Origin of the sequence: Sphingomonas sp. IBVSS2 (assembly GCF_002127225.1) — a bacterium.
Lineage (GTDB): Bacteria > Pseudomonadota > Alphaproteobacteria > Sphingomonadales > Sphingomonadaceae > Sphingomonas.
Genome location: NZ_NFUR01000003.1, coordinates 1 through 112,208, shown reverse-complemented (window position 1 = coordinate 112,208; position 112,208 = coordinate 1). Strand labels below are relative to the sequence as shown.

Annotated in this window: 111 protein-coding genes, 3 tRNA genes and 1 pseudogene (1 of these 115 running past the window's edge); 58 read left to right on the top strand and 57 right to left on the bottom strand. The window is 65.9% G+C overall.

The annotated features are described in order from the left end of the window. On the bottom strand, positions 1-1,471 hold the 5' portion of the coding sequence (locus CAP40_RS10725; protein ID WP_086130057.1) for an acyl-CoA carboxylase subunit beta. The gene continues 56 nt to the left of window position 1, outside the view; the window shows 1,471 of its 1,527 coding nt (coding positions 1-1,471); the start codon lies at positions 1,469-1,471; its stop codon lies beyond the left edge, outside the window. Between the two features lie 164 nt (positions 1,472-1,635). On the opposite strand from CAP40_RS10725, the gene CAP40_RS10720 reads away from it, so the two are divergent. Further along, the gene (locus tag CAP40_RS10720; RefSeq protein WP_086129523.1) at positions 1,636-3,036 is read left to right on the top strand and encodes a short-chain fatty acyl-CoA regulator family protein; all 1,401 of its coding nucleotides are present in this window, start codon (positions 1,636-1,638) and stop codon (positions 3,034-3,036) included. Between the two features lie 25 nt (positions 3,037-3,061). Here CAP40_RS10720 and CAP40_RS10715 read toward each other — a convergent pair whose 3' ends face one another. Beyond that, a complete protein-coding gene (locus CAP40_RS10715) occupies positions 3,062-3,628 on the bottom strand; it encodes a carboxymuconolactone decarboxylase family protein (protein WP_086129522.1) in 567 nt (188 codons plus the stop codon). 114 nt (positions 3,629-3,742) lie between these two features. On the opposite strand from CAP40_RS10715, the gene CAP40_RS10710 reads away from it, so the two are divergent. Beyond that, complete coding sequence (locus CAP40_RS10710; protein ID WP_086129521.1) at positions 3,743-4,501, top strand: class II aldolase/adducin family protein; 759 nt, start codon at positions 3,743-3,745, stop codon at positions 4,499-4,501. Positions 4,502-4,822: 321 nt separating this feature from the next. Here CAP40_RS10710 and CAP40_RS10705 read toward each other — a convergent pair whose 3' ends face one another. After that, on the bottom strand, positions 4,823-5,623 hold the full coding sequence (locus CAP40_RS10705; RefSeq protein WP_086129520.1) for a class III extradiol ring-cleavage dioxygenase: 801 nt from the start codon (positions 5,621-5,623) through the stop codon (positions 4,823-4,825). A gap of 77 nt (positions 5,624-5,700) precedes the next feature. Here CAP40_RS10705 and CAP40_RS10700 point away from each other — a divergent pair, with 77 nt between their 5' ends. The 4 genes from CAP40_RS10700 to CAP40_RS10685 all read left to right on the top strand — a co-directional run bounded on the left by CAP40_RS10700 (position 5,701) and on the right by CAP40_RS10685 (position 8,773). Then, a complete protein-coding gene (locus CAP40_RS10700) occupies positions 5,701-6,213 on the top strand; it encodes a (2Fe-2S)-binding protein (RefSeq protein WP_086129519.1) in 513 nt (170 codons plus the stop codon). 121 nt (positions 6,214-6,334) lie between these two features. Then, positions 6,335-7,246, top strand: coding sequence for an RcnB family protein (locus CAP40_RS10695; protein ID WP_179188096.1), 912 nt, complete (start codon positions 6,335-6,337; stop codon positions 7,244-7,246). A gap of 89 nt (positions 7,247-7,335) precedes the next feature. Then, positions 7,336-8,019, top strand: coding sequence for a 2OG-Fe(II) oxygenase (locus CAP40_RS10690; protein WP_256924144.1), 684 nt, complete (start codon positions 7,336-7,338; stop codon positions 8,017-8,019). A 31-nt stretch (positions 8,020-8,050) separates the two neighbouring features. Continuing rightward, a complete protein-coding gene (locus CAP40_RS10685; RefSeq protein WP_256924143.1) occupies positions 8,051-8,773 on the top strand; it encodes a 2OG-Fe(II) oxygenase in 723 nt (240 codons plus the stop codon). 21 nt (positions 8,774-8,794) lie between these two features. On the opposite strand, the gene dapA is transcribed toward CAP40_RS10685, so the two are convergent. After that, positions 8,795-9,676 carry a 4-hydroxy-tetrahydrodipicolinate synthase gene (gene dapA, locus CAP40_RS10680; RefSeq protein ID WP_086129516.1) on the bottom strand — a complete coding sequence of 294 codons (882 nt, stop codon included), beginning with the start codon at positions 9,674-9,676 and terminating at the stop codon, positions 8,795-8,797. 71 nt (positions 9,677-9,747) lie between these two features. Here dapA and CAP40_RS10675 point away from each other — a divergent pair, with 71 nt between their 5' ends. The 4 genes from CAP40_RS10675 (at position 9,748) to CAP40_RS10660 (ending at position 13,218) form a co-directional block, all read left to right on the top strand. Then, positions 9,748-11,754: a lytic transglycosylase domain-containing protein gene (locus CAP40_RS10675; protein ID WP_086129515.1), complete on the top strand. Its 2,007-nt coding sequence runs from the start codon at positions 9,748-9,750 to the stop codon at positions 11,752-11,754. Positions 11,755-11,849: 95 nt separating this feature from the next. Beyond that, complete coding sequence (gene greB / locus CAP40_RS10670; RefSeq protein ID WP_086129514.1) at positions 11,850-12,326, top strand: transcription elongation factor GreB; 477 nt, start codon at positions 11,850-11,852, stop codon at positions 12,324-12,326. A 106-nt stretch (positions 12,327-12,432) separates the two neighbouring features. Then, a complete protein-coding gene (locus tag CAP40_RS10665; RefSeq protein ID WP_086129513.1) occupies positions 12,433-12,711 on the top strand; it encodes an acylphosphatase in 279 nt (92 codons plus the stop codon). Between the two features lie 126 nt (positions 12,712-12,837). Beyond that, the gene (locus tag CAP40_RS10660) at positions 12,838-13,218 is read left to right on the top strand and encodes a DoxX family protein (protein WP_086129512.1); all 381 of its coding nucleotides are present in this window, start codon (positions 12,838-12,840) and stop codon (positions 13,216-13,218) included. 35 nt (positions 13,219-13,253) lie between these two features. On the opposite strand, the gene CAP40_RS10655 is transcribed toward CAP40_RS10660, so the two are convergent. From CAP40_RS10655 to CAP40_RS20920, 3 genes and pseudogenes are all read right to left on the bottom strand, one after another. Next, a complete protein-coding gene (locus tag CAP40_RS10655) occupies positions 13,254-14,171 on the bottom strand; it encodes a hypothetical protein (RefSeq protein WP_086129511.1) in 918 nt (305 codons plus the stop codon). A 64-nt stretch (positions 14,172-14,235) separates the two neighbouring features. Continuing rightward, complete coding sequence (locus CAP40_RS20925; RefSeq protein ID WP_373384946.1) at positions 14,236-14,367, bottom strand: hypothetical protein; 132 nt, start codon at positions 14,365-14,367, stop codon at positions 14,236-14,238. A gap of 325 nt (positions 14,368-14,692) precedes the next feature. Next, positions 14,693-15,115, bottom strand: a pseudogene (locus CAP40_RS20920) (M28 family peptidase); the annotation flags it as partial. Between the two features lie 156 nt (positions 15,116-15,271). Between CAP40_RS20920 and CAP40_RS10645 the strand changes: the two are divergent. Continuing rightward, entirely contained in the window at positions 15,272-16,072 is an 801-nt protein-coding gene (locus CAP40_RS10645; RefSeq protein WP_086129509.1) for a transporter, read from the top strand. A gap of 25 nt (positions 16,073-16,097) precedes the next feature. Here CAP40_RS10645 and CAP40_RS10640 read toward each other — a convergent pair whose 3' ends face one another. Beyond that, positions 16,098-17,864 carry a methyl-accepting chemotaxis protein gene (locus tag CAP40_RS10640; RefSeq protein ID WP_086130055.1) on the bottom strand — a complete coding sequence of 589 codons (1,767 nt, stop codon included), beginning with the start codon at positions 17,862-17,864 and terminating at the stop codon, positions 16,098-16,100. Between the two features lie 155 nt (positions 17,865-18,019). Next, entirely contained in the window at positions 18,020-19,699 is a 1,680-nt protein-coding gene (gene ettA, locus CAP40_RS10635) for an energy-dependent translational throttle protein EttA (protein WP_086129508.1), read from the bottom strand. A 225-nt stretch (positions 19,700-19,924) separates the two neighbouring features. On the opposite strand from ettA, the gene CAP40_RS10630 reads away from it, so the two are divergent. From CAP40_RS10630 to dctA, 3 genes are all read left to right on the top strand, one after another. Beyond that, entirely contained in the window at positions 19,925-21,307 is a 1,383-nt protein-coding gene (locus CAP40_RS10630) for a M20/M25/M40 family metallo-hydrolase (protein ID WP_086129507.1), read from the top strand. A gap of 184 nt (positions 21,308-21,491) precedes the next feature. Continuing rightward, positions 21,492-21,725, top strand: a complete 234-nt coding sequence (locus CAP40_RS10625) for a hypothetical protein (protein ID WP_086129506.1) — start codon at positions 21,492-21,494, stop codon at positions 21,723-21,725. Between the two features lie 128 nt (positions 21,726-21,853). Beyond that, positions 21,854-23,182, top strand: coding sequence for a C4-dicarboxylate transporter DctA (gene dctA, locus CAP40_RS10620; protein ID WP_086129505.1), 1,329 nt, complete (start codon positions 21,854-21,856; stop codon positions 23,180-23,182). 13 nt (positions 23,183-23,195) lie between these two features. Here dctA and CAP40_RS10615 read toward each other — a convergent pair. The 4 genes from CAP40_RS10615 to CAP40_RS20790 form a co-directional block, all read right to left on the bottom strand. Further along, a tRNA-Pro gene (locus CAP40_RS10615) sits at positions 23,196-23,272 on the bottom strand. 75 nt (positions 23,273-23,347) lie between these two features. Then, a tRNA-Ile gene (locus CAP40_RS10610) sits at positions 23,348-23,424 on the bottom strand. Positions 23,425-23,450: 26 nt separating this feature from the next. Continuing rightward, positions 23,451-24,431, bottom strand: a complete 981-nt coding sequence (locus tag CAP40_RS10605) for a polysaccharide deacetylase family protein (RefSeq protein ID WP_256924142.1) — start codon at positions 24,429-24,431, stop codon at positions 23,451-23,453. Positions 24,432-24,468: 37 nt separating this feature from the next. After that, positions 24,469-26,718 carry a histidine kinase dimerization/phospho-acceptor domain-containing protein gene (locus CAP40_RS20790; protein ID WP_256924141.1) on the bottom strand — a complete coding sequence of 750 codons (2,250 nt, stop codon included), beginning with the start codon at positions 26,716-26,718 and terminating at the stop codon, positions 24,469-24,471. 180 nt (positions 26,719-26,898) lie between these two features. Here CAP40_RS20790 and CAP40_RS10595 point away from each other — a divergent pair, with 180 nt between their 5' ends. Then, positions 26,899-27,360: an Lrp/AsnC family transcriptional regulator gene (locus CAP40_RS10595; protein ID WP_086129504.1), complete on the top strand. Its 462-nt coding sequence runs from the start codon at positions 26,899-26,901 to the stop codon at positions 27,358-27,360. Between the two features lie 56 nt (positions 27,361-27,416). Here the strand turns inward: CAP40_RS10595 and CAP40_RS10590 are convergent, their stop codons facing one another. Further along, the gene (locus CAP40_RS10590) at positions 27,417-28,673 is read right to left on the bottom strand and encodes a hypothetical protein (RefSeq protein ID WP_086129503.1); all 1,257 of its coding nucleotides are present in this window, start codon (positions 28,671-28,673) and stop codon (positions 27,417-27,419) included. 293 nt (positions 28,674-28,966) lie between these two features. On the opposite strand from CAP40_RS10590, the gene CAP40_RS10585 reads away from it, so the two are divergent. After that, positions 28,967-29,476: a hypothetical protein gene (locus tag CAP40_RS10585; RefSeq protein ID WP_086129502.1), complete on the top strand. Its 510-nt coding sequence runs from the start codon at positions 28,967-28,969 to the stop codon at positions 29,474-29,476. After that, positions 29,476-29,946, top strand: a complete 471-nt coding sequence (locus CAP40_RS10580) for a hypothetical protein (protein WP_086129501.1) — start codon at positions 29,476-29,478, stop codon at positions 29,944-29,946. The genes CAP40_RS10585 and CAP40_RS10580 overlap by 1 nt, the downstream gene beginning before the upstream one ends. Here the strand turns inward: CAP40_RS10580 and CAP40_RS10575 are convergent. The 8 genes from CAP40_RS10575 to CAP40_RS10540 form a co-directional block, all read right to left on the bottom strand. Continuing rightward, positions 29,900-30,379, bottom strand: a complete 480-nt coding sequence (locus CAP40_RS10575) for a glutathione peroxidase (protein WP_086129500.1) — start codon at positions 30,377-30,379, stop codon at positions 29,900-29,902. The two genes, CAP40_RS10580 and CAP40_RS10575, sit on opposite strands and share 47 nt — an antisense overlap. Further along, positions 30,376-30,972: a GNAT family N-acetyltransferase gene (locus CAP40_RS10570; protein ID WP_086129499.1), complete on the bottom strand. Its 597-nt coding sequence runs from the start codon at positions 30,970-30,972 to the stop codon at positions 30,376-30,378. The genes CAP40_RS10575 and CAP40_RS10570 overlap by 4 nt, the downstream gene beginning before the upstream one ends. Beyond that, the gene (gene lepB, locus CAP40_RS10565) at positions 30,969-31,634 is read right to left on the bottom strand and encodes a signal peptidase I (RefSeq protein ID WP_086129498.1); all 666 of its coding nucleotides are present in this window, start codon (positions 31,632-31,634) and stop codon (positions 30,969-30,971) included. The genes CAP40_RS10570 and lepB overlap by 4 nt, the downstream gene beginning before the upstream one ends. Further along, complete coding sequence (locus tag CAP40_RS10560; RefSeq protein ID WP_086129497.1) at positions 31,631-32,323, bottom strand: ABC transporter ATP-binding protein; 693 nt, start codon at positions 32,321-32,323, stop codon at positions 31,631-31,633. Before CAP40_RS10560 ends, lepB begins: the two co-directional genes overlap by 4 nt. Next, on the bottom strand, positions 32,316-33,566 hold the full coding sequence (locus CAP40_RS10555) for a lipoprotein-releasing ABC transporter permease subunit (RefSeq protein WP_086130053.1): 1,251 nt from the start codon (positions 33,564-33,566) through the stop codon (positions 32,316-32,318). Before CAP40_RS10555 ends, CAP40_RS10560 begins: the two co-directional genes overlap by 8 nt. Before the next feature lie 352 nt (positions 33,567-33,918). Next, positions 33,919-34,284 (bottom strand): PilZ domain-containing protein, encoded by a 366-nt coding sequence (locus CAP40_RS10550; RefSeq protein WP_086129496.1) that lies wholly within the window; start codon positions 34,282-34,284, stop codon positions 33,919-33,921. A gap of 24 nt (positions 34,285-34,308) precedes the next feature. Beyond that, the gene (locus CAP40_RS10545; protein WP_179188093.1) at positions 34,309-35,952 is read right to left on the bottom strand and encodes a pilus assembly protein TadG-related protein; all 1,644 of its coding nucleotides are present in this window, start codon (positions 35,950-35,952) and stop codon (positions 34,309-34,311) included. 8 nt (positions 35,953-35,960) lie between these two features. Further along, entirely contained in the window at positions 35,961-36,410 is a 450-nt protein-coding gene (locus tag CAP40_RS10540) for a TadE/TadG family type IV pilus assembly protein (RefSeq protein ID WP_086129494.1), read from the bottom strand. A gap of 365 nt (positions 36,411-36,775) precedes the next feature. On the opposite strand from CAP40_RS10540, the gene CAP40_RS10535 reads away from it, so the two are divergent. Continuing rightward, positions 36,776-37,600, top strand: a complete 825-nt coding sequence (locus tag CAP40_RS10535) for a PAS domain-containing protein (protein ID WP_256924140.1) — start codon at positions 36,776-36,778, stop codon at positions 37,598-37,600. Here the strand turns inward: CAP40_RS10535 and CAP40_RS10530 are convergent. Further along, entirely contained in the window at positions 37,594-38,262 is a 669-nt protein-coding gene (locus CAP40_RS10530; protein ID WP_086129492.1) for a hypothetical protein, read from the bottom strand. The two genes, CAP40_RS10535 and CAP40_RS10530, sit on opposite strands and share 7 nt — an antisense overlap. Positions 38,263-38,439: 177 nt before the next feature. Further along, positions 38,440-40,935 (bottom strand): TonB-dependent receptor, encoded by a 2,496-nt coding sequence (locus CAP40_RS10525; RefSeq protein WP_086130052.1) that lies wholly within the window; start codon positions 40,933-40,935, stop codon positions 38,440-38,442. Positions 40,936-41,186: 251 nt separating this feature from the next. On the opposite strand from CAP40_RS10525, the gene CAP40_RS10520 reads away from it, so the two are divergent. Further along, positions 41,187-41,657 carry an Hsp20 family protein gene (locus CAP40_RS10520; RefSeq protein ID WP_086129491.1) on the top strand — a complete coding sequence of 157 codons (471 nt, stop codon included), beginning with the start codon at positions 41,187-41,189 and terminating at the stop codon, positions 41,655-41,657. 323 nt (positions 41,658-41,980) lie between these two features. Here the strand turns inward: CAP40_RS10520 and CAP40_RS10515 are convergent, their stop codons facing one another. The 5 genes from CAP40_RS10515 to secG all read right to left on the bottom strand — a co-directional run bounded on the left by CAP40_RS10515 (position 41,981) and on the right by secG (position 47,763). Further along, on the bottom strand, positions 41,981-43,837 hold the full coding sequence (locus CAP40_RS10515; protein ID WP_256924139.1) for a methyl-accepting chemotaxis protein: 1,857 nt from the start codon (positions 43,835-43,837) through the stop codon (positions 41,981-41,983). 203 nt (positions 43,838-44,040) lie between these two features. Beyond that, positions 44,041-44,676 (bottom strand): peptidylprolyl isomerase, encoded by a 636-nt coding sequence (locus tag CAP40_RS10510; RefSeq protein WP_086129489.1) that lies wholly within the window; start codon positions 44,674-44,676, stop codon positions 44,041-44,043. A gap of 108 nt (positions 44,677-44,784) precedes the next feature. Further along, positions 44,785-45,348, bottom strand: a complete 564-nt coding sequence (locus CAP40_RS10505) for a hypothetical protein (RefSeq protein WP_086129488.1) — start codon at positions 45,346-45,348, stop codon at positions 44,785-44,787. A 280-nt stretch (positions 45,349-45,628) separates the two neighbouring features. Then, complete coding sequence (locus tag CAP40_RS10500; protein WP_086129487.1) at positions 45,629-47,263, bottom strand: CTP synthase; 1,635 nt, start codon at positions 47,261-47,263, stop codon at positions 45,629-45,631. A gap of 107 nt (positions 47,264-47,370) precedes the next feature. Beyond that, entirely contained in the window at positions 47,371-47,763 is a 393-nt protein-coding gene (gene secG, locus CAP40_RS10495) for a preprotein translocase subunit SecG (protein ID WP_086129486.1), read from the bottom strand. Between the two features lie 206 nt (positions 47,764-47,969). Between secG and CAP40_RS10490 the strand changes: the two genes are divergently transcribed. The 8 genes from CAP40_RS10490 (at position 47,970) to eda (ending at position 56,007) form a co-directional block, all read left to right on the top strand. Then, the gene (locus tag CAP40_RS10490; protein WP_086129485.1) at positions 47,970-48,320 is read left to right on the top strand and encodes a MarR family transcriptional regulator; all 351 of its coding nucleotides are present in this window, start codon (positions 47,970-47,972) and stop codon (positions 48,318-48,320) included. Between the two features lie 118 nt (positions 48,321-48,438). After that, a complete protein-coding gene (locus CAP40_RS20785; RefSeq protein ID WP_256924138.1) occupies positions 48,439-48,633 on the top strand; it encodes an SH3 domain-containing protein in 195 nt (64 codons plus the stop codon). Continuing rightward, positions 48,630-49,571: an N-acetyl-gamma-glutamyl-phosphate reductase gene (gene argC / locus CAP40_RS10480; protein WP_086129484.1), complete on the top strand. Its 942-nt coding sequence runs from the start codon at positions 48,630-48,632 to the stop codon at positions 49,569-49,571. Before CAP40_RS20785 ends, argC begins: the two co-directional genes overlap by 4 nt. A 389-nt stretch (positions 49,572-49,960) precedes the next feature. Then, positions 49,961-51,418: a glucose-6-phosphate dehydrogenase gene (gene zwf / locus CAP40_RS10475; RefSeq protein WP_086129483.1), complete on the top strand. Its 1,458-nt coding sequence runs from the start codon at positions 49,961-49,963 to the stop codon at positions 51,416-51,418. Positions 51,419-51,567: 149 nt separating this feature from the next. Continuing rightward, positions 51,568-52,275, top strand: coding sequence for a 6-phosphogluconolactonase (pgl, locus tag CAP40_RS10470; protein ID WP_086129482.1), 708 nt, complete (start codon positions 51,568-51,570; stop codon positions 52,273-52,275). A 102-nt stretch (positions 52,276-52,377) separates the two neighbouring features. Then, entirely contained in the window at positions 52,378-54,198 is a 1,821-nt protein-coding gene (gene edd / locus CAP40_RS10465; protein ID WP_086129481.1) for a phosphogluconate dehydratase, read from the top strand. Between the two features lie 235 nt (positions 54,199-54,433). After that, positions 54,434-55,402, top strand: a complete 969-nt coding sequence (gene glk, locus CAP40_RS10460) for a glucokinase (RefSeq protein ID WP_086129480.1) — start codon at positions 54,434-54,436, stop codon at positions 55,400-55,402. Then, positions 55,399-56,007 (top strand): bifunctional 4-hydroxy-2-oxoglutarate aldolase/2-dehydro-3-deoxy-phosphogluconate aldolase, encoded by a 609-nt coding sequence (gene eda, locus CAP40_RS10455; RefSeq protein ID WP_256924137.1) that lies wholly within the window; start codon positions 55,399-55,401, stop codon positions 56,005-56,007. The genes glk and eda overlap by 4 nt, the downstream gene beginning before the upstream one ends. 82 nt (positions 56,008-56,089) lie before the next feature. Here the strand turns inward: eda and CAP40_RS10450 are convergent, their stop codons facing one another. Beyond that, positions 56,090-56,335 carry a GIY-YIG nuclease family protein gene (locus CAP40_RS10450; protein WP_373384895.1) on the bottom strand — a complete coding sequence of 82 codons (246 nt, stop codon included), beginning with the start codon at positions 56,333-56,335 and terminating at the stop codon, positions 56,090-56,092. A 151-nt stretch (positions 56,336-56,486) separates the two neighbouring features. Here CAP40_RS10450 and CAP40_RS10445 point away from each other — a divergent pair, with 151 nt between their 5' ends. Next, positions 56,487-56,954, top strand: coding sequence for a group III truncated hemoglobin (locus tag CAP40_RS10445; protein ID WP_086129478.1), 468 nt, complete (start codon positions 56,487-56,489; stop codon positions 56,952-56,954). Between the two features lie 18 nt (positions 56,955-56,972). On the opposite strand, the gene CAP40_RS10440 is transcribed toward CAP40_RS10445, so the two are convergent. From CAP40_RS10440 to fabD, 9 genes are all read right to left on the bottom strand, one after another. Next, positions 56,973-58,583 carry a S10 family peptidase gene (locus tag CAP40_RS10440; RefSeq protein ID WP_086129477.1) on the bottom strand — a complete coding sequence of 537 codons (1,611 nt, stop codon included), beginning with the start codon at positions 58,581-58,583 and terminating at the stop codon, positions 56,973-56,975. Between the two features lie 212 nt (positions 58,584-58,795). Further along, positions 58,796-59,065: a hypothetical protein gene (locus tag CAP40_RS10435; RefSeq protein WP_086129476.1), complete on the bottom strand. Its 270-nt coding sequence runs from the start codon at positions 59,063-59,065 to the stop codon at positions 58,796-58,798. Next, a complete protein-coding gene (mltG, locus tag CAP40_RS10430) occupies positions 59,062-59,973 on the bottom strand; it encodes an endolytic transglycosylase MltG (protein WP_086130049.1) in 912 nt (303 codons plus the stop codon). The genes CAP40_RS10435 and mltG overlap by 4 nt, the downstream gene beginning before the upstream one ends. A 97-nt stretch (positions 59,974-60,070) precedes the next feature. Further along, positions 60,071-61,330, bottom strand: a complete 1,260-nt coding sequence (fabF, locus tag CAP40_RS10425; RefSeq protein WP_086129475.1) for a beta-ketoacyl-ACP synthase II — start codon at positions 61,328-61,330, stop codon at positions 60,071-60,073. A gap of 167 nt (positions 61,331-61,497) precedes the next feature. Continuing rightward, the gene (locus CAP40_RS10420) at positions 61,498-61,746 is read right to left on the bottom strand and encodes an acyl carrier protein (RefSeq protein ID WP_086129474.1); all 249 of its coding nucleotides are present in this window, start codon (positions 61,744-61,746) and stop codon (positions 61,498-61,500) included. A 102-nt stretch (positions 61,747-61,848) separates the two neighbouring features. After that, positions 61,849-62,358: a hypothetical protein gene (locus CAP40_RS10415; RefSeq protein WP_086129473.1), complete on the bottom strand. Its 510-nt coding sequence runs from the start codon at positions 62,356-62,358 to the stop codon at positions 61,849-61,851. A gap of 56 nt (positions 62,359-62,414) precedes the next feature. After that, a complete protein-coding gene (gene fabG / locus CAP40_RS10410; protein WP_086130048.1) occupies positions 62,415-63,152 on the bottom strand; it encodes a 3-oxoacyl-[acyl-carrier-protein] reductase in 738 nt (245 codons plus the stop codon). After that, the gene (locus CAP40_RS10405; RefSeq protein WP_086129472.1) at positions 63,152-63,583 is read right to left on the bottom strand and encodes a GxxExxY protein; all 432 of its coding nucleotides are present in this window, start codon (positions 63,581-63,583) and stop codon (positions 63,152-63,154) included. The genes fabG and CAP40_RS10405 overlap by 1 nt, the downstream gene beginning before the upstream one ends. A gap of 47 nt (positions 63,584-63,630) precedes the next feature. Further along, positions 63,631-64,566: an ACP S-malonyltransferase gene (gene fabD, locus CAP40_RS10400; protein ID WP_086129471.1), complete on the bottom strand. Its 936-nt coding sequence runs from the start codon at positions 64,564-64,566 to the stop codon at positions 63,631-63,633. A 222-nt stretch (positions 64,567-64,788) separates the two neighbouring features. Here fabD and CAP40_RS10395 point away from each other — a divergent pair, with 222 nt between their 5' ends. From CAP40_RS10395 to CAP40_RS10350, 10 genes are all read left to right on the top strand, one after another. Then, a complete protein-coding gene (locus tag CAP40_RS10395; protein WP_086129470.1) occupies positions 64,789-65,121 on the top strand; it encodes an RcnB family protein in 333 nt (110 codons plus the stop codon). Between the two features lie 134 nt (positions 65,122-65,255). Next, complete coding sequence (locus tag CAP40_RS10390; RefSeq protein WP_144034322.1) at positions 65,256-66,209, top strand: hypothetical protein; 954 nt, start codon at positions 65,256-65,258, stop codon at positions 66,207-66,209. Positions 66,210-66,303: 94 nt separating this feature from the next. Further along, positions 66,304-67,347 (top strand): alpha/beta fold hydrolase, encoded by a 1,044-nt coding sequence (locus tag CAP40_RS10385; protein ID WP_086129468.1) that lies wholly within the window; start codon positions 66,304-66,306, stop codon positions 67,345-67,347. Positions 67,348-67,537: 190 nt separating this feature from the next. Next, positions 67,538-67,927: a 30S ribosomal protein S6 gene (gene rpsF, locus CAP40_RS10380; RefSeq protein WP_086129467.1), complete on the top strand. Its 390-nt coding sequence runs from the start codon at positions 67,538-67,540 to the stop codon at positions 67,925-67,927. Positions 67,928-67,940: 13 nt separating this feature from the next. Beyond that, on the top strand, positions 67,941-68,165 hold the full coding sequence (gene rpsR / locus CAP40_RS10375) for a 30S ribosomal protein S18 (protein WP_010543816.1): 225 nt from the start codon (positions 67,941-67,943) through the stop codon (positions 68,163-68,165). 14 nt (positions 68,166-68,179) lie between these two features. Continuing rightward, positions 68,180-68,797: a 50S ribosomal protein L9 gene (rplI, locus tag CAP40_RS10370; RefSeq protein WP_086129466.1), complete on the top strand. Its 618-nt coding sequence runs from the start codon at positions 68,180-68,182 to the stop codon at positions 68,795-68,797. 345 nt (positions 68,798-69,142) lie between these two features. Beyond that, positions 69,143-69,745 carry a CAP domain-containing protein gene (locus CAP40_RS10365; RefSeq protein WP_086129465.1) on the top strand — a complete coding sequence of 201 codons (603 nt, stop codon included), beginning with the start codon at positions 69,143-69,145 and terminating at the stop codon, positions 69,743-69,745. A 109-nt stretch (positions 69,746-69,854) separates the two neighbouring features. Then, entirely contained in the window at positions 69,855-70,571 is a 717-nt protein-coding gene (locus CAP40_RS10360) for a CAP domain-containing protein (RefSeq protein ID WP_086129464.1), read from the top strand. A 45-nt stretch (positions 70,572-70,616) separates the two neighbouring features. Beyond that, positions 70,617-70,904, top strand: coding sequence for a hypothetical protein (locus CAP40_RS10355; RefSeq protein WP_086130047.1), 288 nt, complete (start codon positions 70,617-70,619; stop codon positions 70,902-70,904). Further along, complete coding sequence (locus CAP40_RS10350; RefSeq protein ID WP_086129463.1) at positions 70,877-71,251, top strand: hypothetical protein; 375 nt, start codon at positions 70,877-70,879, stop codon at positions 71,249-71,251. The genes CAP40_RS10355 and CAP40_RS10350 overlap by 28 nt, the downstream gene beginning before the upstream one ends. A 15-nt stretch (positions 71,252-71,266) precedes the next feature. Here CAP40_RS10350 and mutL read toward each other — a convergent pair whose 3' ends face one another. Further along, positions 71,267-73,069, bottom strand: coding sequence for a DNA mismatch repair endonuclease MutL (mutL, locus tag CAP40_RS10345; RefSeq protein ID WP_086129462.1), 1,803 nt, complete (start codon positions 73,067-73,069; stop codon positions 71,267-71,269). Positions 73,070-73,221: 152 nt separating this feature from the next. On the opposite strand from mutL, the gene CAP40_RS10340 reads away from it, so the two are divergent. From CAP40_RS10340 to CAP40_RS10315, 6 genes are all read left to right on the top strand, one after another. Next, the gene (locus CAP40_RS10340) at positions 73,222-74,262 is read left to right on the top strand and encodes a rod shape-determining protein (protein ID WP_086129461.1); all 1,041 of its coding nucleotides are present in this window, start codon (positions 73,222-73,224) and stop codon (positions 74,260-74,262) included. 15 nt (positions 74,263-74,277) lie between these two features. Next, a complete protein-coding gene (mreC, locus tag CAP40_RS10335) occupies positions 74,278-75,183 on the top strand; it encodes a rod shape-determining protein MreC (RefSeq protein ID WP_086129460.1) in 906 nt (301 codons plus the stop codon). Between the two features lie 2 nt (positions 75,184-75,185). Beyond that, the gene (mreD, locus tag CAP40_RS10330) at positions 75,186-75,692 is read left to right on the top strand and encodes a rod shape-determining protein MreD (protein ID WP_256924136.1); all 507 of its coding nucleotides are present in this window, start codon (positions 75,186-75,188) and stop codon (positions 75,690-75,692) included. Further along, positions 75,692-77,725: a penicillin-binding protein 2 gene (gene mrdA / locus CAP40_RS10325; protein ID WP_086129459.1), complete on the top strand. Its 2,034-nt coding sequence runs from the start codon at positions 75,692-75,694 to the stop codon at positions 77,723-77,725. Before mreD ends, mrdA begins: the two co-directional genes overlap by 1 nt. Further along, a complete protein-coding gene (gene rodA / locus CAP40_RS10320) occupies positions 77,725-78,861 on the top strand; it encodes a rod shape-determining protein RodA (RefSeq protein WP_086129458.1) in 1,137 nt (378 codons plus the stop codon). The genes mrdA and rodA overlap by 1 nt, the downstream gene beginning before the upstream one ends. Before the next feature lie 101 nt (positions 78,862-78,962). Next, positions 78,963-79,038, top strand: a tRNA-Lys gene (locus CAP40_RS10315). 17 nt (positions 79,039-79,055) lie between these two features. Here CAP40_RS10315 and CAP40_RS20460 read toward each other — a convergent pair. Then, positions 79,056-79,622 carry a hypothetical protein gene (locus CAP40_RS20460; protein WP_179188084.1) on the bottom strand — a complete coding sequence of 189 codons (567 nt, stop codon included), beginning with the start codon at positions 79,620-79,622 and terminating at the stop codon, positions 79,056-79,058. On the opposite strand from CAP40_RS20460, the gene CAP40_RS10305 reads away from it, so the two are divergent. Then, positions 79,584-80,321, top strand: a complete 738-nt coding sequence (locus tag CAP40_RS10305; protein WP_218822142.1) for an SDR family NAD(P)-dependent oxidoreductase — start codon at positions 79,584-79,586, stop codon at positions 80,319-80,321. The genes CAP40_RS20460 and CAP40_RS10305 overlap by 39 nt on opposite strands. 77 nt (positions 80,322-80,398) lie before the next feature. On the opposite strand, the gene CAP40_RS10300 is transcribed toward CAP40_RS10305, so the two are convergent. Then, positions 80,399-80,866, bottom strand: a complete 468-nt coding sequence (locus tag CAP40_RS10300; protein WP_086129455.1) for a hypothetical protein — start codon at positions 80,864-80,866, stop codon at positions 80,399-80,401. A gap of 73 nt (positions 80,867-80,939) precedes the next feature. Here CAP40_RS10300 and CAP40_RS10295 point away from each other — a divergent pair, with 73 nt between their 5' ends. After that, complete coding sequence (locus CAP40_RS10295) at positions 80,940-81,395, top strand: MarR family winged helix-turn-helix transcriptional regulator (protein ID WP_218822141.1); 456 nt, start codon at positions 80,940-80,942, stop codon at positions 81,393-81,395. A gap of 38 nt (positions 81,396-81,433) precedes the next feature. Here CAP40_RS10295 and CAP40_RS10290 read toward each other — a convergent pair whose 3' ends face one another. Further along, on the bottom strand, positions 81,434-82,705 hold the full coding sequence (locus CAP40_RS10290; protein WP_179188080.1) for an NAD(P)/FAD-dependent oxidoreductase: 1,272 nt from the start codon (positions 82,703-82,705) through the stop codon (positions 81,434-81,436). Between the two features lie 58 nt (positions 82,706-82,763). Between CAP40_RS10290 and CAP40_RS10285 the strand changes: the two genes are divergently transcribed. Then, a complete protein-coding gene (locus CAP40_RS10285; RefSeq protein ID WP_086129452.1) occupies positions 82,764-83,255 on the top strand; it encodes an Rrf2 family transcriptional regulator in 492 nt (163 codons plus the stop codon). A 162-nt stretch (positions 83,256-83,417) separates the two neighbouring features. Here CAP40_RS10285 and CAP40_RS10280 read toward each other — a convergent pair whose 3' ends face one another. The 4 genes from CAP40_RS10280 to CAP40_RS10265 all read right to left on the bottom strand — a co-directional run bounded on the left by CAP40_RS10280 (position 83,418) and on the right by CAP40_RS10265 (position 87,059). Beyond that, positions 83,418-83,681 carry an antibiotic biosynthesis monooxygenase gene (locus CAP40_RS10280; protein WP_218822140.1) on the bottom strand — a complete coding sequence of 88 codons (264 nt, stop codon included), beginning with the start codon at positions 83,679-83,681 and terminating at the stop codon, positions 83,418-83,420. Positions 83,682-83,802: 121 nt separating this feature from the next. Then, positions 83,803-85,314: a S41 family peptidase gene (locus CAP40_RS10275; RefSeq protein WP_179188078.1), complete on the bottom strand. Its 1,512-nt coding sequence runs from the start codon at positions 85,312-85,314 to the stop codon at positions 83,803-83,805. A 78-nt stretch (positions 85,315-85,392) separates the two neighbouring features. After that, a complete protein-coding gene (locus CAP40_RS10270; RefSeq protein WP_086129449.1) occupies positions 85,393-86,148 on the bottom strand; it encodes an AraC family transcriptional regulator in 756 nt (251 codons plus the stop codon). A gap of 242 nt (positions 86,149-86,390) precedes the next feature. Then, on the bottom strand, positions 86,391-87,059 hold the full coding sequence (locus tag CAP40_RS10265; RefSeq protein WP_086129448.1) for a LuxR C-terminal-related transcriptional regulator: 669 nt from the start codon (positions 87,057-87,059) through the stop codon (positions 86,391-86,393). 372 nt (positions 87,060-87,431) lie between these two features. Here CAP40_RS10265 and CAP40_RS10260 point away from each other — a divergent pair, with 372 nt between their 5' ends. Continuing rightward, a complete protein-coding gene (locus tag CAP40_RS10260) occupies positions 87,432-88,130 on the top strand; it encodes a VOC family protein (protein WP_218822139.1) in 699 nt (232 codons plus the stop codon). A 207-nt stretch (positions 88,131-88,337) separates the two neighbouring features. Here CAP40_RS10260 and CAP40_RS10255 read toward each other — a convergent pair whose 3' ends face one another. After that, positions 88,338-89,183: a pirin family protein gene (locus tag CAP40_RS10255; protein ID WP_086129446.1), complete on the bottom strand. Its 846-nt coding sequence runs from the start codon at positions 89,181-89,183 to the stop codon at positions 88,338-88,340. Between the two features lie 83 nt (positions 89,184-89,266). Continuing rightward, positions 89,267-89,680 (bottom strand): DoxX family protein, encoded by a 414-nt coding sequence (locus CAP40_RS10250; RefSeq protein WP_086129445.1) that lies wholly within the window; start codon positions 89,678-89,680, stop codon positions 89,267-89,269. A gap of 120 nt (positions 89,681-89,800) precedes the next feature. Between CAP40_RS10250 and CAP40_RS10245 the strand changes: the two genes are divergently transcribed. The 7 genes from CAP40_RS10245 to CAP40_RS20915 all read left to right on the top strand — a co-directional run bounded on the left by CAP40_RS10245 (position 89,801) and on the right by CAP40_RS20915 (position 98,987). Then, positions 89,801-90,697, top strand: a complete 897-nt coding sequence (locus CAP40_RS10245; RefSeq protein ID WP_086129444.1) for a LysR family transcriptional regulator — start codon at positions 89,801-89,803, stop codon at positions 90,695-90,697. A 423-nt stretch (positions 90,698-91,120) separates the two neighbouring features. Beyond that, complete coding sequence (locus CAP40_RS10240) at positions 91,121-92,377, top strand: HlyD family secretion protein (RefSeq protein ID WP_086129443.1); 1,257 nt, start codon at positions 91,121-91,123, stop codon at positions 92,375-92,377. After that, positions 92,374-94,521, top strand: a complete 2,148-nt coding sequence (locus tag CAP40_RS10235; protein WP_086129442.1) for a peptidase domain-containing ABC transporter — start codon at positions 92,374-92,376, stop codon at positions 94,519-94,521. The genes CAP40_RS10240 and CAP40_RS10235 overlap by 4 nt, the downstream gene beginning before the upstream one ends. A 205-nt stretch (positions 94,522-94,726) precedes the next feature. Next, positions 94,727-95,326, top strand: a complete 600-nt coding sequence (locus tag CAP40_RS10230; protein ID WP_086129441.1) for a hypothetical protein — start codon at positions 94,727-94,729, stop codon at positions 95,324-95,326. A 63-nt stretch (positions 95,327-95,389) separates the two neighbouring features. After that, positions 95,390-96,367 carry an alpha/beta hydrolase gene (locus CAP40_RS10225; protein WP_086129440.1) on the top strand — a complete coding sequence of 326 codons (978 nt, stop codon included), beginning with the start codon at positions 95,390-95,392 and terminating at the stop codon, positions 96,365-96,367. 448 nt (positions 96,368-96,815) lie between these two features. Further along, the gene (locus tag CAP40_RS10220; RefSeq protein ID WP_144034319.1) at positions 96,816-98,540 is read left to right on the top strand and encodes a hypothetical protein; all 1,725 of its coding nucleotides are present in this window, start codon (positions 96,816-96,818) and stop codon (positions 98,538-98,540) included. A 252-nt stretch (positions 98,541-98,792) separates the two neighbouring features. Continuing rightward, positions 98,793-98,987, top strand: coding sequence for a superinfection immunity protein (locus CAP40_RS20915; protein ID WP_218822138.1), 195 nt, complete (start codon positions 98,793-98,795; stop codon positions 98,985-98,987). Positions 98,988-99,163: 176 nt separating this feature from the next. Here CAP40_RS20915 and CAP40_RS20455 read toward each other — a convergent pair whose 3' ends face one another. Further along, the gene (locus tag CAP40_RS20455) at positions 99,164-99,328 is read right to left on the bottom strand and encodes a hypothetical protein (RefSeq protein ID WP_179188076.1); all 165 of its coding nucleotides are present in this window, start codon (positions 99,326-99,328) and stop codon (positions 99,164-99,166) included. 135 nt (positions 99,329-99,463) lie between these two features. Further along, entirely contained in the window at positions 99,464-100,498 is a 1,035-nt protein-coding gene (locus tag CAP40_RS10205; RefSeq protein WP_086129437.1) for a hypothetical protein, read from the bottom strand. A gap of 252 nt (positions 100,499-100,750) precedes the next feature. Here CAP40_RS10205 and CAP40_RS10200 point away from each other — a divergent pair, with 252 nt between their 5' ends. Genes CAP40_RS10200 through CAP40_RS10190 form a run of 3 tightly spaced genes read left to right on the top strand, consistent with a single transcriptional unit; the run spans position 100,751 to position 104,887 of the window. Then, positions 100,751-103,456, top strand: coding sequence for a TonB-dependent receptor domain-containing protein (locus CAP40_RS10200; protein WP_086129436.1), 2,706 nt, complete (start codon positions 100,751-100,753; stop codon positions 103,454-103,456). A 4-nt stretch (positions 103,457-103,460) separates the two neighbouring features. Continuing rightward, complete coding sequence (locus CAP40_RS10195) at positions 103,461-104,171, top strand: PepSY domain-containing protein (RefSeq protein ID WP_086129435.1); 711 nt, start codon at positions 103,461-103,463, stop codon at positions 104,169-104,171. Next, a complete protein-coding gene (locus CAP40_RS10190) occupies positions 104,168-104,887 on the top strand; it encodes a PepSY domain-containing protein (protein WP_086130044.1) in 720 nt (239 codons plus the stop codon). Before CAP40_RS10195 ends, CAP40_RS10190 begins: the two co-directional genes overlap by 4 nt. A 6-nt stretch (positions 104,888-104,893) precedes the next feature. Here the strand turns inward: CAP40_RS10190 and hutC are convergent, their stop codons facing one another. From hutC to CAP40_RS10165, 6 genes are all read right to left on the bottom strand, one after another. Next, a complete protein-coding gene (gene hutC / locus CAP40_RS10185; RefSeq protein WP_256924134.1) occupies positions 104,894-105,703 on the bottom strand; it encodes a histidine utilization repressor in 810 nt (269 codons plus the stop codon). Between the two features lie 208 nt (positions 105,704-105,911). Next, on the bottom strand, positions 105,912-106,439 hold the full coding sequence (locus CAP40_RS20170; RefSeq protein WP_144034318.1) for a hypothetical protein: 528 nt from the start codon (positions 106,437-106,439) through the stop codon (positions 105,912-105,914). Position 106,440: 1 nt separating this feature from the next. Next, positions 106,441-106,731, bottom strand: a complete 291-nt coding sequence (locus tag CAP40_RS10180; protein ID WP_144034317.1) for a hypothetical protein — start codon at positions 106,729-106,731, stop codon at positions 106,441-106,443. Further along, on the bottom strand, positions 106,731-107,123 hold the full coding sequence (locus tag CAP40_RS20910) for a DUF3990 domain-containing protein (RefSeq protein WP_373384945.1): 393 nt from the start codon (positions 107,121-107,123) through the stop codon (positions 106,731-106,733). The genes CAP40_RS10180 and CAP40_RS20910 overlap by 1 nt, the downstream gene beginning before the upstream one ends. Positions 107,124-107,240: 117 nt before the next feature. Beyond that, complete coding sequence (locus tag CAP40_RS20165) at positions 107,241-107,783, bottom strand: hypothetical protein (RefSeq protein ID WP_144034316.1); 543 nt, start codon at positions 107,781-107,783, stop codon at positions 107,241-107,243. Continuing rightward, the coding region (locus CAP40_RS10165) for a LysM peptidoglycan-binding domain-containing protein (RefSeq protein WP_144034315.1) at positions 107,783-112,208 on the bottom strand (4,426 nt) is incomplete at its 5' end. The genes CAP40_RS10165 and CAP40_RS20165, both read right to left, overlap by 1 nt.

The window sequence follows — 112,208 nt, the reverse complement described above, 5'->3', positions numbered from 1 at the left end:
GCTTGCGCAGCCCCAGCGCCACGCGCCGGCGCGTGGAATGCGGCATGATCACCTCGTCCACGAACCCCTTGGAAGCCGCAACGAACGGATTGGCGAAACGTGCCTCATATTCGGCGGTGCGCTCGGCGATCTCCTCGGGCGTCTTGCCTCGGAAGATGATCTCCACTGCGCCCTTTGCGCCCATCACCGCGATCTCGGCGGTCGGCCAGGCATAGTTCAAGTCGCCCCGCAGATGCTTCGACGCCATCACGTCGTACGCCCCGCCATAGGCCTTGCGCGTGATCACCGTGATCTTCGGCACCGTCGCCTCGGCATAGGCGAAGAGCAGCTTGGCGCCGTGCTTGATGATCCCCGAATGCTCCTGGCCGACGCCCGGCAGGAAGCCCGGCACGTCGACAAAGGTCACGATCGGGATCTCGAACGCATCGCAGAAGCGCACGAAGCGCGCGCCCTTCTTCGACGAGTTGATGTCCAGGCACCCCGCCAGCACCATCGGCTGGTTCGCCACCACGCCCACCGTGCGCCCCTCGATCCGGCCGAAGCCGATCAGGATGTTGCCGGCATGGCTCGGCTGCAGCTCGAAGAACTCGCCCTCGTCGAGCGTCTTCCGGATCAGCTCGTGCATGTCGTACGGCTGGTTCGCGCTCGGCGGGATCAGGGTGTCGAGGCTCGGCTCCATGCGATCCCAGGGATCGTCGCACGGCCGCTCGGGCACTTCCTCGCGGTTCGAGGCGGGAAGGAAGTCCACGAAGTCGCGGGCCGCTAGCAGCGCCTCGATATCGTTGTCGAAGGCCACATCAGCGACCCCCGACTTCGTGGTATGCGTCACCGCACCACCCAGTTCCTCCTGCGTGACGATCTCGTTGGTAACGGTCTTCACTACATCCGGGCCGGTGACGAACATGTACGACGAGTCCTTCACCATGAAGATGAAGTCGGTCATCGCGGGGGAATAGACCGCGCCGCCTGCGCACGGGCCCATGATCAGCGAGAGCTGCGGCACCACGCCCGATGCCAGCACGTTGCGCTGGAACACCTCGGCATAGCCGCCGAGCGAGGCGACACCCTCCTGGATGCGCGCGCCGCCGCTGTCGTTCAGCCCGATCACGGGGGCGCCGACTTTCATCGCCATGTCCATGATCTTGCAGATCTTCTGGGCATGGCGCTCGCTGAGCGAGCCGCCGAACACGGTGAAGTCCTGGCTGAACACGAAGACGAGGCGGCCGTTGACCGTACCCGATCCGGTGACGACGCCGTCACCGGGGACGATCTGGTCCTGCATGCCGAAGTCGACGCAATTATGCTCGACATACATGTCGAGCTCTTCGAACGAGCCCTGGTCGAGCAGCACTTCGATCCGCTCGCGCGCGGTGAGCTTGCCCTTGGCGTGCTGCGCGTCGATCCGCTTCTGCCCTCCGCCCAGGCGGGCGGCGGCGCGGCGGCGTTCCAGTTCCTCGATCGTCGACGACATGCGGTTCCCCATTGGATAGCGGCGGCTTCTGCATCCGGACATGCGGCGACCGCAAATGCAATGTTGCGAAGTTGCGGGCAGCTGGTTTGCATATATACTGCGGACATGGGCCGACCAAGCCGCCTCGCCTTCGATGCCCCCCTCCTGGAAGGGAGGGGAAGCAAGTGAGCAACGCTCCCCGCCGCCGCCTGTTCGAGGGATTCCGCCTGCGCGAGCTGCGTCGGCGCACGGGGCTGAGCCAGGCGACGATGGCAGCGCGGCTCGGCATCTCCGTCTCCTATCTCTCGCAGATCGAGAATAACGACCGCCCGATCACCGACATCGTCCTGGTCGCGCTCAGCCGGGAATTCCCGCTCGAGGCGTTCGGCGATATCGACGAGAGCGCTTCGCTGCTCCGCACGATCGATGCCGCCACCGATGCCGGCGTCCCGGCGGAGCGAATGGGCGAGGCCGATGTGCGCCGCGGCATCGAACAGCAGCCCCTGCTCGCGAAACGCATGGTCGCGCTGCACGAAGCCTGGCGGCGCAGCCAGGAGCAGCTTCGCGTGCTCGACGACCGCTATGACAGCGGCTCGACCGATGCCGCCCCGCTCCCCTGGGAAGAGGTCCGCGACTGGTTCCAGGCCGAGGGCAACTATATCGATGCGATCGACCGGTCGGCAGAGGCGCTCGCCGCCGATCTCGATCCCCACCGCCCGACCCGGGGCCTCGAGGATCGCCTGCGCTGGCACGGCGTGCAGGCCGTGGCGGAGGATGGCGACGGCAGCGAGCTGAGCCGTTTCGACCCCCGGGCACGCCGCCTTGCGGTCAACAGCGCGCTCCCGCCGGAAAGCCGAGCCTTCCTGCTCGCCCACCGGCTGGTCCGCTATGAGTTCGAGAACGAGATGCGGCAGGTGGTGGAGGATTCCCGCCTCGCCTCCCCGGCTTCGCGCGAGCTGCTGAGCATCGGCCTCGCCAACTATGCTGCAGGAGCGCTGCTGATGCCGTACGGCGCATTCAGGGACACCGCGCGCGAGGTCCGCCACGATATCGATCGCCTGCGCCAGCGCTTCGGCGCAAGCTTCGAACAGGCCTGCCACCGGCTCTCGACGCTCCAGCGCCCGGGCGCACAGGGGCTGCCCTTCTTCTTCTGCCGGGTCGACATGGCCGGCAACGTCACCAAGCGCCACTCCGCTACCCGCCTCCAGTTCGCGGCACTCGGCGGCGCCTGCCCGCTCTGGGTGGTGCACGAGGCGGTAGCGATTCCGGACCGCATCCTCGTCCAGCATGCCGAGATGCCCGACGGCACGCGCTACGTCTCGATGGCCAAGGGCCTGGTGAAGCCCTCCGGCAGCTATGCCCGCCCCCCGCGCCGCTATGCCGTGGCGCTGGGTTGCGAGGAGCTGCACGCGGCGGACTTCGTCTATGCCGACGATCTCAGACCCGGCGGCGCGGCCACGCCGATCGGCACCAGCTGCCGAATCTGCCCGCGCGGGGACTGCGACCAGCGCGCCTTCCCCCCCGCCGCCTCGGCGATCGCGATCGATCCGGATCGGCGTTCGGTGGTGCCCTACGGTTTTCGCTGACCCGTCAACCGGCGGCAAGGAGCAGTTATTCCCGCTCGGGCACCGGCACGTTGAACCCGTTGAGCGTGGTCGAGACCAGCGCATAGAGCCCAACCAGGTAGATCATCTCGTTGGTCCCGTGCTGCCCGAACGTATCGACCGCCAACCGGTAGACCGGCTCAGGCAGGGTGCCGCCGCGCACCAGCACATAGGCCAGGTCGAAGGCAACGCTTTCCTCGGGCGACAGGTCGACGGGCTTGAGATCCGCCGTCAGCGTGGCGAGCCGCTCGGGCGACATGCCTTCCTTCTCGGCGACGGCGATGTGCGCATAGATCTCGTACGCCGCGTCGAAGCGCGCACCGACCACCAGGATCACCACCTGGCGGATATTGTCGGGCAGGCTCGCCTCAGCGGTCATCGCCAGGGTCAGGTCCCAAATCGCCCTGCCGATGCGCGGCTCGTGCAGCCAAGGATTCCACGGCCCCATCAACGCCCCGTCCTCGCGCTCGACCTTGAAGGCGTTGAAGTTGCTCGCAATGCCCTTGCGCATTTCGTCGTAGAGCGGCTTCTGTTCCGGGCTGAGCTCGGCGGGCGGGATCAGGGGCAGGCGCATCGGCTTTCTCCGGCTCGGGTGCGGCGCAGCATAGCGCATCCGCGTGACAGTTCGACAGCCCCGTTCGCGCGTGGCATACCCGATCCACGAAAAAGAGAGTCGAGGAGAGACGCCATGGCCACCGCGCTCAGGAATTCGCAGATGACCGAAGCCGAGTGGGAGGCTCGCCAGCAGCTCGCCGCCTGCTACCGCGTGTTCGACATGCTCGGCTGGTCCGAGATGATCTACAACCATATCACGCTGAAGGTGCCGGGCGAGGAAGGCGCCTTCCTCATCAACCCGTTCGGGCTGCATTTCAGCGAAGTGAAGGCGTCGAACCTCGTCAAGATCGACATCGACGGCAACAAGCTCGACGACTCGCCCTATCCGGTGAACCGCGCCGGCTTCGTCCAGCACGCGCTGTTCCACCGCCATTTGCCCGATGCGCACTGCATCGCACATACCCACACCACGGCGGGCATGGCGGTCGCCAGCGTCGAAGGGGGTTTGCGCCCCACCAATTTCTATGCCTGCAACTTCGCCGGCCAGATCGCCTATCATGATTTCGAGGGGGTGACGGTGCGCGACGAGGAAGGCGAGCGACTGCTCGCGCATCTCGGCGACAAGCGCGTGATGCTGCTCCGCAACCATGGCATCCTGGTGATGGGCAGGACGGTGCCCGAGGCGTTCATCAAGCACTGGTCGCTCCAGCGCGCCTGCGAGATCCAGATCGCCACCGCCAGCATGGGCGCGCCGATCACGGTTCCGGACGAGGTCGTCGCCGTCCATCAGCGCGACCTCCACATGGCCCAGGTCCCCGGCGGCCCCGGCGCGGCCGACTTCGCGGCGATGGTGCGGCTGGTGGACCGGACGGACAAGAGCTGGCGGGAGTGACCGGAGGCTGGCCGACTCAGGGCTGCGCGCAATGCCGGCGGGGGACTCTGTCGGGCCGAAGAGACGTACCGGAATTCGTCTGCACAAGTATCGAGGTCCATGCGCATCTTCGACGCTGCCAGCATTGCGGCGCTTTCTGGGAAGAAGGCGAGCGAGAGGCACACACAATCAGCGAACAGGAAGCGTGCGCCACATTCAAGGCCTGTTCCATCGAGTGACACCGCCTTTTGGCAGAAGGCCCCGCCCTCTCCACCTCCACAACCCAAATGTCACCCTGGCACAAGGCCGGGGTGACGGAGATATATGCAGGGCGGACCTGGCTTACCCGAACCGATAGCCGCTCACCGTCCAGCCCAGCACATGGTCGCGATAATCGCGCACCGCCGGCCCCTCCCCGCCCGCGCCGAGCGCGACCATCAGCGGCAGGAGATGCTCCTCGCGTGGATGGGCGAAACGGGCATGGGGCAGGTCATACCAGGCCGTCACCCGCGCCGCGCGCGCTGCAGGATCGGGGTCGGTCACCGCCTCGGTTAGCGCGTCGTCCCATTCGTCGGCTATCGGCGTCACCTGCGGCCCGCGGGCGCGCAGATTGTGGAAGCTCATCCCCGAGCCGACGATCAGCACGCCCTCGTCGCGCAGCGGGGCAAGCGCCCGGCCCAATGCGATATGGTCGGCCGGGTCGAGGTCCTTTCGCAACGACAGCTGGACCAGCGGGATGTCCGCTCCGGGCACCGCCACCATCATGGGGATGAACACGCCATGATCCCAGCCGCGCTCGCGCTCCTCCCCGACGGGAAAGCCGGCGCCCTCGAGCAGCGCCTTCACCCGCGCCGCGACCTCGGGCGAGCCCGGTGCGTCCCAGCGCAGGCGATAGGTGTGCTCGGGGAAGCCATGATAGTCGAACAGCAAGGGCTGGCCGTTGCCGGCATGGACGGTGGCGACTTCCTCCTCCCAATGCCCCGAGACCAGCAGGATCGACCCGGGCCGCTCAGGCAGCGAACCGATCAGCCCGGCGAGATAGGCCTGCATCGGCCGCCACATCGGATCGGGCGGGCCGCCATTCGGATCCATGAAGAAGCAGGGGCCGCCGCCATGCGGAATGAAGAGTGCGGGAAGTGTCATGCCGCCGATGTCGGCCCCGGGGCATCCCGGCGCAATGGCGGTTTCGGAAACGGCGCGTTTCCCGCTACACCCCTGGCATGACTCGCTTCACCGTCAACAACCAGCCGGTCGCCTACAAGATGGATCCGCGCACGCCCCTGCTCTGGGCATTGCGCGATGCCTCGAACCTCACCGGCACCAAATATGGCTGCGGCACCGGCGATTGCGGGGCTTGCACGGTGGATGTCGACGGCACCGCCCGCCTCGCCTGCCAGGAAACCATCGGCGCGCTGGAGGGCACGTTCGTCACCACGATCGAGGGGCTCTCCAAGGATCGCAGCCACCCGGTGCAACAGGCCTTCATCGCGGCGAACGTTCCGCAATGCGGCTATTGCATCCCGGGCGTTGTGATGGCGGCGGCGGTGCTGCTGCGCGGAAACAGGAACCCCAGCGAGCAGGACATCAAGGACGCCATCCCCAATATCTGCCGCTGCGGCATCTATCCGCGGCTGACGGAGGCGATCCAGAACGCCGCTCGCATCGCCCGTGGCGACGTCGCCGCGCCCGAGGCCGGGCACGACGCACCGGCAGCATCGCAGACGGAACCCTGAATTGTTTCAGATGCTTTCAATATGCTGACAGGCGAATTCAGAGTCGTGTCAGTTGGCGGGGCTTAAAGAAGGGATACCCCCGAAAGCCCGGCGCGTTGCCGGTCCCAGCGGAGACATTCAGATGAAGAAGACCTTGCTCGCGGCGATCATCGCCGCAACAGCCCTGGTCCCGCCGGCACTGGCGCAGGACCGCGGGCATCGCTGGGGCGGCGGCGACCGTTCCGGCGGCAATGCGGGCGCCGCGCAGCCGGCCCAGGATCGCGGCGACCGCGGTGATCGTGGAGATCGCGGAGATCGCGGCGGTGACCGCGGCGGCTGGCGCCAGTCCCCGGGCCAGCCGCAGCAGCCCGCACAGCCCACGCAGCCCCGTCCCGAATGGAACGGCGGCGGCGGCAACACCCCTCCCAACGGCTGGGGCCGTGGCGGCTGGAACCGTGGCGGCGACCGCCCGCAGCAGCCCGGCGGCGGACAGGTTTCCCCGCCCCAGGATCGCCCGCAGCCGCGCTGGGACGGCAATCGCGGCGGCAACGACCGTCGCGACTGGAACCGCGACGGCAATCGCGGCGGCCAGTGGGACCGCGGCAATCCGAACTGGAACCGCGACCGCAACTGGAACAACGATCGCCGCGGCAACGACTGGAACCGCAACCACGATCGCGGCTGGAACGACCGCAACCGTGGCTGGGACAATAATCGCGGCTGGCGCGGCAACGATCGCGGCCGCTGGAACAATGGCTGGCGCAACGACCGCCGCTACGACTGGCGCGACTATCGCAACAGCAACCGCGGCATCTACCGCCTGCCGCGCTATTATGCGCCGTCGGGCTGGGGCTATGGCTATCGCCGCTTCACGATCGGTTACACGCTGAACTCGATCCTGTTCTCGTCGCAATATTGGATCAACGATCCGTATTATTATCGCCTGCCGGAAGTCTACGGCCCGTATCGCTGGGTGCGCTACTACAACGATGCGCTGCTGGTGGACGTCGAAACCGGCGAGGTGGTCGACACCATCTACGACATCTTCTGGTAAGCAAGCCCGCATCTTGCCAGAAACGGGAGGCCCGGCCCATCAGGACCGGGCCTCTTGCTTTTGGCTCCCGCCCCCGCATGCTGGCGGCGATGACGAGCCCCATGGCCCCCGATCCCGTCCGCGCCGAAACCGGCCGCCGCGCCACCGCCCGGCTCGAGGCAAATCCGCTGGTCCGCCGCGCCGGGCGCGATGCGCTCCAGCTCTACCACTTGCCCAATTTCCTCAGCCGCACCGAGTGCAAGGCGCTGATCCGGATGATCGACGCAGATGCGAAGCCCTCCGTGGTGCTCGCGCAATATCAGGAGCCCGGCCTGCGCACGAGCTATACCTGCGATCTCGAACGGCAGGATCCGGAGATCCGCCGGCTCGACGCGCGCCTCGCCGACCTGCTGGGCATTCCCCTCGATCATGGCGAGCCCATCCAGGGGCAGCGCTATGCCATGGGCCAGCAGTTCCGTGCCCATTGCGACTGGTTCCGCGACGATGTGGACTATTGGCCGGATATGAGGGCACAGGGCGGCCAGCGCATCTGGACCGCGATGATCTACCTCAACGACGTCGAGGAAGGCGGCGAGACCTGGTTCCCCCGCGCCGGCATCCGCCTCACGCCCACCCGCGGCCTGCTGATCGCCTGGAACAACCTGGCGGCCGACGGCAGCCCGAACGACGCGACGCTGCACGAGGCGCGGCCGGTGCTCGGCGGCACCAAGTACATCATCACCAAATGGTTCCGCGAACGCCCCTGGATGCCCACCGGCGCCCGAACCTATTGACCGCGAGCCCCGCAGGCGCAAATTGGCCGTTGTGAGCAAGAATATCGGCAGAGTATCGGGAACGCCCTCCCCCAATCGCGCGCGCATCGGCCGCGAGGTGGTGGCGAAGCTGGAGAACAACCCGTACATCCGGCGCGCCAAGGTGGAAAATGCGCAGATGTTCACCTATCCCGATTTCCTGAGCGAAACCGAATGCGACATGCTCGTCGCGCTGATCGAGGCGGCGGCACGCCCCTCCACGCTGCTGGCGATGCACGAGGATCCCGAGTTCCGCACCAGCAGCTCGACCGATCTCGACCGCTGGTCCGAGGAAATCTGGCCGATCGACGACCGCATCGCCGATGTGCTCGGCCTGCCGCCGGCGAATGCCGAGACGATGCAGGGCCAGCGCTACACCCCCGGCCAGCAGTTCCGCGCGCATTGCGACTATTTCCACGAGGGCGCGGAATATTGGGACAAGATGGTCGAATATGGCGGCCAGCGCACCTGGACCGCGATGATCTATCTCAACGAAGTCGAGGAAGGCGGCGCGACCTGGTTCCCGCGCGCCGGCGTGCGGTTCAAGCCCAGAAAGGGGCTGATGCTGATCTGGAACAACATGATGGAGGACGGCACGCCGAACTACGACACGCTGCACGAAGGCATGCGCGTGCTCGAGGGGACGAAATATATCGTCACCAAATGGTTCCGCGAGAATGCCTGGATCCGCGGCCATGTGCCGACCTATTATGCCGGCGGCGAGCAGCGGACCTAGTTCCCGGAAAAGGCGGGAAGCCTAGATCAGCCCCGCATGCGCCAGCGCCGCGTCGACCGCGGCGCGGCTCGCCTCGCCCGCCGGAGTCATCGGCAGGCGCAGCTCCTCCGGGAACCCCGGGCGGACCCGCGTCAGCGCATATTTCACCGGACCCGGCGAGGCATCGGTGAACATCGCGATGTGGAGGGGATAGAGCTGGTCGTGCAATGCGAGCGCCCGTGCATTGTCCCCCGCCGCCCAGGCCGCCTGGAATTCCGCGCAGAGCCGCGGCGCGACGTTCGCCGTCACCGAGATGCAGCCCGTGCCGCCCATCGCGTTGAAGGCGAGCGCGGTCTCGTCATTGCCGGAAAGCTGGATGAAATCATGCCCGCACCCGGCGCGCTGCTCGGTCACGCGGGCCAGCGCACCCGTCGCGTCCTTGACGCCCAGGAACTTGCCCGGGAACGCCTTGACGATCCGCGCCATCGTCGCGGGCTGGATGTCGGTCACCGTGCGGCCCGGCACGTTGTAGAGCACGATCGGCAGGTCGGTCTTCTCCGCCACTGCCTCGAAATGGCGGAAAATGCCTTCCTGGCTGGGGCGATTGTAATAGGGCGGGACCATCAGCGCCGCATCGGCGCCCGCATCCTGCGCGGCCCTCACATTCTCGATCGCGACCAGCGTGTCGTTCGAGCCTGCACCGGCGAGCACGGGCACGCGGCCCCTCGCCTGGTCGGCACAGACGCGGACGACTTCGAAATGCTCGTCTTTCGGCATCGTCGCCGCTTCACCGGTGGTGCCGCACGGCACCAGCGCGGCAGAGCCTTCGGCAATCTGCCATTCAACTAGCGCGCGATAATCTTCCTCCGCGAAGCTGCCGTTGCGGAACGGCGTCACCAGCGCGGGAATGGAGCCCGAAAACATGGTCCCAGAATCTTCCTTAATTCCCCAATTCGGGGCTGGCAGATAGGGGCGACACGCGTATCATGTCCAGTATGCTTGCTCCGCTACTCAAAAGTGCGTTGCTGTTTGCCGGCGTTTCGGGGCTCGCCGTCTCTTCGCAGCTCACGCAGGAACAGATCCAGTGGTACAAGGTGGCGCTGGAAGCCGGCGTCCCGCGCGTGCCGCCGCCTTATATCCAGGCCAACCAGCTCGCCGATGCGCTGGTGGAATGGAAACGACTCCAGCAGTCGGACAATTATCCCTTTTCCGACTATGCCAATTTCCTGCTGCTCCATCCCGGCTGGCCCGGCGAGAAGAGCCGCCGCGCCGCCGCCGAGACCGTCCTGGAAAGCGGCACCTGGGCGCCCGGCCTGGTCATCCGGTATTTCGAGCGTTTCCCGCCGCTGACCGCCGCCGGGCGCATCCGCTATGCGGAGGCGCTCGCCGCATCGGGCCGCCGGGGCGAGGCCGAGGAGCAGGCCCGCCGCGCCTGGCGCCACGGCGTCCTGCGCCCGCGCGACGAGACGGCGCTGCTCGCCGGCTTCTCCTCCGCGTTCACGCCCGCGGATCACGACGCGCGGATGGACATGCTGCTCTGGGCCGGCGCGCTCACCGCGGCGCAGCGCCAGCTCGCCTATGTCTCCCCCGGCATGCGCCCGGTGTTCGATGCCCGCATCGCCTTCCGCACCAAGGCGCCGGACGCCGATGCCAGGGGCGCCGCCGCGCTCGCCCTCGGCCGCGCCAATCCGGGCTTCATCGCCGATCGCGCCCTGTGGCTGCGCGACACCGGCCAGAGCCCGGCGATGCGATCCTATCTCGCCCAGCCGCGCCAGCTGGCCTCCTATCCCGGCGATGCCGAGAAATGGTACGAGGCGCTGCTCACCGGCGCGCGCGGCGCCCAGTCGGACGGCCAGTTCAGCCTGGCCTATCAGATCGCCAGCCAGGTCGATGACGCTTTCCCGCCGGGCACCGACATCAGCGAACAGCCTCTGGGCGAGCGCGACGACTATACCAGCCTTACCTGGCTGGCCGGATCGGTGGCGCTCAACAATCTCGGCCGCGCGCGCGATGCGATCGGGATGTTCGATCGCTACGGCCATGGCTCCAAGACGCCGACCACCCAGTCCAAGGGCTTCTACTGGGCCGGCCGCGCCGCCGAGGCCTCGGGCGATCAGACGGCGGCGACGCGCTTCTATGGCAAGGCGGCGGGTTTCCCCGACGTCTATTACGGCCAGCTCGCCACCGAACGGCTGGGCCAGCCGCTGAAGCGCCCGCCCGATTTCAATGCGAAGGTCGCCGACCCGGCGGTCCGCGATGCCTTCTTCAAGAAGGAAACGGTCCGCGCCGCGCAACTGCTCGGCACGATGGGCAATCGCCAGGACCAGGGCCTGTTCATCCGCCAGATCGCCAACGACGCGACCAGCGATACCGATCACATCCTCGCCGCCGAGCTGAGCCGGGCGATCGGCCGCCCGGATCTCGGCGTGCTGGTCGGCAAGAGCGCGCTCCAGAACGGCCTGTCCGACTATACCGCCGCGGGCTATCCGACGGTGGCGGTGCCGGCGTCGCAACAGGATTACTGGACGATCGTCCACGCCATCGCCCGCCAGGAGAGCCAGTTCGATCGCGATGCGGTGAGCCATGCCGGTGCGCGCGGACTGATGCAGCTGATGCCCGGCACCGCGCGCGAAGTCTCGACCAAGCTCGGCATGAGCTACAGCCCGGGCTCGCTGAATTCCGATACCGATTACAACATCCAGCTCGGCTCGACCTATTTCCAGCGGATGTACAATCTCTACGGCAGCTATCCGCTGGCGATCGCGGCCTATAATGCCGGCCCCGGCAATGTGAACAAATGGATCGCCGCCAATGGCGACCCGCGCCTGCCGGGCGGCGACATCGTCCAGTGGATCGAGAAGATTCCGATCTTCGAGACCAAGAACTATGTCCAGCGGGTGATCGAGAACGCCGTGGTCTATGATCTGCTCAACCCCGAGCGCTCGCGCTCGAAGGGGCCGGCGAACACGAGCTGGTATCTGGGCAAGAACAAGCCGGGCTAGCGATCCGTCATCCCGGCGAAAGCCGGGATCTCAGGAGGCAAGCGAACGGCACGAGGCACGAGATCCCGGCTTTCGCCGGGATGACGAAAGTAGAAATGGACCGCCCCAACTACATCACCCCCGCCGGCTATGCCGCGCTCCGGGCCGAATATGACGCGCTCTTCGCCACCGAGCGCCCCGCCCTGGTCGAGACCATTTCCTGGGCCGCCGGCAATGGCGATCGCTCGGAGAATGGCGACTATATCTATGGCCGCAAGCGCCTGCGCGAGATCGACCGGCGGCTGGGCTGGCTGTCGAAGCGGATGAAGGCGGCCAAGGTCGTCGATCCGGCGCAGCAGGCGGACAAGAGCCGCGCCTATTTCGGCGCCACCGTCACCATTGCCGACGAGGACGACAATCACCGCACCCTCACGCTGGTCGGCGACGACGAGGCCGATGCCGGCAAGGGCCTGGTCGGCTGGAACGCGCCGATCGCGCGCGCCCTGCGCGGCGCCGGGATCGGCGACCTCCGTCGAGTGATGCTACCCGGCGGCGAGCGCGAATATGAAGTGATTGCGATCACTTACCCCTAGCGCGCGACGAGCCGCGCCTTCGCCCGATTCCCTCGCATCTTCAAATTGATAGAGTTGCGCCCAGGCCGAAGGGATGCGGCCGGGTAAAAAATGAGCGTGGGGACATATGACGGCACAGCGTATCTATGTGTCGGGGCGCGTGCAGCGCGTCGGCTATCGCGACTGGGCGGTGCGCCTTGCCAAGCAGCTGGGCGTGCGGGGTTGGGTTCGCAACCTGAACGACGGACGCGTGGAATTGCTTGCCGAGGGCGATGACGAGGCGCTGACCTCGCTTACCGAAGCCTTGCGGGAAGGCCCGCCCATGGCCGTGGTGGATCATGTAGAAGCCTTCCAGACGACGGGCGACAAGCACGCCAAGGGCTTCACCAAGCGCTTCACCGCCTGAGAGCCGGGGCAGCGCTAGCCTGGAAACGATCGGTTTCCGGGGCTTCGGTTGACCGGATGGGCATGAGATGAAACATTTCAGCCTCGAAACGGCGCGCAGGGGCGTGTCCGGCGAGGAGAAACACCCATGCCCATTCCTGCAAGCTGGTCCGGCAAGCTGCTGAGCGTCCTGCGCATCGTCGCCGGCCTTGCGTTCCTGCAGCACGGCACCTCGAAGTTCTTCGGGTTTCCGCCCTTTCCCTATCCGCTCAACCCGATGCTCTATGCGGCGGGCACGATCGAACTGGTCGGCGGCGCCCTGCTGGTGATCGGCCTGTTCACGCGGCCGGTGGCGTTCATCGCCTCGGGCATGTGCGCGGTCGGCTATTTCATGGCGCACTTCCCCAAGGGCTTCTTCCCCGCCGAGAATGGCGGCGAGGCGATCCTGCTCTACTGCTTCATCTTCCTCTATCTCGCGGCCGCCGGCGGCGGCGCATGGAGCGCCGACGCGGCGACCAAAAAGGCCTGAGATCGAATGCTGACCGTGCCGGCAACCCGGCGCGGTCAGCAGCGATAGGTGGCGAGCGCCGTTTCCAGCTTCGCCTTCACCTGCTCCGGCGGCAACCTGGCCAGCGTATCGAGCGTCATCGTCTCGCCCAGCTGCCTGGCCAGCACATAGCCCAGATAATAGCCGAAGCGCGGCGGCCAGCTGCCCTGCACCTTCCCGCCCTTGCCGAAGAAGAAAGTGGCATAGTCGTCCTGATCGGTCGACCCGAGCTTGGTGCGCACGAAGCACATCGCCTGGGCGAGCTTCGGTTCCACCTCGGGGCGGATCGGGCGCGGGAAGGTGAGCAGCAATGTCCGGTCGTCCGCGCCCGGGTTCATCCGTGCCGCGACATAGACGGCCAGCCCCTCCTGCCAGAGCGAGCACCATAGCGCCGGGCAATCCGGGAAATATTTCGCGTGGTGGAAATGGAACAGCTCATGGTCGAGGAACGGCCCGATCGTGCCGGCGTCATGGATCTTGGCGATCATGTCCGCGCCGAAGATCGCCACCGTCTTTCCGCGGAGTTCGCGCGTGCCGCCGTCCATCTCGCCCAGCGAGTGGATCAGATAGATCGGCATGGTGGGTGCATAGTCGGGAAAGACGCTGCGAAAACGCGCATTGGCCGTCGCATAGGCCCCGGTGAAATCGCGCGCCGCGGCCAGCAGCTTGTCGCGCGTCGCCGGATAGGCCTCCAGCGCCTTCTGGACGCGCGCGTCATACTGCGCCTCGGTGGCGCCGAAGCGCGGTTCGTAGAAGCCCGGGAGCAGCGCATCGAACTTCGCCCGGAACGCCTTCACGCGCTCGGCGGGGGGCATGGCCAGGCTCGCCGTCGCGAAATCGTCGAAAGCTTCGACCTGGGACTGGAAGGCCGGCGCCTGCGCCGCGGCCGGTGCCGCCGCGAACAACGCGGCCGCCAGAAGGATCGATCTCGTCACCGGTGCCCCTTTTCCATCCGCATCACAAACGCAATGCACCACGTGGCATCCGGCGAAGCAAGCCTCAGCGCCAGTCGCGCAGCATCCGGGCCAGCCCCGCGGTGACCCGGGCGAGCCGCCCATAATCGATCTTGTCGGGCGTATCCTCGGGCGTGTGATAGTGCGGATAGCGGAACGGCGCGGTGTCGGTGATCATCAGCGCGGGCACGCCGATCTCGCCGAACGCCCAGTGATCCGACCAGTCGATCCCCTGCACGAAGGCCGGCGCGGTGCCCCCGACGCTCGGGAAGCGCGCAACGGCGCGGAACGCCCCCATCGCCCGCCGCACCAGCGGCCGCGCCGAAACGGTGCCGACTGTCCGGATAAAGCTGCGCGAGCGGAAACGGGTAGTACTGGCTGCCATGTTCGTCGCGATAGAACAGCGAGAACATCGCATCGGGCTTCTGCCCCTGCTCCACCAGCGCCAGCGCATAGACCAGGCTGCCCATCCGGTCGGTCTTGAAGAAGGCCGGCTCCTCGTTGGCGAAGAAGGCCAGCCGGATGCGGACATTCGCCCGGCCGCGCAGATCGGCGAGCAGTCGCGCCAGTTCGAGCAGCGCCGCGGTGCCGCTGCCATTGTCGTTGGCGCCCGGCGCAGTGAACGCACTGTCATAGTGCGCGCCGACCACCAAAGTCGGCGCCTTGGGGCAAGCCGGCTCGATCACCGCTTCCAGATTGACCGCATGCCCGTCATCAAAGGGCTGGCGCAGAACGGCATGGCCCTGCCCGGCAAGCGTCCGCTCGATATAGGCGGCGGCGGCGGCGAAGGCCTCCGGATGGCCGATATTGCGCGGCGCGCCGGCGATCGCGACGACATGGCCGCGCAGCCGCCCCGCCAGGTCGCGTTCCTCCGGCGTCGGCGGGGGCAGCGCGCCCCGCCACGATGTGCCGGGCACCGCGGTCATCCACATCAGCGCCGCCACCGGCAAGGCGAAGAGCAGCGCCACGAGCGCCAGCGCGCTCAGCCGGATGCCGTTCTCGCGGATCCACGTGCGCATCGCCTCTCCCCCTTCGCCGCGAACGCTACCGCGCGGTTCGGGGAGCGTCTATGTATCCGTCTCATGAAGCACGCGTTCATTCTGGCCGCCGCGACGCTCGCCGGGATCGGCACCGCCCGGGCGCAGGACCTGCGCCCGCTCTGCCCCGATCGCCCCGGGCTCGACACCCCCGCCTGCACGGTGGACCGGGGACATCTCGTGATCGAGAGCGGCGCGATCGACTGGTCGCTCGCACGCGATTCCGCCCAGCGCAGCGACAGCTGGACCTTTGGCGACCTGCTGATCCGCTACGGCATGACCCAGGACATGGAAGTGCAGCTCGGCTGGACCGCCCTGGGCGCGGTGCGCACGCGCGACCGGGCGAGCGGCACGGTCACGCATGCCAGCGGCGCCGGCGATCTCACCCTGGCCGTGCGCCGCAACCTCTCCCACCCCGATGGCTCGGGCTTCGCCGTGGCGGTGATGCCCTATGCCACCCTGCCCATGGGCGGCGCGACGATCGGAGCCGGTGACTGGGGTGCCGGCCTGATCGTGCCGCTCAGCTACAGCCTTACCGACAAGCTCGGCCTGTCGTTCACTCCGGAGATCGACGCCGCGGTGGACGGCGACCGGCGCCGGCGCCACCTTGCCTATGGCAGCGCGATCGGCCTGAACACCGTCCTCACCGCCTCCTTGAGCAGCGCGATCGAGCTGCAGGCGGTGCGCGACCAGGATCCCGCCGGGCACGCCACCCAGGCGCTCGCCAGCCTGTCCTTCGCATGGCAGCCGCGGCGCAATCTCCAGCTCGACATCGGCGCCGTCGCCGGGCTCAATGCCGCCAGCCCGGATCTGGAACTCTATCTGGGGATCGCGCGCCGCTTCTGAGCCGCGCGCGATCCCCGGCGGAGCTTCAGGCCGCGACCCCGCGGAGTTCGACCATCCGGCTGCGGCCCACCGTGCCGGCCGCGCCGCCGGTGCGGAAGCGGCCCGCCTGATCGGCGAGATTGCCCACTTCCTCGGCGAGGTTGCGCGATGCGGCCGAAGTTTCCTCCACCATCGCGGCATTCTGCTGAGTCGACTGGTCCATCTCGTTCACGGCGGTCACGATCTGGGTGATCGCGCTCGACTGGGCCTGGTTGTCCGCCGCCATCGCGTCGAGCAGCCTGTGCACCGCGCCGACACCGCCTGAGATCGCCTCCAGCGCGCTGTCCATGCGCTGCACGGCTTCCACGGCGGTGCCCACTTCATCCTGGGTGAGCGTAAGCTGTTCGCGGGCCCGCTTCGCCTCTTCCTCGGCCCGCATCGCGAGCGCCGAGACCAGATCGGCGACCACCGCGAAGCCCCGCCCCGCTTCGCCGGCACGGCCCGCCTCCACCGCCGCGTTCATCGCGAGCACGCGGGTCTGAAACGCGATCTTGTCGAGGCCCTCGATCACGTCGTCGATGCCGCGCGCACTCTCGCTGACCCGGCCCATCGCCGTGACGGCCTGCTCGGCAAGCGCCCGGCCGTCGCCGACCACCCGGATCGCGTCGTCGGCACTGCGCACCGTCTGGTTCGCCGCCTCGGCGGTGCCCCGCAGCCGCTCGTCCATCTGGGCAAGCGCGGCCGAAGTCTCCTCGATGCTCGCGGCATTGCCCTCGGTACGGCGTGCCAGGTCCTCCGACGCCTGGGCGATCTCCCGCGAGCCCGTCTGGATCGCGGCCGCGCCCTCATTCACGGTGGCGATCAACGTGCGCAGCGCAATCAGCGCGCTGTTGAAATTGGTCTTTAGCGCCACATAGCTCTCCGGGAAGGCCACGGAGATCTCCTTGGTCAGGTCGCCCTCGGCCAGCGCCGACAGGCCCTGGCTAAGCGCGATGGTGACGATGCGCTGCGTCTCTGCGGCGGCAGCCGCAGCATCGCGCTCCTTGGCGATCACCGATTCGAGATAGGCATCGACCGAACGAGCGATGTCGCCGATCTCGTCACGCTGGTCGGTGTGCGGCACCTTGATCGTTTCGCTGGAACGCGCCATGCCGAGGATCACTTCGGCCAAGCCCCTGATCGGTGCCACGACCTTGCGGGTGACGATGAAGAAGGCACCGCCCAGCACGCCGAGCGCGATCAGCCCAAGCACGATCACCACGGTCATCGCAGTGTTGGCGCTGGCCAGTGCCTGGGTGGTCACGTCGCTGGCCACACTGATCTGCAGCGCGACGAGCTTGCCCACGGTATCCGAGACGGGATCGACATCGGCATAGAGCTCAACGGTCACGAACCGGTCCAGGCCGGCGCGATCGCCGGCGCGCAATATCGTTTCCAGCCGGCCAACGCCCTCATTGGCCTTGGCCATCGCGGCCTCCGCCTGCTTCGCCAGCCTTTCCTCATCCTCGGTCGCGTCGGTGGCGGCATAGCGCTTCCAGGCCGCATCGAGCTCGGCCTTGCTCCTTTCGACATTCTGTGTGGCCTGGGCAAAGCTGATATTGCCGTTCCTGGCCTTGTGCGCGGAATCGACGATGCCCACGGCATAGCTGTCCGCGACCAGCTTCAGGTCCTTGAGCGGTATCACGCGATCGGCGAGCACCGTGTGGAGCGCGGAACGGCTGGCGGCAGCCGACCAGGAAAAGCCCGCGATGACGGCGCAGAGGACGAGCCCCAGCATCGCCAGTGCGGAGAGCAGCTTCTGCTTCAGGGTCATCATCCAACTCCGGGCATCGTAAATTACGAGATTATAGAGCCGATTCGGAGGGAAGCGCGGACAGGCAATGAAATATGCCCGGGCGTTTCCACCCGGGCATATGCAATTCCAGTTAGGAGGTTTCTCCAGCAATTTGCCGGAGAAGCCCGTTCAGATCAGCGCGTCAGCTTCTTATAGGCCAGCGCGGTCGGACGGTCGGCAGCGTCGCCCAGACGGCGGCGCTTGTCTTCCTCATAGGCTTCGAAATTGCCCTCGAACCATTCGACATGGCTGTTGCCTTCGAAGGCGAGGATGTGGGTGGCGAGACGATCGAGGAAGAAGCGATCGTGGCTGATCACCACGGCGCAGCCCGCGAAATTCTCGATCGCCTCTTCCAGCGCGCCCAGCGTTTCCACGTCGAGGTCGTTGGTCGGCTCGTCGAGCAGCAGCACGTTGCCGCCGCGCTTCAGCATCTTGGCGATGTTCACGCGATTGCGCTCGCCGCCGGAGAGCTTGCCGACATTCTTCTGCTGGTCGGCACCCTTGAAGTTGAAGGCGCCCACATAGGCACGGGTCGACTGGTCGTGCCCGTTGATCTTCATATAGTCGAGCCCGTCCGAGATTTCCTCCCAGACGTTCTTCTTGTCGTCCAGGTGGTCGCGGCTCTGGTCGACATAGCCGAGGCGCACCGTGGTCCCGATCTCGATCGAGCCGGTGTCCGGCGCCTCCTGGCCGGTGATCAGCTTGAACAGGGTCGACTTGCCGGCGCCGTTCGGCCCGATGACGCCGACGATGCCGCCGGCCGGCAGCGTGAACGAGAGATCCTCGAACAGCAGCTTGTCGCCATAAGCCTTGGAGATGTTCTCCACTTCGATCACCTTGCCGCCCAGGCGCTCCGGCACCTGGATGACGATCTGGGCGCCGCTCGGCTTGCGGTTCTCCTGGCTCGCGACGAGCTGGTCGAACTTGGCGATACGCGCCTTCGACTTGGTCTGGCGGCCCTTCGGACCCTGGCGGATCCATTCGAGCTCGTCCTTGATCGCCTTCTGGCGGCCGGATTCCTCGCGATCCTCCTGCTCGAGGCGCTTGGCCTTCTTTTCCAGATAGGTCGAGTAGTTGCCCTCGTACGGGAAATACTTGCCGCGATCGATCTCGAGGATCCAGCCGACGACATTGTCGAGGAAGTAGCGGTCGTGGGTGATCATCAGCACCGCGCCGGCATATTCCTTGAGGTGATTCTCCAGCCACTCGACGCTCTCGGCGTCGAGATGGTTGGTCGGTTCGTCGAGCAGCAGGATGTCCGGCTTCTGGATCAGCAGGCGGGTAAGCGCGATGCGGCGCTTCTCACCGCCCGAGAGGTTGGCGACTTCCCAGTCCGACGGCGGGCAGCGCAGCGCTTCCATCGCAATCTCGAGCTGGTTGTCCAGCGTCCAGCCATCGACCGCGTCGATCTTGGTCTGGAGCTCGCCCATCTCTTCCATCAGCGCGTCGAAATCGGTGTCGTCCTTGGGATCGCCCATCTCGGCCGAGATCGCGTTGAAGCGGTCGACCATGTCGGCCACCTCGCGCGCGCCGTCCTTGACGTTCTCCAGCACGTTCTTGGTCGGATCGAGCTGCGGCTCCTGCGGCAGATAGCCGACGGTGATGTACTCGCCCGGCCAGGCCTCGCCCGAGAAATCCTTGTCGATGCCCGCCATGATCTTCATGAGCGTCGACTTGCCGGCGCCGTTCGGGCCGACGATGCCGATCTTGGCACCCTGGTAGAATTGCAGGTTGATGTTGTTCAGCACCGGCTTGGGAGCGCCGGGGAAGGTCTTGGTCATGTCCTTCATGACGAAGGCGTATTGGGCGGCCACGTGGCGGTCTCCGTTCGCAGGTCTGGATATGCAGGAAGTTCGGGCGCGATGTAGCGACGGGACGGGGAAATGGCAACGCAGGGGGCATGCGCTTGCGATGTCGGATCCCCTGCCGTGGTCTTCGCGGAGCGGCCTGGCGCGGTCGCGGCGGCGCGCGCCCGGAAACGCGGCGGAAACCCGCGCCCGCATTGCCGAACGTTTCGGCTGCGGCTAGCGTCCGCCGCCATGACCAAGCGCATCCTGCTCGCGGCCGTCGCCGCCCTCGCCCTGCCCCTTCCCGCCCTGGCCCAGGGCACCGCGCACGATCCGGCGGCGCTGCGCGATGCCGCGCTCAAGGACGATTTCGCCTGGGAGATCACCGAAGGCCTCACCACCGAGATCGGCCAGCGCCTCGCGGCGACCGAAGCGGAAGCGCGTGCCCGCGCCTGGGCAGTGAAGAAGCTCACCGCGCTCGGCTTCCGGAACGTGCGCGTCGAGACCTACCGGATGCCGGTATGGGTGCGCGGCGCGGAAACTGCCGAGGTGCTCGGCGGATCGGCCCAGAAGCTGGCCATCGCCGCGCTCGGCAATTCGGGCTCGACCGGCGCCAAGGGCGTCGAGGCCGAGATCGCCTTCTTTCCCACGCTGGCCGACCTGCAGGCCGCGCCGGCCGAGGCGGTGAAGGGCAAGATCGTCTTCATCAGCAATACGATGACGCCCACGCAGGACGGTTCGCAATATGGCTATTTCGGCGGCGCCCGCCGGGCCGGCCCGAACCTTGCCGCCAGCAAGGGCGCAGTCGCCGTGCTGATCCGCTCGATCGGCACCGATCATCACCGCAATCCGCACACCGGCGTGACCAACTGGGCCAAGGACGTGAAGCCGATCGCCGCCGCGGCGCTGTCGCTGCCCGATGCCGACCAGCTCGAGCGGCTGCTCAAGCGCGGCCCCGTGCGGCTCAGGCTGCTGGTCACCCCCGAGTTCAAGGGCGAGGCGGAATCGGGCAATGTCATCGCCGAAGTGCCGGGGAGCGACCCCTCGGCGGGGATCATCGTGGTCGGCGGCCATCTCGACAGCTGGGATCTCGGCACCGGCGCGATCGACGACGCCGCGGGCGTGGCGATCACCACCGCCGCCGCCAAGCGGATCATGGATGCGGGCCAGCCGAAGCGCACGATCCGCGTCGTGTGGTTCGGCGCGGAGGAAGTCGGCGGCTTTGGCGGCGCAGCCTATGCCAAGGCGCATGCGAACGAGCGCCACGTGCTCGCCCAGGAATCGGATTTCGGCGCCGACCGCGTCTGGAAGTTCGAAGTGAACCTGCCCGAAGGCGCCAAGCCGATCGCCGATCGCCTGGCGACCGTCCTCGCCCCGCTCGGCATCTCGCGCGGCCGCGGCACGGCGCATGGCGGCACCGATGTCGGGCCGATCATCAACACCGGCGTGGGCGTGATCGACCTCAGCCAGTCCGGCCTGCGCTATTTCGACTATCACCACACGCCCGACGATACGCTGGACAAGATCGATCCGGAGCAGCTCCGCCAGAATGTGGCAGCCTGGACGGCGATGCTGGCGGTGACCGCGAACGCGCCCGAGGATATCGGGCCGATCGCCAAGGGCGGCGGCGAGTGAGGGAACCCCAGGACGACCTCGCCCATTGATGGCCGCCGATGGGCAAGATTTAGGCAAAAAAATGTCCTAAATTTTGCCATCGGGTGAATTTGCGATTGACGCATACGCAACGACCGCTATGCCAGCGGTTCGCGACGGCAATCGGGCCGGCTGCGAAACGTTTGAGTTCCTTTAGGAGCACCACATGAAGAAGATCCTCATTGTTGCTGCGACCGCCGGCCTGATGTCGCTCGCGGCTTGCAACGGCGGCACCACCAACACCACCGCCGAGAACGTTGCCGACTCGCACGAGGCGAACGCCGCTGCGTACGAAGCTGCTGCCGACAACACCACCAACGCCGCTGCCGAGGCGACCCTCGAGAACGCCGCGAACGTGGAAGAGAACAAGGCCGACGCCGCCACGGCGAACGCGCACTGATCTCCGTTCGGCACCGGCCATCCGGCCGGACCGAGGAATAGGAAGGGCGCTCCCGAAAGGGGGCGCCCTTTCCTGTTGGGCGCCATCGCGCGCTCCGCTATGCCCGGTCGGATCGAGGGGAAGCAAGAATGGGCGCAGTCGCAACGGGCCAGGCCGGCAAGCCGCAACGCTGGTGGCAGATGCTCTATGTGCAGGTGCTGATCGGCATCGCGGCGGGCATGCTGGTCGGCGCGATCTGGCCTGCCTGGGGCGCATCGCTCGAATGGCTGGGCCTCGCCTTCGTCAACCTGGTCAAGATGATCATCGCACCGGTGATCTTCCTCACCCTGGTGACGGGCATTGCCGGCGCCCGCGAGCTGGGCTCGCTCGGCCGGGTGGTAGTGAAGGCGTTCGCCTATTTCCTGTTCTTCTCCACCCTGGCGCTGATTCTGGGCCTGATCGTCGCGCATGTCGTCCAGCCCGGGGCGGGCATGCACGTCGATCCGCACGGCTTGAGCGAAGCCAAGGTCGCCGGCTTCGAGAAGCAGGCGCATGAGACCAGCATCACGGGCTTCGTGATGGCGATCATCCCGACCACTTTGGTCTCGGCGCTCACAGCGGGGTCGATCCTCCAGGTGCTGTTCGTCGCCATCCTGTGCGGCATCGCGCTTGCGAGCATCGGCGAGCGCGTCCGCCCGCTGGTCGATCTGCTCGAGCAAGCATCGGAAATGGTGTTCCGCATCGTCGCCATCCTGATGCGCGCCGCGCCCGTGGGGGCGTTCGGCGCGATGGCCTTCACCATCGGCAAATATGGCGTGGAATCGCTGCGGGATCTCGCCTGGCTCGTCGGCACCTTCTATTTCACCTCGGCACTGTTCGTGCTCGGGGTGCTCGGGATCGTGGGCTGGCTGGCCGGCTTCTCGATCTTCAAGCTGCTCCGCTACATAAAGGCCGAGCTGCTGCTCGTCCTTGGCGCCTCCTCCTCCGAAGCCGCCCTCCCGGCGCTGATCGACAAGCTGGAACGCGCCGGTTGCGACAAGGAAGTGGTCGGCGTGGTGGTGCCGGCCGGCTATTCGTTCAATCTCGACGGCACCAACATCTATATGACGCTCGCCGCGCTGTTCATCGCCCAGGCGACCGGCGTGCACCTCTCGCTCGGCGAGCAGCTCATCCTGCTCGGCACCGCCATGCTCACTTCCAAGGGCGCGGCGGGCGTCACCGGCGCGGGCTTCGCGACGCTGGCGGCGACGCTGATGGTGGTTCCCTCGATCCCGGTGGCGGGCATGGCGCTGATCCTCGGCGTCGACCGCTTCATGAGCGAGTGCCGCAGCCTCACCAATTTCATCGGCAACGCCGTGGCGACGATCGTGGTGGCGCGCTGGGAAGGCCGGCTCGACCGCGAAGCCCTGCGACGCGCGCTCGACGGCGCGGCCGATGCGCCGCCCGCACGCGCCGCCATCGAAGCCGATATGGGGTGAAGGCCGGAAGAAATGGTCGGGGAGACAGGATTCGAACCTGCGACATCTTGCTCCCAAAGCAAGCGCGCTACCGGGCTGCGCCACTCCCCGACGCGGATTGCGGCCCTAGGCCGTGATTGCGAACTACACAAGGCAATAGCTTCCCATTGCCCGTCGATGCGCCGCTGGTGGGCCCGGCAGGACTTGAACCCGCAACCTAGCCGTTATGAGCGGCCAGCTCTAACCAATTGAGCTACAGGCCCCCAGCAGAACCGGCCCTAGCGGAACCTCAGGCCGGGCCGCAAGTCGCCGCGACGATCTGATCCACCGAAGCCGCACGCACGCCCAGCCGATCGAGCAGGGCAAGCACCTCGTCCCACCAGCGCAGGAATGCCGCCAGATCCGCCTCGGTGCGCACATAGGGCGTATGGCCGGGCTCCACCGAAGGCGAATGAAAGGCGAAGTTGAGCAGCCGCAGCCCTTCGCCCACCGCGACGCGAATCGCCTCCCTGGCCTCGCCCAGCGGCATGTCCTCGGGTGTGAGCGACACGCGCGAGAGCAGGCCCAGGCGCGACGCGATGCCGATCCCGTGCGGAAAACGGCCCAGGCCGCGATGCAGCCCCGCCCCGCCCCGCCGCAAGCGGCCGGTGAAAACCGTGGTGAAGGGCAGCTCGATCAGCCCGCCCAAATGGAACGCGTGATTGGGCACCGCCAGGAAATCGGGCCCGCCCTCCGCGGAATAGTCATAGGCCGATCGCATCGAGCTATCGATCCGATAGCCGAGCTCGGCAAGCAGCGCCGGCGTCTCCGGCCCGATCCCGTAGCGGCCGGCACGATAGACGAGCGGACGGTGCCCGAAGGCGCGTTCCACCGCGTCGGTGAGCGCCGTCAGCTTGGCGCGCTGCAGGTCGATCGGGAGATTGCCCGTGAAGCTGTTGAACCCGTTCACTTCCTCCCGGTGCGGAGGATTTACCCAGGGATGGAGCTGCGTGCCGATCGCCGAGCGCCCATCCTGCAAGACCTCGCGCAGCACGTCGATGGCGAGCGGCGAAGTCGCGATCGGATAGTCGACCAGATAGGTGAGCGGCACGCCCGCGGCGGCGAAGCGGGCATGGACCGGAGGCAGCGCGGCCATATGGCGGGTCCCGTCCGCATCGGAACTGAGCGGCGCGCCCCAGTCGAACTCCTCCTCGGTGTCGACGAAGATGGTGAAGCGCGTACCGAAATCGTCCGGCCAGTGCAGGCGCGCGCGCGGATCGGGCGCGGGCACGCGATAACCGCCGCGATCTGGAGCGTCGCCCCCCACTTCAGCTCAGATGTGCCTGGCCCACCTGCTCGTTTACGGCGGCCGGAAGCCGCAAAGTCAAGCTCTCGCGGCCAATGACGAGCGTACCGCCCAGTTCGCGGGAGAGGTTCCGCGCCAGCCGCAGCGCGAATCCGGTGCCGAGCAACGTCGCATCCTCGCGCTCATCATCGATGTCGAGCACCGAATCGCCGGGATAGTCGGCAAGCGCCTGGGGGCGATCGATGGTGATCGACACCGTCTCCGCGGTCTCCAGCGCCATATGGACACCGATCCGCTCGCTCTGCCCGCTGGCCGAGACGAGCGTTGCAAGAAGACGCGCCAGCAATCGCTCGACCGCGCGGCGATCGCCGGTGACCGACAGATCGGCGATCGGGAGCGCAATCACCGAGCCGCGCAGTTCGGCAAGCGGCGCGAGGTCGTCGACGATCGTCGCGAGCACCGGCCGCAACGCGATCTGGCCGGGCACGAGCGAAAGCGCCGCGCTGTCGATCCGCGCGGCGAGATCGAGATCGTCGATCGCGCCAAGCAGCTCGCGCGCCTGGGAGCGGATCACCTGGGCCCGGTCGCGATAGGCATCGCCCACGGGGCCGAGCATCTGTGCTTCGATCATCTCGGCAAAGCCGGCGATCGCATTGGTCGGCGTACGCAGTTCATGCACGAGCTGGCGAAGCGAATCGGCCGGCATCGCCGGCGCCGGCGCGGTGCGCACCGGCTCGGCGCGTTCGTCGACTCGCGGCCGGCGCGCGGTCCCGCGATAGCCGGTGAAGCGGCCATTGCCGGGATCGAAGACCGGAATCGCCGAAATCAGCCAGTCCCCCGCTGCATCGGATTCGCCCTCCACCGAAAGCCGGGCATTGGAGAAGCCGGCGCGGCGCCGGAAAGCTCCCGCGGCGACGCCGTCCACGCGCGAGGCTTCCGATACGCCGGGCGCAGCCTGGCTATCGAGCGACACGCCGATCAGCGGCGCACGGCTGACGCCGTCGACCCAGCGGATCATGCCCTTGGCATCGGTCTCGAAACGAAAGTCGTCGGCCGGGCGCGGCGTGGGCGGATCCTGCGGACCGGCTTCCTCGCGATGGCGCCAGAACGCGTCGATCCGCGCCACGACGTCGGCAATCTCGAAGGTGCCGTCGTCGCCCGCGGCTTCTGCCGCAATCTGCCGCACTTCTGCGGCCAGGCTATCGCTATACTCCATGGCCGGACCCTGCGCCCCAGCCCCCGGCAGCGCAATCGCTTCGGTGGAATCGGCTGACTCGTCTGTCCCGGATTGGACCGAGCGGATCGGAATTTCGGCCCCTTCAGCCACTTGCGCTGTCGAAGCGGTGATCGACGGCGCCAGGCCGGCAAGTGCGACGAAGGAAAGGTCTTCCACCAGCGGAGGGACCTCGGCTGCGACTTCGGGCTCGGGCTCGGGCTCGACAACGGCCCGCGGCGCCTCGAACCCGGAGTCGACCGGATCGAGGTCTTCGGCCGGCAAATCCTCCCCCGCTTCGGCGACCGGATCGGCCACGGGCAACCGGCCCAGCAAAGCAGCAAGGGTCGCCTCGTGCGCCGGCAAGCGCTGGGGCGTGGTGGAACTCCAATAGACCAGAGGCTTGCCCTTGGCCTCCGGCTCGACTGCCGCCAGGGATTCGGGTGAGTCCGCCTGGGCTGCATCGAGATGCTCGGCCACCTCTACCTCGGCTGGCACTGGCACTGGCACTGGCACCGGAACCGGCTCGGCCGGACGCGCATCGACGACCTCGGACCAGTCGATTGCCGTCACCTCGGCCACCACTTCCGGCTCGGCGATCACGGTTTCGGCCGGGGCTTGCTTCACGGTCTCGTCGGGCAGCACGAAATCGATCGGGCCGAAACTCTCCAGCGCGCGACGCACCGCCGGGCTGAGGTCGCGCCGATTGCGCAATATCGCGCGCGCGGCCGGCGCGAGTTCGGGCAGCAGCTGGATCCACTCGGCCGAATTCATCCGCGCACTGCACAGCACGGGCAGCGCCACCTGCAGTTCGTCGAGCGCGAACAGGCGCACGAGCGGCGGCGGCGGATCGGCGTGTTCGAGAGTGCGGGCGCTGGCGGCGCGAACCGGCAGCGGCACGGATTCGCGAATCGTGCGGAGCACGCCCATCGCGCGATTGCCCGCAACGGCGCGGCGACGACCGATCAGGTCGACGAGCTGGCGCCAGGCGGACTGGACGCCATAAGGCGTGCCCAGATCCGAGGCGAGCACCGTCTCCAATGTATCGTCGAAGCGCAACGCGTGCCCACCTTTACCCGGCGCAACAACACGCGCCGTAAGGAATCCTTAACCCGTGAAACCTCGGTTCGGAACTGTCGATTTCGGCACGTCGCATTGTGGGACAATTGCGTTGCGGCGTAATAATATTATGTCTAAACGCAACACACGGAAACGAATCAAAAGACAGAAGGAACATAAATGCGATTCGACGATATCGACGTACGGATCCTCGGCCTGTTGCAGGATAATGGCCGCATGACCAATGTCGAGCTTGCCGAACGCGTTGGGCTGACGGCTCCGCCCTGCCTCAGGCGCGTGCGGGCGCTGGAGCAGCAGGGGGCGATCACCGGCTATCATGCCGCGCTCGATCCGGCCGCGCTGGGCTACAACCTCACCGTGTTCGCCATGGTGAGCCTGAAAAGCCAGGCGGAAGCAGACCTGCGCGCCTTCGAGCAGATGATGGCCGACATTCCCGAAGTCCGCGAATGCCACATGCTCAACGGCGAGATCGATTTCATCCTGAAGATCGTCGCGCCCGACCTGCAGAGCTTCCAGCACATCCTGACCACGCGCCTCACCCCGGCGCCGAACGTCGAGCATGTGAAAACCTCGCTCACCATCCGAACCTCCAAGGCGCTGCCCGGCGTGCCGGTCGCCTGATACGAAAAAGGGGCGGCATCGCTGCCGCCCCTTCCCTGTTCGGCGCGAAGCCGCGCTCAGCTGAGCGGCGGCGTATCGAGCGAGACCTGCCAGAGCAGCGCGACATTGACGTACGGGCCGGTCTTCACCGCCTGGAACGCCGCCTTCGCTTCTTCCTTGCGGCCGAGACGCTGCAGCGCGATGCCGCGGTGCAGGTTGATCTCATTGGCATCCGCACCGCCCTTGGCGAGCGCGGCGTCGTAGAGTGCGAGCGCGCGGGCATTGTCGCCGGCGGCGAGCAGCGCGTCGGCATTGCCGGCGCCGCCCTGCTTGGCCAATGCATCGAGCGGCGGGCTGCTCTTCACTCCTGCCTGGGCGGCAGTGTAGGTGCGGTTGCCATCGGGATCGGTCGTCGGCAGCTTGCCGTTCTTGCGCCCCTCTTCGATCACCGAGATCGCTTCCCAGGGCAGGCCCGAGGACTGTGCAGCATAGGCATAGTCGGCATAGTCGCCGCGATCGGCCAGCGAATTCGTGATGCGGCGAAGGCGATAAAGGTCGATGCGCTCGGTCTTGGCGGCACGATCCGAGCCCTTGGCACCCTGGCCGAGCACTTCGATCGCCCAGCGCCAGTTCTTCACCGCCGGATAGTCCTTCAGATAATAAGCGAGCCAGTCATAGGTCGACTCGCGATTGCCGCTGGCAGTCACCTTCGGAATGGCGAACTGATACCAAGCCTCCGGCGCCTTCTGCCCCGTCGACTTGGCGAATTCGATCGCGTTGCGCGCTTCCGCGGCAGCCTCGGCATTCTTGCCGGTGGCGGCATAGGAATTCGCCAGCATCAGCGGAATGTCGACATTCTTCTCGCCCAGCTGGCGGGCCTTGGTCATGTAGTTGATGACGTCGGCATGCTTCTTCTGCGACGCTGCGGCCTTACCGAGCAGGAAGTTCAGCCGGGCATTATAGGGGCCGACTGCGTCCGGCGCGCTGCGCGGGCTGGCCACCAGCACCTGCAGCGGCGCGATCTGGCCCGCCTCGTTGCCGCGCCCCAGCTCGAGCTGAAGGCGCATCGAGGCCGCGAAGAACTTCTCGTCGTCGTTCTTCGCCGCGGCTTCGGCAGCCGTGATCTGCGGTTCGGCGGTCGCCCAGTCCTTGGCCTTCACCGCGGCTTCGGCGGCAGCGGCGGGCTTGCGGAATTCGTCGCTGACCTGAAGCTGGTTCGCAGCCGGGGCGTTCTTGTCGTCCTTCTTCTTCTGCGCGGCAGCAGGGGCCACCGTCAGCGCAGTGGCGCCCAGCGACAGCACGGCGGCCAGCGCGAGCTTGGAAGCGAAGTTCATGCGAAACTCTCCTAAACGGGGAAAGGGCGGGGGCTTTCGGCGCACCTCTAGTTGCCCCACACGCGCCGTTCAAGCCGATCCCCATCGCCGATGCCGGTTCTGCGATGAACGTCATTTTAACGGCCGAGCTCTGCCTGAGGCGCCGGAGGCTCCCGCCCACCCGTCCCGGCTCGGGAATCCAACGGCCCGCCCCACAATTCGAACGGCTCGTCCGCATATTTTGGTTGATGTGCGTTAACCCTGTGGATAAGTTTGTGGACAGCACGAGTAACTCGTTGCGTTGGAGGGGTAAAATGAGTTCCCTGTATCTCGGGTGTGCGCTTTGCGAAGTCGATGCGGAAGGCAATGTCCTGCTTGCCGACACCATGGCCCGGACGCTGGGGCTTCCCGCTCCGGAGGAGCCCTTGTTTCTCTCCACGCACGAGCGCGATCAGTGCCTCGTCGGCTATGCCAGATCGCATCTCCAAGAGATTCGCACGCGTACCGAGCGCTGGCGCCTGGCCGACGAGGATGCCGGGCGCGATGCGCAACGGCATCATGAGCGCATGCGCCGGCTGTTCGGCATCGTCGAAGTCGCCCCCCGCAGCGCGCAGGGGCTGATGCTCCCGGCGGTGATGCGCCATCTCGGCCGGATCGAGAGCATGGCGCTGATCGTCGGCACCGGCGACCGGTTCGAAATCTGGAATCCGCGAATCGCGGTGACGCATGTCGACGGCCGGTTCCGCGAGCTCGCCAGCTGGCAGGTCATGCATCGCCGCACGCCCCGCGCCGGCTCGCGCCGCCTCCGCCCGGTCCGCCGCTGATGGGCGCGCTGCGCTGCCGGCTGCTCGGCCATGCCGCGATGCCGACGCATTATCGCAGCGGCGAAACGGAATTCTCGCTGTGCATCCGCTGCGGCGACGACCTGCTCCGCACCGTCGGCGCGGAGGAATGGCAAGAGGTTCCCGCGGGGCAGAAAGTGGTCTGGCGGCGGCGTGACCGGGGCGGCAGCGCCGCGGCAGTGGCCGAACGGATGACCCTGCCCCCCGCCCCGCGCCGCCATCGCCCGCGCAACGAGCCACCGGCCGAGGCTCGCGGCCAGCGCCGCGCGCGTCCGCGCCGGGGCGGCGCCGTGATGCTGCTGGGGCTCACCGGCCGCTATGTTATGGCCGGCCTCTTCGATCGCCTGCGCCGCCCGGCCCGGCCGGTGCCACCGCAGATGCGCCTGCTGCCGGCACCGGGCCGGATTACAGCAGCTTCTCGATCTCGGGGCCAATCGCGTCGGGGCTGGTAGTCGGCGCGAACCGCTCCACCTTCGTGCCCGTCCGGTCGACCAGGAACTTGGTGAAGTTCCACTTGATCCCTTTCGAGCCGAGCACACCCGGCGCCGCGGCCTTCAGCGCATCGAACAGCGGCGCCGCATCGGGGCCATTGACGTCGATCTTGGCATAGACCGGAAAGGTCACGTCATAGGTGAGCGAGCAGAAGCTCGCGATCTCCGCCGCATCGCCCGGCTCCTGTGCGCCGAACTGATTGCAGGGAAAGGCCAGCACCGAGAAGCCGCGATCCCTGTACTTGCGGTGCAGCGCCTCGAGCCCGGCATATTGCGGCGTGAAGCCGCATTTCGACGCGGTATTGACGATGAGCAGAACCTCGCCGGCGTGATCGGCGAGCGTGGTTTCCCCGCCGCCGGGCTGGCGGACGGGAATGTCGGTGATCGCAGTCATGCGGCCTCTCCTTCGTAGCGGGCCATCAGCAGTTCGATATTGCGGCGGACGCCGGGCCATTCATGCGCCAGGATCGAATAGACCACACTGTCGCGCATATGGCCCTTCAGGATCAGATGGCCGCGCAGCACGCCGTCCATCCGCGCGCCCAGCCGCTCGATCGCGCGGCGCGAGGCCTGGTTGAGGAAATCGGTGCGGATCTGCACGCAATTAACCTGAAGCGCGTCAAAGGCGTGGCGGAGCAGCAGATATTTGGCCTCGGTGTTGAGCCCCGTACGCTGGACCCGCGGCGCATAGAGCGTACCGCCGATCTCGACGCGGCGATGCCCTTCGCTCATCCGCAGGAAACGGGTGGCGCCAGCGATTCGCCCCTCGGCGTCGAGCACGGTGAACGGCAAGCTGCGCCCCGCCGCCACGTCATTCTCGACCCGGTCCATCCAGGCGTCGATGCTGGCATCGTCGGGCACGGTCGTATGGAACAGGTGGCGAAGGCCCGCGAATGCGTCGAGCAGGCCCGATCGATCCGTGCGGACCATCGGACGGAGCGTGACGTAACGGCCGGCGAGCGTCGGGATCTCCCGCCACCCGGTCATTTGTCGACCCTGGTGATCGGACGATCGAAGCGCCCCGGGCGCTCCATCGACCAGGCGATGAAATCGACACGCCCAAGCGCATCCTCCGCCGGCAGCATGCCGACACCGAAGCTGTCGCGCGGGAACCGGCTGTCCGAGCTGTTGTCGCGATTGTCCCCCATCACGAAAAGGTGCCCGGCGGGAACGACGACGGCGGCGAAATCGTCCTGGGGTGTCGCACGCTGATCCAGAATGGCATGTGGCTGCGCCTCCCCCGGGAATTGCTCCAGCAGTTTCCGGGCGGGCACGCCCGCCTCGTCGGCGATTTCCGTGCCGACCTGCTTCTGCGGCACCGGCTTGCCGTTGATCGAGACGACGCCGCCTGCCAGCGCGACACGGTCGCCGGCACGTCCGACGACGCGCCCGACCCGCATGTCCTTACCCAGCCGATAGAGGATGACCTCGCCGCGCGCCGGTCCCTCCGGGCCGAGATCGCGCGGATAGAATCGATCCCCCACCTCGAGCGTGGGCCGCATCGATTGGGAGGGAATGTAGAGCGGGCGGAACTGGCGCCCGGGGTCGAAGGCATGACGCGCCACCGGCCAGGCAAACCAGGTACCCGTTGCCAGCACGAGCGCTCCGAGCCCGAGGGTGACCGGGATCCAGCGCTCGCGATGCTTCACTCCAGATGCCCCTCGTGCAGCCGCACCACGCGGTCCATCCGCGCGGCGAGGCGCTCGTTGTGCGTGGCGATCAGCGCCGCCGAGCCCTGGGTGCGGACCAGGCCGAGGAATTCGGCGAGCACCTTGTCGGAAGTCGCCTCGTCCAGATTGCCGGTAGGCTCGTCGGCCAGCACCAGCGCCGGCTTGTTGGCGAGCGCCCGGGCAACGGCGACGCGCTGCTGCTCGCCGCCCGAAAGCTGGCTCGGCCGGTGCGTCAGCCGGTGTGCGAGGCCGAGTGCGGTGAGCAGTTCCTCCGCGCGCCGGTCCGCATCGGCGCGCAACGCCCCATGGATCATCTGCGGCAGCACGACATTCTCGAGCGCGTTGAAATCCGGCAGCAGGTGATGGAACTGGTAGACGAAGCCCAGATGATCGCGGCGCACCGCGGTGCGGCTCGGGCTGTCGAGCTGGGCGGCCTCCTTGCCGACAATCTGGATGGATCCTTGGAAACCGCCCTCGAGCAGGCCGACGGCCTGGAGCAAGGTCGACTTGCCCGAGCCCGAAGGGCCGAGCAGCGCGACGATCTCGCCCGGCTGCACCGCGAGGTCGATGCCGCGCAGCACTTCGATCGTCTCGCCGCCCTGGCTGAAGCTACGCTTCAGGCCGCGCGTCTGGAGAACCGGCACGGCGCGCCCTTCGACGTCACTCATAGCGCAGCACCTGCACCGGATCGGTGCTCGCGGCCTTCCAGGCCGGATAGAGCGTGGCCAGGAAACAGAAGATCAGCGCCATCACGCAAATGCCTATCGTCTGGAACGGATCGGTCTTGGCCGGCAACTCGGTGAGGAAGCGCATCTGCGGATCCCAGATGTTCTGGCCGGTCACCAGCCCGATGAACTTCACCACTCCCTCGCGGAACGTGATGAAGAGGAAACCCAGCACGCCGCCCGCGGCCACGCCGAGCGCGCCGATCGTGGTGCCCACGGTCACGAAGATCCGCATCAGCCCGCCCCGGGTGGCGCCCATCGTACGCAACACCGCGATGTCCCGCGTCTTGGCGCGCACCAGCATGATCAGCGACGAGACGATGTTGAACGCCGCGACCACGAGGATGATGGATAGGATGGTGAACGACACCGTGCGGTCCACCGCCAGCGCCTCGAACAGCTCGGAGTTCATCATCCGCCAGTCGGTGATCTGGCCGACGCCGCTCACCTTGTCGTTCAGCGGCTGGAGTATCTGCGCCACCCGGTCCGGGTCGACCGTCTCCAGCTCGATCATCGAAACGCCGTCGCCGAGCAGCAGCAGCGTCTGCGCATCCTCGATCGGCATGACGGCGAAGACCTTGTCGTAATCGTAGACGCCCACCTCGAATATGGCGGCGACCTTGTACTTCACGATGCGCGGCATCGTGCCGAAGGGCGTCGCCGCCCCGGCAGGATTGAGGATCGATATCTCGCTGCCCACCGTGGCCCCCAGCGATTCCGCCAGGCGCGAGCCGATCGCGACCTGCTCTCCGCCCGGCTTCAGGCTCTTGAGCGATCCGACGACCTCCTTGCCCTTGAGCGTGGGGTTGCTGAGGATGTCCTCCATCCGCATGCCGCGCAGCTGGATGAACTCGGCCCGGCCATTATAGGTGGCGAAGAGCGGCTGCTCGATCAGCGGCGTGGCGCTGGTGACGCCCGGCGTTTTCCGCGCCTCTTCCAATACGCCGCGCCAGTTGCGCAACTGGCCGCCATAGCCCTGGACCACGGCATGGCCGTTCAATCCGGTGATCTTGTCGAACAATTCGGCGCGGAAGCCGTTCATCACGCTCATCACCACGATCAGCGCGGCGACGCCGAGCATCACGGCGACAAGGCTGAACCCCGCGACGACGGCGATGAACGCCTCGCTCCGCCCGGGCAGCAGATAGCGGCGGGCGATCATCCGCTCATAGCGTGAAATCAACAGCATGCGGGCCTTGTAACTCGCCGGGAAAACAGGTCTCCCGCCGATCTAGGGCAGATGGCGGCGAATTCCTACTGCGAACCGCTATGTTGCCGATTCAACACAGGGTGAGACCAATCTGCGCCTACCCCTTGTAATGCCAGTGACAAAACGGGTGCGGGCGCCTAGCAAAACTCCTGTCGAAGCGCAGGCGAAAGGCCGTGGTTCGGGGAGGCTCCAAGCCCCGCTCGTAGGCAAGTACGAGTGTGCGGGCTGGGCCTGACAAAGGGGGCTGACGAGCATTCGTCACGCAGGCGCCCGGATCGGAAACGGTCCGGGCGTTTGCCGTTTTCAGCCCATTGGAAACCCAGCCTTTTCAGCCCGGTTCCGAAAGCGGGCGATAGCTTGCCTGCTGTTCGGGCGTAGGCAGGCTGATGATGTGCGTGACCACGCCGGGATGCAGCGGCGCCAGGAATTGCAGACCGGCCGCGGCGCGGTTGCTCCACACCACTTTGGCGGGCAGCGGTTTGAAGCCGGGCAACCGCAATACCGTTTCCATCCCCAGTTCGAGCAGGAACCCGGTCTCGAGCCGGCAGCCCAGGCGCGAAATCTCGACCAGGCGCACGTCCTGGAAGCAGAAACGGGATTCCTTCACCGCAACCGCGATCGATACCGGCCAGCGCATCGCCTCACGCCGGTCCACGCCCTGCGTAATCTTCAGTCCTCTTCGATCACCACGCATTCCCCAACCCCGACTCCTAATCCCCTACCCAACCAAAATCGGCTTGCCGCAACGCAGCCCGTTCACGCGGACATCGGCCTGCCCGACACTGACTCCGAGGAGCCCGGTGAGGTCGCCGAGCAGCGAATCGAGCGGCGCCGCCGCCCCTTGAAGCACCGTCCCCACCGCCGCCGTGACCAGCGACAGATTGATCCCGATCCCCAGAGTGTTGACCTGCAGGTCCATGTCGCGGACCAGCGATGCCGCTACGCCGGCGGCGATGTCGTTGGTCGACACGGTATGCGTCTTGCCGGCCGCGATCTCCTGGGCGGTGAACGTCACTTGCTGCGCGCCCGCACCGCCCAGGTTGACGTTCGACTGGCCGGTCACTTCGGCGAGCAGCAGCACTTTCACCAGCGTCGTCCGACGGGGCGTGATCGCCGTGCCGAAATTGCCCAGCGACGCGGTATCCACGTCGCCGATCGCCACCTGCCCCGCCGACGTGGTGACGTCGAGGCCGACCGTGGCAGTCGCCGGCGTCGGGCATGAGATGCTTCGCAGCGACGCCTCGGCCTTTGCCAGCTCGACGAAGAGCGGCAGATGGATCGAAGCCGCACCCAGCAGACCCGCACCGCCCACCCTGGTGTCGACGTAAAGGCGAGTCTGCGCGGTCCGCACCTTCACGCTGCGGTCCTTGGCCACCGCGAGCCAGGGCGATTGCGCCGGCCGTTCGCCGATCGCCAGCGATACCTTGGTGGAGAGAAGCCCCGGAACGCCCGCCGCCAGATCCAGATCGACCTGGCGCTTGCCCGTGGCGATCTGGAGCATCTCGCGAACCAGCGCATAGCTGTCGGCCTCGATCGGGCGCGAGGGATCGGTCTTGGTCTCGCCGGAGAGCGGACCGAGGTCGATGATCTTGGAGAGCTGCATGGTGACCGGCGGCACGCGCGCGGCGATTCCGCGCAGCGCCGATTGGGCGCTCGAGCTTCCCGACGCGGCCGCCAGGGCATTGAGCGCCTTGGGCAGGCTGACATTGGTCGCAAGCGTCTCGCCAAAGGTCAGGCCCTGAAGGCTGGCCTGGGTGCGCAGCGCATCGATGAAGGCGAGGAGGTCCACGTCCGCGGTAACCAGCCCCTGCGCGTCCATCACGTTGAGGTTCAGCTCGGTCCCGGCCAGCCCCGAAAGCAATTGGCCGGGCAGCCCGCCGCTCACCGATGCCAGGCGCGAGCCGATCGAGAAGGAAGCGAGGTCCACCCGCGCCGCCGTAGCCGTCACGGACACGCGCGCGGTGGGGCGCCCGGTGAGGAACTTGCCGAAGAACAGCGGCACGTCCCGGCCCATGACGAGGCGGACGGCGTTGCCGTCGCCGGAAGCGACGAAACGCGCGGCCGGTGCCACGGTGCTGTCGGCGGAATAGGTGCCGCGTTCCAATCTCTCGATGCTCGCGTCGCTCGCCTGGTTCGCCGCCATTGCCTGGCGTGCCGCGGCATCCGCCGACTGGCTGTTCGCCGCGCTCAGCGCCGCCGCATCCGCAACGCCCTGCAGCCGCCGCTTCTCCAGATAGAGCGAGCCGGTATCGACTGCGAAGGCCGCCGATCCCGCCAGCATCACGAACCCGCCGGCGAAGAGCATGGTGACGTTGCCGCCACGATCGATCCCGAAGCGGCGAAAGAAGGACGGGAGGGCCATGGTGCACCTCATGGGGCGGTGAGCGTCACGGTCGAGCTGCGCTCGATCACCTTGCTGGGCAGCGGCACCAGCTTGATCGAAAGCAGCGGATCGTTCGACGCGTCATAGGAGAGGTGAACCGTCAGGGTGCGCCCGTCATCGTCGATGAGGGTGTCCATGCGCTCCGGCTTGAGGGTGCCGGTCTTGCGCAGATTGGCGTCCAGCGCGGTGCGCGCCAGCGCGGCGCGTTCATTGGGGTCGAGCCCGCCGACCGCCGCCCGCGCCGCCTCGTTCGCCGCCTGCTGCACGCTGTTGGCGCAGAGGAACCAGCCGCCATAGGTGACGATCCCGCAGATCAGCATCAGAAGGATCGGCAGCGAGAAGGCCATCTCGATCGCCGCCGCGCCGCGCCGTTCGCGCCACAGCCTGAGGCCGGCGCGGAGCGGCTTCTCGGCCAGGGAAGGCGAACGCGAACACATGCGCGATTCTTCGCACAGGAGAGCTTCCAAATCGCTCGCACGCCTGCCGGCACGATATCCGGATTTTCAGTAAACCTTGGCCGCGAGGGCGCGAACCGAGAGCCGCCCGGATCGGGGCGATCCCCTTGATTTTTCACACCATTTTCGACCTAGGCGGTCTTGATTTACGTTAACTTTGTTGTATTCTACATGTCAAACTGAAATTGAGCAAATTACGCAATTCTCGAATCTACTGCGGTCGCAACGTAAAAAACTGCCGTCGTCCCGAAAACGTTCGAGAGCACATAACTATGCAACGCTCATCAGTGCAGACTGTTTCATCAGCTGAACTTACGCGCAATTTCGCATATTGGCAGGACCGCGCCATGCACGGCCCCGTCACGATCACCTATCACGGACGCCCACGCTACGTGCTGCTGGCAGCCGAGAGCTGGGATGCCGAGCATGGTATCGCCGAACGGGACGGCACGCATCGCGAACTCGAATATCAGTTCCTCGTCGAGCATATGGACGGCGGGCTGCTGGTGATCGATCCCGAGCTGAAGATCACCGATGCGTCGAGCGCCGCCGCGCTGATCCTGGGGCGCACGCCCCCTGCGCTGATCGGCTCGCCGATCACCGATGCCCTGCCTGCATCCACCCACGCCACCATGCTTTCCAGCTTGCGCCACGTGCTGCGCAGTGGCGAGCAGTCCCAGTTCGATCTTGCGCTCGACGAGGATAGCGGCACGCGGCTGCGCATCCGCGCCTTTCCCTGGGTGGAGGGCGTCGCGCTGCTGGTGCGGGTCAGCTATGAGGGCGACGAGGAAGCCCGGCTGGCGGAGCAGACGGCGCTGGAAAAGGCTCGTGCGGCGCATGGCCGGATCGAAGTGATCCGCCTGACGGTGCGCGGCACGGTCACCATGGTCGAGGCCGAGTTCGCCCGGATGGTCGGGCTGGCGCGGGAACGCATCCTGGGACTTCGCTTCGTCGACCTGCTCGCGGTGCGCGACCGCACCGTCGCGCGCGATGCGATCGAACGGGTGCTGAGCGGCCGCTCCGAAGCAGAGGCCTTCGACGCACGGCTGCTGTGCGGCGGCGCCGAGGAGATCGGCGCGCGCGTCTCGATTGCGCCGCTCGCCAGCGGCTATGCCGTAGGCGGGGCGATCGTGATCGTCACGCTCGATCCGAACACGGAAACGGTTCAGTAGCAGGAAGGCCGCTGCAGCGCCGCGGTCCGCGATATCGAACGCTTGAACGTTCCGACCACCTGGTTGGTGAGCGCGTCGGTACGGTTGGCTTCCGCGCTCAGGCGGCCGCAGGAGAGCGTGACGCCCGCCCAGGTCACTGCCCAGCCGATGCGCGGGTTGCCGATATTGCCGCCCTCGAGCGTGACATTGCCATGGATTTCCGCCGGGGCGCCGCCGTCGATCTGGACGCGGGCTGCGTCGTTGAGCCGGGCGGCCCAGCCCCCGTCCCCGCCTTCGCCGGGCCGCAGATCGATGCGCGCCGGCGAAGCGGAACTGCGCCTCGCCCGGCCGACGACCTGCTCCTCGGGCATCGCGACGCCGCCGGGGTGCCCGTTCACCGCAGCGGAGACGAGCTCGCTCACCTGCTTCACCCCGGTGATGTCGCCACGCACCGCCACGCCGAGCAGCACCGTGATCACGCCGAGGACCAGCGACACGCGGACGCCATTGGGAATGGTGAGCCGCGAGAGCACCAGCACCGAGATGCAGAGCGACGCGATCAATGCGACATTGGCATAGCCCGAGGGCGCGAAGGCGGAGGAGTTCACCCAGATCAGCCCGCCGCAGATCTGGCAGGCAGAGACCAGCGTGGCGAGCAGGCCCGCATTGCTGAAACTCGGCAAGGATCCCGTGGCTACACGCATGATCTTCCCAATATAGGAGATCGGGATACTTGATGTTGGTTAAGCTTCGCTCAAATTGTCCGGTGCAAATCGACAAGAAAAGAAGGGAGGCGGTGCGGGCGCCGCCTCCCTTCCCCAACCTCCCCCGGCCATGGCAGGAGGTCAGTCTCGCATGGTTCAGAAGCTCTTGCTGATCGTCAGGCCATAGGTCCTCGGATCACCGGGCTGGCCGACGATCAGGCCGGTGCTGCCCGACTGGACCGAAAGCAGCTCGAAATATTGCTTGTCGAAGACGTTGCGCACCCAGCCATAGATGTTGAGATCCGAACGCCGCCAGCCGAGGCGGACGTTGGACAGCGAATAGGCGTCGATCCAGGTATAGGCGGAGGGCGACGGGTTGGACGAGAAGCGCGAGCGCCAGCTGCCGTCATAGCCCAGATAGACATTGCCGTCGCCTACCGGCTGGCGCACTTCGCCACCCCAGCTGAGCGACCATTTGGAGATGCCCGGCAGCACCTGGCCCGAAATGTCGCAGAAGGCGGGGCTGCGGCCGCCGGGTGTTCCCGCTGGATCGGTGGCCCCGCCGGGCGCGGCCGCGGTGCCGCCGGAAAGCTCGGGCGGGCACGGCGCATTCTTGAAGTCGGTATATTTGGCGTCGGTATAGGCGCCGTTGAAATAGAGGTTGAGCCGCTGGCTGGGGCGCGCCGCCAGGTCCCATTCGAACCCGCGCACCCGCACCTTGCCGGCATTGGCGAGATAGCCGCGGATCACGTTGATCGCGTTGTTGTTCACCGTCGCCTGGTAATCCTTGATCTCGGTCCAGAAGGCGGCGGTGTTGAAGGTCACCCGACGATCGAGGAACTGGGTCTTGAGGCCGATCTCGAAGTGATCGACCTTTTCGGGCTTCACCGTCTGGGTGGAAAGGTCGACGCCGGTGCTGGTCGAATTGAGCGGCAGGCCCGAGAGGTTGATGCCGCCCGACTTGAAGCTGCGCGCATAGGTCGCATAGGCATGGACGTCGCGCGACAGGTCGTACGAGACGGTGATGTCGCCCGAGACGTTCCAGTCGCTGAAGCGCGGGCTGTAGCGCTGCGGCGCCAGCGTGTTCAGCTGATCGGCGGTCGCGGTACCATTGGCCAGCAGCGCCGCGACATTGTCCGCCGTCGCGACATAATTGTAGCGCGCATTGTGAATGCTGACGACGGCCTCGTAGAAACCGGACTTCTTGTCATAGTTGAGGCGCAGGCCCGGCTGGATGTGGAGGCCGTCCACCGGCTGCCAGTTGAGCTTGCCGAACAGCGCGAAGCTGGTGTTGTCGAAGTTGATCGTGTTGGTCGAGGTCAGGCCGTTCAGCACCAGCGGGTTGCAGGCCGCCGCCGTCGCCGTCGCGCACCCGGTGGCCCCAACCGGAACATTGCCCGGATTGAGCAGCCAGCGGCTGGCCGCCGAACCCTGGACCTGCGAGCCTTGGGTGTTGATCGTCTGGTGGAAGAAGAAGGCACCGAGCGTATAGTTCAGCCGGCCATCGCCGTTCGAGCTGAGCCGCAGCTCCTGGCTGACCTGCCGCTGCTGCGACGGGTTCTGGGAGACGGTGGTGATCGGCAGGCCGGTGAAGTCGCGGTCGTTCTTCGGCTGCCAGTCCCAATAGCGCCACGCCGTCACCGACGTCAGCGTCGCGGGGCCGAGATTCCAGTTGGCCACCAGCGAGGCGCCGCCGATCTCCTGCTGCGACTTGATCTGGGCATCGAGATCGGTCTTGCGATCGAACGGGTCGGTGCTGGGCGGCGCATAGCCGAACGCCGCCGCCAGTGCCGCATATTGGCGGGATAGCGGCCGCTGGGTGGCGCCGACCCGGGCATAATATTGCACGCAGCACAGCGGGTTCTGGAGGTTCCAGTCGCCCGCCAGCGTGAAGTCGAGATCGTCGTTCACCTTCCAGAGCAGCTGGCCCCGGAAGCTGCTGGTGCGCTGCTTGTGGAGATCCTCGCCGGTGCGGACATTCTCGATCGTCCCCTCGCGGCTGGTGATCGCGCTGGAGATGCGGATCGCGAGCTTGTCGCTGAGCGGGCCCGAGACCGAGGCCTTGGCCGAGATCAGGTCGTAATTGCCCAGGCTCAGCTCGACCTTGGCCTCCGGCGTGAAGCTGGGCGCCCGGGTGGTGATATTGATCGCGCCGGCGGTGGTGTTCTTGCCATAGAGCGTGCCCTGCGGCCCGCGCAGCACTTCCACGCGCTCGACATCGACGAAATCGAAGGTCGAGGCGCCGATGCGGCCGATATAGACCTGGTCGAGATAGAAGCCGACGCCCTGCTCGATGCCGTCATTGGTGAGGCCGAAGGGCGCGCCCAGGCCGCGGATGTTGATCGCCGAGTTGCGCGGGTTGCTCGAATAGAATTGCACCGCCGGCAGCGCGGTCTGCAGCCGGTTGAGGTTGGTGGCGCCGGTCTGCTCGATCGTCGAGCCGCCGATCACCGACATCGCGATCGGCACGTCCTGGGCCTTTTCCTCGCGGCGGCGCGCGGTGACGACGATCTCGCCGCTGCCGCTCTCCTGCGCCGGCCTGGCCTGCTGCTCGTCCTTGGCACTCGTGGCGACCGGATCGTCGCGCAGCGCCCCGGCAGGCGCCGGCGCAGTACTCGCCAGAAGCAGCAGTGAAAGCGAAGCAAGGCTCATCATCATCCCCTTTGGCCGTGTCGCATTTAATCTCCACTCATTTGATGGATATTAGCGAGCAAGGAGATGTTTAGCGATCCCTAGCCTGGGTTGACCGGCGCCTGCGGCCCTCGTTCCGGCGCATCTTGAAAGCCGTGCGATCCAACACGATCTCAACTTCAGGCGGTGCCCAGCAGGGGCCGCCGGCCCGGCGTCGCGGGTCACCGGGCGCCAGGCACATCGATCAATTCGCTTCGCATGGAGGTCTTGATATGCGTCAGTTCGATTTTACTCCCTTCCGCCGATCGACCATCGGGTTCGACCGGCTGTTCGATCTGCTCGAGGCCAGCGCCCGCGCGCAGGCTTCCGAGAATTATCCCCCGTTCAACCTCGAGCGCGTCGCCGAGGACCGCTACCGGATCACGATCGCCGTCGCCGGATTCAAGGCCGACGAGGTCGACATCACCGCGCAGCAGAACCTGCTGCTCGTGGCCGGCAAGCGGCGCGAGGAGAACGAGAACAACCAGGGCGCCTATCTGCACCTGGGCATCGCCACCCGCAGCTTCGAGCGCCGCTTCGAACTGGCCGACTTCGTCCGCGTCGAGAGCGCCGACCTTGCCGACGGCCTGCTGGTGATCGAGCTGGTACGCGAAGTGCCCGAGGCGATGAAGCCCAAGAAGATCGCGGTGAATGCCGGCAGCCAGCCGCGCCCGATCGCGCACCGCGAGGCCGACGCGGCCTGACGGACCGACCATGGCTCGCGACGTCTTCCTCCCTTTGGACGTCGCAGCGGGGGGCGCCCGGACCATGGTTCGGGCGCCCTTTGTCATGGGTGCGGGAAACGGTCCTTCCGGACAGTTGGGGGCGCCTCGGTCGCCACGGTTGCGGCCGCGAAAGTCCGCATCGCTGAATTGATGCCGGATGGGCATCGCCCAAGCCCGCAGGCGATACGATCGTCAAAAAAGAGGGGAGAGCTTTCGCCCTCCCCTCTCCAATGCTCGCACTTGCAATATAGCGCGTCGCACCCTGTTTTTCAAATTTCAAATCACTTTTCTTATATGAATTTTCAGAACGACGCCCAGTCGTCGGCGCGGGTGAGCGCGGAGACGGCGGCAGCCGGCAGCGGCTTGACCGGCGACACATAGCCGGGCGCGACCTTCTCGCGAATGTCGCTCGCGGCGGGTGCCGGCCGACGTGCCGGCGCCTGCCCCGCGCCGATGTTGAATGCCGAAGCCTGTTCCGAGAGCAGCTGGACCTCCGAACTCAGGTTACGCGAGGCGGCCGAAGTCTCCTCGACCATCGCGGCGTTCTGCTGGGTCGCCTGGTCCATCGTGCCGATCGCCACGGCGATCTGGGTGACCGCCGAGGACTGTGCCTCGTTGTCGGCGGCGATGTTGGCAAGCAGGTCGTGCACTTCGTCGACGTCGCCCGAAATGGCGACCAGCGCGCCGTCCACCTTCTGGACCATCGCCACGGCATCGACGATGTCCGCCTGCGTCGCGGTCAGCTGGTCGCGGGCGCGGCCGGCCTCCTCCTCGGCGCGCATCGCGAGCGCGGAGACGAGATCGGCGACCACCGCGAAGCCGCGGCCCGCCTCTCCCGCGCGGCCCGCTTCCACCGCTGCGTTCATCGCGAGCACCCGCGTCTGGAAAGCGATCTTGTCGAGCCCCTCGATCACCGAATCGATGCCCTTGGCGCTTTCCGACACGCGCGTCATCGCCTGGACGGCGTCGTCCGCGACCGAACGGCCGTCGCCAACCGTCGCGATCGCCTGATTGGCGCGCGAGAGCGTGCTGCCCGCCGCCTTGGCCGTCGCCTTGAGCCGATCGTCCATCTGGCTGATCGCGGCCGAAGTCTCTTCGAGCGACGCGGCATTGCTCTCGGTGCGGCGGGCCAGGTCCTCGGAGGCCTGGGCGATCTCGCCCGAGCCCGTGCGGATGCTCGCCGCTCCCTCGACGACCGCACCGATCAAGGTGCGCAGCGCATTGAGCGCCGAGTTGAAATTGGTCTTGAGCGCGCCGTATTCGGGCGCGAAATTGCTCGAGATCTCCGTCGTGAGGTCGCCCTTCGCCAGATTGTCCAGCCCCGTGGTGAGCTCGGTGACGACGTGCTTCTGCTCGGCCTCGGCGACCAGCTTCGCCGCATCGGCCTTTTCCTTGGCGACCGCGGCGTCGCGGAAGACCAGCACCGCCTTGGCCATGCCGCCCACTTCGTCCTTGCGCTCGGTGCCCGGCACCTCGATCGTGTTCTCGCCGCCGGCCAGCCGGCCCATCAGCGTGGTCATCCCCTTGATCGGCCGCGCGATCATCCGGGTGAGCAGCCAGCCGAGCAGCACCGCAATGGCGATGCCGAACGCGCCGCCGAAGGTGAGCGCGGCGACCGCGCCGGCGCGGGCCTCGGCTTCCACCTTCTTGGTCGAGGCCACGCGCTCCGCCTGGATCTGGCTGATCTCGCCCATCACTTCGCGGATCGCGCCGAGCTGCTTGACGCCGGCGAGCTGCTGCGCCTCGGCCTGGGTCGCCGGGTTGCGGGCGAGCGCGATCATGTTGTCGAGCCTGCCGTCGAGCTCGCGGACCGCGTTCATCAGCTTATCGAGCCGCGCCCGCTGCTCGGGCAGCTTGGTGTCGCGCCGGAAAGCGTCGGCGGCCTCGTCGATCTTCTTGCGGGCGTCCTTGTAGGTGGCCAGGAAATCCGGGTTCCGCAGGATGACATAGGCGCGGACGGCGCTCTGCTCCTCTAGGACCTGCGTCATGATCTGGTCGGCGCTGGCAGTGACGTCGAACGCGCGCTCCTTGTCCTCGGAGGCGGTGCCGACGGTCTGCAGGCTCGAGAAGAGCAGCCAGCCGATACCGGCGAAGATGCAGACCAGCGTGACGAAGGCCGCCGCGAGCTTCCGCGGTATCGGCATATCCTGAATATTCATCAATTCCCTCCCTGCCGGACCGGGGGGCCGGCATCCGAAACTATTTTTCGGGCCAGACGCGAGAAGCCTGCGAGCGGAGGGCGTTTTCGATCTAATCCCAATCCTCGTCATAGGAGAGGGCCGGACCAATCGAACCAAATCGGGGGAATATATTTTGCCGGTTTGTGTCCAGGCGCGAGCCCGGACTTCCCCGGTACGGGAAATTACCGCGATGCGGGCCCGATCAGCCAGGGTTTGACATAGCCGGTCGGCCGGGCGGCACCGTCTATCCGCTCGACGCGCAGGATCCTGACCGGCTGGAGGATCATCTGGTCCTTCATCGCATCGCGGCCGCCGCCGGTTGGGAGCGCGAGGATGCGCTTCACCACGTCCATGCCGGAGATCACCTTTCCGAACGCCGCGAAGCCGCGATAGGCGCCGCGCGCATCGAGGCCGGGATTCGGCCCGACCATGATCGAGAAGTTGCAATTGGCGCCATCGGGATTGGGCCCATGCGCCATCGAGACAGTGGCATCGAGGTGGCGAATGCCGGTCTGGCTGGTCGGCTCGAGCAGGACGGAGGGCAGCATGCGGCGCGCATCGGTGCCGATGCCGCCCTGGACGAAGCCCTGGCCAGGTGCGCCCTTGCGCCGGGCCGAGCGATAGAATTGCGTGCCGTCGAGCCGGCCGTCGTCGACATAGGCCATGAAGTTGGCGACGGTCTTCGGCGCGCGCTTCGCATCGAGCGCGAGCGTGATGTTGCCCGCCGAAGTGACGATGCGGACGCGGACGGTGGCGGGCGCTTGCGGCGCGGCGGCGGCGACGAGGAACGGGGCGAGGACGGCGAACAGGATACGCATGCGCCGCTCGCTAGTCGATGCGGGCTCGGATTTGGAGGGGGTTTCGGCGCGGGATGCCGATTTCGGGGCGCGGAGCATCCGCGCCGCCATGGTCCCGACAGCGGGAAGCTAGAGCAGGTAGACCAGGATGTACCGCGCGACGAGGGCCAGCATGACCAGCCGCGCCCAGCGCGCGCCGCGGACGAACATCGCGGCGGCCATCAGCAGCGCCAGGATCGCGGTGAGGCCGAGCGACAATGGCCGCAGCAAGTGCGGCGCGAGCGTCGGAAGGCTGGCGTACCAGGCGAGCTGGCAGAGCAGCAGGCCGAACATCACGCCGATGACGATGCGGCGGACGCGGAAGAAATGCGCGTCGAAATCGGGCTGGCCCTCGATGTCGCGCGGGAAGACGAGATGGGCCGCCAGATAATAGGCGCTGGCGAAGACGGTGATCGCCATCAGCGACTTGCCCGAGACGCCGACGACGTCGCGCACCGTCCAGGCCGCCTGCCAGAAGGACAGCAGGTCGAGCATCACAAAGGCGCCGAGCAGCGGAGTCAGCCAGCCGATGCGGATGGCCGAGCCGGGGCGAAGACGCGCCTCGATCGCCCGGGCCAGGCCGCCCAGCACCTCGGCAAGCGAAAGCCCGAGCAACAGGCCGAACAGCGCGAAGATGAACTCGAAATCCGACATGCGGCGTGCCCCCTATGGGGCTGTTAGCCTGTGGGGTTGGCGATGGGCAATGTGGGTTCGCGCTACGACGAAGGGGCAAAGTGGTTCACGCGGAGACGCGGAGGCGCGAAGATGCCTCGCGCGGCGCCAACGGCGCCCTTCACATCGGAGCCCGGGTGATTCCTGCCGCATCTTCGCGCCTCCGCGTGAACAAGGTCTTCTTCATCGCGTCGCAGCGCCATGCACGAACAAAAAAGGCCGGGCACCCGGCCCGGCCTTTCGCATCACGAGGAAATCGGGATCAGACCAGCCGGCTCTGCCGCACGGCCGCCTGGATGAAGCTGGCGAACAGGGGATGCGGATCGAAGGGCTTGGACTTGAGTTCCGGGTGGAACTGCACGCCGACGAACCAGGGATGGTCCGGCCGCTCGACGATCTCGGGCAGCGAGCCGTCCGGCGACATGCCCGAGAAGACGAGCCCGCCGCGCTCGAGCACCGGCTTGTAGGCGGTGTTGACTTCGTAGCGGTGTCGGTGGCGCTCGCTGATCTCCTCCGCTCCGTAGATCGAGGCGACCACCGAATTGCCACCGAGCTTCGCGGGATAGGCGCCCAGGCGCATCGTGCCGCCCAGATCGCCGCCCTCCTCGCGCTTCTGCAGGCCTTCCGTGGTCATCCACTCGGTGATCATGCCGACCACAGGCTGCTCGGTCGGGCCGAACTCGGTGGTGGAGGCGTCGGCGACGCCGCCGGCACGGGCACCCTCGATACAGGCCATCTGCATGCCCAGGCAGATGCCGAAGAACGGCACGTTGCGCTCGCGCGCGAAGCGGACGCCGGCGATCTTGCCCTCGCTGCCGCGCTCGCCGAAGCCGCCGGGGACGAGGATGCCGTGCAGCGGCTCGAGCGCCGCGGTGATCTCTTCCTCATTGTCATGCTCGAACAATTCGGCGTCCAGCCAGCGGATGTTGACCTTCACCCGGTTGGCGATGCCGCCATGGGTGAGCGCCTCGGTGAGCGACTTGTAGGCGTCGGGCACGCCCATATACTTGCCCACCACGCCGATCGTGACTTCTCCCTCGGGATTGAGCACGCGGTCGACGATCTCTTCCCAGCGGCCGAGATCCGGCGAGCCGGCGACGTCGATGCCGAAGGCCTTGAGCACTTCGACGTCGAGCCCCTCGGCATGATATTGAAGCGGCACGCCGTAGATCGTCTTCGCATCGAGCGCGGGAATGACCGACGAGGCAGGCACGTTGCAGAACAGCGCGATCTTGGCGCGGTCGCTCGCCGGCAGCGGCTTCTCGCTGCGGCAGACGATGACGTCGGCATGGACGCCGAGCGAGGCGAGCTCGCGCACGCTGTGCTGGGTCGGCTTGGTCTTCAGCTCGCCGGCGGCGGCGATATAGGGCACCAGCGTCAGGTGGACGCTGACCGACTGGTTGCGGCCGAGATCGTTGCGCAGCTGGCGGATCGCCTCGACAAAGGGCAGCGACTCGATGTCGCCCACCGTGCCGCCGATCTCGCACAGCACGAAATCGAGATCCTCGGTATCCTCCTGAGCGAAGGCCTTGATCGCGTCGGTGACGTGCGGGATCACCTGGACGGTGGCGCCCAGATAGTCGCCGCGGCGCTCGCGCTCGATGATCGTCTTGTAGATCCGGCCCGAGGTGATGTTGTCCGACTGGCGCGAGGCGACGCCGGTGAAGCGCTCGTAATGCCCCAGGTCGAGATCGGTCTCCGCCCCGTCGTCGGTCACGTACACCTCACCATGCTGGTGGGGCGACATCGTGCCGGGATCGACGTTGAGATAGGGATCGAACTTGCGGATGCGGACCCGATAGCCACGCGCCTGCAGCAGCGCCGCGAGGCTCGCCGCCATGAGACCCTTGCCTAGCGAGGAGACCACGCCGCCGGTGATGAAGATATACCGCGCCATGGGAGAAAACGCCTAACGTGAATGGGCGCGCACCGGCAAGCGTGCGACTCACGCCGGTGCGCAGATTTTTTGTGGACAGGCCCCGGACGCGCCGGGGCCGGCGAAGCTTATTGGGCCAGCGGGACCGCGCTGTTGCCCTGCCCGGCCGGCGCCGCCGGCGCGGTCGAGTTGCCCGGAGCGAAGGGCGCCGCGCCGCCCGGAGGGGCCGTGGTCGGCACCGCCTGCGGCGCCGCGGCCGGTGCGGCACGCTGGAGCGAGGCGTCGATCGTCGCGCCGTGGCGATTCGCGGCCAGGAAGGCGAGCAGGATCGACATGGCGATGAACGCGGTGGCGAGGATCGCGGTGGTGCGCGTCAGGAAGTCCGCCGCGCTGCGCGCCGACATCAGGCCCGAGGGGCTGCCGCTCGAGGTGAGGCCGCCGCCCTCCGACTTCTGCAGGAGGATCACGCCGACGAGACCCGCGGCGATGAAGGCCTGGACGATGAGCAGGAAGGTGAACATGAAATGCGCGGACCTCTTGAAGAAAGGCGGCACATAGGGGAGCCGCCCGCTCCGATCAACCGTTGGCAGGCCCCTACTCGCCGCAGGGGCTCAACAAAGCTGTAACATTTCGCATCCGGACTGAAACCGGATCGGTTCACGCGCGTTATGAGCTTCGGCCCCGGCGTACCCGGGGGCGTAACAACAGAGTAGATGCCGTGAACGCAATGACCGACAGCTCGCTTTCTTCGTGGAAGAACACGCTTGTCGACTATGTGCGATCGGGCGAACCGGATCTGACCAATCGGCAAATGGCGCTGCTGATGCTCGTCTATCTCGATCCCGGCCCCCATACCGTGCGCGGATTGGCCCGGGCTTTGAACGTCTCGAAGCCCGTTGTCACGCGTGCCTTGAATCGTCTGGGCACGCTCGGCTATCTGCGCCGTCAACGCGACGATACCGACAAGCGGAACATCTTCGTCGCAAAGACCGCGGAAGGGGCAGAGTTTCTTGCAGAATTCGGGCATTTCCTCACTGGCCAGCACATCGAGCCAGTCGCCCGCAGGGCCAGCGCGTAAGCGTTTCTCGCTGAAGGGCCGTTCGGTTCCCATCGATCCCAGGGTCGATGCCGTTCGTCGTGACCTGGCAGACGTACGTCTGGCGGATCGGGTGTTCGCACCCCATTATGCGGCGCCTATGCCCCGCATCATCACCACGTCCATATCGCTCCATGCCGGCCCCAAGCCCGATTCGGAGACCCTCGCCCAGCTTTCGGCAGGGGATTCGTTCGAAGTGCTCGAATTCGCCGGCGATCATGCCTGGGGCGTCGCGCCCGGGCACAAGCTGGTCGGCTATGTGCCCGCCGCGATGCTGGAGCGCCCGGCAGCATGACGATTCGCGTCTTCATCGACGGCGCCGTGGGCACCACGGGCCTGGAGATCCGCGAGCGGCTGGACGGCCGCGACGGGATCGAGCAGATCATCCTGAGCGACAAGGACCGCAAGGACGCCGCGAAGCGCGAGGACGCGCTCAATTCGGCGGACTTCGTGATCCTCTGTCTGCCCGACGATGCCGCGCGCGATGCGGTCGAGATGATCCGGGCCGCCAAGGTCCGCGTGATCGACGCCTCGAGCGCGCACCGCGTCGCCGATGGCTGGTCCTATGGCTTTCCCGAGCTTGAGCCCGGCCAGGCCGCCCAGATCGCCGAGGCGGCGCGCGTCTCCAATCCCGGCTGCTACCCAACCGGCTTCCTCGCGCTGGTTCGCCCGTTGATCCGTGCCGGCCTGGTGCCGCACGACCATCCGCTGACCGTCAACGCGGTCTCGGGCTATTCGGGCGGCGGCAAGTCGATGATCGCCGAATTCGAGGATGCGGGCGCGCCGGGCCATACCGACACCGCGTTCCGCAATTATGGCCTCAACCTCGCGCACAAGCATGTGCCGGAGATGACCAAGCACGCCCGCATCGTGCACCCGCCGATCTTCCAGCCGGCGGTGGCGCGGACCTATCGCGGCATGCTCGTCGAAGTCCCCCTGCCCCTGCAGGCATTCACGCGCCGGCCGTCGCTGGACGCCATCGAGAACGCGCTGCGCGAGGCGTACAAGGATTCGCCGATCGTGCGCGTGCTGCCCGGCGACGTGGCGACGGTGCGGATCGAGGAAGACGCGGGGACCGACCGGCTTTCGCTGCGGGTCTTCGGCAATCCCGAAACCGGCCAGGCCCGGCTGGTGGCGACGCTCGACAATCTGGGCAAGGGCGCAGCCGGCGCCGCGGTGCAGAATCTCAACATCATGGCGGGGTTCGACCAGACCGCGGGGCTGGTGTTCTGATTCTCGCACGCTGAGGCGTGAGGAGGCTGGGAAGGCCGGGCGTGATGCCCGGCCCTTTCTTTTGGTCGCGCTACGACGCGACGAAGAAACAGAGCGCGGAGATATTCTCGCCGAAGCCGTCACCCCGGCGAAAGCCGGGATCCGGGGCAGTATCGCGCCACAGCATGAGATCCCGGCTTTCGCCGGGATGACGAATGGGCCGGCATCGACCAGGCATGCGATGCCTCTGCGCGGACAAATCTGTCTTTCCGTAGCGTCGTCGCTCGAACAAACCTCCTCTCAGGCTTGTCGTTGCCACCGGTTACCTTATCTGGGACCGGCCACCTGCCCTTGATCTTTGCGCCCCATTGGTGTCTCGCGGGCTCGAAACGACCACAGAGAGGCGATCCATGCGACAGCCCGCGGGCAAATTGCTTTTGTTCGGTGCCACCGGCGACCTTTCCCAGCGGATGCTGCTCCCCTCCCTTTATGGTCTTCACGCCGACGGATTGCTGCCCGAAGGGCTGACCATCACCGGCACCGCACGTTCGGATTACGACGATACCGGCTTCCGTGCATTCGCCCGCGAGGCGCTCGACCATTTCGTGCCGGCCGACCGGAAGGATGACAGCGCTGTCGGGAGCTTTCTCGAACGGCTCTTCTACCAGCGGCTCGATGCCTCGAAGACCGAAGGCTTCGCTGCGCTGGCCGAGAAGCTGGGCGACATCTCGAACGGGCTCGCCATCTTCCTGTCGACCGCGCCCTCGCTGTTCGGCCCGACGATCAAGGGGCTCGAATCGGCGGGGCTGACCGGCGCCAATGTCCGCATCGGGCTGGAAAAGCCGCTGGGGGTCGACCTCGCCTCCAGCCGCATCGTCAACGACATCGTCGCCGAGGCCTTTCCGGAGGATCGCACCTTCCGGATCGACCATTATCTCGGCAAGGAGACGGTGCAGAACATCCTGGCGCTGCGCTTCGGCAATTCGCTGTTCGAGCCGGTGTGGAACGCGCAGGGGATCGATCACGTCCAGATCACCGTCTCCGAGACGGTCGGCCTCGAGGGGCGCGCGGGCTATTATGACGATGTCGGCGCGCTGCGCGACATGGTGCAGAACCACATGCTCCAGCTGCTCGCGCTGATCGCGATGGAGCCCCCGGCCCGCTTCGACGGCACTTCGATCCGCGACGAGAAGGTGAAGGTGCTGCGCTCGCTTCGCCCGATTGCGGGCGGCGATGTGCCGAACCTGACCGTGACCGGCCAATATGGCGGCGGCGCGGTAAAGGGCGAGATCGTCCGTTCCTACGACACCGACCTGGAAAAGCCCTCGGACACCGAGACCTTCGTCGCGATCAAGGCCCATGTCGACAATTGGCGCTGGCACGGCGTTCCCTTCTACCTGCGCACCGGCAAGAGGCTGGCGGAACGGCGCAGCGAGATCGTGATCCAGTTCAAGCCCGTGCCGCACTCGATCTTCGCGGATCGCGGGGGCGCGCTCCAGCCCAACATCCTGGTGATCCGCCTGCAGCCCGAGGAATATATCCAGCTGCGCGTGATGGCGAAGCAGCCCGGGCTCGACCGCGAGGGCATCCGCCTGAAGGAAGTGCCGCTGAACCTGAGCCTGGAGCATGAGTTCGCCGGCACGCGCCGCCGCATCGCCTATGAGCGGCTGTTCCTCGACCTGATCGAGGGCGATCCCACGCTGTTCGTCCGCCGCGACGAAGTGGAGGCGCAGTGGGAATGGATCGACGCGATCCGCGAGGGCTGGAAGGCGGGCGGCGTGAAGCCCAAGCCCTATGCCTCGGGCAGCTGGGGGCCGAGCGCCGCGATCGCGCTGACCGAGCGCGACGGGGTGACGTGGAACGAATAGCAATTTGAGGATAACCGTCACCCTGAACGCGTTTCAGGGTCCAACTCTCCTCGGGCGATGGCGCTGCCGGCACGTTGGATGCTGAAACAAGTTCGGCATGACGATGATTTTTGAGCCGGGAACACCCACCTGAAACGCAAGGAACGAACATGACGACCGAAATCGAATGGTGGGACTATGACGATGCCGACGAGATGGCCGAGGCCGTCGCGGGCGATATCGGCTTCATCATCGAGAGCGCGATCGATGCCCGCGGCGCCGCGGTGATCGCGCTGGCGGGCGGCAAGACCCCGCTGCCGATCTACGAGAAGCTGGCCAGGGCCAAGATCGACTGGAAGCGCGTGACGATCATCCCGGGCGACGATCGCATCGTGCCGCTGGGCGATCCGCTGTCGAACGTCACCGCGATCGGCAAGATCTTCATCCCCAAGGGCGCGCGGGTCATCCCTCTGGTGAGCGACAAGGCGCCGGACTACAAGGCGGCGGGCCGCTCGGCCGATGCGCTGCTCCAGGACGTGCACTGGCCGCTCGACCTGTGCCTGCTCGGCGTGGGCGGCGACGGGCATTGCGCCTCGATCTTCCCCGGCCCCGATTTCGACGAGGCGCTGAACGGCCCGAAGGAGCGCCGCGCGCTGGGCGTGATGCCCGATCCCCTCCCCCCGGAAGCCCCCGTCGCCCGCGTGACGCTGTCGCGCGCCGCCATCGTGTCCGCCCGCGCGCTGATGATCGCGATCACCGGCGAGGCCAAGAAGGCGGTTCTGGAAGCGGCGATCGAACAGGGCGCCTCTTCGAGCTATCCGGTCGGCCGCGTGCTCGCCGATGTCGAGCTGCCGGTGGACATCCACTGGGCGGCTTGAATCAATAACACCCGTTCGTGCTGAGCTTGTCGAAGCACCGTGGCTCGGCGGGTGGGAAGAAGAACCGCCCTTCGACAAGCTCAGGGCGAACGGAGTTTTGACATGACCCTGCATCCCGAAATCGCCGCCGTCACCGATCGCGTCGTCGAACGCTCCAAGGCGCGCCGCCGCGCCTATCTCGCGCTGGTCGATGCCGAGCGCGAATCGGGCAACGACCGGCCCAAGCTCGGCTGCGCCAACCTCGCCCATGCCTATGCGGGCACCGACGAGCAGCGCGACCAGCTGAAGGCCGGGCATTCGATGAACATCGGCATCGTCACCGCCTATAACGACATGCTATCGGCGCACGCGGTCTATTACCGCTATCCCGAGCAGATGAAGGTCTGGGCGCACGAGGCCGGGGCCACCGCGCAGGTGGCGGGCGGCGTGCCGGCGATGTGCGACGGGGTGACCCAGGGCTATCAAGGCATGGAGCTCTCGCTGTTCAGCCGCGACACGATCGCGCTGAGCACCGCGGTCGCCCTTTCCCACCGCACGTTCGAGGGCGCGGCGCTGCTCGGCATCTGCGACAAGATCGTCCCCGGCCTGGTGATGGGCGCGCTGCGCTTCGGTCATCTGCCGATGGTGCTGGTGCCCGGCGGGCCGATGCGATCGGGCCTGGCCAACAAGGAAAAGGCCAAGATCCGCGAGCTTTACGCGGAAGGGAAGATCGGGCGCGACGAACTGCTCGACGCCGAGATCGCGGCCTATCACTCCAAGGGCACCTGCACTTTCTACGGCACCGCCAATTCCAACCAGATGATGATGGAGGCGATGGGCCTGCACATGCCGGGCGCGGCGTTCGCCAATCCCGGCACCAAGCTGCGCCAGGAGCTGACCCGTGCCGCCGTCCACCGGCTCGCCGAGATCGGCTGGAACGGCGACGACTATCGCCCGATCGGCCATGTCGTCGACGAGAAGGCAATCGTGAACGCGGCGATCGTGCTGCTCGCCACCGGCGGCTCGACCAACCACCTGATCCATGTGCCGGCATTCGCGCGGGCGGCCGGGATCACGATCGACTGGGACGATTTCGACCGGCTTTCACGCGTGGTGCCGCTTTTGGCGCGGGTCTATCCCAATGGCTCGGCGGACGTGAACGGCTTCGAGGATGCCGGCGGGCCGAGCTTCGTGATCCGCGAGCTGCTGGATGCCGGGCTGATGCACGGCGACACGCTGACCGTCGGCAAGGGCGGCATGGCCGATTATGGCCGCAAGCCGGAAATGGCGGGCGACGAACTCGTGTGGGTCGACCATGGCGCAGAGAGCGGCGACGACACGATCCTGCGCACCGCCGAAGCGCCCTTCTCGCCCGAAGGCGGCTTCCGCATCCTCAAGGGCAATCTGGGCCGCGCCTGCATCAAGGTCTCCGCAGTCGAGCGCGAGCGCTGGACGATCGAGGCGCCGTGCCGCGTGTTCCAGGACCAGGCCGAAGTACAGGCTGCGTTCAAGGCCGGCGAGCTCGACCGCGACGTGGTGGTGGTCGTGCGCTTCCAGGGGCCCAAGGCCAATGGCATGCCGGAGCTGCACAAGCTCACGCCACCGCTGGGCGTCCTCCAGAATCGCGGGTTCAAGGTCGCGCTGGTGACCGACGGGCGCATGTCGGGCGCGAGCGGCAAGGTGCCGTGTGCGATCCATCTCAGCCCCGAGGCGCTGGGCGGGGGGCCGATCGCCAAGCTGCGCGATGGCGATGTGGTGCGGCTCTGCGCCGAGACGGGCGAGTTGAACGCCCTGGTCGATGCCGCCGAATGGGGCGCGCGCGCGCATGTCGCCACGCCTCCTCCGGCGATCGGCACCGGCCGCGAACTGTTCGCGATGCTGCGCCACCATTGCGACGAGGCCGAAAAGGGCGCCTCGGCGATGCTGGCCGAAGCGGGGCTGTGACTGCCTCCCCTCCCTGCAAGGGAGGGGAATGAGGGGTGGGTCGAGGCGTGGCGATACGGTGACGTCCGTACTCGATTGAGCAGTATCGCCCAGACGCCGCCCACCCCAACCCCTCCCTTGCAGGGAGGGGAGTTTTGACGCCGCCCTTTACTTCTGCGCCGCACGGGGGAAGAAGGGCGCAGCCGGGTCTGGCAACGTTGACAGGCCACGGCGCGAGAGAGGATCAGGAGCCCGAATGGAAGTCGTCGCGGTCGATATCGGGGGCACGCACGCCCGCTTTGCCATTGCCGAAGTGGCAGAGGGTCGGGTGGCCTCGATCAGCGAGCCGATCACGCAGAAAGTGGCCGAGCATCCCAGCCTGCAGCTCGCCTGGCAGGCCTATGGCGAGGCGCTGGGCCGTGAATTGCCCAAGGCGGCGGCGCTGGCGGTGGCATCGCCGGTGGGCGGCGACATCATCAAGCTGACCAACAATCCCTGGGTGATCCGCCCCGCCCTCATTCCCGAGCGGTTGGGCGCCGATACCTGGACGGTGGTCAATGATTTCGAAGCAATCGGCCATGCCGTCGCGCAGATGGGCGAGGAGCATTTCCTCCATCTGTGCGGGCCCGACGAAGCGCTGCCCGCCAAGGGTTCGATCACCGTATGCGGCCCGGGCACCGGACTGGGCGTAGCGCAGGTCTTCCGCCACCGCGCCGGATATGACGTGATCGCCACCGAAGGCGGGCACAGCGACTTCGCGCCGCTCGACCCGATCGAGGACGCGCTCGTGAAGCGGCTGCGCAAGACCTATACCCGCGTCTCCAAGGAGCGCGTGGCGGCCGGCCCCGCGATCGTCTCGCTCTACGAAACACTGGCCGAGCTCGAGGGCAAGCCGGTCCACCGGCTCGACGACAAGGCGATCTGGAGCCTGGCGCTGGAGGGCAAGGACGAGCTGGCGGCAGCGGCGCTGGATCGCTTCTGCCTGAGCCTGGGCGCGGTCGCGGGTGACCTGGCGCTGTGCCATGGCCCCAGCGGCGTCGTGATCGCCGGCGGTCTGGGCTTGCGCTTGAAGGACCATCTGTTGCAGTCGGGCTTCGGCCAGCGGTTCGTCGCCAAGGGCCGGTTCCAGGGGCTGATGTCTTCCATTCCGGTGAAGCTCATCACGCACCCGCAACCGGGCCTGTACGGCGCCGCCGCGGCGTTCGCGCAGGAGCATGCCCTTTGAATATCGAAGCCATCATGAAGACCGCGCCGGTGATCCCGGTGCTCGTGATCGAAGACGCCGCCACCGCCCACCCGCTGGCGGAGGCGCTGGTGAAGGGTGGCCTGCGCGTGCTCGAAGTGACGCTGCGCACCGAGGCGGCGCTGGAAGCGATCGCCGAGATGAAGAAGGTCGAGGGCGCGATCGTCGGCGCGGGCACGGTCGTGAATACCGAGCAGTTCGAGCAGGTGATGAAGGCGGATGCCGAGTTCATCGTCTCGCCGGGCCTGACGGACCGGCTGGGCGATGCAATCACCCGCAGCGGCGTGCCCTATCTGCCCGGCGTCGCCAATGCCGGCGACATCATGCGCGGCCTCGACCTGGGGCTGGAACATTTCAAATTCTTCCCGGCCGAGACTTCGGGCGGGCTCAAGGCGCTGAAGGCACTCGCCGCGCCCTTCTACCAGTGCAAATTCTGCCCGACCGGCGGGATCTCCGCCGCGACCGCGCCGGAATGGCTGGCGTTCGATCCGATCCTGTGCGTGGGCGGGTCCTGGGTCACGCCCAAGGGCGCGAGCTATGAACAGGTCGAGGCGCTGGCGCGCGAGGCGGCTTCGCTGAAGGGCTGAGCGCCTGAGGCCCCGGCTTTCGCCGGGGTGACGGCCTTCAAAAATATCGTCATCCCGGCGAAAGCCGGGATCTCAGGCGGCCCTATTCCCGAATGTCGTCGAACAGATCGCGCCATTCGGGATCGAAGCGCTCGATCAACTCGATCTTCCACTCGCGCTTCCATTCCTTGAGCATCTTCTCGCGGCGGATCGCATCATCGATCGTGTCGTGATGCTCCGTGAGGACGAGAAGCTTGAAATTGTATCTGGTGCAGAATTTCGAGCCTTTGCCTTCGCGATGCTGCTGCACGCGCTGCGCGAGCAACGCCGCCACGCCTATGTAGAGCACACCGCGTGGCTTGTTGGTCCAACCGGCCTCAGCGCCCCTCCATCGCCTGAGATCCCGGCTTTCGCCGGGATGACGATATCGTAGCTTGGACCGCGCGTCTGGGACCGAATGTCCCATTCCCATCCCGCTCCCTCCACCCCACATCCCGGCCATGGAAAAGACCGGCACGCCCTCCCCCCATGCCCTTGCGATGCGCGAGGAGAAACGGCGCCAGGCCGCCGAGATGGGGATTGACGATGGCTTCGTCTCCGAGCTGGTCGACCGATTCTATGCGCGGATCCAGGCCGATCCGGTGCTGGGACCCGTCTTTGCCGAGCGGATCAAGGACTGGGCGCCGCATCTCGCCCAGATGAAGCGTTTCTGGCGCTCGATCCTGTTCAGCAGCGGCGAGTATCTTGGCCGGCCGATGCCGCTGCACCTCGCTATCCCGGGGCTCGACAAGCCGATGTTCGCGCGCTGGCTCGACTTGTTCGCCGCCACGCTGGCAGAGATCGGCGGCGGGGATGCGGCCGGGCACGTCCATGAACGCGCCCGGATGATCGCCAACAGCTTCCTGAACGGGATCGCTATCCACCATCACGGGAAGCTGGGGCTGGGGCCAGGCGAAGGATTCGCCTGAAAGCGCTCCGCCGGCGGATCAGTTCCTGCCGGCCTTCGCCTCCGGACGGGCCGGCGGGTTGCTCGAGGCCGCGGCACGCAGTGCATCGTCATACCAGGTCGACAGATCGCGGTGCATCTCGGGAAGCGTGTCCGGGTTCAGATACACCATGTGCCCGGCATGATAGTAAGTGAAGCGGATGTTCTTCTGGAGCTGCTGGTCCAGCAGCATGTGGTTGACGTCGAATTCCGCCCCGTAGAACGGCGTGGCAAAATCGAAATAGCCGTTGATGAACAGCACCTTGAGATAGGGATTGGTGCGCATCGCATAGGCAAGGTCGATGGCGCTGTCGGGGGCCAGATGCGTGCCGTCGCCCGGCGCGCGATGCTTCCAGTCCCATTCGAAACCCGGACCGCGCGCGCTCATGCGATAGGGCATGTCGGTCTTGTAGCCGAGCACCCGGGTCGCATAGTCCTGAAACGTCGCGACAAAGGCGCCCGACACCGCAGTCGAGGCGGGATCGTCCTCGGGACTGTCGGCGTTCGCATCGGTCACGTTCAGCAAATAGCGCGAATCCAGCCGGCCCACGGCCAGACGGCGATCGCGCAGCAGCTCGGTCTGGAAACGCGGCAGGGTGAGGCGCAGGTCGGCGCGCAGGATATAGGCCTCGCCGATGCCGGTATAAGCGGCCATCTTCGCCGCCACCGCAGCCTTTTCCTCGGGCGAGATCGTCGATCCCTTGGCCAGCGCCGCGGCATAGGGGCCGCTGGTGAAGGCCCGTACCTCGTCGAGAAAGGCCTGTAGATCGCCCGGCCGGTTCGGCAGCCGGTTGTGATACCAGGCGGTCGCCGCCATCGTCGGGAACAGGGTGAGATAATTCTGGTCGTAGCCCGGCTGGCGCACGCCATAGTTCATGATCGTCGAGAACTGGACGATGCCGTTCAGGCTGAGGCCGGCGGCCTCCAGCTTGGCGGCGACCACCGGATTGCGCAGCGTGCCATAGCTTTCGCCGAACAGGAATTTCGGCGAGGCCCAGCGGTTGAACTTGCTGGTGTAGCGCAGGATCGCGCGCGCAAAGCCATCGGCGTCCTGGTCGACACCCCAGAAATCCTTGCCGGCCTTGTCGCCGAGCGGCCGGGACCAGCCGGCACCGATCGCGTCGACGAACACCATATCCGTCTTGTCGATCAGCGAATGGGGATTGGGGCCGAAACCATAGGGTGCGGGGCGGATATATTCGGGATTGGCCGTCGTCACGCGCACCGGCGCGAAGCTGCCCATGTGCAGCCAGATCGTCGGCGAGCCCGGGCCGCCATTGTAGAAGAAGGTGACCGGGCGCGGCCCCTTCCCCACCCCGTCCCGGGTATAGGCGGTGTAGAAATAGGATGCGATCGGCTTGCCTTCGTCATCGCGGATGGTGAGCGTGCCGGCAGTGGCGGTATAGGCGATGCTCTGCCCCGCCACCGTCACGGCGCCGTGGCTGACCGCGCTGGTTTCGTCCACCGGCGGGCGCGCCCATGCCGCCTCGACCTCCGCCTTCATCTGCTCGCGATAGCCCTGCCCCTTGGCGGCCGGCTGCTCGGCCTTTTCCTGCGCCCAGGCCGGTGCGGAGGCGGCGAGCAAAAGGCTGGTCAGAACAAGGCGATGCATAAGGCGATTCCCCGGTTTCGTAGCGATGGTGAAACAATGTTACACGCCGCAATTTGGGAGACAAGCAGATGGGGCGTCCTCTGATCGTCAGCTCCCCAAGCGGATCGCGACCCTCCATCACGGCGGATGGATCGAAGGTCAGGCGAGGCTCCCGAAGCCGCCGGCGAGGCGTTGCGAGGCGTTCGACGGCCACGCCCCTCAAGGCAAAGGCATCAAAAGGGATAGTCGACTTCGCCTTCGCGAAATAGCGTTCCCGACTGGAAACCCACCAACAGCCGGGCTCGAGCATCTACCATGCCGAGAACCAGCACCCGGTCCCGATAGAGACAGGGGCCGCCGACATAGCAGGGCACCCGTTCCCGCAGCCGCTCAAGAAAGCCGGGCGCGGCGATGGCGATCTGCTCGCCATTCTCAAGCAGAAGCGCCGCACTATCGCCAATGACCCTTAGCTCGCCGCGCAGTTCGCTGGCGGCTCGGATCACATCTCCCCCCGCGCCCGGCGGATGGCATACCATTTCTGCACGTTGGCATTGTGCTGTTCGAGCGTGTCGGCGAACACATGGCCTCCCGTGCCGTCCGCCACGAAATACAGCGCCGACGAAGAGGCGGGATCGAGCACGGCATCGATGCTCGCCCGGCCCGGATTGGTGATCGGGCCGATCGGCAGGCCGGTCTTCTCGTAGGTGTTGTAGGCGTTCTTCGCGTGCACCTCGGAGAGGAGCGGACGGCGACCGAGCGGCTTGCCCTTGGTGATCGGGTAGATGAAGGTCGGGTCGGCCTGGAGCATCATGTTCTGGCGCAGGCGGTTCGAATAGACCGCGGCCACCGTGCGGCGCTCCTCGGGCTTGCCGGTCTCCTTCTCGACGATCGAGGCGAGTGTGAGCGCGTCGCGCGGATCGTTCACCGCGATGCCCGGCTTGCGCGCCTCCCAGGCCTTGGCCAGATAATTCGCCATCGCCTTCTGCATGCGATCGAGCACCGACTGGCGGGTATCGCCGCGATTATAGGCATAGCTGTCCGGCAGCACCGTGCCTTCGACCGGCACCTGGATCTCGCCGGTCAGCTGCGGCGCCTTCATCAGCGTCTCGTAGACCAGGATCGACGGCGTGCCCTCGGGGATGGTGACGAAGCGCTGGAGCGTGCGGCCGCCCTGCATCATCTTGAGGATGTCGGACTGGCTGAGATGCGCCGGCACGCGATACTCGCCCGCCTTGATCGCATCCTTGCTGCCCAGCAGCTTGGCGAGCACCAGGAACTGGCGGGCCGAGCCGATCGCGCCCGCCTTTTCCAATTCGGTGGCGGCACGCGACAGGCTTGCCCCTTCCGGGATCATCACCGTCAGATTCTGCTTTGCCGGCCCGGCCCCGCCCCAGAGCTGGAGCACGCCCATGCCGAGCGCGACCAGCACCAGGATCGCGACCAGCACGGCACAGCCGCCAAGCCGCTTGCGAGGCTTGGCGGGCGGTTCCGCCGGCGTTGGCGTCTCCTCAAACAGACTTCATCACCAGGCTGGCATTGGTGCCGCCGAAACCGAACGAGTTGTTCAGCACCGCGCGGACCTTGCGCTGCTTGGCAACGTGCGGGACGAGGTCGACGCCCGCGCAATTCTCGCTCGGATTGTCGAGATTGAGCGTCGGCGGCACGACCTGGTCGCGCAGCGCCAGGATGCAGAAGATGCTCTCCACCGCGCCCGCACCGCCCAGCAGGTGGCCGATCGCCGACTTGGTCGAGCTCATCGAGAGACCGCCGATCGCATCGCCGAACAAACGACGCACCGCGCCCAGCTCCAGCTCGTCGCCCAGCGGCGTCGAGGTGCCGTGCGCGTTGATATAGTCGATATCGCCGAGGTCGAGGCCCGACTTCTTCATCGCCATCTGCATCGAGCGGAAGGCACCCGAACCCTCGGGGTGCGGCGCCGTCACGTGATAGGCGTCGCCCGACAGGCCATAGCCGACGACTTCGGCATAGATCTTCGCGCCGCGCGCCTTGGCATGCTCATATTCCTCGAGCACGACGATGCCGGCGCCCTCGCCCATGACGAAACCATCGCGGTCCTGGTCCCAGGGGCGGCTGGCGCGCCACGGCTCGTCGCGGAAGCCGGTCGACAGCGCGCGCGCCTGGCCGAAGCCGGCGATGCCTATCGGGCAGATCGTGCTCTCGGCGCCGCCGGCAAGCATGATGTCGGCATCGTCCATCGCGATCATGCGCGCGGCGTCGCCGATCGAGTGCGCCCCGGTCGAGCAGGCGGTGACGACCGCATGGTTGGGGCCCATCAGCCCGTATTTGATCGAGACCTGGCCCGAGATCAGGTTGATCAGGCGGCCATGGACGAAGTGCGGGCTGACCCGCTTCGGGCCCTTCTCGGCCAGGACGAGCGATTCGCTCTCGATGCCCGGCAGGCCGCCGATGCCCGAGCCGATCGAGCAGCCGGCGCGGAAACGGGTTGCTTCGTCCATGTCGGTGAGGCCGGCATCCTCGATCGCCTGGCCGGCGGCATCGATGCCGTAGACGATGAACGGATCGACCTGGCGCTGGACCTTGTGGTCGACGCGCAGGCTCGGATCGAAGCCATATTCATGGCCCGCCGGCTTAACTTCACAGGCATAGTTGCTCTGGAAATCGGTCGCGTCGAAGCGCGTGATCGTGCCCGCGCCGGACTTGGCGGCGATGATGTTCTTCCAGGCGGTCTCGACATCCGCGCCCAGCGGGGTGACGAGGCCAAGGCCGGTGACAACTACACGGCGCATCCGCTTTCTCCGTCAAAACTTCTCGAAATTCGCGCATGAAAGCCGGCGAAATACCTGATTTCATGGCCAAAACAAAACGGCTCCCCGCCCAACTCTCTTCGAGCCCGGGACGGGGAGCCGCTGGATTCTCAAGCTCGGCCCATAAGGGCGCGATCGTCCGGGGACGATCAGCCCGCCTGGTGCTCGGAGATGTAGGAGACCGCGTCGCCGACGGTGCTGATCTTCTCAGCCGCGTCGTCGGGGATCTCGACGCCGAATTCCTCTTCGAACGCCATCACCAGCTCGACGATGTCGAGGCTGTCGGCGCCCAGGTCATCAATGAAGCTCGCCGTCGGCGAAACGTCGCCGGCATCGACACCGAGGTGATCGACGACGAGCGCAGTCACGCGGGTGGTGATCTCTTCCTGAGTGGCCATGGTCCCTGTTTTCCTTTGTAGCTAGGGGCTCAAATATCGTTGGAACGCACCTAGATCGCACATGATGCCGTTGCAAGAGGGTGCGCGCCGGTGCCGATGCGGTCAGGCCTGCGAAAACTGCCAGGCCGCGTAGCGGACGGTGCTGAGGAAGAGGAAATATTTGTTGAGCAGCGCCGCATTGGCGCGCGTCTGCTTCGCTTCGTCGGTGACCGAGGCGATCACCAGCTGCTGCATTTCCTCGGTGGTGAGCGGGCGGTTGCGCGTGTCCTCGGGCAGCGCGTCGAACTTGGTCTCGAGCTCGTTCGGATCGAATCCCTGGACGACGACGGCCTTTTCGGCGATCGGCTGGCCGAGCTTGGCGAGCGTGTAGACTCGCGCGGCCTCCAGTGCCGCTTCGGACCATTTGTGCGCGTCCGCGCATTCCTTGGCCGCGATCGAGATGCCGCTGCCGACCGCCGGATCATAGGTGGGGCGCACCGCGGCGCCCTCCCCCATGTTGCGCGTGACGTCCTTGCCGATCTGCTCGGTCAGGGCCGGCTTGAGCTTGCCGATCACGCAATCGATCGTCGCGAGATCGGCGGCCCGGGCCGGGACCGCGAGGGCTGCGGCCATGAGGGCCGCGATTCCGAAAAGACGCATAGACATCACACTCCAGGCCCCCGCCAGGCTCACAGCATCGCCATACCGCCGTTCACATGCAAGGTCTGGCCGGTGACGTAGCTCGCTTCCTTGCTAGCGAGATAGACGACGGCGGCGCCGATATCCTCGCCCTCGCCCAGCTTGCCCGCGGGAATGCGGCCGAGCAGCGCTTCCTTCTGCGCATCGGGCAGCACGTCGGTCATCGCCGAGCGGATGAAGCCCGGGGCGACGCAGTTCACCGTGATGTTGCGGCTGGCCAGCTCCTGGGCCAGCGCCTTGGACATGCCGACCAGGCCGGCCTTCGAGGCGGCGTAGTTGGCCTGACCCGGATTCCCGGTCGCGCCCACGACCGAGGTGATCGAGACGACGCGGCCGAATCGCGCCTTCATCATCGGCTTGGCGGCGGCGCGGATCAGGCGGAAGGCGGCCTCGAGGTTCACGGTGATGACCTGTTCCCACTCCTCGTCCTTCATCCGCATCGCCAGATTGTCGCGCGTGACGCCGGCATTGTTGACGAGGATGTCGAGCTGGCCGAGCGCCTCGACCGCCTGGGGCACCAGGGCATCGACCTGGGCCTTGTCGGAGAGGTTGCAGGGAAGCGCGACATGGTCGCCGCCCAGGCTGGCGCGGAAGGCCTCGAGCTTGTCGGCATTGCTGCCGGACACGGCGAGCCGGGCTCCCTGCGCGGCCAGCGCCCTGGCGATCGCCGAGCCGATGCCGCCGGAAGCGCCGGTGACGAGTGCGGTCATGCCTGTGAGGTCGAACATCATTGGATTCCTTGATTTTGGTTCGCGCAACGACGCGACGACGCAACGGGGTTGTAGTTGTTGGCGAGCCGACGGACCCCTTCCATCAGCGTCGCGCCACCAAAATTGATAAGCAGCCCAAGAGGCTGCTTCGTCAAACGGAGATAGGTGAGCAACTGCTTCGCGTGCGCTGGGTTGAGACGCTCCACGGATTTGATTTCTATCAGCAACAAGTCATCGACAAGCAGATCGATGCGAAACGCGGCGTCGAACCGCAACCCTTCGAACTCGATGTCGATCGCCCTTTGTCGTGCGACATTGTAGCCGAGCCCAGAGAGCTTCGCGGCCAAAATGGTTTCATATACCGATTCCAGCAAACCGGGCCCCAAATCCCGATGCAATCGCACCGAGATGTCCAGCACGTCCGTTGCGATCCGCTCGATATCCCTCAAGCACCCCCCTCGTCGCGTCGTCGCGCCGCTGCGCGAACAAAATCTCCTTACAAGGTCTTCGCCAGCGCCTCGATGTCGTCCATCGTCACCACGCTCACCGGCGCGGCGTCGGGGGCGATGCGCTTGACCATGCCCCCCAGCACCTTGCCGCCGAACTCGACATAGTCGCCCACGCCCGCCGCGAACATCGCCAGCACCGATTCGCGCCAGCGGACCATGCCGGTCACCTGCGCGACCAGCAGCGCGCGGATCGTGTCGGGATCGGCGACCGGGGCCGCCGTGACATTGGCATATACCGGCACCAGCGGCGCGCGGATCGAGACCGCCGCCAGCGCCTCGGCCATCGCATCGGCGGCCGGCTGCATCAGCGGGCAGTGGAAGGGCGCCGAGACCGGCAGGAGCAGCGCGCGCTTGGCGCCCATCTCCTTGGCGATCGGAAGCGCCCGCTCGATCGCCTCGCGATGCCCCGAGATCACCACCTGCGCCGGATCATTGTCGTTGGCGACGGTGCAGACCTGGCCCTCGGCCGCAGCATCCGCGATCGCCTGGGCCTTTTCGCGGTCGGCACCGAGGATCGCCGCCATCGCGCCGATGCCCACGGGCACCGCGGCCTGCATCGCATCGCCGCGAATCCGCAGCAGCTTCGCGGTGGTCGCGAGATCCAGCGCCCCGGCGGCGCAAAGCGCGGTATATTCGCCGAGCGAATGGCCCGCGACGTAATCGGCCTTGTCGGCAAGGCGGATGCCGCCTTCCTTCTCGAGCACGCGCAGCACCGCGATGGCATTCGCCATGATCGCCGGCTGGGCATTGGCGGTGAGAGTCAGCTGATCCTCGGGGCCCTCGGCCATCAGCTGGAACAGCTTCTGGCCCAGCGCTTCGTCGACTTCCTGGAAGACTTCGCGGGCGGTGGCGCTCGCTTCGGCAAGGGCCTTGCCCATGCCGACGGCCTGGCTGCCCTGGCCGGGGAAGATGAAGGCGCGCATGTCTCTCTCCTGTCGGCGGCGCTGCAATGGGGCCGCGCGTTAGAACCGCACCCCGCCCGACGCAACCCCGGGGCACGCCGCGCGGAAGCTGAACGAACGTACCGCACTTGCGAAACATTGCGACCATTTCGCGCATCGAACGGGAAATACCTGCGACACGCCCCGCCCAGATTGCCCTCGACGCCGGCGCGATCCGGCGTCACCGACAAGAGGAGTGCAGTCATGAAGAAGTTCATTCTCGCCGCCGTCGCCGCGTCGCTGGTCGCTACCCCGGTGCTCGCCGCCGCCCCGCAGCACGGCCGCCCGCCGGTGCAGCAGCAGGTGGTCGTCAAGAAGAAGGTCGTCGTCACCAAGCCGGGCTATCGCAACTGGCGCAAGGGCGAGCGTTTCGACAGCCGCTATGCCCGCAACTATCGCCAGATCGACTATCGCCACTATCGCGGCCTGAAGGCGCCGCCGCGCGGCTATCGCTATGTCCAGTCGGGCAATGACGCGGTGCTGGTCGGCATCACTTCGGGTATCATCGCGGCGGTGTTCGCGGGCGCGATCCGCTGAAGCGGAATGCCTGACGGGCATGCGAAACGGCAGGGCCCCGCCCTGCCGTTTTACGTTTGCGCGAAAGAATCCGACTCCTCGTTTCGGTTGCGTTAGTGTTATGGTTAACGCGCGTCGACTGGGAGGAATGCAGGATGTTCAGGGCAGCCGTTACGGCCCTTGCCGCCGCCATGCTCATGCCGCTGGCGGCGCTGGCGGCCGACCGCGACGATGGCGGCCTTGCGCCCGATTTCGAGGGCCAGGTCGCCTATTTCGGCAATTACACCGGCAAGACCTCGGTCACCGCCGACCTGCGCCGGCGCGAACAGGCCCCCTGCCCCTATCAGGACCAGGGCTGCTACCAGCAGATCGTGGGCGGCGGCGTGAAGGTGGTGCTGAGCTTCGACGGCGAGCACGTCACCGGCTTCTATTATTCGGTCGGCGGGTTCGAGGGGCCGAACGGGCTGCGCGAAGGCACGCTCATCGGCCGGCGCACCGCGACGGGCTGCGAACTCTACGAGGCGGACGGCACGATGTGGCAGGCGACGACCTGCGGCTCCAAGGGCTTCCAGGGCCAGATCGTCTCGGTGCGCGGCATTCCCAAGCAATCGGAAGTGAGCTTCTCCACCGTCGGCATGTTCGTGCGCGACACCGGCTGGATCACCAAGCTGGGCGAGGAAGAGGCGCGGCGCGACCGCCGGATCAACTGGCTAAGCCAGAAGATCGACGGCCCGGGCGCGCCCGAGAGCCGTTTCCGCGCCGCGATCGAACTCGACAGCTTCTCGCGCCACTTTCGCGGCATCGACATGGGGCGGGTCTCCGAACCGGTACGCTCGGGCAAGCCCCGCAAGAACCGCGAATGGTATCTCGACAGCAGCTACACCCGGCAGGACGGCAGCACCGGCAACGTCCGCGGCGTGATCTACAACGACCGGCTGCGCTGCCTCCAATGGGACGAGGAGGCATGCGGCCCGATCCACCCGCCGGCGGACTTCCCCAAGCCGCGGCTCGACGATGACGGGGGCTGGCTCTCGCGCAGCCCGGCGCCGATCGTGGCGAGCGACACCCGGCCGATGCCGCGGCCGCGGGGGAATGGCGAGCGATATTGAGCGGGACCTCGGGGGTGCGGCGCTTGTGGCCTCGCTCGGACGCGGTCAGATTTCCGAAATGACGTCCGGCCGCACCTGATGGAGAACCGATAGCATGGCTACCCCCATGGTCCTGGCCGCATTTGCGGCGCTGCTTCTGGCGCCCGGCCCGGCGAGGCACGCCATGCCCGCGACGGCCAGGACGTCGGTGACCACCACCGAGGTGCGCATCCCTTCCGAGCCGGGAGTGACATTGGCGGGGACACTGCGCCTGCCGGCGCGGAAAGGCCCTCTCCCCGTCGTCATCCTCCGAGGCGGCTCGGGCGTGCAGAAGCGCGGCGCCTATTTCTCGCTGCAGGAGCGGCTGAACGCCGCGGGGATCGCGACGATCGACTTCGACAAGCGCGGCACCGGCCAGTCGACCGGCACCTTCACCGACACGATGCAGGAGATGGAAGCCGACCTTGCCGCCACGATCAAATGGCTTCGCCTGCGCGGCGACATCGATGGCAAGCGGATCGCGCTCCTCGGCCATAGCCAGGCCGCCGTGGCCGCACCGATCGTCGCCGACCGTGATGGCGGCCTGGCGGCCATCGTCTTCCTCGCGGGACCGATCGGGGAAAGCGGGAGCATGTTCCTCGACAGCATGCGCGACCAGTTGATCGAGAGCGGCCACTCCGTCGACGCCACCAATCGAGTCACCGGAGCGACCCGTGCCTGGATGGAGGCCCGCCGCCGGGCGGGGGCGAGCGAGGCAGTCGCGCAAGGGCGACGCGATCTGGTCGCGGCATTCGTGCAGGCGGGCTTTGCCCCGAATGCCGCGGAAGGCGCGATCAGGACGCTCGACACCCCGCAGATCCTGTCGATGTACGAAGCCGCACCCGGCCCGGCACTGGCACGCCTGCGCATCCCGGTTCTCGCCGTGCTGGCCGGCCGCGACCAGTCGCCCGACGCCAATGCCGCCGCGGCGATGGCGGCGCTGGCGGAGAATCCCGAAGCACTGGTGGTCCAGGTACCCGGCGCCGGGCACCTCTTCATCTATCGCCCCGCCGATGCGCCACCCAATGTCACCCCGCCCGGTGGCCGCTGGCTGTTCCCCGAGACTCTCATCGCGCACTGGCTGATCGACCGGCTCGCGCCGGATGGCTCGGGGCGCTAGACCGTCCCGTTCCTCCCGCTGCCGTCCTGGGGGGTTTAGAGCTTGCCTCTCCTGCCCGCCTCCGCTAAGGACGCGCCTTCGTTCGAGTGGGGACGCGATTCCCGCTCGCGCGACCATTGAATACGAGACGACAGCCGGAGGGGCGCCGCACGGGGTGGCGTCAGCGATCGGCCAACATGGAAGAGAATACATGGCTCTTTACGAGCACGTGTTCCTTGCGCGCCAGGATCTGGCGCAGGCGCAAGTGGACGCTCTGGCGGAAGCCGCCACCAAGATCGTCGAGGACAATAACGGCAAGGTCGTGAAGACCGAGACCTGGGGTCTTCGTTCGCTCGCCTATCGCATCGCCAAGAACCGCAAGGCGCATTACGTGATGCTCGAGATCGACGCGCCGGCCGGCGTGGTCGCCGAGCTGGAGCGCCAGACGCAGATCAACGAAGACGTGATCCGCTACATGACCGTCAAGGTCGACGAGCTGGAGCAGGGTCCCTCGGTGATGATGCGCAAGGGCGACCGTGAGCGCGGCCGTGGCCGTCGCGATCGTGACGAGGCCGGCAACACCGGTTTCGGCGGCGAATAAGGAGACATAGATCATGGCACGCCCGTTTTTCCGCCGCCGCAAGAGCTGCCCCTTCTCCGCGAAGGACGCTCCCCGGATCGATTACAAGGACGTCCGTCTGCTCCAGGGCTTCGTCTCTGAGCGCGGCAAGATCGTCCCGTCGCGCATCACTTCGGTGAGCGCCAAGAAGCAGCGCGAGCTGGCCCAGGCCATCAAGCGCGCCCGTCACCTGGGCCTGCTGCCCTACATCGTTAAGTAAGGGAGGCTCGACCCATGGAAGTCATTCTGCTTGAGCGCGTCGAGAAGCTCGGCGCTATCGGCGACGTGGTGAAGGTCAAGGACGGGTTCGCCCGCAACTACCTGCTCCCGAACAAGAAGGCGCTCCGCTCGAACGCCGCGAACCGCAAGGTCTTCGAGGCCAACCGCGCCCGCATCGAAGCCGAAAATGCTTCGCGCCGCACGGATGCCGAGAAGGAAGCCGGCTCGTTCAACGACGTGTCCGTCACTCTGATCCGTCAGGCTTCGAACACCGGCCAGCTCTATGGCTCGGTCGCGGTGCGCGACCTGGTCGAGGCGCTTGTCGCCGACGGCCACAAGGTCACCAAGGCGCAGGTCGTGCTCGACAAGCCGATCAAGGCGATCGGTGTGTACGAAGTGCGCGTCGCGCTGCACCCCGAGGTGTCGGTGACCGTCAAGGTCAACGTCGCCCGGTCGCCGGAAGAGGCCGACATGCAGGCGCAGGGCGTCGACGTGATGGCTCAGATGTTCGAGGAAGGCCGCGACACCACCGGCTTCGTCGAGGATTATGATCCCAACGCCGAGCCGGGCGCGACCGCCGAAGTTCGCGAGGAGGCTCCGGCCGCCGACGAAGGCGAGACCGCCGAGGGCTGATCGCCCCCGTCACGGGAAAATGAAAGGGCCGCTCCGGAATACCGGGGCGGCCCTTTTCTTGTGCGACCCGTCGGGGAATCTCAATATTCGAGAAGGCCTTTAAGCATAGTGGGAATACATCTCCGCATTCTCGGATGAATCTATTGCTTCATGGGCAAGAAACGCAGGCACCAATTATTGCAGCCAGCGGAATCAAGGCCAACACTACGGGCAAAACCTTGTTCATTTCGATTCGAACCTTGCCTGTTGTTCACCGCATAGAACGAGCCTCGCCGGGCAAGGTTGCAGCGTGCGTTAATCTTTTGTTCGGAAGGCATTCGCCTGGATCTGGCCTATAGAGGCGCGATGCTCCCCTTCCTGCCCCTCGCCCTGGCGATCGCGGTGCCTCCCCAGGCCAGCCTGGAGACCGCCGTACTGGCCGAGATCAATTTCGCCCGCACCCGGCCGCGCGACTATGCCGAGCGGCTCCGAGAATATCGCAAATTCTTCAAGGGCAGGATCGTCCGCTATCCCGGCAATCCGGACGGGCTGCGCACCACCGAGGGCACGCGCGCGGTGGACGAAGCGATTCGCTTCCTCGAGCGGCAGCCTCCGCTGGAGCCGATCGAGCCGTCCACCCTGCTCGCCCGCGCGGCGCGCGACCATGTCCGCGAACAGGGGCCGAGCGGGCGCACGGGGCATATCTCGGCCGATGGCGGCAATCCGCGCGTCCGCGTGCAGCGCCGCGGCGGCGGCGACTATGTGGCCGAAGTGATCACCTATGGTCCGCCCAGCGCAGTCGAGGTGGTGCGCCAGCTGATCGTCGACGATGCGGTGCCCGGTCGCGGGCATCGCAGGACGCTGTTCGCCGCCGAGATGCGCCATGCCGGCATCGCCTGTGGGCCGCACAAGGGCTATCGCGTGATGTGCGTCGCCGATCTGGGCCGGCGGCCCGATGGCCGCCCCTAAGGTTAACTCCCGAATATCCGCTTGCCTTCTCAGGCGGTTAAGCGGATGTCACTATCCGTGACACAACGGACGGGCGCGGGGCCCGGCCGGCTCCGGGGGGAGCCCGATCGTGATTGCCAAGAGCCGTTGGACCGCCGCGCTCGGCGCGTGCGCCCTGTTGCTGGCCAGCGCCGCCGCCTCTGCCGGCGAACGCGCCGCCAATGTCTCGCGCCTCGAGCGTGACGTGCTCGCCGAGATCAACCGCGCGCGCGAGAATCCGCGCGAATATGCCGAGATGCTGCGGGAATATCGCGAATTCTTCGACGGCCGGGTGCTGTTCCTGCCCGGCGACAGCAACGGCGTGATCACCAATGAGGGGATCGCCGCGGTCGACGAGGCGATCGACTTCCTCGAACGCCAGCAACCCCTGCCGCCGCTCGGCCGCGCCGAACTGCTGGCGCTGGCGGCGCAGGACCATGCCGACGAGCAGGGCGCCACCGGCGGCAGCGGCCATGTCTCACGCGACGGGCGCACGCCCGGCGAGCGCGTACGGCAACATGGCGGCGACATCTATGTCGGCGAAGGCATCTGGTATGGCAGCGGCGACGCGGGTGCGGTCGTCCGCAGCCTGATCGTCGACGACGGCGTGCGCGGCCGGGGGCATCGCGCGCTGCTGTTCCAGTCGGATTTCCGCTTCGCCGGTGTCGGCTGCGGCGCGCATCGCCGCTTCGGCAGCATCTGCGTGGTCGACTTCAGCGGCACCGCCGACGGCTCGCCGGTGGTGCCGGATTGGGCCAGGGCGCGCGGCGGCCAGGTTTTCCGGATGCCGGCGACGACCAGGCGCTGAGGCGCATTGCCAGCCGCTCTCTTATCGGTGAAGGATCGTGCCTCGATGGCTTATCTGGTGCTGTTCCTCGCCGGGGCGTTGCTTTGCAACGCGATCCCCCACCTCGCCGCGGGCCTGCGCGGGGAGCCCTTCCCCACGCCCTTCTCCCGCCCGCGCGGCGTCGGGCTCTCGACCCCGCTGATGAACTTCTACTGGGGCTCGGCGAACCTGCTGATCGGGATCTCGGCACTGCTCAGCTATTCGCTGCGGACCTATGGCATATGGCCGGTGATTGCCGGCTGGCTGGTACTGGGGAGCTATTGCGCATGGCATTTTGGAAAAGTGCGGCGGTAAACCGCCCGGTCAAGCTTAGTAAGTCGTTCAGCGGGGCGCTACGGCTCTTCGCCTTCTGGGTAGCAAATCGCTCAGTGGGCCAGCCTCTACTCGATGGCATCGACTACTCGTGCATTTTCGAAGAACCCAGCGCGCTTGAACAGGTCTTTGCGATCTTCGCGAATGTCATAAAACTCGACGAGCAAGGCGAGGTTCTCAATGCAAAATGGGCCGAACGGCGCGCTGCACAGTTCATTCTGCAATATGTGACCGGTGAGGAGCCGACCCCGCCTTTCGAGGAATGGGAGACCGAACTTTACGATCCGCCGGCGATAGAAGATCCGCTGCCCTGGCCAATGACACCCTAGCGAACACGCGACTCCTCACTTCCGCCCGAACAGCTTCTCGATATCGCCATGCGCCAGCTTCACCCAGGTCGGGCGGCCATGGTTGCACTGGCCCGAATGCGGCGTAACTTCCATCTCGCGGAGCAACGCGTTCATCTCGGCCACCGACAGCACGCGCCCCGCCCGCACCGAGCCATGGCAGGCCATGGTCGCGGCTACATGGTCGAGCTTCTCCTTGAGGCTGAGCGCCTCGTCGAAGCTGGCGAGCTCGTCGGCGAGATCGGTGACGAGCGCGTGCACATCGCCCTTGCCGAGCGCGGCGGGCACCGCGCGGACCAGCATCGCTCGGGGACCGAAGCGCTCGAGATCCAGGCCGAATTCGGAAAGCTCTCCGACACGGGCCTCCAGCCGGTCGCAACCGGGCTCGTCCAGCTCCACGACCTCCGGAACGAGCAGCCCCTGCGACGCCACGCCGCCTTCGGACATGGCGCGCCGCATCCGCTCGAGCACGAGCCGCTCGTGCGCGGCATGCTGGTCGACCAGGACCAGGCCGTCCTCGGCCTCGGCGACGATATAGGTCTTGGCGACCTGGCCGCGCGCCACGCCGAGCGGATGCTGGATGCCTTGCGGGACGGGCGCGATCGCCGGCTCGGCCCGGGCGAGCGGCGGCGGAGCCGAGAAGCCCGGGCGGCGATCCTGGACGCCCGCATAGCGATAGGTCGGCGCCGGATCGTACTGCGGCGCAGGCGTGAAGGCGGGTCCGGCGTCCCAGAGCTGCGGCGCAGGCGCCACCGGGGCGCTGGCCTCGCTCGTCCACATCCCCAGGGCCGCCTCGCTCGGGCGCTGGGCGCTGCGATGGCCCGCCTCGTCGAGCGCGCGGCGCAGGCCCGAGACAATCATCCCGCGCACCAGGGCCGGATCGCGGAAGCGGACCTCGGTCTTGGCCGGGTGGACGTTCACATCGACCTGGTCGGGCGGCACGTCGAGGAACAGCGCGACCACCGGATGGCGGTCGCGCGCCAGCATCTCGGCATAGGCGCCGCGCAGGGCACCGATGAGGAGGCGATCCTTCACCGGGCGGCCGTTGACGAACAGATATTGGTGATCGGCCACGCCGCGATTGAAGGTCGGCAGGCCGGCGACGCCGCCAAGGGTGATCCCCTCGCGCTCGAAATCCACCGCGACGCTGTTCTCGGCCAGCGCGCGATCGGTAAGTCCGGCCACGCGCTCCGGCCCGGTCTCGCCGCCCTGCACCTGCAGCGCCCTGCGCCCGTCATGCTCGACCGAGAAGGCGATGTCGGGCCGCGCCATGGCGAGGCGTTTCATCACGTCGAGGCTGGCGGCATATTCGGCGCGGGGCGAGCGCAGGAACTTGCGGCGCGCCGGCACGCGGCCGAACAGCGCCTCGACTCGCACGCGGGTGCCCGGCGGCAAGGCGGCCGGGCCTTCGGAGACGAGCGTGCCGTTGTCGACCACCCGGCTCCAGCCCTCGGTGCCGCGCACCCGGCTCTCCAGCGTCATCCGTGCCACGCTGGCGATCGAGGGCAAGGCCTCGCCGCGAAAGCCCAGGGTGGTGACCTGGTCGATCTCGTCGTCGGGCAGCTTGGAGGTGGCGTGGCGCTCCAGCGCGAGCGCCATTTCGGGCGGCGACATCCCGCAACCATCATCGGTGACTTCGATCAGGTCGGTGCCGCCGCCGGCCAGTTTGACGGCGATCCGGGTGGCTCCGGCGTCGATTGCGTTTTCGACCAGTTCTTTCAGCGCGCTGGCGGGGCGTTCGACCACTTCTCCCGCTGCAATTCGGTTGACAAGGTGTTCGGGCAGACGGCGTATTGACATGGTCGTTGCTCTAGCCCAAGCGGCGGCATCCCGCGACCCCAACCGCATGGCAACCAGGCCGGATTCTTCAGTCCGTCCCGGAAAGGTCCCGGACTAGATATTTTGTGCGATTAGCCGGCGGCGGGCGCCCGCCCGGCAGGACGGAAACATAGATGGCATTTCCCCGCTTGTTCAATTTCATGTCCCACGACATGGCGATCGATCTCGGCACCGCGAACACGGTGGTTTACCTCCGCGGCCGCGGCGTCGTCCTCAACGAACCGTCGGTGGTGGCGGTCGAGACGCTCAACGGCGTCAAGCGCGTCAAGGCGGTCGGCGACGACGCCAAGCTGATGATGGGCAAGACCCCCGGCAGCATCGAGGCGATCCGCCCGCTGCGCGACGGCGTGATCGCCGACATCGACATCGCCGAAGAGATGATCAAGCACTTCATCCGCAAGGTGCACGGCCAGCGGCGCTTCATGCGCTGGCCGCAGATCGTGATCTGCGTGCCCTCGGGCTCCACCTCGGTCGAGCGCCGCGCGATCCGTGACGCCGCGTCGAACGCCGGCGCGTCGCAGGTGTGGCTGATCGAGGAGCCGATGGCGGCCGCGATCGGCGCCGACATGCCGGTGACCGAGCCGATCGGCTCGATGGTCGTCGATATCGGCGGCGGCACCACCGAAGTCGCGGTGCTCTCGCTGCGCGGCCTCGCTTATTCCACTTCGGTCCGCGTGGGCGGCGACAAGATGGACGAGTCGATCGTCTCCTATGTGCGCCGCAACCACAATCTGCTGATCGGCGAAGCCACGGCGGAGCGCATCAAGCAGGAAGTCGGCGTCGCCAAGCCGCCGGCGGACGGCATCGGCCAGACGATCCACATCAAGGGCCGCGACCTGGTCAATGGCGTGCCCAAGGAAATCCAGATCAACCAGGGCCAGATCGCGGAAGCGCTGTCGGAGCCGGTGGGCACCATCGTCGAGGGCGTGCGCATCGCGCTCGAGAACACCGCGCCGGAACTGGCCGCGGACATCGTCGACCAGGGCATCGTCCTCACCGGTGGCGGCGCGCTGCTCCAGGGGATCGACGAAGTGCTGCGCGACGAGACCGGCCTGCCCGTCACGATCGCCGAGGACCCGCTGACCTGCGTGGCGCTCGGCACCGGGCGCGCGCTGGAAGATCCGGTGTTCCGCGGCGTCCTCATCTCGGTCTGATCGGAGCAAAGGGGTATGGCGCCGCCACGCAACCGGCGCCCGGGGTTTTCGCGGCGGGCGCAGTACGGGCTCTTCCTCGGCTATGTGGGGCTGGTCGGCGGAATGCTGGTCGCGGCCGGCCTCCTGCTGCTTTCGATATTCAATCCGCCGGCCTTCGGCGCGGTGCGTGGTTTCTTCTCGGAGATCACCACGCCCGTCGCCTCCGCCTTCACCTGGGTGCGCACCAGCGTCGCCGGGGTGCCCGAAGGCGTCTCCAGCTATGTGAACGTGCGCGGCGAGAATGCCCGGCTCAAGAAGCAGATCGCCGACAATGCATTGCTCGTCGAGCGCGCGCGCACGCTCAACCAGGAAAACCGGCACCTGCGCGAGATGCTCAAGCTGCACGACGTCTCCACCGATGCCGTGGTGGTGGCGCGGCTGGTGGCCAGTTCGATGGGCAGCACCCGGCGCTATGCCACGCTCAACGCGGGCGGCTGGCAGGGCGTGAAGGCGGGGCAGCCAGTGCGCCAGCCCGACGGGCTGATCGGCCAGGTGGTGGAGACCAGCCCCAATACCGCGCGCGTGCTCCTGATCGTCGATCCGGAGAGCATCGTCCCCGTGCGGCGCACCCGCGACGGCCTGCCCGCGATCGCCACCGGGCGCGGCGACGGGCTGCTCGACATCCGCTCGGCAAGCGTGGCGACGATGATCTTCCAGCCGGGCGACACCTTCGTCACTTCGGGCACCGGGGGCATCTTCTCGCCGAACATCCCCGTCGCGCGGGTGATCCGCACCTCACGCGACATCGCGGTGGCCCAGCCTTCGGCCAATCCCGACGCGCTCGATTTCGCGCTCGTCCAGGCGACGTTCCTGCCTGACCCGACGCCTACCCCGTCCCCCACTCCCTCGCCCAGCGCAAAGCCCAAGGCCGGGAAGAAATAGCGGTGACCGACTATATCCCCCTCGGCCGCAGCGAGAAGATGCCGCGCAGCATCTGGCTGGCGCCGCTCTCGGTGGTGCTGGGGTCGATGACGACATTGCTGCCGGTGGTGGCCACCGTGCCCTTCCTGCCGCCGTTCGGGCTGATGATGCTGCTCGCCTGGCGGCTGATGCGCGGCGATTCGATGAAAGTGTGGATGCCCGTCCCGCTGGGCTTTTTCGACGACATGCTGAGCGGCCAGCCCCTGGGCAGCGCGATGCTGCTCTGGTCGGCCGCGGTGCTGATGGTGGACGTGCTCGATACCCGGCTGGTGTGGCGAGATTTCTGGCAGGACTGGCTGATCGCCGGCGGCGCGATCGCCTTCGTGCTGATCGGCGGGCGGCTGGTGGCCGCCCCCTTCACCGCCCATGTCGATACGGCGCTGCTCATCCAGATTCTCATCTCCGCGGCGCTGTTCCCCGTGGTTGCCCGGTTCTGTGCGTGGCTCGATCGGGATAAGAAGCGACAATAATGGCCCGGATCACCGAAGCAGCGCAGGCTTACAGTTTCTCCCGCCGCGCGCTGGTGCTCGGCGGGATCCAGGGCGCGGCCGCGCTGGTGCTGGCCGGGCGGATGACCTGGCTCGCCGTGTTCGAGAACGAGCGCTACCGGCTGACCGCCGAGAGCAACCGCGTCCGCCTGACGCTCACGCCGCCGCGGCGGGGCTGGATCGTCGACCGCAGCGGCATCCCCATCGCCAACAACCGCACCGCGTTCCGCGTCGACATGATCCCCGACCGGATGGAGGACAAGGAGAAGACGCTGGGCATGCTCCAGCAGATCCTGAGCCTCTCCGAAGAGGAAATGTCGCGCATCCGCACCGACCTGAAGCGGGCGGCGGGTTTCCAGCCCGTCCAGGTCTCCGACAATCTCGATTGGGAGCGCTTCGCCGCGGTGAGCGTGCGCGTGCCGGAGATGCCCGGCGTGCAGCCTACCCGCGGCTTCTCGCGCAACTATCCGCTGGCCGCGGGCGTCGCGCACCTCGTCGGCTATGTCGGCACCGCTTCGGCCGAGCAATATCAGAAGGAAAAGGACCCGCTGCTGGTCGCCCCCGGCTTCAAGCTGGGCAAGGACGGGCTGGAGAAGACGCTGGAGGACCGCCTGCGCGGCACGCCGGGCGCCAAGCGCGTCGAGGTGACGGCGCATGGCCGGCTGGTCAAGGAACTCGCCACCCGGCCCGACCAGCCGGGCGAGACGGTGAAGCTCACCATCGACGCGCTGCTCCAGGAATATGTCGCGCGGCGCCTGGGCACCAATTCCGGCTCGGCGGTGGTGATCGACGTGAGCAATGGCGACATCCTCGCCATGGTCTCGATGCCTGCCTATGACCCCAACAGCTTCTCCGACGGCATCAGCCGCAACGAATGGAAGATGCTGAGCGAGGACGACCATGTGCCCTTGATGAACAAGGTGCTGCAGGGCCTCTATCCGCCGGGCTCCACGGTGAAGCCGATGAACGGGCTGGCGCTGTTGCACGCGGGTGTCGACCCCAATGCCCGGGTGGTGTGCTCGGGCGCGCTGCGCGTGGGCAATGGCGTGTTCCACTGCCACAAGCGCGGCGGGCACGGCGCGCTCGATCTCAAGCATGCGATCATGCAGAGCTGCGACATCTATTTCTACGAGATGGTGCGCCGCGTCGGCTATGATGCGGTGGCCCCGATGGCGCGCGCGCTCGGCCTGGGGCAGAAGTTCGACCTGCCCTTCAGCACCCAGCGCTTCGGCACCGTGCCCGACAGCGCCTGGAAGCTGAAGCGCTACAAGCAGCAATGGACCGTCGCCGATTCGCTCAACGCCTCGATCGGCCAGGGCTATGTGCTCGCCAATCCGCTGCAGCTGGCGGTGATGGCGAGCCGGCTGGCATCGGGGCGCCAACTCGTCCCGCGGCTGCTGGCGGACGCGCCGCACCAGGATGCCCCGCCCCTCGCCTCCACGCCCGAGCAGCTGGCCATCATCCGCGACGCGATGTTCGGCGTGATCAATTCGGGCGGCACCGGCGGCGCGGCGCGGATCCAGGTTCCCGGCATCACGCTCGCCGGCAAGACCGGCACCGCCCAGGTCCGCCGCATCACCATGGCGGAGCGTGCATCGGGCGTGCTCAAGAACGCCTCGCTGCCGTTCAAGCTGCGCGACCACGCGCTGCTCGTCTGCTTCGCCCCGGCGGAGAACCCGAAATATGCCGCCGGCATCGTGCTCGAGCATAACGGCCACACCGTCCGCAACCTCGACACGCCGATGATCGGCCGCGACATCATGACTTTCCTATTCGACCGGAAGCGCGCGATGGAATCGCTGCATCGCGAGGAGCCGACCTGGGGCGGCGACTATCGCACCCGGATGGCCGAGCAGGCCAAGGCCTTCAAGGCGGCCCAGAGCGCGCCGCCGCCCGAAGCGCCCGAGGACGCGGCCGAGGCGGCGAGCACCGTCGCTTCCGAGGCCGCCAACGCCACGACCAGCAACACGATCGACAGCAGCGCGGCCGAACGCGGCAGCGTGGAGGCAGACTGATGGCCACGCTCCAATCCTCGGGCCTCGGCCCCTCCGGCATCGTGCCCGGACCGCTGGCGCAGCTGCCCTGGCGGATCATCGGGCTGGTGGTGGCGATCGGCATGTTCGGGCTGGTCGTGCTCTATTCGGCCGCGAGCGGCAGCATGACGCCCTGGGCGTTCAACCAGGGCCTGCGCTTCTTCGTCTTCCTCGCCATGGCCATCGGCCTGTCGCGCGTGCCGGAGAGCTTCTGGGCGCTGGGCGCCTTCCCCATGTACATCGTCATCGTGGTGATGCTGGTCGGCGTGGAGCTGCTCGGCGCGGTGGCGGGCGGCAGCCAGCGATGGCTCGACCTCGGCTTCATCCGGCTGCAGCCCTCCGAGCTGATGAAGCCGGTGATCGTGATGGCGATGGCCCGATTCTACGAGATATTGCCGGCAGGCGAGATCCGGAAGTTCGGCGCGATCTGGCCTGCCTGCGTGCTGATCGGCATCCCGGCCGGCCTCGTCATGCTCCAGCCCGATCTCGGCACGGCGCTGATGATCACCGCGGGCGGCGTGACGGTGATGTTCCTGGCCGGCATCCCGCTGCGCCTGTTCATCGGCGGCGCGCTGGCGCTGGCGGTGGCGGCGCCGCTGGCGGTGAATTTCGTCCTGCACGACTATCAGCGCAACCGCGTGCTGATCTTCCTCGATCCCGAGAGCGATCCGCTGGGCACCGGCTATCACATCAGCCAGTCCAAGGTGGCGATCGGATCGGGCGGCGTGTTCGGCAAGGGCTTCCTGCAGGGTACCCAGAGCCATCTCGACTATCTGCCCGAGGGCCATACCGACTTCGCGCTGGCGACGATGATGGAGGAATGGGGGCTGATGGGCGGCTTCTTCCTGATCGTAGGCTTCGGCATCCTGATCCGCTGGGGGATCGGCGTGAGCATGCGCGCGCAGAGCCGCTTCGCGCGGCTGACGGCGGCGGGCCTTTCCGCCACCATCTTCTATTACTGCGCGATCAACATGGCGATGGTGATGGGCCTGGCGCCGGTGGTGGGCGTGCCGCTGCCGCTGATCAGCTTTGGCGGCACGGCCGTGATGACCTTCATGATCTGCTTCGGAATCCTGCTCTCGATCGACCGCCAGAGCCGCCGCGTGCAGCGCTGGTGATTTTTTTGTGATTGGGGGTTTACAAGCCGCAAACCGCGCCGCTAAAGGCGCTCCTCCACTGCGGAGGCGCACCCACCAAGGGCGCCGAAACAACCCGGAATGGACGCATAGCTCAGTTGGTAGAGCAGCTGACTCTTAATCAGCGGGTCCTAGGTTCGAGCCCTAGTGCGTCCACCATTTCTTCTCCTTACATCTCAACATCTTGCACCGTCTTGTGACGCCAAAATCAGCACGTCCCTGCGCGGGGCTGTGGGTGATTTTGCACCATCGGCTTCCGCAGTTTTCTGCGCCTCTCCGTCGTCGCGGATTTTCGGCACAAAAGTCAGCTGGTCGGCATAGGGCTGAAGGTGCTTCACCGACATATGCGCATAGCGGCGCACCATCGACTCCGACATCCAGCCGCCCAGCTCCTGTAGCACCCAGGTGGGCACGTCGCTCTGCCGAAGCCCTGTCGCGAGCGCAAACACGACCACGTCACGCTGATGCTCGGGCAATTCCTTGAGCAGCCGTTCGGCCTGCTCCTCGGTGATCCATCGAACCCGGACCTTGCCGCCGCGGCTGTAGTTCTTGAACGCCGGTACCCGATCGGTCCATTCCCATTCCCGCATCACCCGCCGGAAGATGGCGCGGATAAGCGCCTCATAGAGATCCTTGATGCGATCCGAGCGCTGGATATGCTTGTCGATCAGCCGGTCGATCTGGTCGAGAAGCTTGCCTCTCAAATGACCGGTAAACCAGCCATCTTCCAGGATCGGGAGCAAGTTTTGACTGAGCCGAAGAATGTCATCGTGACCGGCGCGGCAGGATCGCTAGGCATAGCCATCGCCGAAGATCTGAAAAGCGACGGATGGAACGTCATCGGCATCGACCTGAAACGCAGCCCAGCCTGCGAAACGATTCTAATCGATCTCTCGGATCCGAACGCCATCCGGGCAGGCTTCGACGCCATCGCGCGCGAATTCTCCCGTCTCGACGGTCTCGTGAACAATGCCGGCGTCTTTCTCGGCAAGGGATGGGAGGAGATCGCGGATAACGAGGTGAGCCGGACGCTCGACGTGAACCTGCGTGCTCCGCTGCTGCTGTCGACCTTGTTCGCCAGGCGAGCGATCGCGCAGGCGACACCGGGGGCGATCGTCAACGTGGCGTCCGTTGCTGGGCGCGAGCCAGGTCATGATATCGTCTACGCGGCCTCCAAGGCCGCCCTCATCCAGCTCACGCGCGGTCTGGGGCGACAGCTCGCAGGCGACGGCATCCGCGTGAATGCGGTGGCCCCGGGCGTCATCGAGGGTCAGATGGCGGATCGGATTCCCGAACCGGGCCGCTCGGCCTATATGCAGCGGACCCCGATGAAGCGCTTTGCCGAACCGGCCGAAATCGCCGGCGTGGTATCGTTCCTGCTGTCGAGCAGGTCCAGCTATCTTGCCGGGGCCGTCATCGACGCGAATGGCGGCCTGTTCTGAACCGGCACGACGGGAATTGCGCCGCAGCGTGCCGTCGGTATCGAGGCACGCGCGCTCGACGGTCATGCCGGTCACGCCTATCGGGGCGCCGCTCCCATCACGGCGATGGCGAGCGCGGCGACGGCGACCGCTTCTATCGCGACCCGCCAGCGGCTGCGCCGGGTCCAGGCCCATGCCGCCTCGGTCTGCGACCGGTTGAGGTCACCCGCCCGTTCGAAGCCGAGCGCCGCCGGGATGAAATGAAATATGGACCAGACTCGCGTCATCGCATGCGCCGCGAGCGCGGCAAGGATGCAATATCTTGCGAACGGATTCTGCCAGTTCGCCCACAAGGAACCCGCCAGGGCAAGTTCATAGATCGTATGCGCCGGAATCCAGAAGAGCTTGCGGTCGATACCGCCCCTTTCGGGCTGGATCAGTTGCGGTTGCTTCGGCCAGACGCGATCGATCAGGAGAATTTCGTAAAGGCCGCCGCCGAGCCCGATGGCTCCGAAAACGATGGTTGTCTGCAGGATCGCGACGTGGAAACTCACTGGCCCGGTCATCCGATATCGGCTAACGATCAAATATCTTAATTTTCGAGATACACGAATGTCAAGAGAACGAGTTGCGGCCATCATGCGGCTCACGGACGCGCTTCGGGCTTCCAGCGCCCAAGCGCTGATGGTGAGCCACGGCGTCGCGGCGAAAGTCGGCCTGAACATGACCGACCTCGAGTGCCTCGACATCATCCAGATGGGTGGCAGCGTCACCGCCGGCGAGCTCGCGCGCAGGACCGGCCTCACGACCGGCGCAATGACGACGGCGATCGACCGCCTCGTGCGTGCCGGCTATGCGGAGCGGCAGGCCGATCCGAACGACCGGCGCCGGGTTCTCGTGACGACCCGCGCCGACAATATGCGAGCGCTCTGGCAGATCTACGCGCCGCTGCAGGCCGCGATGGAACGGCTCTACGAGGGGCATTCGGAAGACGAGCTGCACATGATCGCAACCTTCACGGAGCAGGCGCTGACGATTTCCTCGGAGTTCACGCGTCGGCTCCATGACGAGCAAGATGCGGGCGATCCCGTATAGGCCGACCCCGGTTCCCTATTGCGCATAGGTGACCAGCGTCATCGCGCGAATGCCGCTGCGGCCTCGCCCGCCGAACGGCCGCTTGCGGACGCCGCGTCGGCGAGCATGCCAACCGGCCCCACCCAGTCGCCGGCGATGAACAGGCCTTCGCCATTCGGAACCGCGACCCCCGGACGCCCGTGCAGGCCACGCCTCGCGGCAAGCGGGATCGACGAGTTCACCGGCATGGCCCCCAGGAATTGGCGCGCCCGCTCCTGCTCCCGCCATCCTGGTTGCGTCAGATCGATGAATCCTTCGAGCTCGGCGATGAGCTGGCCGCGGCTCGGCTTCTCGTCCGGCTCGATGTACCGCATGGCGTGCAACAGCGCCGCGCCTTGCGGCGCGAGCCGGGCCGCTGCGCTATGAACCGAGAAATAGAGCGGTCGATCGATGTCGAGCGCGAACAGGATGTCGGGACGCGGCAGGTGCGCGAGACCGATATCGAGGCATGCCACCTTCGCCGGCACTACATTCGTCGCTTCCTCGAGGCCCTCGATTCGCGGGGACAGCGCCATGGCTTGCGCCGGATTCACCGCAAGTATGACCGCGCGAGCCGTCAGAGAGCTCCCGTCCCTGAGTGTCGCGCGCCAGGACGCTCCGCGATCGATCGATGCAACCGGACAGCCCGACCGAAGACTGGCGCCAAATTCAACGCAGGCGGAGCGGAGACCGTCGACTATCGTCTCCCAGCCGCCATCGACGTAGCGAGCGTTTCGCGCCAATCCGCCAGCGAGCTGGCCGAGCAGCGCCGATGCGTCGGCCAGGTCCGGTGCATGGACGATGCTTGTCAGCCGAACCATCGCGGCGAGCGTCGAGCGAACCCTGGGCGACGGCGAGAGTGCCGCCAGCGCATCACGCAAGCTGCCGCCAGGCGGCGTCTCTATCGAGCCATCGAGCAGACCGCGAAGCAACTTACCCATTTCACTCTTTTCGGTATCGGTAAGCAGCGAGGTCGAAGCGAGCCCGCTCGCGCTGAAGGGGGCTGCGTGCAGCGTGTCGCCCGCGACGAAGAAACCGGCGACCAGGGGCGGCACTCCGCCCGCCGCAGCAATACCGAGGTCCTGCAGTATCTCATCCAGCAAGCCGTCGCGATACAAAGCGTGTGCGCCCTGGTTGAAATGATATCCCGAGACGATCCGCGTTCTGGCGCGCCCTCCGAACGTTGCCGACGCTTCCAGAAGAACGACGCGGCTTCCGTTTCTGGAGGCGAAGGCCGCGGCCACCAGGCCGGCGATGCCTCCCCCAACGACAATGACGTCGAACTCGGACATCGGGCCCTCCATTTCGGACAATTTGTATCCGCTTTAATGTGGATATAGGATGTCCGCAATGAGAATCAGCGACGGCGTCGAATGGGCGGTCCATGTGTGTGGCGTACTGGCGGCGGTGCCGGAAGGACGCGGCCTGCCCGGTGCCAAGCTCGCCGAATTCCATGAGCTGCCGCCGGCCTATCTGGCCAAGCACCTGCAGGCGCTGTCGCGCGCCGGTATCGTGACGGGGGGGCGCGGCGCGAAGGGCGGCTATCGCCTCGCGCGCGCGCCTTCCGCTATCTCGCTGCTCGATATCGTGATCGCGATCGAAGGTCCGCAGCCAGCCTTTCGCTGCACGGAAATCCGGCAGCGCGGTCCGTGCCCGGCGCCACCATCCGCCTGTCGAGCCGCGTGCCCCATTTCGCGCGCGTTTCATGCAGCCGAAGCCCTGTGGCGCGAAGCGCTGGCCGGCGTGACGATCGCCGAGATGAACGCGGCCGCGGCGGATGAATCGTTCGACGCCAAACGACGCAGCCAATTCCGAGCTTGGCTCGTGACTGCGCTAGGTTGACCGACGCACGAAATATCTGCCGGACCAGCGTAGACCTGCGCCGCGCGCGTTCCGGCGTGCGAGCTTCGCCGATCATCTGATAGAATTCGGCCATTTCGGCGACCCCGGCGTTCGCCCAATCGGGAGTGCCGCCGGCCCTTGCCAGGAGACGGCAGCGCGCCCTCATTTTTCAATCGCAAGGGCCACCTCGTAGAGCCCGGGATGGGCATCCCCGTAGCGTCTGTTTCCTTCGATCATTCCCTTCTGAAGGAGGTGATCGAACGCCCGTTCCGCCGCTTCGCGATCGACACTCTGCGCGTAATTGACGACACGCGTGCCGTCGAGGCTGCGATGAAGGCTGGCGGATATCCACCCCTCGACGTCGCGCGCCACCTGGGCAGCCTCGTAGAGATATTCGATGAGCGGCTGCTGCTCGCCCGGCGACACAAAGCAATCCCATGGCACGGCGGCCTTGCGGATGGCGCCCGCCCGGCTTGGTCATTGATGAATCGGGCGGATCGAGTGCGTAGGCATATCAGCGGCGATCCCAGAAAGCGCGCCAGCATTGCTATCTAGCGCGTGGCATATCCCGTGCGATCACGGCGAGCGCGCGTGCGGCGCGACCGCGAGCGCTCTCACCTTGCGTCGGCGCGATCGGGAAATCGGGCGCAATGCCCGCGACCTCATCCGCGCCGTTCGCGCGCAGCCGCATGCAGTTCGGGATCCGAAAGCGCAGCTGCGAATGGGCCAGCACCAGCGGATCGCCCTTTGCCATGAACCCGCATCCATCCCCTCCAGTCCGCGCGCCGAGCGTCTTGGCGATGCCATTGTCCCGCATCGTCGCCACAAACATCTCCGCGGCCGAGAAGCTGCGGTTGTCGGTCAACACATAGACCGGGCCTGTCCAGGCGCCGAAATGCGATTCGATCGTCGCGGACCAGGAAAGCCGGCTCGCCAAATCACGATCGCCATAGGCACCTTTGGGCAGGCCGCTGCTGAAACCGCCCGCAGAGCCGGCCGCGAGAAGATTGTTGCAAGCATCCTTTCTCCAAGGTCGCTGTTCGGTCCAGACCCAGGAGAGATCGCAGTGCTGCGTGCCGATCCGCGCCCTCGCGCTTTCGAAGAACCGCAGCGCCTGCGCCAATGCCCTGGCGCCGTCGGCCTTGGGCTTGGCGGCAAGCCCCCGATTCATCGAGCGGATCTGCTCGTCGAAATATTGGGCGGATACCGGCGCATCGACCATCGACATCGGCGCCGATGCGACGGCGCGATCGGTGAACATCCGCGGCATCCAGTCGCCGCTGTCCCCGCCGCCGCTGTTGCGGCCGACATCGACGAGTATCGCGACCGCGCCCTGCTCGCGAAGCGTCGCCAGGGTCTCGGCAAGCGCGGCGAACCACAGGTCGCTCGCCGCGTCCTCGATCGCACGCCGCGTGACTGCGGTGCCCGCAGCTTCGAGCGCAGTCCAGGCGCGCGTACATAGCGCGGGGAATGCGGTCGGCTCGAATTCCTGGATACGCACGATCCCGATTCTGCGGCCATCGGGGCCGGGCACCAGGCCGCTGCGAAACGGATCGCCGAGCCCGTCACCGAGCATCGCGAATCCCGGCAGGCTTTCGAACGGCAGCGTAAAGACCACCGGGCCGGTCACAGCATAGCCCAGCGCGGCGCAGCCGGTGGGCGATTGTCCGTGGAGCAGTGCCGACTCCTCGGGTTCCGGTGCCTGCGCGACGGTTGGGACAGCGAGCCGGGGCAAGGGCGACAGATGCCCGTCATGGAAACCGGCGACGAAATCGAGCAGCGCCTTTTCGGCCTCGCTATCGGTAGCGGCCTGGGCCAGCGCATCCCGGGTACGGCGCTCCAGGCGCGGAACATCGATGCCGCTTTGTGGCGATCCCATCCAGGCGAGATTGACATAGGTGCGCTCGAGCGCAGCCTTCAGCTCCTGGAAGTCCTCCAGCCATTCGGCGCGATGAAACGCCGATCGGGCCTCCTGTGCAGCGGCGGGTTGCAGGGCAAGGCCGGCGAGGCACGCCATCGCCATCATCGGTGCGTTTCGGTACCTTTTGGGGGTCGTCATCGGCACATTCTCCATCGGATACGCCGCCGACTATCGTGCCCCCGCCCTTCCGTATTGGACGCAGCGGACGATTGTACGCTAGGCGCCCTTTCGGAAAACCGCCGGCGTGCAGCCGACCTCGGCCTTGAAGCTCCGCGTCAGATGCGACTGGTCATAGAAGCCGCAGGATTGGGCGATCTCGGCGAGCGGCATATGTCCGGACCTGAGCAAGTCGGACGCGGCCGCGACGCGAAGCTTGCGCTGATATTCGCCGATACTGTGCCCGAACGCGCGCTGAAATCCGCGCGACAGGCGGACGGGATCGCAGCCGATCGCCGCCGCGATCTCCCCCAGGCTGCGCGGCTCGCAGGCATGTGCGTCGATATAGGCACGGGCGTCGCGCAACCAGCGGGCCGGGGTGTCCTGCTGCCGGGTCGCCGATCTTCCGAAGAGCGCCAGCAATTCATAGCCCAGGCCCTCGATCGCGAAGCGCGAGAACATATCGTCGATCGACAGTTCCGCCACGATCCGGCGACCGATCGACGCGATGGCTTCGGAGTGGATCGCAGGCGCATCGTCGAGCCGGACATTCGCGGAAAGATATTCCAGGCCGAAGCGCGTGGGATTCAACACCAGCTTGGAAGCGCCGGAGCGACCGATGCGCTGGGAATGGGGTTCGCCCGCCGGGCAGAAGGACAGGCTCCCGGCCCGGTAGCGCTCATGCCGCCCGCGCACATTTTCCTGATACTCCCCGGCGACAAGGATGCAGAGGCTGGCTTCGTCGTGCACATGCTCCGCCATCGCGGAATGGGCCGGATAGCGACCGGTCCGAAGCGACTCGAAAGGTGCGTTCATGCCGCAACTCTCGCGCCGGCCGCATCGAGGGACAATCCATGAAATGCCGATATCATGAGCGATAGAAGGTTTTCCTATCGATCAGGGGAGATGTCCCAAGCTACTGTGCAACAAAATTCGAGGAACGAACTTTGCTCGAATGATTTCGCCTCAGCCGAAAGCTTCGTCGATGTACGTGAGACGCTCGGCGAGCCGCAAGGGGCACGGTACGCGACTTGGCACGAGCCCTTGGCCGAGCGGTCCTAGTAGCCGCCCGGAGCAAGCCTCTGGGAGAGCCACCAGATATTGCCGGAGGGATCGGCCAGGCCGCCTTGCTGTTCTCCGTAAGGTCGAAAGCCCACCGGACTGATTTCGCGCCCGCCAGCCGCGACAGCGCGTGCCATGGCGCCGGCTGCGTCGACGACATAGAGATAGATCGTCGCCCGCGACGCGGCTTGGCTACCCTGCGCCTCACTTATCATGATGGTCGTGTCGTCGAAGCGAACATGCGCATTCAGGACGACCCCGTCGGGCGCCGCATGAATGTCGATGATTTCGCCGCCGAGGCCCTCGTCAAGGAATCCCAGATAGTCGCGAGCGTTGTTGACGAAGATATAGGGGAAGACCCGCGTGAAACCGGGCGGGATGAGCGGCTTCGATTCTCCGCCAGTCGATTGCTGCATTCCAGCCTCCCGGGAATTCTGATCGGTTGCCGGCATGCCCGGCCAGTTCGCCAAATCCTGCCGGCGCGACATGCTCAGCTTGAGCAGAATGTTCGCAAGATGAAACTTGACGGCTTCCACGCCGATTTCGAACCGTTCGGCGATCTGCCGGTTCGTCATGCCGAACCGCACCGCCTTCGCGACGCGCCACTCCCCCGGCGTCAGAATATCGGGATGGGCGGGCCGTCCTCTTTTCCGGTTGCCGTTCATGCGGGCATCTTATCGACGGGAGATGGGAATTTCACTCCCCGCATCTGAGACCGGACATATTCGATGACGGCGACGCGGATTCGCCCAAGGCACCAACCGTGTCTTGTTCCGGACACCCGATTTCACGGCTTCCCCTTCCGTCCTGCGCACGCAACCCATCCCGATCCTGCAGGTGCCGCAGGATATGGCCGTGACGCGCCGCCACGGGCAATTGCGCAGCACCCATCTTCCATGTCGCCGCGGGACAGGGTCAGCGCCGGCGGAATGGCGTCGACGCCGGTATCCCGTGCGAGGGGAGGGAAAATCGGGTTGGTACGCGATATCCTGGCCAAATGAGGCGGGAAAACCAGAACGGGCGATCGCCCCATCCGGATGTTCCGGCTCATACCGAGCGGCGAATGCCGATGCCATTCGGCACGGGAGCGCAGACCAGAAACCGCCGGACGCTGCAGGGTCTGTGTCGACAGAGTCAAATGTCGCGTCGCCAACATCCTCTCGACGCTCGACCTCCGCAGCCGCGCCGAACTCGGCCACTGGGCTGGCATGCGCGGCAATGGCTCACTCGATGCAAAGGGCATCAAAATGGAAACGCAGTTGGTCATCGGGCCGATCGGCCAGATTTCGCGCCGGGTCAAGGATATCGCCGCGGCCCGGCATTGGTACGGTGAGGTCCTGGGGCTGGAACATCTTTTCTCGTTCGGCGACCTGGCCTTTTTCGATTGCGGCGGTGTCAGATTGTTCCTGACCGAAGAGGGCGACGACGGCGGCGGGGAATCGGTCCTCTATTTTCAGGTCGAGGATATCCGCTTGACGCACGTCGCACTCCAATCCGCAGGTGTGGAATTTGTGGACGCGCCACACATGATCCACCGGCACGATGACGGTACCGAGGAATGGATGGCCTTCTTCAGGGACAATGAAGGCCGCCCACTGGCGCTCGCGACCCAGATCAGGGCCTCGCCAGACATGTTGGTCACAGATCGCCCGCAAAGGGCAGCGGCAATCGATCGCTCATCCGAAAGGAAAGGCCCTGCGCCGGCCCCTGCCCCGTTCTCGATCGCCTGGCCGTAGGGGTGGCTCCCGCACCAAAGCGTCGAAAGGCAGGGAGGATTCGAACGTTTCACTGACGCAATCGTCATCTTGAAACCAGCGCAGCGACCCTTCCGCAAGTCCAGCGCACAAGCATGGCCGCTATTGCAAGGCTGCTTCAATCGCCGGATGCCAGCCCACCCGCCCAAAGAGGACATCGACGGGCCGGGTTGATCGGACCCTCCGGATTCAGAGCCGCCCGGCCGAGACCAATTCTTTCTCGATCTCGCGGATGCGAGCCTCGCCGCGACGCAGCGCATCGGCGCTGGTGTGGACCGAATAATAGCCGAGCGCGAGGTCGTGGGGGTGCGGCACGGCCGAGCCGAGCACCAATTCGCTGTCGGCGATCGCCTCGAACTCGACGGCGCCTTCGCCTGGAGCGAAAGCCGCAAGATCGCCCTCACGCAGCGGCTGCGGCGTTGCGACCAGGCCCTTGCCGACCGCGGCCCACAGCACCTCATGCCCCGCGGGCGGCTGGTAACGCCACCGCTCGCCAGCCTTGAGCGTGACCGCGAGATAGTTGATCGGCGCTGGCGCCTCGACCTGGCTCTGCGCCGATCCGTACGCGCCCAGCAATATTCGCGCGGGGCCGTCCACCGGCACTTCGCCGGGTTCGAGATTGCGGCTGAACGAAGCGCCAAGCTCCAGGTCGGCCGGTAGCGCGATCCAGAGCTGGAAGCCGCGGACCGGCAGCCGGAACGCGTCCGCACCATCGGCGCCACCGTGCCAGATGCCCGAGCCCGCCTGCATATACTCCATGCCGCCGGCGCTCACCATGTCGTCGGCACCCGTCGAGTCCTCGGCGCGAAGGCCGCCCTCGGCCACATAGGTGAGGGTCGCGATGCCCGAATGCGGGTGCATCGCCATGGGCGGGAACGGCCCCATGTCCGCGGAAAAGGCGAACCGGTCGAGGAACACGAAGGGCTTGAGCAGCTTGCCGAAATCGCTCGGGCTCATCAGGCGGGTGATCGGGCCGTGGGTGTGTCCGCGCGTCGTGTGCGTAATCGGGCGGGTGCCGAGAAGGAGGTCGGTCATCGGACAAATCCTTTCAATCATAGGGAGGACGATGGGATGAGGGACCGCAGGCCGGGGGCTGAGCCGGCGGTCCCTCAAGCGGGTCAGACAGCGAGGGACACGCGCCGCGCGCCGAGCCTGGCATCCATGCTCCAGGCACCGCCGCCAAAGGCGATGATCTGAAGCAAGCCGCCGGCGATCGCGAAGTTCTTGAGGAAGTGGATCATCTGGTTCTGGTCGGCGAAATTGCCGTGGAAGAAGATGGCGGTCGCGATCGAGAACAGGGCGAGACCCAGGGCGACCAGCCGGGTGCGATAGCCGATCACCAGCAGCACGCCGCCGATCGCCTCCACTGCGACGGCAAGCGCATAACCGAGCATCGGCGCGGGCAGGCCGGTGGCGGCGATATAGCCCTGGGTTGCGACGGGGTCGGCGATCTTGCCGAGGCCGCTGATCAGGAAAATGGTGGCGATGAGAAGCCGGCCAAAGGCGGCGATCGAAGCATTTTGCGAGGACATGACGGCGGTTCCTTTCACGAGAGCCGCATTCCTTTGCCGCGGCCTTGACGGTCAGATAGGGCGCCGCGCATATTCAAAATAAGTCACATAATGCTGGCATGAACGTTCAAGGAATTTGAAATGCCGGACGTCGGCTTGCCGACCTTGGATCAGATGCGGGTGCTGATCACCATTGCCGAGACCGGCAGTTTCGCAGCGGCGGGGCGTCGGCTTGGACGCGCCACGTCCGCGATCAGCTATACGGTCGCGACGCTCGAGGCCAATCTTGGCATCCAACTCTTCGACCGTGCGCAGGCGCGCAGACCCATCCTGACCGGCGCCGGCAAGTCGGTATTGGCGCGAGCCGCCGCCATTGCCGGCGAGATCGATGACCTGCGCGCCGCCGTCGCCGGGCTCCAGCAGGGGCTGGAGGCGGAGGTTTCTCTCGCGGTGGACGTGATGCTCCCCGCCTGCCGTCTGACCGATGCGATCCGCGCGTTCGAAATGCGCTTTCCCACGGTGACGCTGCGGCTGCATGTCGAGACGCTCGGTGCCGTCGCGGAGCTGGTCCTCGATCGCACCGCGCGGATCGGCATCGCCGGCATCTTCCATTCCAATCGGCCGGGGCTCGACCAGATGAGTGTCGGCGTGGTCGAGATGATCCCGGTGGCGGCGCCGGGCCATTCGCTGGCGCGTCCCGGTCGGCGGACACCCGGCGAAATCCGGCACCATCGCCAGCTCGTTCTGACCGTCCGTGCGCCCTTCGCCGAAGGAGCGGACGCCGGCGTGATGAGTCCCAAGGAATGGCGGATCGCCGATCTTGGCGCCAAGCATGCGCTGCTCCGTGCGGGTTCGGGCTGGGGCTTCATGCCCGAACCCATGGTGCATGATGATATTGAAGCAGGATGCCTGGTGCGCCTCGACCTCCCGGAGGTGACGGTCGGGCACTATCCGCTGCAGGCCATCTATCGCAGCGACGCCCGCCCCGGCCCGGCAGGCGAATGGCTCATCGAACACTTCGCCGCGCAAAGCGGTTGAAATGCCTCGATCGTCAGCAGCAGGTCGGTGGCGTTCAGCGCGGCCTATGCCGGCACCGCGAGTGAGCTACGCCTATCATTGATCGAAGCTTCCATAAGTAAATATCGAGCCGATATGCCTCCCCTAGGAAGGAAAGCCCGGCCAATTGCGAGCATATCCGCTTGGTCCGCGAGAAAACTCCCGCCGGACATGTGCATTTCAACATCATGACAACAAATTTTGTGAACTTCTTGTGACAATTCCACCCGAAGCTCCCCGGCAATTATTTCCAATCAAATGTTCCGAACATATTGCCTTCATGTTGACATTCGACCTCGCCCTACCCTATCCGCCGGCACAGGGAAAAACTATTTTTATCCTTGAAATCTTTATGCGCCACGCACCTGGCACCAGCTGCAGGCTCTTGAGTTACGCGAGTAGATCATGCCGACAGAGGATCCCCTATTCAGACAGGAGGTTTCCGAGCATCGCCGCCAGGGGCTGCAAGGCGAAGTCATCCTCAACCAATCGGTTTCAGCCTCGCTCCTTGTGGCCGCTATCGTTGCGATCACGGCCGCGGCAATTTCCTGGGTGACACTCGGCTCCTATGCCCGCACCGAAACCGTGCGCGGGATATTGGTCACCGAGCGCCCCTCCACCAAGGTTGCCGCGCCGGCCTCGGGCATTGTCGTCGAGCTCGCGGCGCGCGAAGGCACCGTGGTTCGCAAGGGCGACCGACTGGCGGTGATCGCCCTGGACCGCCATGCAGCCGCGGGCGGCGCCGTCATGGCGGATGGCATAGCCAGTCTGGACATCCGCCAGTCCCTTGCACGCGAGCAGATCGCCCTCAACGCCCGCCGCGGAACCGCGGACCGCGAGCGGCTCGCGGCGGCGATGTCCACGGCGTCGCTACAGGCGCGCGACATCGAGGGCCAAATCCAGCTACAAGAGGAAGTAGTTCGATCGAACCAGTCGATGTTCGACCAGATCGCCAAGGTCGTCGAGCGCGGGTTCGTCAGCAAGGTGGAGATGGAACGCCGCCGCCAGAATCTCATCACCTCGCAGCAGAGCCTCGCCAGTCTTCGACAACAACTGACCCAGAAACGGGCCGACGCGAATGCGGCGCGCGCGCAGCTCGCCGCGATCTCCGCGGATTCCGCACGGGGAGAGTTGGAAATCCGCGGTGCCCTTCAGTCCCTGTTGCAGCAGCGCGCCCAGATGGAAGGCGAGCGCGCTTATGTGATCACGGCGCCGATCAGCGGCCGGGTGACGGCCGTGCAGGCCGGGGTCGGGAAACTGGCCCCCGCCCAGGCGCCGCTGCTGACCATCGTGCCCACCGACACGATGCTCAAGGCGGAACTCTTCGCGCCGACGCGCGCAATCGGCTTCGTGCACGCCGGCCAGGAAACACGCATCCTCTACGACGCCTTTCCCTATCAGCGGTTCGGATCCTTTGCCGGCAAGATCAAGGCGATCTCGCGGATCGTCATCGATCCCCGGGAAGTCGACCTGCCGGTAAAGCTCGAGGAACCCGTCTATCGCATCACCGTCGGATTGGATCGCCAGGCTATCCATGCCTTTGGCGAGAACATCCCCCTCCAGCCAGGCATGGCCCTGGAGGCGACCATCATCCTCGAGCGTCAGAGCTTCCTCGACTGGCTGCTGAAGCCGCTCCACGCCATTTCGCGCAGGACCGCATGAGCGTCGAGCTGCTGCAGCTGGGCGGTGCGCGGCGCACACCCATGATCACGCAAAGCGAGGCCAGCGAGTGTGCGCTCGCCTGTCTGGCGATGGTCGCCGGCCATCATGGCTTCAAGACCGACCTCATCGAGCTCCGGCAGCGCTTTGCGCTGTCGCTGAAGGGCGCGACCCTCAAGCAGCTCATGCTCGTCGCCGAGGCCATCGGCTTCAACGCCCGGCCACTCCGCGGCGAGATCGAGGAGCTGGGGCATCTGAAGCTCCCGGCGATTCTCCACTGGAACCTCAACCATTTCGTGGTCCTCACGCGCATCAGCGACGGCGGCGGCGGGCGGCGATACCATGTCCATGACCCGGCCCGCGGCGCATTGACGCTTGGTCGCGAAGAGATGTCGCGCAGCTTTACCGGCGTGGCCGTCGAACTGCTCCAGGCCGAGTCCTTCAAGCCGAAGCAGAGCGCCCCGCCGCTGCGGATAGGGCACCTCTGGTCCTCGATGACCGGCTTCTGGCAGGCAATGCGCAACGTGATCCTGTTGTCGCTCGTGCTTCAGCTTGCCGTGCTCGCCAGCCCGTTCTTCCTGCAGGTCGCGATTGACACGGTCTTTCCCGCCTCCGATCGCGATCTGCTCGGCGTGCTCGCGGTCGGCTTCGCGGGGGTCGCCATCGTCAGCTTCCTCGCGAGCTGGCTCCGCTCGGTCATTCTGGTCAATCTCGGCAACGCCCTCTCCTATCAGGTGGTGATCAATCTCTTCCGCCACCTGATGCGGCTGCCGCTGCCCTGGTTCGAGAAGCGCCATGTCGGCGATATCATCCAGCGCTTCAGCTCGACCATGCCGATCACCAGCCTGCTGAGCCAGGGCCTGATCGCGGGCCTGGTCGACGGCGTGATGGACCTGTTCACGCTGATCCTGATGTTCGTGTACTCGCCCGTCCTTGGCGCCATCGCGATCGTGGCGCTCGGCCTCTATGTCGTGGTCCGGCTGCTGTTCCTGAAAGCGATGCAGCTGCGCAACATCGACGCCATCTCGACTGCCGCGCGCGAGAACAGCGTCTTCATCGAGTCCGTGCGCGGCATCGCGGCGATCAAGGCATTCGGCCGCGAAGGCGAGCGCCAGCGCCTCTGGCAACAGAGCAAGGCGGACGCAGTCAATGCGCAGATCCGGCTCGGCCGCCTGACCGCCGGGTTCGACGCGATCGGCAAGCTCGTTCTCGACCTCGAGGGGGTGCTCTTCGTCCTCGTCGCAATCACGCTCGCGCTCGACGCGAAGCTGACGCTCGGCATGATCTTCGCGTTCAGCGCCTACAAGCAGCAGTTCCTCGGCGCCGGCATGCGCCTGGTCGAGCAGGGGCTGAACCTCAAGATCGTCCAGGTCCACCTTGCCCGCATCGCCGACATCGCCCTGACGCCGAAGGAAGATGATCGGATCGGCGACGCCCCCGATTTCTCGCAGCCTATCACGACGCACAACCTCTGGTACCGGTACGGCATGGGCGAGGCGGACGTGCTGAAAGGCGCCTCGATCCAGATCGATCCGGGCGAGATGATCGCCATCGTCGGGCCGTCGGGCGGCGGCAAGACGACCTTGATGAAGATCCTGATGGGTCTGTTCGAGCCCAATCATGGCAGCATCCAGGTCGGCGGGCGCTCCATCACGACGTTCGGCAAGCAGGCCTATCGCCAGAGCATCGGCTCCGTCGCGCAGGAAGACGCGCTCTATGCCGGCTCGCTCGCGCAGAACATCGCCTTCTTCGATACCGATATCGACATGGAGCGGGTGGAGGACGCCGCGCGGCGCGCCTGCATCCATGACGACATCAAGCGAATGCCGCTCGGCTACGACACGCTGGTGGGCGACATGGGATCGGTGCTGTCGGGCGGGCAGAAGCAACGGGTCCTGCTGGCGCGCGCGCTCTACGGCCAGCCGAAGATCCTGTTCATCGACGAAGGCACCGCGCATCTTGATCCCGAGACGGAGGCGAAAGTGCTCGCCTCGCTTTCCGCGCTCAACATCACCCGCGTGATGATCGCACACCGGACCCAATCGATAGCGGCCGCGAACCGCGTCTACATGGTGGCCGATGGCCGGGTTCTGCTCATGACCGGCGATGACGAGCAACCTGCGCTGCAGGCCGTAGCGGGCGAGTGACGCTGAAGCAAAAATCCAATGACTAAACCCTTATGGAAGAATATACCGCGATAAATCGCATAAAAATGGCGATTCAAACCACAATTATACTGAATAGTCTGAGGCATTGAATAATGATTCTACCCGAGTCATGCTCATGAAACATTCCTGATGACTATATCAATAGTACGAATCGTTTCGTACATATTTCATAGGACAATTGCAGATGCGGATGCTCACTAGCCATGAGATCGAGCTTATCGCCGGAGGATGGGGCTCATCCCAAGACATATTCGGGTTCTACAAGGAAAACGGTTCCAGCGATCGCGGGAACGCTATTGTCGTTACCGCGCCTATCTCCTTGGGGCATGCATTCCCCGATTTCGGCCAAGGGAACAACTACTATCCCGGCGACCCGGCAGACCTAGCAGCGGGCGCAGGCGCAGGCGCAGGCGCAGGCGCAGCTACCCAAGATCCAAATGAGATCGTCGTAACCTCGAAGCTAACCCACAGCGAGCTCAAAGTTCTACGTCACGTAGCCGGCCAAACGACCGAGGCGATCAAGTGGGCGATCACTATTGGCGCCGGCCTGCTTGCGCCCGAACTGGCAGCAGCTGATGCGCTTATTGCTCGCGTCATAACGGACCCCCGAGTGGCCGGACTCGTCGCCGGGGTGGCGGGGAAGTCACTAACCGACGCGTATGAAAATGCAATCGAGGAGGCAGTCTTCGAATCCATCGCCAAGCAATATATCGAGAACGGCCATTCGTTCGTCAGCCATCCCTCGAAGTGGCCGACACCCGAGGAAATGCGTAACCACGACTAAACTCGTATATTGTGGGCGCGCCCATCCAAACCGCGCGCCCATTTCTACTGATTAGGGGCTCCGATGAAGTTCACGCTTCCTCTGCTTCTCATGGCAGCTCTCCCGAATGCCGAGCAATCCGCTCCGGGGACACTCCTTGCGGTCCCGGATCAACAGATCAGTGGCATACTCAACACCGCCGCCGCCGCTTCCGCGCCGGTGGCCTTGATCGTTGGCGGCATGGGAGACCTCGATCGAGACGGCAATCGAGGCCCCCATATTGGCGCGAGCACCTACAGGTTTCTGGCAGAAGCACTCGTCCGAAAGGGAGTTTCCGTAGCCCGATTCGACAAACGCCGGTTACTCGACCCCCGCCCCGGCGACCATTGCGCGAGCCAAACCTGCCCATTCTCAATGCTGGTTGACGATGCCGAGCGAGAGATCAACCTCGTTCGGGCCAAGACAGGCGCACAATGCCTATGGCTCATCGGACACAGTGAAGGCGGCCTAGTGTCTCTTTTAGTCGCCACACGGCGCAAAGATGTTTGCGGCTTGATATTATTGGCGAGCCCGGGTCGGCCCATGCTCGCCTTGCTTCGCGAGCAGATTAAGAAATCCTGGCTCGATACGCCTAGCAAGGCATTCGTCGACAGCCTGTTGACACGCAATGCCAAAGGGCAACTGGTGGATGTTGGAACAGCTCCTCCCGCCATCCGGACAGCATTCTCGCACGCACGTCAGCGCTATCTAATTGAGGAGTCCCACTCCGATCCACGCACGCTCCTCGCGGGCATCCAGCGGCCGGTGATGATTCTGCAGGGCAAGCAAGACCTCCAAGTCTTTAGCAGCGACGCCGTGGCCCTACACAAGGCAAATCGCGCATCAACATTGGTCATACTCCCCAACATCGGCCACCAATTACGATCGGTGAAGGCCGATGACAGGCTAGAAAACATAGCCGCCAGCCTCGACAGAGCAAAAGATATTCCCGACGAAATACCGAGAATAATATCATCCTACATACTTAAAAATCCCGGAATTAAACATACACAAATTCAGTAGTTTGAATATAAATTTACTACAAAAAATCTCACTTTGCGCGACCACTAACTATTACTATTATTGACACAATAATAATGCATATAAAAATATATCTTAAATCTGGAAAATGAAGATTATTTCTAGCAATATCTATTCCGACAAACATCGAAACTCCTACGACTATCATCAATATATTGATCATTAATTTTTTCACCATGACCTCCACATGCTATTACATTGATCACCGACACATAACATGTCACTCGCTGGTCGTTCATGGCGAAAGGCGCTCGAGGCTGTCGACAGAGCGCGGCGCGGCGGCTTCCTGGCCAGCTTTCCATATCTGCGATCGCGGCCACCCGAACAATGGGTGGACAATGAACCGCCCTTCGACACCGTGAGCATTGCCCATCAGCATACTCAACGGTCTGAGCGGCTGGACCGGCCTGGACTGAGTTGCAGCCCCGGCATGAAGCTTAACGAGATTCTGAATCCTCCGCTCCCTGCACTGTATCAGCCACCCCTTGACGAACAGCGGTCCTATCCGATGTACTTACGAGCCAGGCTCTTCCGAGCCATTGCCATCGGCTGCATGTTCGGCGGGACATTTGTCGGTGACCACGCCGGTTCGCAAACCCGTGTGGATGCTGCCCCCTTCATGAAGTTGAGCGCCACAACCATCGGCACCTATTCAGGGGGAGTCGAGCAGTTATGTGGTAGGGATGCGGTAGCATTCTCCCCGACCGGCCGCTTTCTGGTTTTTACCGATAGCGAGCTTCTGCCCTACTCGCTCGTGCCCAGATCACGGAGCTTTCTCACGCTGGACACCAGGTGCGTGCGCGACCATGGCCTGGCGGACCGCTGCTTTTTCTCGGGCGAAGGTTTCGATGGCGCTCGCCCCGTCTCCTGGGGTGAGCGCGATGCGACGCTGTTCGTCGTCGAGAACCGCAAGGCACTGGTCGCGCTTGATTTCGGGAACGATGGCACGACGGCACGCTTCGCCGGACGCGCCGAACTCGCGCGCGGCGCGGCAATCACGCTGACGGCATCCGGCACGACCAATTCGCGCACCGCCGATATCGAGGCGATCCGGCTGGCCAGCGCCTATTTCAGCGCCAACGCACAGGATGCACCTCGATCCCTGATACTCAAGACAGCCCTTGGGGCCGATGGGACCGCCACGGCTGTCAGCTTTGATCCGGACACGCTCGACGCTAGCGCGTTCAGTGCCCGCGGACGGCGCTCCATCCCCTTGTCGCGTGCCTTCCTGAAGCGCGCCACGCTATCCCGCACGCAATCGGGCGCAGCGGTTCTATCGGATATCGGGTGGACTGCGGCCGAAGCCCCAAAAGGATGGCGAGAAAGGCGGCCCCACCCGTTCGCGCAACCGGTGGTGAGCGCTCGGGACGATCGGCTCCTCGGCTATTTTTCTCCAACCCGGGTCACATCGGCCAACGGGCATGACCTCGCTCCCCTCGCGGCCGCTGTCTCTCGGGCACGCTCGGAGGATCCGGGCCTGGAACTCGTGGCCGCCGCAGCGGATCCTGCCGGAGACCATGTCGCGCTGCTCCGCACGGCATTCCGGAGGTTTCGGCTCACCGGCCGCATCGGCGGCCGTCCGATCGAGTATCGGTGCGATCGCGCGCAGCCTTCCCCCACGCGCCTTGCCGTTGGAACGATCGGCGCCGCCGATCGCCCCCTTGCGTTCGTGCGCATTGATCCCCCGAAGCCCCGGGGCGTTGCGGTCGTCTTCCAGGGCGGCCCATCGAACATCGCCACGGACGCGATCCGCCTCTCCGCCACCCGGAGCTATCTGACGCACGGCTGGTCCGTTATCCTTCCCAACTATAGCGGCTCCGCCGGATCCGGCGTCGATACCGCGACACGGCTACACCGCGACGGTGTCCACGCCTTTGCGCGCGACGCCGCTGCGCTCCGCCGCTATCTTGATCGAGCCTTCCCCGGTCGCCCCCTGATCGTCCATGGCGAAAGCTTCGGAGCCTTGCCGGCAATGGCGCTCGAGGCTGTAGTCGGAGCGCGACGCGGCGGCTTCCTGGCCGGCGTTCCATATCTGCGATCGCGGCCACCCGAACAATGGGTGGGCAATGATTCGCCCTTCGACACCGTGAACATTGCCTATCAGCGCCAATGGGAGGCGGCGACTATCGGCGTGACCGATGCCAACCGGAACTAGTTCAATCGAGCAATCGCGACCCTGGCCGAGCCGCGGAATTCCAGAAGACCGGCTCTGTTCATTTTCGGGAGCTGGGACAGGTCGTCCATCCCCGATGACATTCCGCTGCCGCTACGACCGAATAGCCAGCGCCGGATCATAAAGGCGACGCACAAGTTGGCGCTGCTCCACCCCATGGCCGATGAGATTCTCAAAAAATGGATCGATGAGCGCTCACAATAGAGAAGTGGATATGTATATCAGGATTCATGCATGAGCAGGGCGTTAGAAATTTCCGGCGGGATCGCAATGCTGGCGGCTGTCGTGACGATATACATCATGCCAACGCTCATTGCCGTCCGCAGAAAGCACCCGCAGCTATTGCCAATCAGCATACTCAACGGCCTGGGCGGCTGGACCGGCCTGGGCTGGGTGACGGCTCTGGCATGGAGCTTGACGAGATGCTGAATCCTCGACTCCCCGCACTGGATCAGCCACCCTTTGACGAACGGCGGCCCCTCCTGATGCACTTCCCAGGCATTATATCGGCTGCATGAGGCACGGGCGCGACTAAGCTTCCTTCCCCTGCAACGGCCGGTGCACCTTCTCGCGATCATGTCGAGGCCCCTGCCCGAGGGAGCTGATCACGATCCCAGGTCTCCGCGTCGATAGGTGATCATCGAAACCGTAAGATATTCGATGACGATGACGAGCGCCGCCAGGGCAAGGATGACGCCCACCCTGGCGAACAGATCCCAATCGGCATTCGAGATCGTTCGAAAGACCAGGAAAAGCGGTACGGCGAGCACGAACTGCCTTGCAGCGGGGATCTTTATCGAGGCTCCGCAGCCGGGGCAGGGAAATCGGGATACGCGCGCCCGGTAGCTCTCCAGGAGCGAAAGCGGGCGGCGACAGTTCGGGCAGCGAGGGCGGCGGAACACCTGCTATTTCTCCAGCTTCATGGCAGCGAGCATGCGCTCCGGATTCATCCGCTTGATCGCGTCAATGCACTCGGACAACCTCATTTGAGCGAAACTCTCCAATTGCGTCGGGCGATCGCCGCCGGCACCGCTCCGCACGTCGAAGCAAAACTGCGTGCTGAAATCCTTCCTCCCGGTCTCGCGAACCCATTGCTCCACTGCGGCATCGGTGAGAGCTGGCGCCAGAGTCTCTCCTTCGAGGGTCAGCCCAAGGCACGCCCTGCCGGCCTCAGGCTGCGGAGCGACCGTCAGCCGCCTGACGCTCCCGTAGTTGAAGCGCAACGCATATCCAAGTTGCCGCTGCACGATCAGCGCGGCGGGCCCGATCGCCGCGGCCGCCATGCCAGCGTCCGCCGATGGGCACAGGCGAACGGTGCGGACGACATATGGCGGAGACGGGCTCGTGGGCGACGCCGCGGACAGGCCGCCACGCAACAACGCATAGTTCAGGAAATGCGTCGCGCCGGCTTTGGCGACCTGCTCCGCATCGCCGGGCGACTGGCTCCCGCTGCATTGCATCCTCGCCAACTCGTCCTCCAGTCTCGCCGACGGAGCAAGCGCCATCCGCCGAGCGATGAGCGGCGGCGGCATCTGTCTTGCGGCCGCCACGCGCCGACAGAGGCCGTCGCGCACGCTCGTATCGGCCCTTGCGACCCTCCGAGGATCGGCGCGGCCGTCGGCGAGCGCCCTTGCGCTTTCTAGGATGCGCGACGCCAGGGGAGCCGCCTCCGGTGTTTCCAGGCTGCCGAGCAAGCTATTCTCGTCGAGGCTCGTGACGGCAACGCGCATTCCGCGATGTCCATCGGCGGCATAGGCCAGGAGCAGCAAATATCCCCGGTAAATCTCCGGTGTGACACGGTGCGCGGAGGTCGCGAACAACGTGATGGCGCTGCGTGCAGCGGAGTCGGCCAACACCCGGTCGGTCGCGGCGGAAATCGCCTTGCCGGCAGCGGCCAGGCGCGCGTTCCAGCAACGGCGCCCGCGCCACTCCAGCAGCATCGCCGCTGACAGGATAAGCGAAACGGGGTTGGCGACCCCCTGCAGCGGCGATCACCGCGGAACCAGGATATTTCCGGCCGGTCCAGGCTTCGTATTTTTCGTGAGGGGTAAGAGCCTGGGCTGCGTATTGGGATGGGGTTATATCCTTCATATCTCGCCGTAATATATTGAAATTATTTCATAAAATTTGTTGACCTGTATATACAAATAATGCTTGTTTCCTCCCCAGGGCCAAAATTGCCGGGGGACGCGATGAAACTCTCGACCGTACTTCTCGCCGCCACTTTCCTTTCCACCACCGCACCCGCGCGCGGACAGACGGCGGATACGCCGCCACCTGCCGGCCAGGCCGGTGCGCAGGATGAGAATGGAAACGAAATCCTGGTGACCGGCAGTCGCATCCGCCGACAGGATATTGCCGGCGTGGGGCCGGCCACGGTGGTCTCCGCCGAGCAGATCGAGAGTACCGGCATCGTCAATGTCGAGACCCTGCTCCAGCGCCTGCCTGCCAATGCGGGCTTCGCCGGCAACCAGACCTCGGCCTATTGGACCGGCAACGGCTATGGTACCGCACAGGTCAACCTGCGCGGCCTCGGCATCAAGCGCACGCTGGTGCTGCTCAACAATCGCCGCCTCGTCGCCGGTGGGACCGGCGCGAACTCCTCGCCCGATCTCAACATGATCCCCACCGTCGCCCTGGCCCGTGCCGATGTGCTCAAGGACGGCGCCTCGGCGATCTACGGCGCCGACGCGATGGCGGGCGTCGTCAATCTGGTGACCCGCACGGATTTCAATGGAATCGGCATCAGTGGCCGCAGCGGCGTCACCGGGCGCGGCGATGGCGGCGACTATACGGTCGACCTGCTCGCCGGGAAGCGCGGCAGCCGCGGCGGCATCCTGCTTGCCGCAACCTATCAGAAGACCGAACCGGTCAACATGGCGACCCGTGCGCCCTGCTCCCTGGCGGAAACCACGCCAGGGTCGCTCAGCTGCGTCAACAGCGCCTCGACCATCGGCGGCCGCGCCGCGCTGCCGAACGGCCAGCAGATCAACTTCAACCAGGTGCTCGGCGGCAACGGCAATTTCTACGAGCCCTACAGCGCCGCGAAGCACAATTTCAATTCGAACCCGTTCCTCTATGCGGTGAGCCCGATCGAGCGCATCTCGACCGCGATATTCGGCGATTACGACCTGACCGACCGAATCGAGCTGTTCGGCGAGTTCCTCTACACGCACCGCAGGTCGAACCAGATCGCGACGCCGGGGACGCTGCGCAACCTCAACATCGCGGCGACCAATCCGACGAACCCGACCGGCCAGAACCTCGTGCTGATCCAGCGGCGCCTCGCCGAGCCCGGGCCCCGCGAATTCTATCAGCGGACCGATACCTGGCAGGGCACGCTGGGCCTGCGCGGCAAGCTCGCCAACGACTGGGCCTGGGAAATTTCCGGCGCCTATGGCCGCAACACCGGTGTCGAGGGTTCGACCAACGTCGCCAATCTCGACCATGTCCGCAACTCGCTCGACACTGCCAAATGCAGCTTCGCAGCCGGCGCCGCCATTCCCTGCGCCGACTATCTCGGCTTTGGCGACCTGACGCCGAAGGTGCTCGACTATATCCTGTTCACCTCGCGCGACACCGGCGGCAACTCGCTCCTGTCGCTGACCGGCGACCTCAACGGTTCGCTGTTCCGCCTGCCGGCGGGCGCGGTCTCCTTCGCGACGGGCGTTTCCTATCGCGAGGAGAAGGGCTGGCGAAATCCCGATCCGCTCACCGTCGCCGGCGTCGCCAACACCAACCAGCAATCGCCCATCTCGGGCCGGGTCCGCGCCAAGGAAGCCTATCTCGAGCTGTCGGTCCCCGTCCTCGCCAACATACCCTTGTTCCGCGCGCTGACCCTTGACGGCGCCGTCCGCTATTCGAGCTACGACCTGTTCGGCGACGACTGGAACTACAAGCTCAGCGCCGACTGGATGATCATCGACGGCGTGCGCCTGCGCGGCACCTATGGCACCGGCTTCCGCGTCCCCAACGTCCCCGAACTGTTCGGCGGCGTCTCCGAAGGCAATCTCACCACCACCGATCCGTGCAGCCGCTATTCGAGCAGCAGCAACACGACCCTGGTCGCCAATTGCCGCGCCTCGGGCGTGCCGGCCGGCTATGTCCAGCTCGGCACCACCATCCTGACCACGGTCGGCGGCAACCAGAACCTCAAGCCCGAGACCTCGAAGAGCTGGACCATCGGCACCGTGCTCCAGCCCAAGGGGATCGTGCCCGGGCTGTCGCTCACCGCCGACTGGTTCGACATCGACATCGCCGGCGCGATCCGCGCCATTCCCGGCTCGACCAAGCTCGCGGTCTGTTATGCCAGCGCCAATTTGTCGCATCCCTTTTGCCGCGACTTCACCCGCAGCGCGCTGACCGGCGAAGTCACCTATCTCTCCGCCCAGCCGATCAACACCGGCCGCGAGCGGATGAGCGGGCTGGATCTCGGGCTCGTCTATGCGCGCAAGCTCAACCGGCTCGAGCTGCAGGTCGATCTCAACGCCACCTATCTGAACCGCTATGTCGTCGAGCCCTTCCCGGGCGGCGCGCCGATCGTCTTCGACGGCCGTATCGGCGGCGGCAATGGCGGCTATCCGAAATGGCGCGGCTATGGCGTGGCAACCGCCCGGCAGGACGGCGTGGCCCTCACCTGGTCGACGCAGTGGATCGGCAAGGCGCAGGACTTCAACGCGGCGCCGACCGCGATCGGCTATCGCACGCCGGACATCTTCTACCACAATGCCCAGCTCGCCTTCGAAATCGACGCGAAGACCCGCTTCCAGCTGGGCGTCGACAATCTGTTCGACACCAGGGCGCCCTATATCGCCAGCTTCACCGACGGAAACACCGACACGATGACGTACGACCTGCTCGGGCGCCGTTTCTATGTCGGCTTCCGCACGGCGTTCTGAAGCGATGCGCGCGATCCGATGGCCGCAACTGGTGCGGCGGACACATAAATGGCTGGCGCTGCTGATCGGGGTCCAGGTCGTCTTCTGGACGGTAACGGGCTTCTACATGGTGGTCGTCCATATCGACACCATCCATGGCGATCATCTCGTCCGCCCCGCGCCGGCGCCCGCCGTCGCGCTTGCCGGGCTGTCCCCACCGGGAGCAGCCGCCGCCGCGGTACCCGGAGCAAGCGAGGTGCGGCTGATCTCCCGCCTCGGCCGCCCGGCCTGGCGGGTGCAGGGCACAGCGGGTGTGGCGGTGTTCGACGCGCGGTCCGGCACGCGCCTGGGCGAACTGAGCGAGGGCGAGGTCCGCGCCGCCGCGAAGGCACGCTTCGCCGGCGATGCGGAGATCGTCCGCGCGACGCGCCTCACGGTGCCGGTCCAGGAAATGGGCAAGCGCGCTCCGCCCTATTGGCAGGTCGAGTTCGCCGGCTGGAACCGCCCTACCCTCTATATCGCGCCCCAGACCGGCGAACTGCTCGCCCGGCGGCACCTGTTGTGGCGAGTCTTCGACTTCGCCTGGATGATGCACATCATGGACTATCGCGACCGCACGGACGTCAACAACCCGCTGCTGCGCGTCGCCACCTGGACCGCGCTCGCCATGGCGCTGACCGGCGCCTGGCTGCTGGTCTGGGCCTTTCCCCGCCGCAAGAAGCGAAAGTCGATCTGATGCGCCTGCGCCTTTCCCAATTGCTGTTCCGCCGTATCCACAAATGGGTCGGCCTGGTGCTCGGCATCCAGTTCATTCTCTGGGCGCTCAGCGGCTCGATGATGGCGTTGCTCGACGCGGACGCCGTCGGCGGCCATGACGGCCCGGCGGCACATGTCATGCCCGTCGCGACCAGGGGGCTGATCGCCCCCACTCGAATCGCCGGGGCGCAAGCGGTCAGCGGCATGGCACTGCGCGACCTGGCCGGTACGCCCGTCTACGAGCTGACCACGGGCTCGGGCGTCCAGCTCGTCGATGCCTGGTCGGGTGCGCCGGTGCATATCGACGCCCCCCGTGCCGCAGCGATCGCGAGCAACGGCGCCACCGCGCCGGTCCTGCGCACCACGCTGCTCCACCGGCCGAATCTGGAAGCGCGCGAGCATGCCGCGCCGATGTGGCGTGTCGACCTTGGCGACGCGGAGCATTCCAGCGTCTATGTCTCGGCGACGACCGGCCGGCACCTCGTCACGCGTGGCGACACCTGGCGCACCTGGGACTTCTTCTGGATGCTCCACAACATGGACTATGTCAGCCGGACCAGCTTCAATCACCCGCTGATCATTCTCGCCGCCTTCGGCGTGCTCTGGCTGTCGGGCACCGGCTTCTATCTGCTGTTCAAGAGCTTCCGGAAATCCGACTTCCGCTGGCTGCGCCGCCGCAAGCCCGCCGCGCGCTGACCCCGTTCAGTCGAGCTTGACCTCGAAGGTGGCGGTCAGCGCGTAGCGGCTCGCCGGATGCGTGAGCATCGCATGCGAAACCAGCCGCGTCCCGCTCCAGGTCCGGCGGTGCATCACGAGCACGGGATCATCCGCCTGCATTCCGAGCAGCGCACGCACCCGGGGATCGGGCATCTCGGCGGTCACCCGATGCTCCACCCGGGCGATCGGCGCGACTCGGGTCAGATATTCGTTGGGTGTCTGCAGGCGGAAATCCATATCGCCATAGCCAGGCACCACGGACGCCAGCACCAGCCGATCCTCGAGCTGCAGCGGGAAATCGGCCTCGTGATGGACGATCAGGCTGTGGAACAGCCGCGTTCCTACCCGAACGTCGAGCAGCGCCGCATGCTCGGCATCGGCCTTGATCGACTCGTTACGCAGCACGCGCGCCCTGTAGCTATGCCCGCGTGCACGCACCTCATCGGCGATGTTGCGAATCTCGATCATGTGGCCGATCGGCTTGGGATCGGCAACGAAGGTGCCCGCACCGGCGCGGCGCGTCAGGAACCCCGCGCCGGTCAGTTCGCGCAGCGCACGGTTCGCCGTCATCCGCGACACGCCGAACTGCTCGACGATCTCTGCTTCGGAGGCCACCCGGTCGCCCGGTTTCAGCTTGCCGGAGCGGACCAATCCCATGATCGACCGCTTGATTTCGCGGTAACGGGGCTCCGGCCCATCGCTTGCCGGGGCTTCCTCGATTTCATGGGAATCCCGGGGGAGTGCTTGGGCGTGATCCATCGAAGCTGTATATAGCGCCTGCAGCGGGGCTGCCATGGCGCCTTCCCGAAATGGTGGCTTCTCGCGCTGGATGGCCCGGGCATCGGCGCATCCTGGAGTCTGCCGTATGCCTTTGTGGCGAAGCTATTGCCAGCATTCGCTTCACCGAACTCCGCCGTGGAGAATCGCCCTGGCAAACCAGAAGACACGATTTTCGTGGCAGCACTCTCTACGGCGCCTACGAGGCGCTGCCTTTATCTGGCTTTCACGATCGTCTCACATAAAATCGCTCTGCCGTATCATCATCGACAAAGACGTCCATCCCGTCCTCGGTGCCCACGAACTTGAGCGATTCCGGAACGTTATTTCCAGGTACATAGCGCCCCTGCGCCGTGAGCGATCTTTCATAAACCCATCCGGCCGGAGCAACGATCTGATCAATGACGGATGGAACAAGCTGGCAGACGGTTACCGTTTGCCCCGCCTGATTATTCCATTCGGCCGCGCCCACACTGACCCAGCTACATTGCCCCAAGGCACCAGAGTTCTGATCAATAACGACGATATCAACTGACCTATCTTCATAATTATGTCGAAGGCCATTTTTCTCAAGTGAGCCAACATATTCCTTGGCATCAGCGGGCGTCATGAACGACACGGCTGCCAGCTCGCCATCGGCGCACAACGTGCCATTAGGAACGTCCCGCACGAAGGCAGACTGACCACCTCGATACGATTCGAGTATCGCTTTACAGCGAACCACGATGGAGATTCCTTCGATCAAAACAGCCATATTATTTCATTCTCTCATTCCATATGGAGTCGTAATTCTTGCGCCATGCCACAAAGTCCGCACTAGACGCTTCACCGCCTAGAACTTGTTCGTAGTGAACGCGGAGCGCCATATTAAATGGCCCTTGATGAAAATAAAAATCTTCATCGCATTCCGGATGCTTTGTGTAAAAACTCGCAAGAATTTCGGATGCGCGGGCCGGAGAATGAGAAAATATACCGACCAACTCCTCTCTAATATCATCATAGAGTCGGTTGACATATTCATCATCACTGAGCGGGGGTGTCATCATTATCGCACCATGTACCTATCAAAAATAGTCACCGCGTTAGGGCTATGTATGCTGGTCTGAGGGACCCTGTTTGGCCACGCAACCGGACCGCTGCTTCCCATACGTCGGAAAAGCGGACCGGTCACCATATCCGGATTAGGCATCCATTCCGATGGCGGCAAATAGGGAACGTCGAGCTTACGATTGAACGCGACAAAATCCCCCCACTCCGGCCCAGCAGAGCCGAAATGGATGCTATCCAGTTTCCCCAGCTCGGCGTTTGGCACTCGGAATTCGACGACCTCCAGGGACCTACCGCCGGCAGCCTGACCGCCCGACAACAACGCCTCGTTTCGCGACGTTGTCATGTAGAAACCCTGTCCGAAATCCGTACCCGTTCGGCCTGCCGACAGATCGATACCGTTGGATCGTATCAGCGCCGCGTTCTCAGAAGTCGTCCCGTGGAAGAACGTAGTGTATCCCCCCCTTTCTGCGGCAACAGCGCGCCCCGCGAAGGGTTTATCTACCGATCAAGCAGCTAAGAGCGCCATCGCTTCATCCAGCGAGGAAGGCTGATCCGAGCGGCACAGCGCTACAATCAGCGCGCGAGCAAGCGAGCTAAACATAATCGGCGCCGAGCCGATCTCACCATGCGCCATGCAAGTAATATTAAGAACGCCACTTGGCCGCGCGCCGATGTTCACCTGCTCCACGCCGGCGCAGATCGCGCCAGTATATTCCGGCAGACCGCCGATCGTCACCACATCCAATGAACCGGCAAGAGCATCTCCATACAGGCGCTCCGCGAAGGGAGTGTCGATCGGAACGACGACCTCTAATTCGTGTCCATCTGTCGCCTGATACTCCCCGCCCAGCAGGCCATAATGGAATGAAGGTCCGAAAGGCCGAAAAACTTCGATCGCAACGCGCCGCCGTCGAGCAATGGCGGGACCTCCCTCGAATACATGCGCCTCGCGCATCGCTTCATTAGATAGAAGTGCGTCACCAGGTAGATCGTCAAGCCAGACCCTGGCCCGCCTGCCAAGGTTATTACTGAACTCAAGGCGCGGCATCACTTGATCCCCCAGAATTTAGACCAGTTCGAGTTGAAGTGGTCCGGCATCGCTCGAATTACGTCCTGATGATACACGCTGTAGGGCGAGACACCATATTTTTCCAATGCCGCCGCATGGGCAACATCATACGATAAACCCCGTCCCATCATCGTCGCCTCGGCCGCTTCATGAGTATAGAATATGGCGTCCGCGCCGGTCACTCGCTGCCCGGACGCCATCGCGCCTTCCAGCCTCTCCAACATCGCCGTATTCACCGGAACATCGCCGAATTGCGCGAGGTGACCCCGCACAAGGTCCAACCCCTTGGGTGTCACGGTTAGCTCACGCTCCGCGAAAATTCCCAATCCGCCTTCGAGCCTGGTGGCAGGATTAAAAGCACCTGTTGCCGTCTCTGCGGCAGCACCCACGCGAACGCCACGCAAGACCCTGCCGGCACCCTTTGTCAGTAGAATCTCACCCGCGGTTTCGGCAAAGAGCGCAGTCCCACGCCCGAGCGAAGCCTTGTTGCCAGTGAGGCCGGCGTCGATGACATAAGCCGTGCCTAGGACCGGCGCCCTCACTATCCCCTTCGCCATGGCGATGACCCTTTGACCGTTTCGGGCCATCGCGTCCGTCTGCCCGCCGGTCAGCATTCCAAGGGACGTATTTCCGATAAGGATGTCACGACCCCAGTCGATCATGCCATTCGCGATGATCCTTAGTCCCTCACGGCTGAACAGGGCTCCGTAGTCATCGCGAATCTGTCCGACAAATCCGCCAACGAAGGTCCGATCCGGCAGAGGAGCGCTCGCCGCGGCTGCATAGACATGCGGGATATTTCGGCCGAAGCGGATGAATATTCCACTATCGCCCAATTCTCCCGCGAAATCCGGACCTACCTTGTACTCAGCACCATCAAGTGTCGCCGAGTAACTTACCGCGCCCTTTCCATCGCCCGCCCAGCCAAAGCGCAGATTTTCGCCCGAGGCCCCATAGAAATCAATATTATAGCCGCCAGGAAGATAGCTTCCGCCACGAGCCCGCTGATATTGATCAATCACAGTATTAAGGAATGCGTGTCCTTGGGATACGACGGGGACGTCGATATAGCCGCTATAGCTGCCATCTGCCGAGGTATGGGCTACGCCGTGAAGGGAAGTGATGTTGCCCGCTCCATCACGCAGGTAGCTGCCGCTCGGCGCGGTGAGGCCCTCCATCGCGCCTGCCGCGATGTCGCCTAAGGCTGCGCCAGCGGACAAGACACCTGTGGCAGCCGCCATCACTGCAGTCACACTATTTTCCACAGCCTGATACGAGCTACGCTGGACGACATCCGCCGCGACGGCACCGATCACGCGCGCGATGACGCCGGGCAGCGTGGCGAGAATGTTATCGCCAAAGCTGGTGCCGGTTAGGACGGAGCGGGTGGCGGCGCTGGCCAGCGCGTCGGCGCCGATGCCGCGGATCTCACGGCCCAGCCCGGCGCCCCCGAACTGCGCGCCCGCCACGGCGCCCATGCCCGCCGCGGCGATGCCCGCGAAGTCGAACTTCGATTGCAGCCCCGTCGCCAGGGCGATGCCTTGGCTCAGCGTCTCGGAGAGCACGCCGTTGATCGCGGCGCTTCCGAGCTTGTCGCCGATATTGATGAAGCCCTTCGCGCCGGCAGCCCCGCCGACGCCGCCGGATATCCCCGCCAGCGCCACGCTCTTCCAGCTGAACTTGTCCTGGATGCCGGTCGCCAGCCCGAAAATTTGGCTCCCGGCGCTCGCTGCGGCGCCCACCGTCGCACCCGTAGCAATGCCTGCTGCGATTGCGCTCGTTGCACCAGCCGCCGTGCTGGCGGTCACACCGAACAACCCATTGAAGAAGTTAGAAACCGGCGCCTTGATCAGCAATGTGATCGCCACCGCCACCACGGCGATGAGGATCGCCCCCAGCACCCCGCAGCCCTGCTTGGCCCTGGGCTGTGCCTGCGGGGTCGGGGTGGTGGGGCTGGTGTCGCCCAGGGTGGCGGCGGGGTCGTAGGGCTGGAAAGTCGACGCGTTGTACGTCGAGCGCGCCACGCCGGTGGGGATCGTCAGCCGCTGGCCGGCGACCAGCGCCGAACCCGAAGACAGGCCGTTCGCCTCGGCAATGCGGAACCACAGGCTCGAATCGCCCCATAGCGCCGCGGCGATCGAGGCCAGCGTCTCCCCGCCCTGCACCGTGTAGCTGCCGCCCGCCCCGCCCTGCTTGTAGCTGGTGATCGGATTGTAGAACTGGTCGAAATCCGCATGGGGCTGCGCATAGCTGGAGCCGCCCCGGAACCCGCCGGTGCCGGTGGTGAGCTGCCGGCTCGCCACCGAAGCCTGATAGTCGGTATCGAGCGTGCCGTTGTTGCCGACATAGCCCATCTGTTTGCCGCCGAAACGATACCAGACCTCTTGCGGGCCGATGCCCGTTTCCTCGCGGCGGATGACCTGGCCGCTCGTGTCATTGGTGTAGGTGATCGTGCGCGGCCGGCCGTCCGCGATCCCCGCGCTGACGAGCTGGCCGAAGCCGTTGTAATTATAGGTCGTGGTGCCGGTGGTCGTGCCGGCCACCGTCGAGCTCAGCAGCGTGGCGCCGTCATACCAGCCGTAATTGTTGGTCACCGACGTGGTCGAGAAGGCAACGTTGGTGCGCCAGACATTGGTCTGGCTGCTGACCACCGCGCCCAGATAATAGTTCGAGGCACCGTCATAATAGGTGTTCGTGGTCTGGGTGGTCTGCGCGATGCCGCCCTGGCGCTGGTGCACCTCCTCGAACGTCACCTGGCCCTTGGTGTTGTATTGCACCAACCGGTCGTAGATCGCCGTGTTCAGCGCATTCGGATCATAATCCGGATCGCTGCCCCAGTCGATCTGCCGGGTCAGCCGCCCCTGGAGATCGTACCAATAGGTCGCCCGGCGCGATGCCGCCCCCGGCGCGGTGACGGTGATCGTGCCGTCGCCATTGTCGCTGGCGCCGCTCGCCGCGACGAACACATTGTAGAGCGTGCCGTCGCCCCAATAGCTATAGCTCTCCCGGCTCTCCGCTTCGAACTCGACATTCTGCTGGATCGTCTGGTAGCCGCCCCAGCCGCCATGCATGCCCGGGTCATAGACCTCGTACTGGACGGTGATCGCCGAGGTGATCTGGGTCACCGTCTGGGTCCGCTGGCCGGCGGCATCGTAATAGATGTCGACGCCCTGGCCGCCGCGCACGATCGTGCCGCCGGACTGGATGCCCTTCGCCGTCACCACGCGGTTCATCGCGTCGTAGCGATACCAATAATCCTGCGTCCCGGCCGCGCCCGGCGCGCCATATTGGTCGAGCGTCTGGAAACTCGCGACACTGCGCCGGATGTTGGAATTCGCGTCATAGGCATAGCTGGTCGAGGCCGCCGGCATCTTCGCGGTGGCCAGCGCCGACCAATAGGTCAGCCGGCCGAGCGCGTCATAGCTGGCCGACTGGCTCGAGATTGTCGCTACCCCGGTCTGGTACTGCCAGGAGGGCACCCAGTAGGAATATCGATCGTCGTCGACCCAGAAGCCCTCGTCGACCCATTCGCCCCAGCTGCGCGTGAGGACCTCCTGGGTCTGGTTGCCGAGGAGATCATAGGCGTAGCCGGTGCGATCCAGCTTGAAGTTCGCCTGTGCGGCGGAGCGGTCGACACCGATCGCCACCTCGCCGATCTTGCCGTTGTTGAGCCAGCTATAGGTCGCGACTTCGCTGCCCGACACGCGCTGCGTCATCCGCCCGGCGCGATCATAGCTGATCGACGTCTCGTGCGCGCCCAGGTCGCGCGCCCAGACCGCCCGCCCGAACAGATCGGTGCGCTGCCGGGTATCGCGCCCATTGGAATAGGTGGTGGTCGCCAGCCAGCCGGTGGGACCGCCCTGCGCACCATCCTGCCACGCATAGCTGGTCGTGGTGTATTCGTTGCCGAACGCGACCTGCAGGGTGATGCGGCCGAGCGCGTCATATTGCGTCCGTTCGCGATCGGCATAGGTATAGCCGGTCATGTTGTTCCAGCGGCCGATGCGCTGGCCCAGCACGTCATAGGCATATTCTTCGACGAGCTGGCCGGCCCAGGTCCCCGGCCGCGTCACCTGGGTGAGGCGGCCGAGCTTGTCATAGGCCATGGCGGTATAGCGGCTGAGCTCGTCCCATGCGCCCGTGCGGTCGCCGAACACGTCATAGCTGTTGTTGACGATGCCGCCGTCCGGATGCCATTCGCGCAGCACCAGCGCTTCGCTATCGCCATAGCCGGTGCCCGCCAGCAGCTGGCGCGTGGTCTTCACCCCCGAGCCCGTCTCCACGCTGTTGGCGTCCTGCGTCCCGATCAGCCGGCCCGATATGTCGTAGAACATCCGCTCCGTCGGGCGGACATTGGACCGGATCTCGCCATTCTCCATCGTCGCCGAGACGCCCGGCCGCTGG

Bases quoted from the DNA above. Each gene is read 5' to 3' on its own strand.
- CAP40_RS10715 (WP_086129522.1), bottom strand. From the start codon at position 3,628: ATGCGCCTGCCCCTGATCCCGCCCGCCGAGCTCAGCCCGGAACAGAAG.
- CAP40_RS10710 (WP_086129521.1), top strand. From the start codon at position 3,743: ATGGCCACCGCGCTCAGGAATTCGCAGATGACCGAAGCCGAGTGGGAG.
- CAP40_RS10705 (WP_086129520.1), bottom strand. From the start codon at position 5,623: ATGACACTTCCCGCACTCTTCATTCCGCATGGCGGCGGCCCCTGCTTC.
- CAP40_RS10700 (WP_086129519.1), top strand. From the start codon at position 5,701: ATGACTCGCTTCACCGTCAACAACCAGCCGGTCGCCTACAAGATGGAT.
- CAP40_RS10695 (WP_179188096.1), top strand. From the start codon at position 6,335: ATGAAGAAGACCTTGCTCGCGGCGATCATCGCCGCAACAGCCCTGGTC.
- CAP40_RS10690 (WP_256924144.1), top strand. From the start codon at position 7,336: ATGACGAGCCCCATGGCCCCCGATCCCGTCCGCGCCGAAACCGGCCGC.
- dapA (WP_086129516.1), bottom strand. From the start codon at position 9,676: ATGTTTTCGGGCTCCATTCCCGCGCTGGTGACGCCGTTCCGCAACGGC.
- CAP40_RS10675 (WP_086129515.1), top strand. From the start codon at position 9,748: ATGCTTGCTCCGCTACTCAAAAGTGCGTTGCTGTTTGCCGGCGTTTCG.
- greB (WP_086129514.1), top strand. From the start codon at position 11,850: ATGGACCGCCCCAACTACATCACCCCCGCCGGCTATGCCGCGCTCCGG.
- CAP40_RS10665 (WP_086129513.1), top strand. From the start codon at position 12,433: ATGACGGCACAGCGTATCTATGTGTCGGGGCGCGTGCAGCGCGTCGGC.
- CAP40_RS10660 (WP_086129512.1), top strand. From the start codon at position 12,838: ATGCCCATTCCTGCAAGCTGGTCCGGCAAGCTGCTGAGCGTCCTGCGC.
- CAP40_RS20925 (WP_373384946.1), bottom strand. From the start codon at position 14,367: ATGATCACCGACACCGCGCCGTTCCGCTATCCGCACTATCACACGCCC.
- CAP40_RS10645 (WP_086129509.1), top strand. From the start codon at position 15,272: ATGAAGCACGCGTTCATTCTGGCCGCCGCGACGCTCGCCGGGATCGGC.
- CAP40_RS10640 (WP_086130055.1), bottom strand. From the start codon at position 17,864: ATGACCCTGAAGCAGAAGCTGCTCTCCGCACTGGCGATGCTGGGGCTC.
- CAP40_RS10630 (WP_086129507.1), top strand. From the start codon at position 19,925: ATGACCAAGCGCATCCTGCTCGCGGCCGTCGCCGCCCTCGCCCTGCCC.
- CAP40_RS10625 (WP_086129506.1), top strand. From the start codon at position 21,492: ATGAAGAAGATCCTCATTGTTGCTGCGACCGCCGGCCTGATGTCGCTC.
- dctA (WP_086129505.1), top strand. From the start codon at position 21,854: ATGGGCGCAGTCGCAACGGGCCAGGCCGGCAAGCCGCAACGCTGGTGG.
- CAP40_RS10595 (WP_086129504.1), top strand. From the start codon at position 26,899: ATGCGATTCGACGATATCGACGTACGGATCCTCGGCCTGTTGCAGGAT.
- CAP40_RS10590 (WP_086129503.1), bottom strand. From the start codon at position 28,673: ATGAACTTCGCTTCCAAGCTCGCGCTGGCCGCCGTGCTGTCGCTGGGC.
- CAP40_RS10585 (WP_086129502.1), top strand. From the start codon at position 28,967: ATGAGTTCCCTGTATCTCGGGTGTGCGCTTTGCGAAGTCGATGCGGAA.
- CAP40_RS10580 (WP_086129501.1), top strand. From the start codon at position 29,476: ATGGGCGCGCTGCGCTGCCGGCTGCTCGGCCATGCCGCGATGCCGACG.
- CAP40_RS10575 (WP_086129500.1), bottom strand. From the start codon at position 30,379: ATGACTGCGATCACCGACATTCCCGTCCGCCAGCCCGGCGGCGGGGAA.
- CAP40_RS10570 (WP_086129499.1), bottom strand. From the start codon at position 30,972: ATGACCGGGTGGCGGGAGATCCCGACGCTCGCCGGCCGTTACGTCACG.
- CAP40_RS10560 (WP_086129497.1), bottom strand. From the start codon at position 32,323: ATGAGTGACGTCGAAGGGCGCGCCGTGCCGGTTCTCCAGACGCGCGGC.
- CAP40_RS10550 (WP_086129496.1), bottom strand. From the start codon at position 34,284: ATGCGTGGTGATCGAAGAGGACTGAAGATTACGCAGGGCGTGGACCGG.
- CAP40_RS10545 (WP_179188093.1), bottom strand. From the start codon at position 35,952: ATGGCCCTCCCGTCCTTCTTTCGCCGCTTCGGGATCGATCGTGGCGGC.
- CAP40_RS10540 (WP_086129494.1), bottom strand. From the start codon at position 36,410: ATGTGTTCGCGTTCGCCTTCCCTGGCCGAGAAGCCGCTCCGCGCCGGC.
- CAP40_RS10535 (WP_256924140.1), top strand. From the start codon at position 36,776: ATGCACGGCCCCGTCACGATCACCTATCACGGACGCCCACGCTACGTG.
- CAP40_RS10525 (WP_086130052.1), bottom strand. From the start codon at position 40,935: ATGAGCCTTGCTTCGCTTTCACTGCTGCTTCTGGCGAGTACTGCGCCG.
- CAP40_RS10520 (WP_086129491.1), top strand. From the start codon at position 41,187: ATGCGTCAGTTCGATTTTACTCCCTTCCGCCGATCGACCATCGGGTTC.
- CAP40_RS10515 (WP_256924139.1), bottom strand. From the start codon at position 43,837: ATGAATATTCAGGATATGCCGATACCGCGGAAGCTCGCGGCGGCCTTC.
- CAP40_RS10510 (WP_086129489.1), bottom strand. From the start codon at position 44,676: ATGCGTATCCTGTTCGCCGTCCTCGCCCCGTTCCTCGTCGCCGCCGCC.
- CAP40_RS10505 (WP_086129488.1), bottom strand. From the start codon at position 45,348: ATGTCGGATTTCGAGTTCATCTTCGCGCTGTTCGGCCTGTTGCTCGGG.
- CAP40_RS10500 (WP_086129487.1), bottom strand. From the start codon at position 47,263: ATGGCGCGGTATATCTTCATCACCGGCGGCGTGGTCTCCTCGCTAGGC.
- secG (WP_086129486.1), bottom strand. From the start codon at position 47,763: ATGTTCACCTTCCTGCTCATCGTCCAGGCCTTCATCGCCGCGGGTCTC.
- CAP40_RS10490 (WP_086129485.1), top strand. From the start codon at position 47,970: ATGACCGACAGCTCGCTTTCTTCGTGGAAGAACACGCTTGTCGACTAT.
- CAP40_RS20785 (WP_256924138.1), top strand. From the start codon at position 48,439: ATGCCCCGCATCATCACCACGTCCATATCGCTCCATGCCGGCCCCAAG.
- argC (WP_086129484.1), top strand. From the start codon at position 48,630: ATGACGATTCGCGTCTTCATCGACGGCGCCGTGGGCACCACGGGCCTG.
- zwf (WP_086129483.1), top strand. From the start codon at position 49,961: ATGCGACAGCCCGCGGGCAAATTGCTTTTGTTCGGTGCCACCGGCGAC.
- pgl (WP_086129482.1), top strand. From the start codon at position 51,568: ATGACGACCGAAATCGAATGGTGGGACTATGACGATGCCGACGAGATG.
- edd (WP_086129481.1), top strand. From the start codon at position 52,378: ATGACCCTGCATCCCGAAATCGCCGCCGTCACCGATCGCGTCGTCGAA.
- glk (WP_086129480.1), top strand. From the start codon at position 54,434: ATGGAAGTCGTCGCGGTCGATATCGGGGGCACGCACGCCCGCTTTGCC.
- CAP40_RS10445 (WP_086129478.1), top strand. From the start codon at position 56,487: ATGGAAAAGACCGGCACGCCCTCCCCCCATGCCCTTGCGATGCGCGAG.
- CAP40_RS10440 (WP_086129477.1), bottom strand. From the start codon at position 58,583: ATGCATCGCCTTGTTCTGACCAGCCTTTTGCTCGCCGCCTCCGCACCG.
- mltG (WP_086130049.1), bottom strand. From the start codon at position 59,973: ATGGGCGTGCTCCAGCTCTGGGGCGGGGCCGGGCCGGCAAAGCAGAAT.
- fabF (WP_086129475.1), bottom strand. From the start codon at position 61,330: ATGCGCCGTGTAGTTGTCACCGGCCTTGGCCTCGTCACCCCGCTGGGC.
- CAP40_RS10420 (WP_086129474.1), bottom strand. From the start codon at position 61,746: ATGGCCACTCAGGAAGAGATCACCACCCGCGTGACTGCGCTCGTCGTC.
- CAP40_RS10415 (WP_086129473.1), bottom strand. From the start codon at position 62,358: ATGGCCGCAGCCCTCGCGGTCCCGGCCCGGGCCGCCGATCTCGCGACG.
- fabG (WP_086130048.1), bottom strand. From the start codon at position 63,152: ATGTTCGACCTCACAGGCATGACCGCACTCGTCACCGGCGCTTCCGGC.
- fabD (WP_086129471.1), bottom strand. From the start codon at position 64,566: ATGCGCGCCTTCATCTTCCCCGGCCAGGGCAGCCAGGCCGTCGGCATG.
- CAP40_RS10395 (WP_086129470.1), top strand. From the start codon at position 64,789: ATGAAGAAGTTCATTCTCGCCGCCGTCGCCGCGTCGCTGGTCGCTACC.
- CAP40_RS10390 (WP_144034322.1), top strand. From the start codon at position 65,256: ATGTTCAGGGCAGCCGTTACGGCCCTTGCCGCCGCCATGCTCATGCCG.
- CAP40_RS10385 (WP_086129468.1), top strand. From the start codon at position 66,304: ATGGCTACCCCCATGGTCCTGGCCGCATTTGCGGCGCTGCTTCTGGCG.
- rpsF (WP_086129467.1), top strand. From the start codon at position 67,538: ATGGCTCTTTACGAGCACGTGTTCCTTGCGCGCCAGGATCTGGCGCAG.
- rpsR (WP_010543816.1), top strand. From the start codon at position 67,941: ATGGCACGCCCGTTTTTCCGCCGCCGCAAGAGCTGCCCCTTCTCCGCG.
- rplI (WP_086129466.1), top strand. From the start codon at position 68,180: ATGGAAGTCATTCTGCTTGAGCGCGTCGAGAAGCTCGGCGCTATCGGC.
- CAP40_RS10365 (WP_086129465.1), top strand. From the start codon at position 69,143: ATGCTCCCCTTCCTGCCCCTCGCCCTGGCGATCGCGGTGCCTCCCCAG.
- CAP40_RS10355 (WP_086130047.1), top strand. From the start codon at position 70,617: ATGGCTTATCTGGTGCTGTTCCTCGCCGGGGCGTTGCTTTGCAACGCG.
- CAP40_RS10350 (WP_086129463.1), top strand. From the start codon at position 70,877: ATGGCATTTTGGAAAAGTGCGGCGGTAAACCGCCCGGTCAAGCTTAGT.
- mutL (WP_086129462.1), bottom strand. From the start codon at position 73,069: ATGTCAATACGCCGTCTGCCCGAACACCTTGTCAACCGAATTGCAGCG.
- CAP40_RS10340 (WP_086129461.1), top strand. From the start codon at position 73,222: ATGGCATTTCCCCGCTTGTTCAATTTCATGTCCCACGACATGGCGATC.
- mreC (WP_086129460.1), top strand. From the start codon at position 74,278: ATGGCGCCGCCACGCAACCGGCGCCCGGGGTTTTCGCGGCGGGCGCAG.
- mrdA (WP_086129459.1), top strand. From the start codon at position 75,692: ATGGCCCGGATCACCGAAGCAGCGCAGGCTTACAGTTTCTCCCGCCGC.
- rodA (WP_086129458.1), top strand. From the start codon at position 77,725: ATGGCCACGCTCCAATCCTCGGGCCTCGGCCCCTCCGGCATCGTGCCC.
- CAP40_RS10305 (WP_218822142.1), top strand. From the start codon at position 79,584: ATGACCGGTAAACCAGCCATCTTCCAGGATCGGGAGCAAGTTTTGACT.
- CAP40_RS10300 (WP_086129455.1), bottom strand. From the start codon at position 80,866: ATGACCGGGCCAGTGAGTTTCCACGTCGCGATCCTGCAGACAACCATC.
- CAP40_RS10295 (WP_218822141.1), top strand. From the start codon at position 80,940: ATGCGGCTCACGGACGCGCTTCGGGCTTCCAGCGCCCAAGCGCTGATG.
- CAP40_RS10290 (WP_179188080.1), bottom strand. From the start codon at position 82,705: ATGTCCGAGTTCGACGTCATTGTCGTTGGGGGAGGCATCGCCGGCCTG.
- CAP40_RS10285 (WP_086129452.1), top strand. From the start codon at position 82,764: ATGAGAATCAGCGACGGCGTCGAATGGGCGGTCCATGTGTGTGGCGTA.
- CAP40_RS10275 (WP_179188078.1), bottom strand. From the start codon at position 85,314: ATGACGACCCCCAAAAGGTACCGAAACGCACCGATGATGGCGATGGCG.
- CAP40_RS10270 (WP_086129449.1), bottom strand. From the start codon at position 86,148: ATGAACGCACCTTTCGAGTCGCTTCGGACCGGTCGCTATCCGGCCCAT.
- CAP40_RS10265 (WP_086129448.1), bottom strand. From the start codon at position 87,059: ATGAACGGCAACCGGAAAAGAGGACGGCCCGCCCATCCCGATATTCTG.
- CAP40_RS10260 (WP_218822139.1), top strand. From the start codon at position 87,432: ATGTTCCGGCTCATACCGAGCGGCGAATGCCGATGCCATTCGGCACGG.
- CAP40_RS10255 (WP_086129446.1), bottom strand. From the start codon at position 89,183: ATGACCGACCTCCTTCTCGGCACCCGCCCGATTACGCACACGACGCGC.
- CAP40_RS10250 (WP_086129445.1), bottom strand. From the start codon at position 89,680: ATGTCCTCGCAAAATGCTTCGATCGCCGCCTTTGGCCGGCTTCTCATC.
- CAP40_RS10245 (WP_086129444.1), top strand. From the start codon at position 89,801: ATGCCGGACGTCGGCTTGCCGACCTTGGATCAGATGCGGGTGCTGATC.
- CAP40_RS10240 (WP_086129443.1), top strand. From the start codon at position 91,121: ATGCCGACAGAGGATCCCCTATTCAGACAGGAGGTTTCCGAGCATCGC.
- CAP40_RS10235 (WP_086129442.1), top strand. From the start codon at position 92,374: ATGAGCGTCGAGCTGCTGCAGCTGGGCGGTGCGCGGCGCACACCCATG.
- CAP40_RS10230 (WP_086129441.1), top strand. From the start codon at position 94,727: ATGCGGATGCTCACTAGCCATGAGATCGAGCTTATCGCCGGAGGATGG.
- CAP40_RS10225 (WP_086129440.1), top strand. From the start codon at position 95,390: ATGAAGTTCACGCTTCCTCTGCTTCTCATGGCAGCTCTCCCGAATGCC.
- CAP40_RS10220 (WP_144034319.1), top strand. From the start codon at position 96,816: ATGAAGCTTAACGAGATTCTGAATCCTCCGCTCCCTGCACTGTATCAG.
- CAP40_RS20915 (WP_218822138.1), top strand. From the start codon at position 98,793: ATGAGCAGGGCGTTAGAAATTTCCGGCGGGATCGCAATGCTGGCGGCT.
- CAP40_RS10205 (WP_086129437.1), bottom strand. From the start codon at position 100,498: ATGCTGCTGGAGTGGCGCGGGCGCCGTTGCTGGAACGCGCGCCTGGCC.
- CAP40_RS10200 (WP_086129436.1), top strand. From the start codon at position 100,751: ATGAAACTCTCGACCGTACTTCTCGCCGCCACTTTCCTTTCCACCACC.
- CAP40_RS10195 (WP_086129435.1), top strand. From the start codon at position 103,461: ATGCGCGCGATCCGATGGCCGCAACTGGTGCGGCGGACACATAAATGG.
- hutC (WP_256924134.1), bottom strand. From the start codon at position 105,703: ATGGCAGCCCCGCTGCAGGCGCTATATACAGCTTCGATGGATCACGCC.
- CAP40_RS20170 (WP_144034318.1), bottom strand. From the start codon at position 106,439: ATGGCTGTTTTGATCGAAGGAATCTCCATCGTGGTTCGCTGTAAAGCG.
- CAP40_RS10180 (WP_144034317.1), bottom strand. From the start codon at position 106,731: ATGATGACACCCCCGCTCAGTGATGATGAATATGTCAACCGACTCTAT.
- CAP40_RS20165 (WP_144034316.1), bottom strand. From the start codon at position 107,783: ATGCCGCGCCTTGAGTTCAGTAATAACCTTGGCAGGCGGGCCAGGGTC.